Origin of the sequence: Flavobacterium stagni, assembly GCF_004122105.1 — a bacterium.
GTDB classification, from domain to species: domain Bacteria; phylum Bacteroidota; class Bacteroidia; order Flavobacteriales; family Flavobacteriaceae; genus Flavobacterium; species Flavobacterium stagni.
Genome location: NZ_SBKN01000007.1, coordinates 1 through 115,343, shown reverse-complemented (window position 1 = coordinate 115,343; position 115,343 = coordinate 1). Strand labels below are relative to the sequence as shown.

93 protein-coding genes (1 of these 93 running past the window's edge) are annotated in these 115,343 nt (G+C 40.0%); 57 read left to right on the top strand and 36 right to left on the bottom strand.

Annotated elements, in window-relative coordinates; translation table 11 throughout:
- Positions 1-593: the 3' portion of a LysR substrate-binding domain-containing protein gene (locus tag EQG61_RS11625; RefSeq protein ID WP_129462113.1), read on the top strand. It extends 349 nt beyond the left edge of the window; only the last 593 of its 942 coding nucleotides appear in the window; the start codon falls outside the window, past its left edge; its stop codon occupies positions 591-593.
- 439 nt (positions 594-1,032) lie between these two features.
- Here the strand turns inward: EQG61_RS11625 and EQG61_RS11615 are convergent, their stop codons facing one another.
- The 4 genes from EQG61_RS11615 to EQG61_RS11600 all read right to left on the bottom strand — a co-directional run bounded on the left by EQG61_RS11615 (position 1,033) and on the right by EQG61_RS11600 (position 2,996).
- Positions 1,033-1,230: a hypothetical protein gene (locus tag EQG61_RS11615; RefSeq protein WP_129462111.1), complete on the bottom strand. Its 198-nt coding sequence runs from the start codon at positions 1,228-1,230 to the stop codon at positions 1,033-1,035.
- 115 nt (positions 1,231-1,345) lie between these two features.
- A complete protein-coding gene (gene mnmD, locus EQG61_RS11610; protein ID WP_129462110.1) occupies positions 1,346-2,008 on the bottom strand; it encodes a tRNA (5-methylaminomethyl-2-thiouridine)(34)-methyltransferase MnmD in 663 nt (220 codons plus the stop codon).
- Positions 2,008-2,478, bottom strand: a complete 471-nt coding sequence (locus EQG61_RS11605; RefSeq protein WP_129462109.1) for a hypothetical protein — start codon at positions 2,476-2,478, stop codon at positions 2,008-2,010. Before EQG61_RS11605 ends, mnmD begins: the two co-directional genes overlap by 1 nt.
- A 2-nt stretch (positions 2,479-2,480) precedes the next feature.
- On the bottom strand, positions 2,481-2,996 hold the full coding sequence (locus tag EQG61_RS11600; protein ID WP_129462108.1) for a DUF4920 domain-containing protein: 516 nt from the start codon (positions 2,994-2,996) through the stop codon (positions 2,481-2,483).
- Between the two features lie 226 nt (positions 2,997-3,222).
- Here EQG61_RS11600 and EQG61_RS11595 point away from each other — a divergent pair, with 226 nt between their 5' ends.
- From EQG61_RS11595 to EQG61_RS11570, 6 genes are all read left to right on the top strand, one after another.
- Complete coding sequence (locus EQG61_RS11595; RefSeq protein ID WP_129462172.1) at positions 3,223-4,290, top strand: branched-chain amino acid aminotransferase; 1,068 nt, start codon at positions 3,223-3,225, stop codon at positions 4,288-4,290.
- A gap of 265 nt (positions 4,291-4,555) precedes the next feature.
- Complete coding sequence (locus EQG61_RS11590; RefSeq protein ID WP_129462107.1) at positions 4,556-5,017, top strand: hypothetical protein; 462 nt, start codon at positions 4,556-4,558, stop codon at positions 5,015-5,017.
- A 40-nt stretch (positions 5,018-5,057) separates the two neighbouring features.
- Positions 5,058-5,684: a hypothetical protein gene (locus EQG61_RS11585; RefSeq protein WP_129462106.1), complete on the top strand. Its 627-nt coding sequence runs from the start codon at positions 5,058-5,060 to the stop codon at positions 5,682-5,684.
- A 9-nt stretch (positions 5,685-5,693) separates the two neighbouring features.
- Positions 5,694-6,281: a hypothetical protein gene (locus tag EQG61_RS11580; RefSeq protein ID WP_129462105.1), complete on the top strand. Its 588-nt coding sequence runs from the start codon at positions 5,694-5,696 to the stop codon at positions 6,279-6,281.
- Positions 6,282-6,385: 104 nt separating this feature from the next.
- Positions 6,386-8,011 carry a DKNYY domain-containing protein gene (locus EQG61_RS11575; RefSeq protein WP_129462104.1) on the top strand — a complete coding sequence of 542 codons (1,626 nt, stop codon included), beginning with the start codon at positions 6,386-6,388 and terminating at the stop codon, positions 8,009-8,011.
- Between the two features lie 38 nt (positions 8,012-8,049).
- Positions 8,050-8,580: a hypothetical protein gene (locus tag EQG61_RS11570; protein ID WP_129462103.1), complete on the top strand. Its 531-nt coding sequence runs from the start codon at positions 8,050-8,052 to the stop codon at positions 8,578-8,580.
- Between the two features lie 56 nt (positions 8,581-8,636).
- Here EQG61_RS11570 and EQG61_RS11565 read toward each other — a convergent pair whose 3' ends face one another.
- On the bottom strand, positions 8,637-10,121 hold the full coding sequence (locus tag EQG61_RS11565; protein ID WP_129462102.1) for an aminotransferase class V-fold PLP-dependent enzyme: 1,485 nt from the start codon (positions 10,119-10,121) through the stop codon (positions 8,637-8,639).
- A 145-nt stretch (positions 10,122-10,266) separates the two neighbouring features.
- Between EQG61_RS11565 and EQG61_RS11560 the strand changes: the two genes are divergently transcribed.
- The 4 genes from EQG61_RS11560 to EQG61_RS11545 all read left to right on the top strand — a co-directional run bounded on the left by EQG61_RS11560 (position 10,267) and on the right by EQG61_RS11545 (position 13,949).
- Complete coding sequence (locus tag EQG61_RS11560; RefSeq protein WP_129462101.1) at positions 10,267-11,835, top strand: protein adenylyltransferase SelO; 1,569 nt, start codon at positions 10,267-10,269, stop codon at positions 11,833-11,835.
- Between the two features lie 280 nt (positions 11,836-12,115).
- Positions 12,116-12,409, top strand: a complete 294-nt coding sequence (locus EQG61_RS11555; RefSeq protein WP_129462100.1) for an RNA recognition motif domain-containing protein — start codon at positions 12,116-12,118, stop codon at positions 12,407-12,409.
- Between the two features lie 178 nt (positions 12,410-12,587).
- Positions 12,588-13,703 carry a DEAD/DEAH box helicase gene (locus tag EQG61_RS11550; RefSeq protein ID WP_129462099.1) on the top strand — a complete coding sequence of 372 codons (1,116 nt, stop codon included), beginning with the start codon at positions 12,588-12,590 and terminating at the stop codon, positions 13,701-13,703.
- 15 nt (positions 13,704-13,718) lie between these two features.
- Positions 13,719-13,949 carry a hypothetical protein gene (locus EQG61_RS11545; RefSeq protein ID WP_129462098.1) on the top strand — a complete coding sequence of 77 codons (231 nt, stop codon included), beginning with the start codon at positions 13,719-13,721 and terminating at the stop codon, positions 13,947-13,949.
- Between the two features lie 205 nt (positions 13,950-14,154).
- Here the strand turns inward: EQG61_RS11545 and EQG61_RS11540 are convergent, their stop codons facing one another.
- Entirely contained in the window at positions 14,155-17,154 is a 3,000-nt protein-coding gene (locus tag EQG61_RS11540) for an Ig-like domain-containing protein (protein ID WP_129462097.1), read from the bottom strand.
- 168 nt (positions 17,155-17,322) lie between these two features.
- Between EQG61_RS11540 and EQG61_RS11535 the strand changes: the two genes are divergently transcribed.
- Together EQG61_RS11535 and EQG61_RS11530 are read left to right on the top strand one after the other, a co-directional pair.
- Positions 17,323-20,166 (top strand): sensor histidine kinase, encoded by a 2,844-nt coding sequence (locus tag EQG61_RS11535; protein ID WP_129462096.1) that lies wholly within the window; start codon positions 17,323-17,325, stop codon positions 20,164-20,166.
- Positions 20,157-20,903 carry a LytR/AlgR family response regulator transcription factor gene (locus EQG61_RS11530; RefSeq protein WP_129462095.1) on the top strand — a complete coding sequence of 249 codons (747 nt, stop codon included), beginning with the start codon at positions 20,157-20,159 and terminating at the stop codon, positions 20,901-20,903. The genes EQG61_RS11535 and EQG61_RS11530 overlap by 10 nt, the downstream gene beginning before the upstream one ends.
- Positions 20,904-21,507: 604 nt before the next feature.
- On the opposite strand, the gene EQG61_RS11525 is transcribed toward EQG61_RS11530, so the two are convergent.
- The 16 genes from EQG61_RS11525 to EQG61_RS11450 form a co-directional block, all read right to left on the bottom strand.
- Positions 21,508-22,035 carry a transposase gene (locus EQG61_RS11525; protein ID WP_129462094.1) on the bottom strand — a complete coding sequence of 176 codons (528 nt, stop codon included), beginning with the start codon at positions 22,033-22,035 and terminating at the stop codon, positions 21,508-21,510.
- A gap of 250 nt (positions 22,036-22,285) precedes the next feature.
- The gene (locus EQG61_RS11520) at positions 22,286-23,314 is read right to left on the bottom strand and encodes a PorP/SprF family type IX secretion system membrane protein (protein ID WP_129462093.1); all 1,029 of its coding nucleotides are present in this window, start codon (positions 23,312-23,314) and stop codon (positions 22,286-22,288) included.
- A gap of 4 nt (positions 23,315-23,318) precedes the next feature.
- Positions 23,319-29,966: a PKD-like domain-containing protein gene (locus EQG61_RS11515; RefSeq protein ID WP_129462092.1), complete on the bottom strand. Its 6,648-nt coding sequence runs from the start codon at positions 29,964-29,966 to the stop codon at positions 23,319-23,321.
- Between the two features lie 63 nt (positions 29,967-30,029).
- A complete protein-coding gene (locus EQG61_RS11510) occupies positions 30,030-30,236 on the bottom strand; it encodes a hypothetical protein (protein WP_129462091.1) in 207 nt (68 codons plus the stop codon).
- 1 nt (position 30,237) lies between these two features.
- Entirely contained in the window at positions 30,238-30,636 is a 399-nt protein-coding gene (locus tag EQG61_RS11505; RefSeq protein ID WP_129462090.1) for a hypothetical protein, read from the bottom strand.
- 1 nt (position 30,637) lies between these two features.
- Positions 30,638-31,444 (bottom strand): endonuclease/exonuclease/phosphatase family protein, encoded by an 807-nt coding sequence (locus EQG61_RS11500; RefSeq protein WP_129462089.1) that lies wholly within the window; start codon positions 31,442-31,444, stop codon positions 30,638-30,640.
- Position 31,445: 1 nt separating this feature from the next.
- A complete protein-coding gene (locus EQG61_RS11495) occupies positions 31,446-32,141 on the bottom strand; it encodes a DUF4339 domain-containing protein (RefSeq protein ID WP_129462088.1) in 696 nt (231 codons plus the stop codon).
- A 136-nt stretch (positions 32,142-32,277) separates the two neighbouring features.
- A complete protein-coding gene (locus tag EQG61_RS11490) occupies positions 32,278-33,324 on the bottom strand; it encodes a type I restriction endonuclease (RefSeq protein WP_129462087.1) in 1,047 nt (348 codons plus the stop codon).
- A gap of 472 nt (positions 33,325-33,796) precedes the next feature.
- Positions 33,797-34,738, bottom strand: a complete 942-nt coding sequence (locus tag EQG61_RS11485; RefSeq protein WP_129462086.1) for a ligand-gated ion channel — start codon at positions 34,736-34,738, stop codon at positions 33,797-33,799.
- On the bottom strand, positions 34,739-35,248 hold the full coding sequence (locus tag EQG61_RS11480) for a hypothetical protein (protein ID WP_129462085.1): 510 nt from the start codon (positions 35,246-35,248) through the stop codon (positions 34,739-34,741).
- 1 nt (position 35,249) lies between these two features.
- Entirely contained in the window at positions 35,250-36,977 is a 1,728-nt protein-coding gene (locus EQG61_RS11475) for a hypothetical protein (RefSeq protein WP_129462084.1), read from the bottom strand.
- 7 nt (positions 36,978-36,984) lie between these two features.
- Entirely contained in the window at positions 36,985-38,502 is a 1,518-nt protein-coding gene (locus EQG61_RS11470; RefSeq protein WP_129462083.1) for a DUF4407 domain-containing protein, read from the bottom strand.
- Complete coding sequence (locus tag EQG61_RS11465; RefSeq protein ID WP_129462082.1) at positions 38,486-39,706, bottom strand: DUF4407 domain-containing protein; 1,221 nt, start codon at positions 39,704-39,706, stop codon at positions 38,486-38,488. Before EQG61_RS11465 ends, EQG61_RS11470 begins: the two co-directional genes overlap by 17 nt.
- A complete protein-coding gene (locus tag EQG61_RS11460) occupies positions 39,703-40,188 on the bottom strand; it encodes a hypothetical protein (protein ID WP_129462081.1) in 486 nt (161 codons plus the stop codon). Before EQG61_RS11460 ends, EQG61_RS11465 begins: the two co-directional genes overlap by 4 nt.
- Positions 40,189-40,535: 347 nt before the next feature.
- Positions 40,536-41,201 (bottom strand): response regulator, encoded by a 666-nt coding sequence (locus EQG61_RS11455; protein WP_129462080.1) that lies wholly within the window; start codon positions 41,199-41,201, stop codon positions 40,536-40,538.
- Positions 41,202-41,206: 5 nt separating this feature from the next.
- The gene (locus tag EQG61_RS11450; protein ID WP_129462079.1) at positions 41,207-42,850 is read right to left on the bottom strand and encodes a tetratricopeptide repeat-containing sensor histidine kinase; all 1,644 of its coding nucleotides are present in this window, start codon (positions 42,848-42,850) and stop codon (positions 41,207-41,209) included.
- A gap of 878 nt (positions 42,851-43,728) precedes the next feature.
- Between EQG61_RS11450 and EQG61_RS11445 the strand changes: the two genes are divergently transcribed.
- Together EQG61_RS11445 and EQG61_RS11440 are read left to right on the top strand one after the other, a co-directional pair.
- A complete protein-coding gene (locus EQG61_RS11445; RefSeq protein WP_129462078.1) occupies positions 43,729-44,565 on the top strand; it encodes an SRPBCC family protein in 837 nt (278 codons plus the stop codon).
- 143 nt (positions 44,566-44,708) lie between these two features.
- Entirely contained in the window at positions 44,709-45,134 is a 426-nt protein-coding gene (locus EQG61_RS11440) for a VOC family protein (RefSeq protein WP_129462077.1), read from the top strand.
- 623 nt (positions 45,135-45,757) lie between these two features.
- Here the strand turns inward: EQG61_RS11440 and EQG61_RS11435 are convergent.
- On the bottom strand, positions 45,758-47,350 hold the full coding sequence (locus EQG61_RS11435; RefSeq protein WP_129462076.1) for a S41 family peptidase: 1,593 nt from the start codon (positions 47,348-47,350) through the stop codon (positions 45,758-45,760).
- Positions 47,351-47,416: 66 nt separating this feature from the next.
- Between EQG61_RS11435 and EQG61_RS11430 the strand changes: the two genes are divergently transcribed.
- Positions 47,417-47,830: a ribosomal maturation YjgA family protein gene (locus EQG61_RS11430; RefSeq protein ID WP_129462075.1), complete on the top strand. Its 414-nt coding sequence runs from the start codon at positions 47,417-47,419 to the stop codon at positions 47,828-47,830.
- A gap of 30 nt (positions 47,831-47,860) precedes the next feature.
- Here the strand turns inward: EQG61_RS11430 and glmM are convergent, their stop codons facing one another.
- Positions 47,861-49,249, bottom strand: a complete 1,389-nt coding sequence (gene glmM, locus EQG61_RS11425) for a phosphoglucosamine mutase (RefSeq protein ID WP_129462074.1) — start codon at positions 49,247-49,249, stop codon at positions 47,861-47,863.
- 340 nt (positions 49,250-49,589) lie between these two features.
- On the opposite strand from glmM, the gene EQG61_RS11420 reads away from it, so the two are divergent.
- The 10 genes from EQG61_RS11420 to EQG61_RS11375 all read left to right on the top strand — a co-directional run bounded on the left by EQG61_RS11420 (position 49,590) and on the right by EQG61_RS11375 (position 58,846).
- Positions 49,590-50,774, top strand: coding sequence for a HEAT repeat domain-containing protein (locus EQG61_RS11420; protein WP_129462073.1), 1,185 nt, complete (start codon positions 49,590-49,592; stop codon positions 50,772-50,774).
- A gap of 82 nt (positions 50,775-50,856) precedes the next feature.
- Positions 50,857-52,287: a glycosyltransferase family 2 protein gene (locus tag EQG61_RS11415; protein WP_235829063.1), complete on the top strand. Its 1,431-nt coding sequence runs from the start codon at positions 50,857-50,859 to the stop codon at positions 52,285-52,287.
- Entirely contained in the window at positions 52,284-53,528 is a 1,245-nt protein-coding gene (locus tag EQG61_RS11410) for a YaiO family outer membrane beta-barrel protein (protein ID WP_129462072.1), read from the top strand. The genes EQG61_RS11415 and EQG61_RS11410 overlap by 4 nt, the downstream gene beginning before the upstream one ends.
- A gap of 37 nt (positions 53,529-53,565) precedes the next feature.
- The gene (locus EQG61_RS11405; RefSeq protein ID WP_129462071.1) at positions 53,566-53,931 is read left to right on the top strand and encodes a response regulator transcription factor; all 366 of its coding nucleotides are present in this window, start codon (positions 53,566-53,568) and stop codon (positions 53,929-53,931) included.
- Positions 53,932-53,933: 2 nt separating this feature from the next.
- Positions 53,934-55,058, top strand: a complete 1,125-nt coding sequence (locus tag EQG61_RS11400; RefSeq protein ID WP_129462070.1) for a protein-tyrosine phosphatase family protein — start codon at positions 53,934-53,936, stop codon at positions 55,056-55,058.
- A 555-nt stretch (positions 55,059-55,613) separates the two neighbouring features.
- A complete protein-coding gene (locus EQG61_RS11395; RefSeq protein ID WP_129462069.1) occupies positions 55,614-55,985 on the top strand; it encodes a response regulator transcription factor in 372 nt (123 codons plus the stop codon).
- Positions 55,986-55,998: 13 nt separating this feature from the next.
- The gene (locus tag EQG61_RS11390) at positions 55,999-56,376 is read left to right on the top strand and encodes a hypothetical protein (protein ID WP_129462068.1); all 378 of its coding nucleotides are present in this window, start codon (positions 55,999-56,001) and stop codon (positions 56,374-56,376) included.
- A gap of 182 nt (positions 56,377-56,558) precedes the next feature.
- Positions 56,559-57,494, top strand: coding sequence for a hypothetical protein (locus EQG61_RS11385; protein WP_129462067.1), 936 nt, complete (start codon positions 56,559-56,561; stop codon positions 57,492-57,494).
- An 86-nt stretch (positions 57,495-57,580) separates the two neighbouring features.
- Positions 57,581-58,177, top strand: a complete 597-nt coding sequence (locus tag EQG61_RS11380; RefSeq protein ID WP_129462066.1) for an acyl carrier protein phosphodiesterase — start codon at positions 57,581-57,583, stop codon at positions 58,175-58,177.
- On the top strand, positions 58,178-58,846 hold the full coding sequence (locus EQG61_RS11375; protein WP_129462065.1) for a DNA alkylation repair protein: 669 nt from the start codon (positions 58,178-58,180) through the stop codon (positions 58,844-58,846).
- Here EQG61_RS11375 and EQG61_RS11370 read toward each other — a convergent pair.
- Together EQG61_RS11370 and EQG61_RS11365 are read right to left on the bottom strand one after the other, a co-directional pair.
- A complete protein-coding gene (locus EQG61_RS11370; protein ID WP_129462064.1) occupies positions 58,838-59,395 on the bottom strand; it encodes a hypothetical protein in 558 nt (185 codons plus the stop codon). The genes EQG61_RS11375 and EQG61_RS11370 overlap by 9 nt on opposite strands.
- 2 nt (positions 59,396-59,397) lie before the next feature.
- Complete coding sequence (locus tag EQG61_RS11365) at positions 59,398-60,327, bottom strand: hypothetical protein (RefSeq protein WP_129462063.1); 930 nt, start codon at positions 60,325-60,327, stop codon at positions 59,398-59,400.
- A 169-nt stretch (positions 60,328-60,496) separates the two neighbouring features.
- Here EQG61_RS11365 and EQG61_RS11360 point away from each other — a divergent pair, with 169 nt between their 5' ends.
- The 7 genes from EQG61_RS11360 to EQG61_RS11330 all read left to right on the top strand — a co-directional run bounded on the left by EQG61_RS11360 (position 60,497) and on the right by EQG61_RS11330 (position 69,144).
- Positions 60,497-61,489, top strand: a complete 993-nt coding sequence (locus EQG61_RS11360) for an SIMPL domain-containing protein (protein ID WP_129462062.1) — start codon at positions 60,497-60,499, stop codon at positions 61,487-61,489.
- Positions 61,490-61,497: 8 nt separating this feature from the next.
- Complete coding sequence (locus EQG61_RS11355; RefSeq protein ID WP_129462061.1) at positions 61,498-62,007, top strand: hypothetical protein; 510 nt, start codon at positions 61,498-61,500, stop codon at positions 62,005-62,007.
- A 75-nt stretch (positions 62,008-62,082) separates the two neighbouring features.
- The gene (locus EQG61_RS11350) at positions 62,083-63,903 is read left to right on the top strand and encodes a chloride channel protein (RefSeq protein ID WP_129462060.1); all 1,821 of its coding nucleotides are present in this window, start codon (positions 62,083-62,085) and stop codon (positions 63,901-63,903) included.
- 169 nt (positions 63,904-64,072) lie between these two features.
- Positions 64,073-65,056 (top strand): tetratricopeptide repeat protein, encoded by a 984-nt coding sequence (locus tag EQG61_RS11345; RefSeq protein WP_129462059.1) that lies wholly within the window; start codon positions 64,073-64,075, stop codon positions 65,054-65,056.
- 118 nt (positions 65,057-65,174) lie between these two features.
- Complete coding sequence (locus tag EQG61_RS11340; protein WP_129462058.1) at positions 65,175-67,475, top strand: DUF7619 domain-containing protein; 2,301 nt, start codon at positions 65,175-65,177, stop codon at positions 67,473-67,475.
- 424 nt (positions 67,476-67,899) lie between these two features.
- A complete protein-coding gene (locus EQG61_RS11335) occupies positions 67,900-68,529 on the top strand; it encodes a hypothetical protein (protein WP_129462057.1) in 630 nt (209 codons plus the stop codon).
- A gap of 195 nt (positions 68,530-68,724) precedes the next feature.
- Positions 68,725-69,144: an RDD family protein gene (locus EQG61_RS11330; protein ID WP_129462056.1), complete on the top strand. Its 420-nt coding sequence runs from the start codon at positions 68,725-68,727 to the stop codon at positions 69,142-69,144.
- Between the two features lie 294 nt (positions 69,145-69,438).
- Here the strand turns inward: EQG61_RS11330 and EQG61_RS11325 are convergent, their stop codons facing one another.
- The gene (locus EQG61_RS11325) at positions 69,439-69,960 is read right to left on the bottom strand and encodes a hypothetical protein (protein WP_129462055.1); all 522 of its coding nucleotides are present in this window, start codon (positions 69,958-69,960) and stop codon (positions 69,439-69,441) included.
- A 400-nt stretch (positions 69,961-70,360) separates the two neighbouring features.
- Here EQG61_RS11325 and uvrA point away from each other — a divergent pair, with 400 nt between their 5' ends.
- The 11 genes from uvrA (at position 70,361) to EQG61_RS11270 (ending at position 79,061) form a co-directional block, all read left to right on the top strand.
- Positions 70,361-73,192, top strand: a complete 2,832-nt coding sequence (gene uvrA, locus EQG61_RS11320; RefSeq protein WP_129462054.1) for an excinuclease ABC subunit UvrA — start codon at positions 70,361-70,363, stop codon at positions 73,190-73,192.
- Positions 73,193-73,199: 7 nt separating this feature from the next.
- Complete coding sequence (locus tag EQG61_RS11315; protein ID WP_129462053.1) at positions 73,200-73,577, top strand: nuclear transport factor 2 family protein; 378 nt, start codon at positions 73,200-73,202, stop codon at positions 73,575-73,577.
- 34 nt (positions 73,578-73,611) lie between these two features.
- The gene (locus EQG61_RS11310; protein WP_262707618.1) at positions 73,612-74,349 is read left to right on the top strand and encodes an alpha/beta fold hydrolase; all 738 of its coding nucleotides are present in this window, start codon (positions 73,612-73,614) and stop codon (positions 74,347-74,349) included.
- Positions 74,350-74,545: 196 nt separating this feature from the next.
- The gene (locus EQG61_RS11305; protein ID WP_129462051.1) at positions 74,546-75,127 is read left to right on the top strand and encodes a hypothetical protein; all 582 of its coding nucleotides are present in this window, start codon (positions 74,546-74,548) and stop codon (positions 75,125-75,127) included.
- 3 nt (positions 75,128-75,130) lie between these two features.
- Positions 75,131-76,057, top strand: coding sequence for an alpha/beta hydrolase (locus tag EQG61_RS11300; protein ID WP_129462050.1), 927 nt, complete (start codon positions 75,131-75,133; stop codon positions 76,055-76,057).
- A gap of 152 nt (positions 76,058-76,209) precedes the next feature.
- The gene (locus tag EQG61_RS11295) at positions 76,210-76,581 is read left to right on the top strand and encodes a hypothetical protein (RefSeq protein ID WP_129462049.1); all 372 of its coding nucleotides are present in this window, start codon (positions 76,210-76,212) and stop codon (positions 76,579-76,581) included.
- 16 nt (positions 76,582-76,597) lie between these two features.
- Positions 76,598-77,098: a hypothetical protein gene (locus EQG61_RS11290; RefSeq protein WP_129462048.1), complete on the top strand. Its 501-nt coding sequence runs from the start codon at positions 76,598-76,600 to the stop codon at positions 77,096-77,098.
- A gap of 47 nt (positions 77,099-77,145) precedes the next feature.
- Positions 77,146-77,541: a hypothetical protein gene (locus EQG61_RS11285; RefSeq protein WP_129462047.1), complete on the top strand. Its 396-nt coding sequence runs from the start codon at positions 77,146-77,148 to the stop codon at positions 77,539-77,541.
- A 69-nt stretch (positions 77,542-77,610) separates the two neighbouring features.
- Positions 77,611-78,123, top strand: a complete 513-nt coding sequence (locus EQG61_RS11280) for a DUF2004 domain-containing protein (RefSeq protein ID WP_129462046.1) — start codon at positions 77,611-77,613, stop codon at positions 78,121-78,123.
- A 20-nt stretch (positions 78,124-78,143) separates the two neighbouring features.
- Positions 78,144-78,701, top strand: coding sequence for a hypothetical protein (locus EQG61_RS11275; protein ID WP_206733886.1), 558 nt, complete (start codon positions 78,144-78,146; stop codon positions 78,699-78,701).
- A 3-nt stretch (positions 78,702-78,704) separates the two neighbouring features.
- Entirely contained in the window at positions 78,705-79,061 is a 357-nt protein-coding gene (locus EQG61_RS11270; RefSeq protein ID WP_129462045.1) for a bleomycin resistance protein, read from the top strand.
- Between the two features lie 21 nt (positions 79,062-79,082).
- Here EQG61_RS11270 and EQG61_RS11265 read toward each other — a convergent pair whose 3' ends face one another.
- Complete coding sequence (locus tag EQG61_RS11265; RefSeq protein WP_129462044.1) at positions 79,083-79,463, bottom strand: YegP family protein; 381 nt, start codon at positions 79,461-79,463, stop codon at positions 79,083-79,085.
- 270 nt (positions 79,464-79,733) lie between these two features.
- On the opposite strand from EQG61_RS11265, the gene EQG61_RS11260 reads away from it, so the two are divergent.
- From EQG61_RS11260 to EQG61_RS11230, 7 genes are all read left to right on the top strand, one after another.
- On the top strand, positions 79,734-80,234 hold the full coding sequence (locus EQG61_RS11260) for a hypothetical protein (protein WP_129462043.1): 501 nt from the start codon (positions 79,734-79,736) through the stop codon (positions 80,232-80,234).
- A 195-nt stretch (positions 80,235-80,429) separates the two neighbouring features.
- Entirely contained in the window at positions 80,430-81,155 is a 726-nt protein-coding gene (locus tag EQG61_RS11255; RefSeq protein WP_129462042.1) for an LOG family protein, read from the top strand.
- Between the two features lie 283 nt (positions 81,156-81,438).
- Complete coding sequence (locus EQG61_RS11250) at positions 81,439-82,872, top strand: MBOAT family O-acyltransferase (protein ID WP_129462041.1); 1,434 nt, start codon at positions 81,439-81,441, stop codon at positions 82,870-82,872.
- Positions 82,872-83,771 (top strand): hypothetical protein, encoded by a 900-nt coding sequence (locus EQG61_RS11245; protein ID WP_129462040.1) that lies wholly within the window; start codon positions 82,872-82,874, stop codon positions 83,769-83,771. The genes EQG61_RS11250 and EQG61_RS11245 overlap by 1 nt, the downstream gene beginning before the upstream one ends.
- Positions 83,761-86,568 carry a gluzincin family metallopeptidase gene (locus EQG61_RS11240; protein ID WP_235829061.1) on the top strand — a complete coding sequence of 936 codons (2,808 nt, stop codon included), beginning with the start codon at positions 83,761-83,763 and terminating at the stop codon, positions 86,566-86,568. Before EQG61_RS11245 ends, EQG61_RS11240 begins: the two co-directional genes overlap by 11 nt.
- A 178-nt stretch (positions 86,569-86,746) precedes the next feature.
- Positions 86,747-89,149 carry an alpha-ketoacid dehydrogenase subunit alpha/beta gene (locus tag EQG61_RS11235; protein WP_129462039.1) on the top strand — a complete coding sequence of 801 codons (2,403 nt, stop codon included), beginning with the start codon at positions 86,747-86,749 and terminating at the stop codon, positions 89,147-89,149.
- A 78-nt stretch (positions 89,150-89,227) separates the two neighbouring features.
- The gene (locus EQG61_RS11230) at positions 89,228-90,085 is read left to right on the top strand and encodes a helix-turn-helix transcriptional regulator (RefSeq protein WP_129462038.1); all 858 of its coding nucleotides are present in this window, start codon (positions 89,228-89,230) and stop codon (positions 90,083-90,085) included.
- 173 nt (positions 90,086-90,258) lie between these two features.
- Here the strand turns inward: EQG61_RS11230 and EQG61_RS11225 are convergent, their stop codons facing one another.
- From EQG61_RS11225 to glyA, 5 genes are all read right to left on the bottom strand, one after another.
- Positions 90,259-92,133, bottom strand: a complete 1,875-nt coding sequence (locus EQG61_RS11225) for an OmpA family protein (protein WP_129462037.1) — start codon at positions 92,131-92,133, stop codon at positions 90,259-90,261.
- Positions 92,134-92,143: 10 nt separating this feature from the next.
- A complete protein-coding gene (locus EQG61_RS11220; protein WP_129462036.1) occupies positions 92,144-93,097 on the bottom strand; it encodes a PorP/SprF family type IX secretion system membrane protein in 954 nt (317 codons plus the stop codon).
- Between the two features lie 10 nt (positions 93,098-93,107).
- Positions 93,108-101,219, bottom strand: coding sequence for a gliding motility-associated C-terminal domain-containing protein (locus EQG61_RS11215; RefSeq protein ID WP_129462035.1), 8,112 nt, complete (start codon positions 101,217-101,219; stop codon positions 93,108-93,110).
- 98 nt (positions 101,220-101,317) lie between these two features.
- A complete protein-coding gene (locus EQG61_RS11210; protein WP_129462034.1) occupies positions 101,318-103,921 on the bottom strand; it encodes a muramidase family protein in 2,604 nt (867 codons plus the stop codon).
- Positions 103,922-104,071: 150 nt separating this feature from the next.
- A complete protein-coding gene (gene glyA / locus EQG61_RS11205; RefSeq protein WP_129462033.1) occupies positions 104,072-105,346 on the bottom strand; it encodes a serine hydroxymethyltransferase in 1,275 nt (424 codons plus the stop codon).
- A 112-nt stretch (positions 105,347-105,458) separates the two neighbouring features.
- Between glyA and fahA the strand changes: the two genes are divergently transcribed.
- The 5 genes from fahA to EQG61_RS11180 all read left to right on the top strand — a co-directional run bounded on the left by fahA (position 105,459) and on the right by EQG61_RS11180 (position 110,333).
- Positions 105,459-106,745, top strand: a complete 1,287-nt coding sequence (fahA, locus tag EQG61_RS11200; RefSeq protein WP_129462032.1) for a fumarylacetoacetase — start codon at positions 105,459-105,461, stop codon at positions 106,743-106,745.
- A 6-nt stretch (positions 106,746-106,751) separates the two neighbouring features.
- Positions 106,752-107,936: a hypothetical protein gene (locus tag EQG61_RS11195; protein WP_129462031.1), complete on the top strand. Its 1,185-nt coding sequence runs from the start codon at positions 106,752-106,754 to the stop codon at positions 107,934-107,936.
- A gap of 99 nt (positions 107,937-108,035) precedes the next feature.
- Positions 108,036-108,302 carry a hypothetical protein gene (locus tag EQG61_RS11190; protein ID WP_129462030.1) on the top strand — a complete coding sequence of 89 codons (267 nt, stop codon included), beginning with the start codon at positions 108,036-108,038 and terminating at the stop codon, positions 108,300-108,302.
- An 80-nt stretch (positions 108,303-108,382) separates the two neighbouring features.
- Entirely contained in the window at positions 108,383-109,258 is an 876-nt protein-coding gene (locus tag EQG61_RS11185; RefSeq protein ID WP_129462029.1) for a carbon-nitrogen hydrolase, read from the top strand.
- Complete coding sequence (locus EQG61_RS11180; protein WP_129462028.1) at positions 109,248-110,333, top strand: agmatine deiminase family protein; 1,086 nt, start codon at positions 109,248-109,250, stop codon at positions 110,331-110,333. The genes EQG61_RS11185 and EQG61_RS11180 overlap by 11 nt, the downstream gene beginning before the upstream one ends.
- 131 nt (positions 110,334-110,464) lie before the next feature.
- Here EQG61_RS11180 and ytxJ read toward each other — a convergent pair whose 3' ends face one another.
- Together ytxJ and EQG61_RS11170 are read right to left on the bottom strand one after the other, a co-directional pair.
- Positions 110,465-110,872, bottom strand: a complete 408-nt coding sequence (ytxJ, locus tag EQG61_RS11175; RefSeq protein ID WP_129462027.1) for a bacillithiol system redox-active protein YtxJ — start codon at positions 110,870-110,872, stop codon at positions 110,465-110,467.
- The gene (locus tag EQG61_RS11170; protein WP_129462026.1) at positions 110,869-111,729 is read right to left on the bottom strand and encodes an archaemetzincin; all 861 of its coding nucleotides are present in this window, start codon (positions 111,727-111,729) and stop codon (positions 110,869-110,871) included. Before EQG61_RS11170 ends, ytxJ begins: the two co-directional genes overlap by 4 nt.
- 201 nt (positions 111,730-111,930) lie before the next feature.
- Here EQG61_RS11170 and clpB point away from each other — a divergent pair, with 201 nt between their 5' ends.
- Positions 111,931-114,519: an ATP-dependent chaperone ClpB gene (clpB, locus tag EQG61_RS11165; RefSeq protein WP_129462025.1), complete on the top strand. Its 2,589-nt coding sequence runs from the start codon at positions 111,931-111,933 to the stop codon at positions 114,517-114,519.
- A 403-nt stretch (positions 114,520-114,922) separates the two neighbouring features.
- On the opposite strand, the gene EQG61_RS11160 is transcribed toward clpB, so the two are convergent.
- A partial coding sequence (locus EQG61_RS11160; protein WP_164974930.1) for a T9SS type A sorting domain-containing protein occupies positions 114,923-115,343 on the bottom strand: 421 nt, incomplete at its 5' end.

Below are 115,343 nucleotides of genomic sequence, written 5' to 3'. Positions count from 1 at the left end.
ATCCGAAAGTCAAATTGGTGATTGAAGAACTCAACACGGAAGATATCATCTTCAAATTGAATAACGGTCATTTGGATGCCGCCATTGCAGCCACTCCTTTGAACGAAGAAAAAATCAAAGAAATTGTTTTGTATTTCGAACCTTTTGTGGCCTACATTCCCGAAGGGCACAATCATTTCAACAAAAAAGAAATTGAAATCAGTGACCTTAATTTAGACGAAATACTTTTGCTACAGGACGGACATTGTTTCCGGGACAATGTGTTGAATTTATGCAAACGTTCGGATAATGCAGAAGCTGCACGCTTTCAATTGGAAAGTGGTAGTTTTGAAACTTTAATCAAACTTGCGGATGAAGGTTTAGGCACTACATTGCTTCCCTACTTGCACACTCTTGATTTAAAAGAAACAGATAAGGTCAAATTACGTCATTTCACCGAACCCAAACCGGCGCGCGAAGTGAGTTTAATTTATCCAAAAAACGAACTCAAAATCCATATCATTGATGCCTTACGCAGCACGATTGCAGGCGTGGTAAAAGGAGCCATCGTTTTTCAAAACGTACAAATTGTGAGTCCGAAACCGGTAAAATAAAAAAGGAGTCTTAACAGACTCCCTTATGATCACTTTGTAATTCTGATATGCATTGCCTCAATTCCGGTCGGTTGTCGGTATAGAATACCAACCACTTTTGTAATAATTCCATTTCATAAGGCAAGAGGTTACTCACCGCCTTTTTCAACTTTCTTCTGAAACGATCAGGGCTGAGGCTTACACGCTCCAATTCTGATTTCGTGTAATCGTAAATCAATCTGGGCATAGCATTTTAGATTTAAGGTTAAGTTTATGATAGATTGGGTGATGTAAATGTAAGTGGTTAGTTTTAAACTACCAAATGTTTTTTTAAAAAAATATCGTTTAAAAGTATATAATATCGATGTAATGCATTATTTCTTACAATTAAAGGCTTTTTTCCTACTAAAATAATATTCTTGTGTAAGAAAAAAGGGAGCCGTTTAAGCTCCCTTTAGTTTTATGTATTAATACTCCGTACACAATGTCTTAGTTCCGGTTTTTCTTCCGTAAATTGAAGGACCCATTGGGTGAGTTCTTCCACTTCGTAAGGTAAAAGTACCCGAACTGCTTTTTCCAATTCTTTACAAAAAAGAACGGCATCAAAACTTACGCGCTCCAATACCGATTTGGTAAATTCGTAAATAGCTCTTGGCATAGTCTTACAAGTTTTTTGTGGTTAGACTTCAAGTAGTTTTGGGATAAGAACGTCACGGTTAGAATTAATCGTATTTCAAAAATAGTATTTTTTTATTACCGTTTATCGATTTAACTTATTTTTTAAATGCTCTTAACATTTCGCGCTTTCCAGGAGCTCCCGGTAATTTTTCGACTTCAAAGCCTACTTCCAACATGGCCTTTTTAATGGAAGTCCGACACGCATAGGTCACCAGTACGCCGCCTTTTCGAAGTGCAGTATACATCTTTTGAAAAATAGCCACATCCCACAATTCAGGTTGGACTCGAAAACCAAAGGCATCAAAATAGACCAAATCAAAACGGTCGACATCAGCAATGTCTTGAAAAAATTGTTGGCGCTTCGTTAAAGTAAAATGTTCCGAGACTTTACCCGCTTTCTCCCACTCCATCGCATGCATTTGTTCAAAAATAAACTGCTGTTCCAATGCTTGCAACGCCGAAGGATAATTCATTAAAGCGGCTTCTTCAGGCAGTACGGGATAGGCTTCCACTCCTACATAATCAATCGTTTGTTGGCGTTTTTGGTGTTCGATCCATGTGATGAAAGCGTTGAGTCCGGTGCCAAAGCCAATCTCTAAAACAGCAACGGACTTCCCGTCAAATAACGAAAGTCCGCTGTGTATAAAAACGTGATAGGCTTCTTGTACAGCTCCGTGTTTGGAATGATAACTCTCCTCCCATTCGGGTAAATGAATGGTGGTCGAACCGTCACCGGTTTGTACAATTTCGCGTTTCACTATTTGATATATAATTTTTTAATCCGAACTAAAGGTCCGCCACACTTCTGTTCATGGCATTGTACACAAGCATCAATGCCCGCATTAAAATGTTCCTTCGCATTTTTGGAATCCTTGTACAAAAGCTGTTGGGCTTCAATATACGCTTTGGCTCTTGCTTTAAAAAACGCATCATTCTCTGAAGGATCGGTCATCTCAGCCGTATGGATTTTCAAATAATGGTCGGGAAAACTCCCCACCGCCTCGCCTTTGATAATTCGCTCGCGCAAACGCTTGTTATCCACATACATTTGCTCCATTAACGCCGCCATTTCGGTCATCTCATACATTTCAAAACCGTCAGCATCTTTGGTCACTTTAGGTTTTGCACAAGCTTCTTTTTTGGGAGCTTCCTTTTTAACGGTTTCTTCTTTCTTTTGACAAGAAAAAAGAGTACTTATAGTGATAAAAACTAATAAACGTAATTTCATCCTTATTTTTTCAAATAAACACCCGTAGCAGTGAAGGCATAGGTAATTTCAGGCTTGGTGATTTTAGCAATTTCTTCTTTGGATTTGCCACCGTCTTTTGCATAATGCTTTTGTTCTTCAACGGAAACCACATCCACAAAGGCTTTCCCTTTTACAATGGCTTCTGAATTATCGGCATTTAAGGGTACAAAAAATCCGTAGTCTTGAAAACGTACAAACGATTCTTCTTTTCCTCCCAAATCCAAACGCATCCAACAGCCTTTCTTTTTACAAACAGAATTGATTTTCGATTTAAAAACAACAGTTAACGTATCGCCTTTTTTCAATCCTTTGTATTTTTTCAACATTTGCTTTTCGGTCAACACATTTTTCATTTCAAATTTGTCGCCAAAAAGTTTATAATCATCTGCATTATAGGCCGATTGTGCCTTTTTAGCTTTCTTTTGTTTTTCTTGTGCTGAAATGGAAACGCCTACAATCAACAAGGCTGCTACCAACAGAATTCCTATTTTTTTCATGGTTAAAATGTTTAATTGGATACAAAGTTATCATCTTATCGAAAATAGACTCTATTTCTGCCCTTTTTTTTGATTAATTTAAACAGAATCAAAATTATAGTCGCAATCCGCAACATATTCCGCGTAGGCTATGCCAACTTATCCTTTTTTTTACTAGCTTAGCCGAAAACCAAAACAACACACCAACTGCTTATTATCCCCTTTAAAATGGGGCCAAATGATTACGATGAATACAGAAAACACACCCGAGATTGACATTATAAAAGCGTCCCAATCAAAAATTTCCCAAGTAGATTTTGACAATCTTACTTTTGGCAATACTTTCACCGATCACATGTTGGTTTGTGATTTCAAAGAAGGGCAATGGCAAAAACCCGTAATTAAACCCTACGAACCTTTTCTAATAGATCCTTCTGCCAAGGTTTTCCATTACGGACAAGCCATTTTTGAAGGCATGAAAGCCTATCGTGATGCCAACAATCAAGTATGGTTGTTCCGTCCCGATCAAAATATGGATCGCTTTAATAAATCGGCTACCCGATTGGCCATGCCTGAGGTACCTAAGGATATTTTTATTGGCGGACTTAAACAATTGGTGGCTTTGGAAGAACAGTGGGTTAAAGGCGGTAAAGGGAATTCCTTGTACATCCGTCCGTTTATGATTGCCGTTGGATCTGGAGTTATCGCCCAACCTTCCACACAATACCGTTTTATGATTATTCTATCGCCTGCAAAATCGTATTATTCTGGTGAAGTAAAGGTGATTATCGCCGAACATTACAGTCGGGCAGCCAACGGCGGTATTGGTGCGGCCAAAGCAGCCGGAAACTATTCTGCTCAATTCTATCCCACTAAATTGGCCAACGAACAAGGGTTCCAACAAATCATTTGGACCGATGACGCTACGCATACTAAATTGGAAGAAGCGGGAACCATGAATGTGTTTTTCCGTATCAACGATACCCTCATAACAGCTCCAACCAGTGAACGAATTCTGGACGGTGTAACCCGTAAATCCCTATTGGATATCGCACAAAAAGAAGGAATCCAAGTGGATGTACGTTCGCTAACCGTGGACGAACTCGTGAAAGCGGCGCAAGACGGTAGTTTAAAAGAAATGTTTGGTGCCGGTACAGCCGCAGTCGTGAGTCCGATCAAAGGCTTCCAATACCAAGAACATTATTATGAATTGACTCCACAGGACCAACCCATGGCGTTATTTTTAAAAGAAAAATTAACCAACATCCAATACAAACTCGAAGACGACCCGTTTGGATGGACCGTTCATGTATAATCACAAGCAGCTTCGGCTGCTTTTTTTATGGAGCATTGTGGCATTTCTATCAAATGAGGATCTACTTCCAATTAAAGATTGCTGCGCAGTTTATAAACACAAAACTGATCATTGATTACTGATTACTGATTACTGATCACTGATCACTGATTACTGATTACTGAAAAATGATCACTACTTTGCTCAGTGGCATAGCGGCTCAGCCTCTTAGCAGCTTCTCCATACTTTTCGTACAAAAAATGCGTTATACCAAAAACCAACCGTTATGCGCACTTTTGTATTTGTTTTTACTTTCTTATTGACCCAACTTCTTTTTAGTCAAGCCGATATCCGCGAACCCGGTGACCGCATTGATATGGTGATGGAATTAACGCACCCGAATACCCAACTCGAACTCCGGTTTGAAATGAATAAAGCTAAGGTTATTGAAAAGAAAATGGTGCTGGTGACTTTTTTAAAAAATACAAAAGTGACACAAATCCAATTGCTTTTTGAGGATAAATCGGTAGTGAAATTAACTGCATGGAATTTTATTCACCTGGAAGGAACCATCAAAGACACCCAACAATACGCCTTAGAAATTAAAATCACACCCGATTTACAAAACACGCTTTTAACCAAAGATTTAGAAGCCATTCAATTGGACAAACTTAGTATTCCCATCACGTACAATCCCAAAGAGGACAATTTAAGAGCCTTTATGAATGAATTAAAAAGTTTTGATTAGCGAGAATTCGTATTTTTACGCGTCCAATAATCATTTACTTTTGAAAAAAATAGTCCTCCTTGCAACACTAAGTGTGCTCTTGAGTTGCCAATCCAAAACCCAAGAATCCGTTGCAGAAACAACGACTTCGGTTACCGATTCATTAGCGAATCAACCTGTACTTTCTCCTGAGGCTTTCAACAAGCAACTCCTATCAGGCGGTTTCTTAAACTATGCGGAAATCAAAAAACCTGTAAAGGAGAGCGAACTCAATATTTACGACGAGAATACCAACAAATATGCGTTCGTCGATGCCGAAGCGTTGACCGAATTTGATTTTAAATTTTTCAATACCCAAATTAAACGCATGCTGGCCAAACGAAATATCCAAATTTCAGTGGCCCCTGCACCCGACGCTGAGAAAAGTTTTTCTGTTTTAATTCAAAATGAAAAAATCCCATTATATACAGCAGAAGAATTAAAAGGCGGCACGTATTGGACCACTGGCCCTAAGGTTTTTTTCAAGAAAATCAATTCCCTTTTGACAGCTAAAAATTGCAACGAGCAGTTTTACCTCCTGTATGAAGGCACCAATGATTTGTCGGTTTTCTTGTTGACGCCTACCGAACAAGCTAGTTTTCAGCAGATTTATAAAAATGATCCCCGAGAAATTCCGCAACTCCCTTAATTGAAGCACATGGAAAATACAACCGAATACCTGGAAATTTACCACGAACTCAGAACCGGTGCCAAAGCCTTTCTTCAACACGAACAAACCAAAGACGGTAGTATCATTGAAGGACTAGAAATTTATGATAAATATTCGGAACAACAAGAACATTTCAACACCATCAGCTTGATTTTTATGGCAGAAAATGCGGCTACCGAAGAGAAACCGCTACGCGACACCATGTTGCATGCCATCACTGCCATCATCGGTTCGAAATACCAAAAAGAGCAGCTCGAATTCCTTGAAAAAATCATCCGCACTGAAAAAACACCCCGAGGGAACCATGCCTTGGATTATTATTTGCGTTTGGGGGCTTATAACGAAGAATTACGTTCACATATCATCGATTTTGTGGTGGAATGGTACACGACTTTTTCTAGTGAACAACTCAATTTGACGGCCTTTTACCTCCATGAAACTTTCCCTAAAACTCAAGAATATTTTTCACTTTTCTTGACAATTCTCAACTACCACAAAGGATATGCTCCCGATAAAGTAGAAAATCCGATGGGCTACCTCGAACCCGAAATTAAACCTTGGTGGAAGTTTTGGTAACCGTTAAATTTAGATTTTAGAGATTAGAGTTTAGTCCCGAAACTTCGGGAAAAATTTTTAAGTAGTAATCCAACCTTTTCCTCACTTTTGTCCTCTTTCATTGTATGAGATCCTTATTTATACTATTCGTTTTCTTGATGGGAAGTTGGGCAAAGGCACAAACTGGGGATACCCTCCAAATCGCTACACAAGATACTGCACTCACTGCTTTTTCTGGTCGGGGCTTGGTGAGTCCGCGGTTTATCATCCAACCCAATCGTGTAGTCTATCAAAAAGATGCAACAACATCTCTAGTGCTAACCGCCAATCCGAAAACATTTCGCCTTTCGAACAGAGATTACACGCGTCGATTTGGTTTAGATGACCAAGGCGTTTACTTTGACGGCCAATTTGTTCCCGTAGATACCACAGGATTTCAAGTAATTGGAGAACGCCACGATCCCGAATACAAAGCACCCACAAAATACTATTGGAAGACCCGCGATCACTTGTTTATGGACACCCAAGAAATTACAGGTGTCGATGTGGCCAGTTTTAAAATGTTGTATTCCAGTGCCGATCGATATACTTTAGATAAAGATCAAGTGTTTTACCTTGGAAAAAAACTACCGAATGTAGCACCTGCATCGGTTATTTACCTTAATGAGGCACGGATTACTGACGGGAAAATAATTTATGAAATGGGAGAACCGTTGCGCTACAAAGGGGAAACAATAACCTATGTGAACAATTATCTCGGTAAAACAAAGTCGGTTGTCCTTAACCTTCAAACTCTCCAACCCATTCCTACGATGGATGCCGTTTCCATGCAATCCCTTTCAAAATCATATGCAATGGACCATAAAAACATGTACTACGGCATTACCAAAACCAACATACCCCGCACCGCACGTAAGTACATCAAAATATGGGAAACCGGTAATTATCATTGGATTAAAGTGGGGACAAAAATGTATTTAGGGGGCTTACTTTGTGAATTTTCTCTCGATGCGGCAAGCTTTGGCACAATTCCCCATTCTGATTATTATTACGATAAAAAAGGGATTTATTACCGTAAATGGGATGAACAACTTCAAAAAGTAATCCAATGCAAAATTCCTTTTCATTATACGATTTCGGTTAATGATAAAACAGTGGCTTTGGCTTATGCTTCACGCTTTTTGGCCTACAGTAATCAAGTCTATGATATTCTTGAAAATAAAGTGTATACAAATGTAGCTCCTGAACAACTTGCGCTTGTTAAAAACGGTACCCAACAAATCGCTCCAATTAACGGGAAATTATATCCCTGCAAAATCTATGATTACAAATTGGTGGAAGCCATGGGGGCTATCTATTGGGGCGACCAAATCACACAAGTCGATGCAGCAAGTTTTCGAATGGGCTATCCTTATTGCTCTGACAAATTTCATACCTATATGTACAACCGCAACCATGGATTAAAAGTTGTTGAAAATGTACCGCAACTCGTTTACGAAAAGTACCAACCCTACGCTACCGATACCGAATATGTGTACCTCAACAACACCCGAACTATCAAAAAAGAGGGCGTCGTTTTACATGCCATCTATGAAGGCTATCGACCCGGTTGTGGCTTGGATAAACATCCGTCGTCCGACTTTTATCTTTTTGAAAACAAAGAAGGGTTTTGGTGTATTCAAGTTTCGCAAACCGTTACTTATAATTTTATTGGAAAAACACTTCCGGTTCGTACTTCGGATAAACCGTAATTATTCGTAACTTCACCCGTATAAAAAAACTCCTTACAATGAAACGAATTGTCCTTGCCTTAATCACCCTTTTGATTGCCACTTCGTGTAAAAAATCAGCGACTACTGAACCTACGGGTGATTTGCCTTTTTTTAAATTTGACCAGGTCGAACATTACACTGTTCCCTACACCAAAGCGGCTTTAGACAGTATCATTGGTAAAGAAGACAAAACCCGAATGGAACAAGGTTTGTTGCAAATTGTCACCGGAAATATCCCCGTGTCGACTAAAGATACCTTATTCATTAAAAACATGGAAATCTTAGGATACCAAAAGGAAATTTTAGATCCTAAATTATATCCCGAAATCGAACATTTATTCTCCAAACGCGATCCCTCAAAACCCATCCAACCCACCTGCCAATCGGGGTATACCGATGTGTTGGTCTTTCGTGAAAAAGGAAAGTTTATCGGTTCTGCGAAAATTAGTTTCGATTGCCAACGCCACCAAATGATTGGCGAACGCTATAACGACGCCGATTTTGGACAGTCGGGTGAATATGAAGCGTTGAAAAAGTTGTTGAAGTAGCTGCTGAGAGACTGAGTTGCTGAGCTTCTGAGTTTTCCCTATTCAAATTTTCAATTTCAAATAAACCAATTGCGCACCATCGCCTTCTCTACCGCAACAGCATTTTTATGCGTAAAGTCGTTTTTCTTGGGATTGTACACATAATCCGCTGCCCATTCTTGGTGATGAGCTGCCAATTCGATGATGCTCGAACAAACATACTCGATTTCAGCCGTAGTCGTAGTGGGGTGAATCGACATGCGAATCCATCCTGGTTTTTGGGTTAAATCACCTTCGTCAATGGAGCACGTTAAATGATGGGAGGTTTCTTGATCCACATGCAGTAAATAATGCCCATAGGTTCCGGCACAACTGCAGCCGCCACGGGTTTGAATGCCGAAGCGATCATTCAAGATTTTTACCCCCAAATTATAATGCAAATCGTGAATATAAAACGAAATCACCCCCAAACGGTCTTGGTGTTGGCCCGCTAACAAGGTAATATTTTCAATGGGTGATAATTGTTCAAAAATATAGTCGACCAATTCATGTTCGCGCTTCAAAATATTCTCCACGCCCATTTCTTCCTTCAATTGAATCGCCAAAGCGGTTTTGATCACTTGTAAAAAGCCCGGCGTACCGCCATCTTCACGGTCTTCAATATTGTCAATGTACTTATGTTCGCCCCACGGGTTGGTCCAACTCACGGTTCCGCCACCCGGACAATCGGGTACATTATTTTTATATAAATTTTGATTGAAAATCAAGACGCCCGAAGTCCCAGGTCCGCCCAAGAATTTATGCGGCGAAAAGAAAATCGCATCCAAATACGCTTCCGGATCGGCAGGATGCATATCTATCGGCACATAGGGTCCCGAACAAGCAAAATCCACAAAGCAAACCCCGTTGTTTTGGTGCATGATTTTCGCCACTTCATGATAAGGCGTGCGAATGCCTGTAACATTGGAACACGAAGTTATCGAAGCAATTTTGAAACTGCGGTCAGCGTATTTAGCCACCACCTGTTTGAATTGCTCCAAACAAAACAAACCGTCTTCATTCGCTGGAATAATCACCACATCCGCAATGGTCTCAATCCACGATGTTTGGTTGGAATGGTGTTCCATGTGCGACACAAACACCACCGGTTTTAATTCGGTCGGTAAATTGAGATAGTCTTTTAAGTTTTCGGGGACTTTCAAACCCAAGATGCGTTGGAACTTGTTCACCACACCCGTCATCCCTGTTCCCGTATTGATCAACACATCATTTTCATTGGCATTCACATGACGTTTGATGATTTGCTTGGCTTCATGATAGGCCAAAGTCATCGCTGTTCCCGAAACCGTCGTTTCCGTATGCGTATTGGCCACAAAGGGTCCGAACACATTCATCAACTTTTCTTCGATGGGTCGGTACAATCGGCCGCTCGCCGTCCAGTCGGTATAGATTAAGGGTTTGGTTCCAAAAGGCGTTTCAAATTCTTGGTCAATGCCAATAATGCCGTTACGAAAGAACTCAAAATAGTGTTCCAATTCGGTTTTTAATGCCGTGGTAATCATGGGTTGGGTTTGTTTGTGGCACAAAGATAATTAAAATAACGACTGAACAATTCAAAGAATAAAGCTTGATTTTTGCAAACTCCCAAAAGCTCAGTAGCTCAGCAGCTCAGATTCTTAGCAGCTCAAAAAACCCTATCTTTGTATCATGAAAAAGCTCCACTTCATCCCACGCTTTCAACAGGCACTCACCCCCGACCCGGAAACCGCGAATTTTGTGCGCCAAGTACCCTTAGCGGATTATTCGTATGTGACGCCTCGCATACCCAGTAAACCGTATCTCATTCATGCGGTTGCCGAAGTAGCGGAAAGCATTGGTTTGGAACAAGAAGACATCAAAAGCACCGACTTTTTACACTATTTCTCCGGAAAAGAAGTCTATCCCGATACCCGTCCTTTTGCCATGAATTATGCCGGACATCAGTTTGGGAATTGGGCCGGACAATTGGGCGATGGTCGGGCGATTGTTTTGGGCGAAGTGGAACACCACAACCAACTGTGGACACTCCAACTCAAGGGCGCGGGTAAAACACCTTATTCCCGTCGCGGGGATGGATTGGCTGTATTGCGTTCTTCCATTCGGGAATACTTGTGTGCCGAAGCGATGCACCATTTGGGTGTACCCACTTCACGATCATTATCCCTTATCGGAACCGGTGACGAAGTGCTTCGCGACATGCTGTATGACGGCAATGCCGACTATGAAAAAGGTGCCGTCGTGTGCCGTGTTGCCCCAACTTTCCTCCGCTTTGGGAGCTTTGAAGTCCACGCCGCGCGCCAAGAACAGGAACAACTTCAACAATTGGCCGACTTTGTAATACGCGAATACCATCCCGAAATTACGAGTGACGGACCTGAAAAATATACCGCCTTTTTTAAAGCGGTCTGTGAGAAAACCCTACAATTGATGGTGGAATGGCAACGCGTCGGATTTGTACACGGTGTGATGAATACCGACAACATGTCCGTGCACGGAATTACCATTGATTACGGACCCTACGGTTGGTTGGAAGACTACAACCTCAACTGGACACCCAACACCACCGACAGTCAGCACCACCGCTATGCCTATGGCAACCAACCTGATGTAGCGTTGTGGAACCTTATCCAATTGGCCAATGCATTGTATCCGTTGATTGGTGCCGCCGAACCCTTGGAAGCAGTGTTAAATGCCTACGGACGCCAATTTGATGCCGCTTTTCTACAGATGAACCGCGATAAACTCGGACTCGCCACTGTGCACGAATCAGACGAAAAAGTGGTGCGTGCTTTTTTAACTTGTTTAGAAAAAATAGAAACCGATTATACCATCTTCTTCCGTTTATTGGCTACCGTCCAAAAAACAGACAGTCCGGAAGCCGCGTTGGCACGAGTAAACGATGCCTTTTATACGCCGAGTCAATGTGCGGGTGATGTGGCAACAGCATGGTTGGATACATTCCAAAGTTATCTTGACCGACTCGAATTGGAACCCCAATCGGATGCCGAACGGGCAGCAGCCATGAACCAAGTAAATCCCAAATATGTGTTGCGAAATTACATGGCGCAATTGGCCATTGATGCAGCCAATCAAGACGATTTTAGTTTGATTCACGAATTGCACGAACTCCTTAAAAAGCCTTACGATGAACAACCCGAACACGAGAAATGGTTTTCCAAACGACCCGACTGGGCGCGTACCAAAGTGGGATGTTCGATGTTGTCGTGTAGTTCGTAAACAGTACAGTATAGTATAGTATAGTATAGTATAGTACACTATCCTATTTCTTAAGGAATTACCTATGGTAAACAGCAAATTGGCGATAGACAAAAAGCTAACTTTCTGAAAATAAATCACTTTTACTCACAATTATCCAAATTAACGCCCTACCTTTGTCCGGATTGGTTCTCTGCCAATGCTCGTTCTGAATTTTAAAATTTGTTTTAAGTATCTTTTTTTTCTCTTCAGTTTTGGCGTTTCAGTACTGCCTATTTTAATTTAAAACAATTTTATTATCATGAACATTTATGTTTCCAATCTGAGTTATAACACCTCAGAATCTGAATTAAACCAAGCGTTTAGCGCCTATGGCGAAGTAACTTCTACCAAAATCATCAGTGATCGTGAAACCGGTCGTCCACGTGGTTTTGCCTTTGTAGAAATGGCTCAAAAAGAAGAAGGTATTCGTGCCATCTCCAATTTAAATGAAAGCGAATTGAATGGTTTTACCATTTCGGTAGCGGAAGCACGTCCACGTGAAGACCGTAACACGAATTCTCGTAATTCATTCAACAGCTACAAACGATACTAAATACACCTGTTTGTATTTGTTTTCACTCGTATAAGAGTGCCTTAGTATTGGAATTCAATAAGGTGTGACTCGTCCCATAATCGATACCGCCTTATTGTTTCTTTCCCTTCGTCTCCCTTTCTACATCTAAATCGAATACATCGAGGTTAGGTATCCCTAATCCTTAATTCGTATGCGTATGCATTTTCAACAATTTTCATTGCTTCCATCGTTACAACAAGCGATAACCGAAGCGGGGTATTCCACCCCATCCCCGATTCAAGAAAAAGCCATTCCGGTGATTCTTAAAGGACACGATGTCATCGGCTGTGCCCAAACTGGCACAGGTAAAACCGCTGCCTTTGTCCTCCCAATTTTGCAACATCTTGCCCAACATACCCCCCAACAACACGGAAACGTTCGCGTATTAGTGCTTACCCCCACACGGGAACTGGCATTACAGGTCGAACAAACGTTTCAAACCTTGGGCAAACATACCCAACACCGCTCGCAAGTCATTTTTGGTGGCGTGTCGGAAGTCAACCAAATTCGCGACCTCAAACAACGTCCCGAAATTATTGTCGCCACTCCCGGTCGTTTACTCGACTTGGTGCGCCAACAAAAAATCAATCTCCAAGCGATTGAAGTATTGGTGTTGGATGAAGCCGACCGTATGCTCGATATGGGCTTTATTCACGACATGAAAGCGGTCTTAAAATTTATCCCCAAAAAACGCCAAACGCTTTTCTTTACCGCCACCCTCCCCGATTCCATCCAAAAACTGTTGCCGTTGTTTTTACACCAACCCGTACAAGTGGATGCCAATCCAGTTTCTTCCATCAAAACCGCCATCGATCAGTCGGTGTATGTGGTCGAACCCTTAGAAAAAGTGACAGTACTGCTAAATGTATTGCGCAACCACAGCGGGAATCAGTGTTTGCTGTTTACCCGTACCAAACACGGCGCGAATAAATTGGTTCAAAAGCTGGAAAAACAAGGCGTTACCGCTGCCGCTATACACGGCAACAAATCCCAATCAGCGCGACAACGAGCCTTGGCCGATTTTAAATCCCATGCCATTCAGGTCATGGTGGCCACCGATATCGCGGCGCGCGGAATCGATATTAAAGAACTGCCGTTGGTGATCAATTTTGATTTACCCAACGAGGTAGAAACCTATGTCCACCGCATCGGACGAACAGGGCGTGCGGGTCAAACCGGTCAAGCCATTAGCTTTTGCACCCAGAGCGAACAACCGCTTTGGCGCCAAATTGTCAAGCAAAATGGCCGACCCATCACGGAATTAATTCACTAAATCGTATTTTTATTTATGGCAGACTCGTTCGCAAAAAAACAAAGTATTAAAAACAAAGCCCTCAAACAAAAAGAAAAAGACAAGAAAAAAGCCGACCGCAAACTCAATAACAACAAAGGAAAAGGGTTTGACAGCATGATTGTCTATGTGGACGAAAACGGCCACTTTACGGATACCAAGCCCGAACCCAAACTGGAAACCCCAGTCGTGCGTTCAGCACCCCGTTACTTCAAAAAGCAAAATTAAGTATATGCTCCCAACGGATTTCTGTTGGGAGTTTTTTATACCTATTGTAATTAAAAAGAGGTCAAGTCCGAAGACCTAACCTCTTTTAACAATAAAAATGAAACTACTACTTTCTAACTTAAAATGATGTAGGAAAGAATACTCAACACCAAATACAATAGGCTAATAAATACCTCCAATCGATATTTTTCGAGCCACTTCATCATTAATTTTGCTTTATAAATTTTTGGATACCTTTTTGTGCATTAGCATTTTCAACTTCCACAAAATAAACTCCTGCAGGTAATTCAATTACTGAAAGTATGTTCGATTTTGTCGTTTGAAGCAATTGTCCTTGCAAACTGTAAAGTGATACTTTTGTAATTTCATCAGCAGATTGAAGTACAATAGCGGTTGTTGCAGGGTTGGGCGCTAACGTAAATTGAAGCGGTTGTGTTACCGATGAAGTACTTAATGTTACCGTGACAAATACCGCCAATGCTGCAGTACTTCTACATCCATTCACCGTTTGTACGGCATAATAAGTCGTTTGATTAACTAACAATGTATTTGAAGCCAAAGGATTGCTATTCGCCAAAGCATCTGCCTCTGAACTAAACCATACGATAGCTGTTCCAGTAGCTACTAAGTTAGCCACAGTATTGCCTTGGACGAACGTCTGATTTGCATTTCCAGTAGGAGCTCCAACTTGATTGACGGATACAGCAACCGCAGTTCGCGTGCTCACACAACCATTAACCGTTTGGGACACATAATAAGTCCCCGTTGATAATGGAGCAGAAAATGACAAAGCAGTTCCTCCTGTTGCTGCCGTATACCAAAACATATTTGTTCCAGAAGTAACTTGAATATTGTTTATTGTTGCCCCACTACAAAATGTTTGGTTGTTTGGCACCGTTGGGGGAACAGTTGTATTTACCGTAACGTTGACAGATTGTCTCCCACTTTCACAAGCGTTAACGGTTTGAGACACATAATAAGTTCCCGTAGCTAAAGTAGTTACATTCGATAGTGGCGAACCTCCAGTAGCTGTTAAATACCATTTTATATTGGTGCCTGAAGCTACCAAGTTTGCTACCGTAGCTCCATTACAAAACGTTTGTGCTTGAGCTGTGGGTGCATTAGGCGAAGAGACCGTTACACTAACCGGAGTTCGCGAACTCTCACAACCTGAAATGGTTTGTGAAAGGTAATACGTCCCTGAAGAAATAACTGTTGAGTTGGGTAAAACAGCACCACCCGTCGCAGCTGCATACCATTGAAAATTAGAACCCGCTCCAGTTTGAATCGAACCTAAAGTCGCACCTGTACAAAACGTTTGATTGGACGGCACATTGGATGGAGGAGAAATAATCGTGATGTTCACTTGAACTGAAATACGCGTACTTTCTGTCAAGTTGGGTTGGGTCTGACTCACATAATATACACCTGTTGTCAATACTGTTGTTGCGGCTAATGGAGAACCACCCGTTGCGGAGGTATACCATTTAATTGTTGTGCCTGTAGCATTCAAATTAGCAACAGTTGCTCCATTACAAAACGATTGAGGAGAAGGTGCTGTAGGTGCAGCAGATACTCCTAAAGTAGTAAAAGCTGCATTTTCTTGATAACTTTCACTTGCTACATTCGGAATTGCGGCACCTAAACGGTACGAATAAGTTGTGTTGGGATTCAATCCAGAAAGGGTATAAGTATAATTCGTCGCCGCCGTATTGGTCAATGCGGAATTGACTGATACCGTTGTATACGGCAAATCCGTATCGAAAATTGTACCCGCCTGATAATCAATTTCAACGATGGTACTGTAACCATTGGTGTTTAAAGTATAATTGATTTGTGCCGAATTCGATGTAATTGTTGAATCTGAGACATTTGTCAACACCAATGGACTGGGTGTTGTTAAAGGGGTCCAATTAGAATACGTAACCTGTCCCGAACTGTTGGTCGCTTTTACACGATAAGAATATTGGTTTGAATTGGGGGTCAATCCAGTCAATTGCACTTGAAACGGAGTGGCAACATTCACAGAAGTCGTTCCTCCATTCACAGTCGTTATAGGCCCACCTAAAAAAGTTTCATATTCGACAACATAGGTGGTTGGGGTACCAAAAGCATTCAAATTAAAATTTATTGTTGCCGCATTAAAAGTGATTGGGGCAGCCGTTACATTGGTAATAGCAGGTGCTTGTGTAGCAGGTGCCAAAGTGGTAAAGGATAATGCAGTAGGCGTAATACTTGTCCCTTGACTATTACTCGCCCAAACAGCATAACTATAAGTAGTATTGGGTTGTAACCCCGATAAGGTTTGCGAGAGTGTAGTCACTGAATTCCCACTGGCACTCGGACCTGCTTGGATTTGTAATGCTCCACTCGGGGGAACATTATACCGAATCTCAGTGGTGGTCGCAGCATTATTTGCATTGATATCATAACTGATAGTCGCTGAATTAGGGCCCAAAGCAGTAACACTTACATTTGAAATAGTTGGTAAAGAAGGTAATTGTGTCGCAGTATATAATGCTGAAACTTGAGCAGGGGTTAATGCCGTATTGTAAATGCGTAAATCATCCAACTGAAAAGCGATCCCTGTTCCATTGGTTGCTGCATTTACTAATCGGTTAAGCACTAAATATGAAGGCCCAAAAGTATTCAAGGTACGTGCATAATTCCCGACATCCACGCCGTTGTAGTAAATGGTGAATGTACTTCCAGTATGGGTCATCGCGATATGTACCCAACCGTTGTTTTGTGCCTGAATTTGACTATTGGTTTGGGGTACATTGTAATCATTTCCTGCTCCCCAGGTATAGTATGAATTCTGTACACCGTTACGCCAAAAACCATACGCATTATTAGCAATATTGGCGCCCCAACCCACCACACAGTAAGAGGAAACGTCGTTATCATTAATAAATTTTACCCAAAACGAAAGCGTGCGCGCACTGTTTCCCGCAGGTAAATTAGGTGCATTTTCAGGTGCTTGATTCACAAAAGTTACGTTATTGGGAATGTTAATCGCTTTGTTGGCTTGACCAAAACGATTGTTGACATAGGTCAACGAACCCGCACCGGATAGATTCCATCCCGTAAAGGTTCCCGTTCCTGAATTGTTCGCATTTCCATCAAAATCAAATTGATAAACAGGAGTCTGCGCTTGCAGGAGGTTAAAAAAGACAAATAATAGTCCGAGTACTACTTTTTTCATAGGGTTGTATTTAAAAATTTGTTCAAACCTATCGCAGTTCAACCATTCATTATGAGTCTAATTCATGAAGTCTCTATTTGAGTTGATAAAAACGCAGGGCGAAATCATCACAAAAGTGGAGGCACATGCAATTAAAAAGTATATTTGTTTCTAACGTACCTCCCATTTATGAAGCGACTTTTTCTCTTGTGGTTCTTCTTTTTTGCCCCCCTTCATTTATGGAGTCAAAATCCTTATTCCTATACCCTAGACAAAACATCGGGACTCCCATCAAATACCATTTATGATCTTTTTCAAGATCGTGAGGGATTCATGTGGATGGCCTCAGGAGAGGGGCTTTGCAAATACGACGGCACCAAATTCAGTCTTTTCACTACCCCCAACCAAACGAGCAAAAGCGGCTCCAATATTACCCAAGATCGTTACAATCGTATCTGGTACATCAATTTTGATGGCTACCTTTACTACATCGAAAACAACCAACTCAAAGCTTTACCTCAAAAAAACAGTATTGGTTATTACGAATTTGGAATTATTCAAAACTATCTTTTCACCATCCAAAAAGAAGGTGTCGAGATTTATGATTTGAAATCCTTACGATGCATAAAGAAAATTCCGTTGGCCACAGCCCAATTAAAAGCGACCCACTTTTCCAATGATACGTTTTACCTTTTTACGGATGAATTAATTGAAATTGACTCGCGATTAAATTGTAAACACATTGCAATTCCTCAAGCAATTCAAGATTCGAAGTCAATAGTTGTGCAAAGTGATTCATCGCAATTGTATATTGTATCCAAAATTAATGGCCAATTGCATACCTACAAGGGCCAAAAGTTTGAGCAGAGCAATCAATTTAAGGGAAGTAGTATTCAAAACCTTAGCGTCATTGATGGCAACTTATGGCTGGCTACTACAAATGGCTTACTTGCCTATTGTAACAAAAAATGTACTGCCTTTTTTCCCAATCAAAATTGTGCCACCATTTTTAAAGACCGTGATCAGAAGTATTGGATTGCTACCCTCAACAATGGCATTCTATACATTCCCAATTTCAATACGATTTTACTCAAAAGCGACACCAAACCCCTCACCCTTCGCGCTAGAGAAAAATCGTTATTAATTGGCTATGAAAATGATTATATCGCCGAACTCAATCCTGAAAATCTCGAACTAAAAACCGTATTTAAAGGAGAATCCAATCATGAAGTATACCAACTCTTTCAAGACGGTTCAACCACATTCATGACGTCTAACAATTTTAAAATTCTTACGCCTGAAGTTACCGAAATCAACATTGCCTTAAAAGACATCACAAAAGTTGATAACCATTTCTATGCCTTTGCTGCCAGTGGCGTTTGTGGATTTATTAGCAGTCAGAATCCGCCACAACTATGGCAACCACTTTACAAAAACAAGCTGCATGAGAAAAACGGTCCGTTTACAACCACCAAAATATTGACTAATGTTCGCGGGAAAGCCGTAGGATACAACCCCAAAAACAAAACCATTTATTTTGCTACCCATTTGGGATTGTTCCGCCAAACTCCAACCCAACTCAAGGAATTGCGCTACCAAAACAAGCCCCTATTTACCCAAAAACTGTATTATGCCAATGAGGGAATGTATCTGTTGTCCAACGCCAATACAGTTCTAAAAATAGACCCTTTGAATCGAATAAGTCCGTTGCAAATTAAAGCCATACCTGCCTCAGAAACTATTAAATCCATTAAAGTGATTGGGCATTGGATGTATCTTTTTACTTCTAATGCGATTTTTCGCTACGATTTTTCGACCCAAAAAACCATTAAAATTTTAGTGATTACCCCAGATATTTCTATCAGCGATCTTACCGCCCTTGATGGAAAAACCTATTTAGCAACCTCCAAAGGTTTGATTATGCAACCCAATGCCAACTTTCAAGAAGAAAAACTTCCCCAATTCATCTTGAATAGCGTTCGGGTTAATGATAAAGTTACCCGTAAACAAATGCTAAACTATGACGAAAACAACCTTAGTTTTGATTTTTCTGTTTTGGCTTACCAACCCAATACCCGCTTCCCTATTGCCTACAAAATCAACAAAGGCAAGTGGATTTATTTGGACGATCAACAGCGTTCATTAAAACTATCGTCTTTGGCGGCAGGTGACTATACCATTCAATTCAAAATTGAAAATTTAGAAAAAACAAAAAGCAATCCCATCACCTATCAATGTACCATTCAAAAGCCCTTTTGGTTCAGTTGGATATTTGTCGTACTGTATTGCCTTCTCTTCTCCATTTTGGTGATTCTGTTAAGCAAATACCATGTAAAAAAATTAGAGCAGAAAAACGCGATCGAACTCAATCGTATCCAATTGGAAAACAATTTGAATGCCTCAAAATTGACCGCTATTCAATCGCAAATGAATCCGCATTTCTTTTACAATGCGCTCAACACTATACAATCCTATATTCTTACCAATGATAAAAAAGAAGCGATTTCCTATTTGAATAAATTTGCTTCTCTCACCCGGAAAATATTGGAACTTACGGAACGTAGTTATGTGACACTTCAAGAAGAAGTAAATACCTTAACTCTTTATTTGGATTTAGAACAAGCCCGTTTTAATGACGACTTTAGTTATACAATCACTATTGTCGATTCGATTGATAAAGAGTCCATCATGATTCCCACACTTTTGATCCAACCCTTTATTGAAAATGCAATCAAACACGGTCTACTCCACAGCAAGGGCACTAAAAAAGTAAGTATTCAATTTCTTAAAAAGGACGAACAACTTCAAATTGTCATCGATGATAACGGTATTGGACGAAAGCGCAGTGAAGCCATTAACCTAAACAACCGCAAAGACCACATTTCTTTTGCGACTCACGCCATCGAAAAACGACTTGAAATTTTGAATAAAAATAAAATGCAAAAAATAACCGTTTGTTATATCGACAAAATGGAATACGACGAACCTACAGGCACAACGGTTTACCTTAATCTCCCCATGAAATGGAAATAAAAGCAATAATTATTGATGATGAAACTCGGGCCCGTATGGCACTCCAACTGCTTTTGGAAGAATATTGTCCCCAAGTAACGTTGGTCGAACAATGTGAAGTACTCGCTGACGGAATCAAAGCCATCCACAAACTCAAACCCGATTTGGTTTTTTTAGATATTGAAATGCCCGGTCATAGTGGACTCGAATTGTTTGATTTTTTTAATGAAGAAGACATCCATTTTTCCATCATTTTTACTACAGCCTATAGCCAATATGCCGTGAAAGCCTTCAAGTTTTCTGCCATTGATTATTTACTAAAACCCATCAATCCCGATGAATTGGTAACGGCTGTCCAACGATTTTCGCGACTTAAGACGCAAAACCTTAAAGTCCTCCGCGATAACCTGGAGCAAAACAAGTTAAACAAGATTGCCGTTCCCACAGGAAATAGTATACTGTTTTTGGAAATGGACCAAATCCTCTACATCAAAGGCGAAGGCTCGTATGCTGAAATTGTTTTGATCCATGGCGAGAAAATCATCTGCAGTCGTTATTTAAAGAACTTTGAAGATATCCTCGGGCAACACAACCATTTTGTTCGGGTGCAGAAATCCTATATAGCCAACATTAATTATGTGGTACAATACAACAAATCTGATGGTGGTAATCTTGAATTCCAAAATAAAATATGCATCCCTGTGGCCCCCGACAAAGTCGAAATCATCATGGAACGGATTGCGTTAATCAAAAGGTAACGAAGGTTTACAAGTAAACTACATCCGTTTTCCCATACCTTAAACACAATTAACGTCCTAATACAAAGCAAAGAGAATTCTCGCAGCAGGGATTCAAGAGCTAACTTTTTTGGCAGTTTTACTACCCCCTGTTGTCATTTCGACGATAGGAGAAATCCCATCCCAATTTTCACATTACAGTAGGCAATGGACATTCTTACAATCCAAGCGACAGCCTTAAGGTATCGGGAGCAATGGAATATAATGACTACGAAGTCAGGAGACTTCGCTGAGCAGGGGTTCGCGACTTATCCCATATATAGACGATGATCTCACAGTAAGGACAGGTCGCGACCTGTCCCAACAGTACGAACCGCGACCTGACCCAACAGTACGGATCTTGACCTATCCCATATATAGACGATCCCAATGATATACCGTACGGTCAGGTCGCGACCTGACCCAACAGTACCAATGACCTCGCAGTGGCTGATTCTAGCGTTGCATCAATATCAGAACTTCTTCACAATAGCTTTCAACAAACGTTTGAATTCGGGAAAATGAGAGGGTTCGGTGTTACTGCCCAAAAGGCAGAGCTCCTCTTATCTGTCCATTTGAAATTGTTTTATTGTGATTTAAAAAAGGTATCTTGATACCACTTTTGTGGGTTTAAATCTATATATCTTGAAATGTTTCGATAGGCTTTTTCATTTCTAATGATGTGATCGTGAAATGAACGCTGCCATGAGAATCCCAAATAGCCTGATTCGTGTATCAATTTTGAGGAGGTTGTTTTAAATGCACCAATCAAACTGGACAAGGATTTAATTTTTACTTCTTTGTTGGCAATACGGTTACTATCAATTTCAAGTAGCATGTGAATATGATTGGGCATTATAACATAATTATGCAGGTCAATATAGGAATACTGTTGCGACAACCATTCTATTTGCTTTTGTACAATGATACCGTAGGAATTCAAGTTCATGACTGCTTTTTCATCGGGTAGATGTTGTTCCAAATGATTAGCTGAATTTATAGGAATCACTGAACCAAAACAACACACACGATCTTGGACACAAATGGTTACGAAATACAGATTATTTTTTGAATAATCATACCCTTTCAATCGATTGGCTTTTCTATTTTTCATGGCTTATATATCTAGTATGGGCAGGTCACGACCTGTCCGTACTGCAAATATCCAAAAAAAAACGTAAGGACAGGTCGCGACCTGTCCCAACGATACGGACTGCGACCTGTCCCAACGATACGGACCGCGACCTGTCCCAACGATACGGACCGCGACCTGTCCCAACGATACGGATATCTCGTGAAGATCCCAAAGAATCTGGAGCGTGGCTACAGTGTTTGAGAAATATATTGAAGTTTTACTCATTTTATTACATCCGCTGATATCCCCCTTCCCCATTGCGCTTCAATCGCATTTTGTAATTATCACATTTCGAGCAATTTCGTCCTGTAATCCACGTCAAAGTCAATTCATGAACACCTCCCGTACGGGGCAAACCTGATGTGTTAATATCAAAGGAATAACCCAATTTAAAGTCTCCTAAATTAAAGGTCACAATAGGATTTACGGATGTCAACAAATGACTCGATTGGGCGCTGCGTTCTAAATTCACAGCACTCATTACCCCCACAGAAAAAGAACCATAATCAATCACAGTTCCCAAATCCAAACGATTATATTGCCCTTGACGCATATAATTTCCTAAAAATTGAAATGTAGTTCCTTCAGGTAAAAAGAAACTAGGAGTTGTGCGGGGTTCGTAAAAATACCCTCCATGAAGAGAGAAAAATAAATCCAATGGAACATTCCCATTTTCAATAAAAGAGATATCAGGACGGTTCAAATGTTTAACAGACAAGCCAATCCAAATATCATCAGTATCAAAAAGCAGTCCCGCAGATAAATCAAAAAACTGTATACGATTGGCATTGCGAAGTACCCAAGGATCAACAGTGCTACCAGCTATTTGTTCAGTGGCACTATTTATTTGATCCTCCAACAATAAACCTGAAAACCCAAAACTCTTACTGCCAAATCCTCCCTCCAATCCAAATCGCATGCGCCAATCATAATCCAATTCTACAATATAAGAAGCTGCTAAATTCGCTTTGATATAATTATAATTGGTAAATACCTCATTGTGATTGAGAAGTGTAAGTCCCAATCCAATGTGGTCGGTTACCAAATTATTGACAAAGCCAAATTGGGTATCAATACGCCGCTGGTCATTAGGCCATTGACGACGGTGAACCAACCCCATATTCCATGTATTAGCCATACCCGTAAATGTTGGACTTAAAGATTCAGGAGCATTATAAAATTGCGTGAATATTGGATCTTGAGCCCAAACTGTTTGTGGCAACCATCCCAAACAAATTAAAAAGAATACGATTCGCATAGGATTATTTTATTAAAACAAAAGTTTGTGTTGCTTCTATTATTTCATTGGTAAAGGTGGTAGCAGTGACTTTACAATAGTAATTCCCATTTTCAGCCGGACTGTTTTTAATCAGAGCATCCCAACCTACTAACGAATCCCCTTTCTCAGCATAGATAAGCGAACCCCATGAATCATAAATAACCATCTCTACATTTTTTAATCGTTTCGTAACTGGACGATACGTATCATTAACACCATCCCGATTTGGAGTAAAAGCAGAAGGCAATACAATAAAATAACCTTGTTCCACCCAAAGAGTGATCACTTGGGTATAAACACATCCAAAAGGATAATAAACGGTTTGTGTCACTACATAAGATCCTGGACTCCCATACGTATGCACAGGGTCTAAATCATTTGAAAACGTACCATCACCAAAATCCCAAACTACATTTTGATAATCACCAGTGATCGAACTGGTAAAGGTGATAGGATCATTCACTGCAAAAATACCGTACGTGCTATAACCTGTCGAAGTAGTTGAAAAATCGGGATATCCCAAAACTGTTAAATCAACAGTAAAGCTGTGTTGGGCTGTACATCCTTGTCCATCAACTACTGAAAGGGTGACCAAACCCTCTTGTTGTGTAGTCATCACTTCCCCTTGTGAACCTGAAATTACACCGCTCGACCATTGATAGGTATAAGGTGGTACTCCTCCAGAAGCAAGAGCAACATATTGTTGATTCACCACATGTGTAGCACAATCAAACGTGGTTTGAATGCTTGCGGTTACTGCTAATGGAGCGGGGCGCAAAATAACATATTGTGCTTGTTGGACACATCCCCGACTATCCGTAACCTGAACCGCATAGGTCCCATTAGTAAGTAACGTTAGATCTTCGGTTGTTGCGCCATTGGTCCATTGGTACGTATACGGAGGAGTTCCTCCATTGACAATTAAATCAATAGCACCACTATTGGGTTGCGTACAGTTCAAAGCATCCGTTATTTGTGCCGATAACACCAACGGTTGAGGCTCTGTAATAATAAAAGTCCTCACAATTTGACACGGCTTACTATCCGTTATTGTAACCGTATACACACCCGGTGGTAAATTATTTCGGGTAGTACCTGCAGTACTTCCATCACTCCAAATTAAGCTCACAGGGGCAATACCCCCAACAAAATTCAATTGAATCGAACCGTTATTGGCTCCGTAACAACTAACGGGAGTTACCACGGGGGTCACTGCGAATAAAGGGGCTTCAGGTATTACAATGGAAGTGATTTGAATACATCCTACTGCATCCGTAACCGTTATGGTATAAGTCCCAGCCGCTAAATTGGTTTGATTTAATGCGGTCGAAAGATTATCCCACGTATATTGATAGGGTCCAACACCTCCACTAATCGTAACAGCAAAACTGGCATCATTAGCCCCATAACAAGTTATTGGTGTTGTTGTATAAGTAATCTGTAGTTGTGGATTTTCTGTAAGGGTAACAGCCAATGTAACGGTACATCCTTGTGCATCAGTTGCTTGCAAGGAATAAACACCTGCAACAATACCAGAAAGATCACGTGTAGTGGCGGTAAAACCATTAGGACCTGTCCAAGAATAGGAATAATCCAAAGGTAAGGCATTGGGTGTGCCCCCTGTAACCGCGACCGTAATCGCACCTGTTGCTGCTCCCGCACAAAGTACATTCGTTTGACTTACCAAATTCGCTACTAATGGTGGCGGTTGTGTGATGGTAAATGTTGCTGTTTTTGGACCGCAATTGTTAGCATCAGTAACGGTAACTACATATGTTCCCGGACTCAGATTTACTAGATCCTCATTGGTCGAATAAAAACTTCCATTACGTGTCCAATTGAAAATGTAACTTCCTGTCCCCCCATTTATACTAAGTAGAATGCTTCCATTAGCTGCATTAAAACAGGTGACATCCAATTCATTATCTAATGTAATCACCAAATCATTCGGTTCTGTGATTGTATACGAAGCCGTGAAAGGACAACCTCCTGCATCTGTTATCGTGACCTGATAATTCCCAGGTGCCAAATTGTTAATCGATGCACTCGTCGCACTAAAACCATTCGGACCCGTCCAATTGTATTGATAGGGAGAACCAGTTGTAAAAGGAATACCCCCCGTAACGTTGGTTGTAATAGATGCGGTATTTACACCAAAACAGACATTGTTAGTGACTATTTCATTCGGACTTATTGCTGGATTAACTGTAACCGTTACGGTAAAATTTGCTCCAACACAAGTACCCGAAATGGGCGTAACCGTATATACAACATCCACAGGACTCGTTGTCGTATTGATCAAATTTTGACTAATCATCGATTGAGGAGACGTCTCTGCAGCTGCACCTAAAATTGCTCCTGTTGGAATAAATGAAGGAGTTGACCATGTGTAAGTGGTACCCACTGGTACAATAGAACTACCAGAGGCTGCAGGTGTAACTGAAAAACTATTCCCACTACAAATCGTAACATTTTGAGAGGAAATCACTGGAACTGGATTGATGGTTACCGCTGCAAGGGATGTTGTAATCACCGAACAACCGCCAATTATAGAAGGAAAGGAAACCAAACAATAATAATACATCGTACCTACACTAGTTGCTGGAGGAACGTACGTTGCAGCGGTAGCCCCGCCAATAGGTGTAGCCCCAGTAGTAGAATTTACAGTGTTTGAATACCATTGATAATTGGGAGTACCTACCCCATTTATAACCGCGAACGATAATTGTTGAGGCGTTTGACCTAAACATAGAGAGCTACTTACAGGTTGAGCACTAAAATCTGGGGCTAAATTGACAATTACTGTAGCTACTGAACTCGTAACAGCACATCCATTTCCACTATTTTGGGATACTACACAATAATAATAAAAGGTTCCCGCTGTTGTTGTTGGTGGCGTAAACGTAGCATTTGTTTCACCCGTTAATGACAACCCCGAAGTGGTACTATTTGTTGTTGATTCATACCATTGATAGCTGAAAGTTGCCCCCAATCCTCCATTAGCTTGTACAGATAATACAGTTGCTGGTGAATTTTGACAAACGGTCTGTGAGGCTAAAGGTTGCGTTGTAACTACTGGATCAGGAACAACAATAACTTCGGCAGTAGTACTCGTTACCACTCCACACCCTGCGCCTGTTAAAGAAAGTGTTACATAATAATAGTAGGTTCCAGTTGCCAAGAAAGAGGGTGGCGTATAACTTGCGGAATTTGTACCTACAGGAGTCCCCCCTGTTGTCGTATTGGTTGTCGAACTGTACCATTGATAGGTTGGTGTACCCACTCCGCCAGTATAAGTAACGGTTAATGGGGGAATTGTACCTCCCACACAAATGCTTTGGGTTGCTAAAGGTTGAACAGCTAATGTGGGTAATGGATTAATCGTAATTACCGCTGTGGCAGAAGTAATACTGGTACAACCACCCGAAGAAAAAGTAAGCACACAGTAATAAGAACCCGAAAGTAGAGAACTTGGAGTATAAGTCGCAGAAGTTGCCCCAGAAATAGCACCATTAGCATCAAACCATTGGTACAAAGGAGTGCCTGTTCCATTGGTATACGCCACTGTTAAGGGAGCAATCGAAGAACCCTCACATACAGTAGTAGATTGAGGTTGTGTAGTTATAGTAGGTGCTGCAACAACGGTAACTGAAGCAGGATTACTAGCTACACTACAACCTACACTGCTTTGACTAACTACACAATAGTAATATTGAGTTCCTATTGTCGTTGTTGGTGGTGTAAACGTAGCTGCCGTCTGTCCCGAAAGTGGGACACCTCCCGTTGTACTGTTGGACGAATTACTGTACCATTGATAGCTATAGCCACCCGTTCCTCCACTCGCCGTTACACTTAAAACAGTGGCAGGGGTATTTTGACATTGGGTCTGAGTGGTTAAGGGTTGTGAGGAAATGATTGGATCGGTTACTACAATAACTTCTGCAACCGAACTTGTGATCATTCCACAACTGCTACCACTTAAACTGATCACAACGTAATAGTAATAGGTCCCCGCAGTAGTGAATAGTGAAGGGGTAAAAGAACTTGAATTGGTTCCAATAGGAGTTCCTCCCACTGTGCTTGGCGATGTGTTCACATACCATTGGTACGATGCGGCTCCCAAACCTCCCGTATAGGCAACTGTAAACGGACTCACAGTGGCACCTTCACAGACTGTTTGCGATGCTAAAGGTTGAGTTGTAATAGTGGGTTGTGGACTCACCGTTATAGATGCAACGGCAGAAGTTAATGAAGAGCATCCATTTGAAGTCAAACCGATCAAACAGTAGTAATAGACTGTTCCTACTGCACTTGTTGGAGGGGTATAACTTGAATTGGTTGCTCCTGCTAATAATGTTCCTCCCGATGTGCTATTTACGGTATTTGAATACCATTGATAAGTTGGTGTAACCGATGTATTATTCAAACTTACCGTTAAAGGAGCTACAATTCCTCCCAAACAAACCGAACTTGATACGGGTTGTGTTGAAATGACCGGGGCAGGATTAACCGTGACTGTATAGCTAAATGTTGGACCGACACAATTTGAAAATGTTGGTGTAACAACATAGGTAACCGTTCCTGGATTGCTGTTAGTGGTTACTAGGGTTTGTGATGGAATAGTTGTACCCGAACCTGATGTCGTAAATCCTGTAACACCAGCTGTACCCGTGGCAGTCCATGTAAATGTTGTTCCGGATGGATTTGCAGTTAGAGTTACCGGAGTTGTAGCAGATCCCGAACAAATCGTTTGATTGGTAACTGTATTGGTAATTACAGGTTCCACATTAACCGTAAAACTCTGAGTAGCCGCTGTTGAAGTACCACATTCATTGGTTGCTGTAAAAGAAACGGTATACGGTCCTCCAGTTGGATAGGATATGGAACCCGGATTAAGTGAAGTTGATGAAGACGGTGTACCGCCCGGAAAACTCCACGCATAAGTCATTGTTCCCCCCGCTGGAGCACAATTCGTAACTGTGCCAACGGGATTGATAGTAGCTGTACCACACGAATTACTTATAGGACTTATCGAAACCGTGGGTGGCTTTTTAACTGTAACTGTCTGTGTGGTAAAGGTTGTCCCACACGAATTTGTAACCGATAATTTGATGGCATACGTCCCCGATTCTGTAAAATTATAGGTAGCATTGGCCGTAGTTTGATTGGGTATATTGGGAACACTCGTACCACAAAAAGCTGGCGTATAGGTTACTTGCCACAAATACGTAGGCGGCGAACATTGATTGGCTAAATTGGTCGAATTAGTCGCTGTCACAGCAAGGGGCGCACAACCCGTAGTAGTGTTTAGGGTGAATTGTGGGGTAAGCGGACTCCCCACACAAATCGTTTTTACTTCGGTATCGATGCCACAACGTGATCCTATGGTCATCGTAATGGTGTAGGTTCCCGCTATCGAAAAATTTAAACACAAAGTTGAAGATCCACTAGTCCACGCATTGGTATTAGCATTTCCAAATGTATCGCCTAAACTACCCGAACTAATTGTATATCCTGTAGACGGAGATACTGACCAAATAATCTTTGGTGTTGTACAATTTGAATTAGAAGCAGTTTGCCCTCCTGTAGATGTATTTGTAAAACACAATGAAGAATTGGTGCATAAATTTGATGTAGGTAAACTAAAATCCGCGACTGGTGGAGTTGAAATTCGTATAGGTACTACAGTAGCTGATGATTGATCGCAAGGATTAATTGCAACAATATTAGCATAGAATGAATTCTGATAAATAGTGTTTCCTATATTACTCGATACACCACATGAAGTCATCAAAAAAGTATGCGTTACATTAGGCGGTGGAGGATGATTAAAAGTTACAGGTGCTGAACCATCATTGAAAGTAACAATGTAGGTTGTTCCAGGAGGATTATTTTCTGTACTTGTAATAGGAAAGGTTAGACTTGAAGTGATACAAATATCTGTATTCCCGGGATTACCTAATCCTACAGCGGGGTTATTACCAACAAATACCTTGTAGACTTTGGTTAAATTACATCCGTTTGATGATGTCAAATTATACGTTAAGTTCCATAGACCAACTGCATACGTATGTGAAAATGTAGTCCATGTTGTTCCACTTTGTACTGGACTTCCATCCCCCCAATTGATTGTATAACCCGTAATTAATCCTGGAGTTGTTGTTGCATTATAAAAGTTAATCAAGGTTGGTTGATTATCACAAATTTTAAACACTGGAAATCCATTAAAAACTCCTGAAACTGCATCTGAATTAATATCCCCATTGGGTTGAGGGGTAACATTAACCGTCACACTCCCCGTCACCGTGGCCGTTTGCACGGGAGTCGAACTGTCACTTACCGATACCAATTGGTAATTAAAACTCCCCGAAGTACTCGTTGGAGCGATAAGAGTCGCCGAACTTCCCGAAGTGGTCGTCAACGTTTGTTGCGCTCCCCCATTAACCGTGTAGGTAAACGTATACGGAGCCACTCCTCCACTACCCGTAAACGTTAGCGTCGGACCCGTACTGTTTTGGCAAACTGTACCGCCACCTGTTAACGTGGCACTTGGCGCAAATACAATTTTATTAAATGCAAATCCACTAATTGATACTACTAGTAAACAGCAAAGGGAAACAAATTTTGACATTATCTATTTTTTTTGAAAAATAACTGCTCTAAATAATTCCTGAAATACGCATTTCGTCGTATTCTAATCCTCAAATCCACACAACGTATACCCCAAGGCTTGCGCTTCTTTGAGACTCTTTTTAGCAATTTCATGCTTACACGCTCTCAATCCGCGACAAGATTCAGAAAAATGGTATTTGTGGGCTGTTTTACTCACACAAATAAATACATCCGCCTTATTAGACCCTGAAATAAAAAGCAGTAGCAATAGCAATACAATTCCTTTCATCTTATTTCACCTTAAGTTCATATTCATTTCCTTTGGCATCAATCGCCATTAAAAGTCCTTTTCCTTTCCATTCCGTCTCTACGGAAATCGTTCCTAATGTGGGGTGATTCAGCTCACCAACGCCGTACTTACCCGCCACTTTGACTTCACCAAAAACAGCATTCCCATAAGCATCTACACCTTCTACCTCATAATCATATTGATATTCTCCATCATTACGGGTCAAACGGTACTCGTACTTTTCCCCGGCTTCAGGATAGACCGTGTCTGTATCCGTGACCAGCGTATCCAAGTCAGCTAGGGAATCTTGTTGTACCCCAACCGCTGGCGATGCATCATGGGAATCCCCCTTACAACTCATGACAAAAACCAGCAAACACAATACGAGATACTGCTTCATCCTATAAAAAATTAAGCGTTACCGTGAGTGGAATATGATCCGACAATTGGCGAGCAACAGCAAAAGAAGGCATGCGCTCATAAAATAGTAGCGCTTGCTTTTCCACTACGTTCATATAATCCTTGGGATACCAAACATTATCAAACTCCTTGGATAAACAATCACCCGAATCACAGTCGCGCTTCAAAGACGTCTTTTGACCCGTAAAAGCAGGTTGATAACCCAACCCTCGTAAAGGCTGAAAGACACTATGGGATTGGGGACAATTGAAATCGCCTAAAAACACCAAATGCAACTTGGAATAGTGCGCCGGAAAGAATTTCAAGTACTTGATTTCGGTCTCGGGTTGCTTACTCTCCGTGATGGCATGAAAATTCACCAACGTAAATTCCTTATCCCCTTTCTTGAAAGTAGCCAAATACGGCTCGCGATCGATTTGTTGCGCATAAGTAGCTTCTAACCACGGTTTACCCACCAACTGCACCCGCGAAGGTTGCCACAAATAAGCATAACGCTCTGTTTTGTAGGCACTACTCAGCGTTGGATTGCTCACGGCATAATCCCACTGACTTCCCTTGCGGTTCAAAGCATCGGCCAGTGCTGCCACTTGCTGCGCTCCCCCCGGTCCCGCCACGACTTCTTGCAATGCAATCACATCATAGGAACGCAAATAGTCCGCTATGAAGGCAACTTGTGCTTCCGACTTGGACGCTCCAAAATTCTCGATATTCCAAGTGACAAGTCGGACCTGCCCAATTGCCGTTTGGAGGAGAAAAAGAAAAAGAAAAAGTGTTCGAATTATAGACATATCATTCCAAGCGACTGAGTTGCTCCATTAATAATTTCATTTCCGCTACAATAGCCGCCTTATTTTTTTCAAGTTCTTCCACGCGTTGCGTAGCGGCAGCAATTTGTGCTTTACGCTGACTACCCGAACGCAATAATTTAAAGCCACTCACATCATTCAACGTGGCTTGTGCATCCAGCAATTCAGACTCAATCAATTGGTATTGACTTTTTAAGACCATCACTTGATCCTTGATCTTTTTTCGATCTTGCTCCAATTTACGTTGCTGAGCGATGCGCTTTTCCTCATCCATTTTTTCTTTTTGCGCCTTCATTTCTTCCTCGACTAACCGATTTTGACTTTCGGTTTCGCGATTCATTCGATCGATACGACTGCTTTCCATCTGTTGGTATTGAAAAGATAAAAAGACCAAAAGGACAACCGTAATGACGGCCAAAGTAAAAAACCGAACTTTACGCATGCCCCATAAAAAAGGAGCCGCAACACCTTCATTTTGCACCGCCTTGTTTTCCTTTTTGATGGGTGGAGGAACCGAGTGTAGCAAAGGCCGTAATTCCTCTACCGTACCCGCAGGCGTCCAATCCTCCAATCCTTCATACCACACTAAGGTAGATTTCGTGAGGGTATGTTGAGCCAACTCGTGTACATTAAACGGTCCCAACTGTTGTTCCTCTAGGATGATATAATATAGTTTCATGGTTTTGGTTTTATCCCACAAAGTACTTAAGGATTATTGAAATAGCAACTAGGGTTTTGCCTATTCTTTTTAAGGAAAAAGCCTAGCTATGGTGAACAAATGTGGAATATACACTAAGGATTACCGCATTGTAAAACTACTCATACATAGAAAGTGTGGACAACAACACCTCCTCAAACCCATAAATATCCGCTACCGATTCAATCAAATGACGTTGCTCATTTTTATCGGCATCAAAGAGTCCGATGTATTTTTTACCGCCGTTAAAATGCAAACGACAGATCGGTTTCCGATTATTATCGTCCAGAAGAATCCCAAAATAGGATTGGGTATCCCTATGTACAATACGCGAAGGCGGTAATTTTCTGCGCAGTATGGCCACAACGATGCGGTACCCTTCCAGTTCTTCTTCGGTGGTAGTAACTTTTGTAACTTCGGGTTCGTCCAACTGATCTTTTTCTTGGAGGATGACTTCTTTATGTAAAGCTGATTGCAAACGTTCGTTGATGCGCTCCCCAATGAGTTGGCCAAACGCTTTTTGTACCAAATCCCGAAACTCTTCCATCACCTTCTCGGTCATTCTACCCGAATGAATTCGTGAGGCAAAGAGACGCACAAACTCAGGACTCGGACTTTCTATTTCGGCATCGATTTGTTTGCGGATTTCTTTAATGTATTTTAAGGCACTCGCATTGTCCAATATTTTGTTGACATCAAAATTTGATTTATGAAACTTGGCAATCTCATGAAATAACGAATCCCGAAGATTGGTAATGTCAAACTCCAAAAATGGACGTTCATCCATTTTATTCTTTTCATCCAGGTCGGTAAAAAACTGATAATGGATCCCGTTGGTCAACAACGCAAAACGCGTTTTGGACACATGAAAATAACGAAACAATTGCGAACCATGCACCGAAAGTTTTTCTTTCCAATGCTTGCATTCAATAATCAGGATAGGCTCACCCTCTTGCATAATCGCATAATCGACCTTCTCCCCTTTTTTAATTCCCAAATCAGCTACATACTCCGGCACCACTTCCAACGGATTAAAGGTATCGTACCCCAACGCATTGATAAACGGCAACACAAAAGCATGTTTTGTCGATTCCTCAGTTTCTATTTTATCTTTTAAAAGTTCGATTTTCTCCGCCAACTGGCGCAACGGTGCATGTAATTCCATAGTCTTGGTTTTTAAGATAAACCAAACTTAGGAAGCCCTGTGGGAATAATTTTACGGATTTCCGCAAAATGATATTTTTTTATATCCCAATTGAATATTAAACAAATTTTGACATCTAAATGATAGTTACAATATATGTTGCTATCAAAAAAAAGATAAAAATTATTGGAAGATAAATATATGGTTCGAATTTTGGTCGATTATCTCCAACCTTTAATTTTCTCAACCATTCAAACAATAAAGGTATCCATAATAAGATGATTAAAGAAAATTCTACTCTTTCACTTAAACCATATGAATTTATAATTTCTTTGAGAATCGTTGACAATGTAAAAACATATGATATTTCTAAAATAAATTTTAAAACTTTAATTGTTAGATTTTTCATTTTCAATTTTTTTATAATTTATGTAAAATGTGTTCTTCATTCAATGAATTAAATTTATTCTATTTTTAATTCTTAGTTAAAATTTTAATTCAAATATGAAATCGTAATTGATACAACAATTCCAAAATAAATAAGAGTAGAAATTAAAAACGCGATAAAATCATTTTTTAAAGAATCTTTTAGTTTAAATCGTTGTTCTGTTATTGCATACACTGAAAAAAGTGCTATGAAAACAAATGTCACCAAATGTATCTTATCCGATAAATTGAAAGAATCAGAAATTGGCAAATAAGATTCAGTAATATATTTGTTCCCAATTGCAGTAAATAAAGAACCTACAATCAATGCAAGCTTTTCTTCACTCAATTTATTTGGGAGAAAAACACTTACAACTGTAAGAAAAAATGAAATAAAAAGTACTGTAAACATTTTCCAATATATATTCCAACAGTCTCTTACCAAAGGAATTTGAATATTTATAGCATCTAAGACATTTCTTTTATCTGACTTAATATTTCCAAAATCAGAATTCCATTCTTTTGATTTTACAGAAATTCTAGGTATTCCAACTTTCCATTTATCAATAAAATTCGGTTTTATCAATGAATTCTTGGTGTCTAATTTAATAATTTTATCACCTCTGTAATGTGTATTTAATTCGATATAATAATCCAAACATTGTTTATCAAAAGGAAATTTTGAAACATCCATTTTAGTCAATATTTTGGCTTGAATTTTTAATAAATAATGATGTTTATTACCATTTCTATTATGCTCTTGGAGTAAAACTTTGAAATCAATCATTCTGTCAATATCTAAAAAATTTGACACATCATTTACTATATCCTCCTTTATTAATTCTTCTTCGGAATTAATCCAGACATAAAATATTGATTCAAATGATGATTTAAGATAATCAACATCATAAATGTTATCAACATAAACACCTACTCGTAAAGTATCTTTGGGTTGACACATCATAAATGATGATAAAAACAAAAATAAAACTGAAAGAATTTTTTTCATTTAATGAATATAATTTGTCATTACTTCTGGTAAGTACCAATTCAAAAAATCCTTTATCGGACTGAGGATTGAAAATGAAAAGAATACATTTATTATTATTATTATAATAAATAATCCTGTACTAGAATTTTCTAATTCAACAAAAAGTGATCTTCCTCCAAAAATAATTCCGACAATTTTAAAAATTAAATAAAAAGATGCAATAGATAAAATTATAGCAACACCAAAATATATAACTAATCGATATAAAATTTGAAAGAAAGTATCATTGATAGAGTCTGTATTAATTATCGTTTCAATAGTAGTTTCACTTAATTGAATTGAAACACTACTGTATATAAAAAATGGTAAAATAATTCCTAACAACCAAACAGAATAACTTGTATTTAATTGATTATCATCTAATATTCTAATTTTTTTGGCCTTAGAATAGTAGGAAAGTCCTATAAATAAAATAATAGTAGCTATGATTAAAGCCAAGATTGAAAATAAAATACTTTGTTTGTCCATACTAATTTGATTTTAATGATATTCTCCAATAATTTAGATTTAAAAAGTCTCGATTTATTCTGCCGGCTGGTATATCCGGTGCAGTGGTTTCCCACATAACATATTTTTTATTATTGTAGTTGTAACTTACTCCTGAAAATGGCAGATTTATAGCAATCATAGAATGCCCATAAAATTCACTACTCATTAGAGCAACATCAAACTTATAATGAGTTAATATAGTATATAACAATAATGCTCTTGTATCACAATCTCCCTCTAATGTATAAATAAATTCTAATGGGGAATTTATACCAAACTTTTGATATCCCGAACATCTATTACCTTGTCTTAGATAATCTCGAATAAACTTATCATTGTATAATTGCGCATTACAATCATTTTCAAGTATCAAAGTATAAGGTATATCTTGTATACAACTTACTACCATTTCTGAAAACTTGATATCATTTAATTGATTTGCTTTTTTTATACTATCAAACATTCGATACATTCCAACCAATTTAGCCTCATCATTCCCTTTTAACATAAAGACCATTTGATCATAACTTCTAGGAGTTGATGAAGTCAAGTTAATATTGTTTTTAAACCTTGATGTTTGCTTAACATTTAAAAAATTCAAGGTATAATATCCTTGATAAATATTACCGTCATAATCTTGCCATTTTCTAAACCTTTTTACCAATGAGTCTTTACCAATATTTATAGCTGTGGAATCTTTGTCGATAGGTTCATAAACTACATTTTCACGTCTATCTTCTATCTTTGGTTTTGGAATAATATTTGGAACATAAACCGAAGAACATGTTTTAAAAATTGAAACAATAAAAAACAACCAAAATATTATACCTAATACCCCAAATAGCCACCTAAAGACACTTGAATATCTGTCAATTAAAATAACAGTTAAATAAAACAAAAATAAAATTGCAATAATTGGAAAAGCATAGAAAATAAATAATCCTATGATAGCTATTGCTAAAAAATTACCTGCTGAAGGTAAACAACCTCCTGATACGGATGGATCTTTAATGTAGGGTCCCCAAACAGTATCATTATGGTGGGCACAGAAATACTCATATCGTGTATAGCCATTTTTAGATTGAAAATTTCCAGTTTTCACCTTTGTTGGTGAACATTTTGAAACCTTTGATTCTTCTAAAACATCTATAATATCAGCTTCTTCATTAGAATTTTCAATTATTGGACCAACAATTTCAGTAACTATTTTAGATTCACGGTCAAAGACATAGCCAGTAACATATGCTGTAAATGAACCATATATTTTATCTCCATCATTTTGATGGAACTTTCTAATTATTTCGAATTCAAAAATTTGTGGCTCTAATAAATTTATTCCAAATTCCCGCCCAGGCCCAATAATAGTAACTAATATATTTTTTGGTAGTTTCTCTTTAGGAAATATTCGACCTGATATACTGTGAGTATTTATAATATTACCAAAATCGTCAGGAAAAATAAAAGATTCGTTTTTATTAAAATCATCTTCTGAATCACAGACTACAGTAGCTTCATAAATTTCAAATTCATACAGTTCAAAACTATCTCCTTCTTCAGGTAATTTATCTCCACGATATTTTCCTGACATTGTACCTTTTAAATAAGTTTTTCTTGGCCACAATTCTTTAATCGTAAGCTTTTGATATGTCAAGCCATCATCCCCGGTAAAAAGTTCTGTATTTATTATATGTCTTATTATATCATCCATTCAAATATTATTCTGATTGATTTTTGTTGTACAAAAAATCTAATAATTCTTCCTCTGTATTTTGAACAACTATCTTTTTGTGTCGCTTTGAACGGAAAGGCATATCAATCCAATATTCATATTTCACAATTAATTCATTTTTGAATTCATTTTCAATCTTATTTTTTAAGGTTTTATAACGATCTTTATTGATTGGTTTTAATTTATTTAATAATGGATATAAATATCTAATTGCATTAATATTAAAAGAAGCTACTCGATCGCTTAGAATTCTTGAAAATTGCTGTTTTGTTTCATTATATTCTTCAAGTATTAACTTGTGTTCTATAAACATTCTTACAAAATAATAATCTGATGTTTTTATTTCCGTTAATGAGGTATTTTTAAGAGTACTCTCTAACCATTTAAAATCAGTTGTTTCTAACAATTCTTTTCTTAATCGTACAATTTTAGGATTATGATTTTCTAAGAAAAATTCTTTTGCAGTTGAGTTCCGCAAATAAAATTTTAAAAATATGGGAGTTAAAAAAATAAAGACAATAATAAAAGATAATAGTAAGGACCACAGACAATTATGTAATAACAATTGAATTGTTTTTACATAAAAATTGCTGCTATTTAGAAGTAAATCTAACTTGGTATAATTATTAATCTTTGATTGAATTAAAGAGGCTAAATCTCTTTTATATACTTCAAAATCAGTATTATTTTTTGAATCATTCATTAAAGCAATAAAGGCTTTATCTGAATTTAATTCATTATCAAGCAAAACATCTAAATCTTTTATTAATAGTCTATGATTTTGCTCTTCATTTATTGAAAGAAAATATTTTCTATCTATTTTTTTTAGTTGATTCAACTTCTTTATCGTGGTATTCAAAAAAATAGAGTCCATTTTTATTTTGTCAACAATGAGTCTAAAACATAATGTGTCATTACCTGCAAGCCTTAAAGACTTTAACTTTTCTTGTAAAACAATTGATTGACATCTTTTATTCTCTTCTTTAATTAAATGTGTATTTGAATTAGTATACAACTTAATCTTTTCTATTGTTTTATATTCGTTGATTTCATGATTTACAAATCTTTTAAATAATGAAACATTCAAAGGTTGCGCAATTATGATTGCAAGTAGCGCCATAAATGATAGTCGTAATAACATTGAAGCATTCATAAAAGCTGTCTTCTGCTTGAATGAATTGGGATCTTCATTTTGGCTTTTCTTTTTTTTTGATGCTAATGGAATTATTGATGGCGAAATTGTATTTAATAAAAGTAAATACATATTTGTAACCATACTACCCCATAGAATCCCTACCGGAATACTTATCCATTTGAGATTTTCAAATAATTCATCCATGAAGAATGCAGCACTGAAAAAACATCCAATAAAAATTAGAATTACAAATAATCCAATACTTGCAAATTTCAATTGAATGGAGACATTACATCTTTTTAAAATGTAATTATCTTCTCCAGTACAGGTAAATAGAAAAAGTCGAATTTGACTAAGCGTTTTCCCCATTATTATCAATGGTTTTGATGTATGAATCTAAATTATTATCAATCTTACTTTTTTCTCTTTCTTTGTATTTCTCGACAGCATATTTCGTCAATTCCTTTTGAATCTCAGTTACCATTATTTTTTCTAATAGGATACGCTCTGCTTCATGATTCACTGTCAAGTGTTTTTCAACTCCCTCTTTATCGGTGTAATAATCATATTTTACCTCAATACCTTGATTAGCTTTCAATAATTCATCTCTATTTTCTGCCAAATAATCATAGGTAGTTTTTGTAAGCATCAATTTGAAAAATATTGGAGTTAATTCAATTGCCATAAATAGAAGGGTAATAAAAAGAGAAATCCAAAAACCTGCTACTTCGTGTGCAATTTTGATTCGCTCAAGCAGACCATCTAGATTATCTGCAACTTTATTACTATCCATAAGTGCCAATTCAAGTCTCCTCAATATTTTATTTTTCTCATTTTTTAATCTTATGTAATCTGGATTTCTTTCAACATTCTGAATTTCTCTTTCAACTTTATCCATTTGCTCTTTTATTGCTTTCGCTCTTGGGCCAACTGTTATTATTCGTGCTTCCTCAATATATTGTTTCTCAAGCTCTTTATGTCTTTCAATTTTTGAAAATAAATCTCCTTCAATTTTTCTAATTTCTTTATCTTTTTTTTCAAGTTCGCCTTTAAAATTAGCTTCAATCTTCTTTATATATTGTGCTTGTTGCTCAATTTGTTTTTCACGAAGTTTAATATCAATCTCTGTTTTAAACATCCGTATTTCTACTGGTTTCGATATAGTCATTGCGATAATCATTCCCATGATAATACGAGGAAGAGCACTTTTTAATTCTCCAATAGTAATTGCCTCTGTTCCATCACCTTTCCCTGTACTTGTAACTATAAATCGATCGATATTATAAATCATTAATCCCCATATGAATCCAAAAAATAAAGATTCAACAACAGTAACAATATCTATAGGATTCTCGATGGCCGATCCACGAGGTTCAAAAATTGTGTAGAAAGCATAACCACCAGCAATTCCTGCCATAACACCCGTTGCTAATACAATACCTCCTAAGCACATATATTTTACTTGATCCGAATAAGTGGATCGTTCCAACAAATAACGATCTCCGCCTGCGCAAGACCATAAAAACTTCATACCTTTTCCTGCTTGAGGTAATTCATAATAATCACGTTTCATAAAAAATCAGTTTGGTTATATTCACTATGGAAAATTTCAAAATACTTTGACTCAGTTGAGACCTTGGGATGGGTAAAATAAATTGGTTTTAATTCAATACCATTTAAAGTATTGGTCGTTTTTAAAATTTTACTTCCATTCAATTGGATTTTAAAATTATCTAATTCTGTCTTAAATTTTTCAGAATTCAAACGATTAGTAACTTCTAATTGAAGAGTATATTCTTTAGACTGAAAGAATCCATATACCCTAAATTGTATTGGGTTTGTAACATTTGAAATATTAAATATTTTAATTCCAGAGTTTAATTCGATCTTCCCATTAAATGAATAATACAAGGCATTTTTAAAAGAATAGTGAATTATTACAAAACTTTGTTCAAAAAGGTACTTATTGAAGTAGTGTAATTCTGATTCCTTAAGCATTTTATTACGCTTAAAAAGAATTTTTATAAACCGAAATATAATCTTAATAACTTTCATTTTTTTAGGCGTATAATTTCTACTTACTAAAATAATAAATTATTTATTACACACATTTTTAATCTCAAATAATTGAAATCATCTGTAATATTAACACTTATAATTTTCCCAATTTTACGTCTTTCCACATTTCCATAAAAAAAGCCCGAATCACTTCGGGCTTCAGTTGTTAAGGCGTATACGAACGTGTGGATCACTTGATCACCACAAACGTACTACCGTATTTTTTCTCCATTTTACGGATTTCCACATTTTTGGGAAAAAGATTTGTGTAGATGAAGTCGTAAGTCAATAGAGTCGTAAGTCGTAAGTAAGGACTAGTCACTAGTCACTAATCACTCATAATTTCACACCACTCCTCTATCCTTCGCCAGCCCCACCAAATGGGTCAAGTTCTTGGCTTCAAAGGCATCGCGGATGCGGTACAAACGTTTTTCAATCGCACTCTTGCTGCAGGGCTTTACCCCTTGGTCTCTGCAGTACTGTTCCATCTCGTCCAGCGAACTGCCCGCTGCCAATTGTTGCAACAGCAATATCTCATAGGCGTCCAAACTCACAAAGCCTTGATCGCGCAGTTGGGCCTGCAGTTCGGGGTCATAATACAACTTGTCGGCCGCCAATGTTTGCAAGGCCACCTTTAATTTTTCCAGACTCCGCCGCCCTTTCAATACATAGCCCGAAATGCCTTGTACTTCGTACAATTTCTTGATGCGAAAGGATTTGTCTTCGATGGAATAGACCAAGGTTTTCAGGTCGGGATACTGCACATGCACCACCTCCAACAGGGCTTCTCCCCCCGCCAATTCCACTGCACGGTAGTCTTTTTCAAATGATAAATCGGTAAGTAACAACTGGAACGGCTCTCCTAGGGCCGCTGCCGCTTTAATCTTGGTCCACGCATCATCACAATACTTCACAATTTCGATAGTCGGCACACCCACGTTTTCTAAAACATGGCGCACGGAAAGGCTGATACTGTCGATATCTTCGACGACAATTACTTTTTGAAACATAGCATTTATTTGGGTATTCGGAAGTGAATCACACAGCCCGAATGGTTTGTTGATTCAAAAGTAAGACTTCCTTTTAAGCTAAAAATGCGGTTTTCCACATTGGCCAAACCATTTTTGGAAAAGGGAGGCGCTGGGAGTCCGATCCCGTTGTCTTCGTAGGTCACGGCCAACTGTCCCCGCTCCATCGTGAAATGGATTTGCACCCGACTCGCCCCACTGTGTTTTTTCATGTTGACCAACAGTTCTTGCAGCACCCGATACACCGTAATTTTGATGGGAGCCGAAAAGGAATGCCACGGTATCCACTCCACATTCAAGGCCACTACCGTTACTTTTGCCGTGGAGAAACTGGCGAGGAGTTCGAGCAACTCTTCCTTAAACAATTCCCCCGTTTCTATAGCGCCCATTGCCCGGGAGAGCGAACGGGTTTGCTGGTAAATTCCGTCCAATTGATCCAAGACGATTTCTTTGGTGTCCGACTCCGGCGTCTGGTTTTCGACAAAGGATAGGGTGGTGAAAACCTCATTGGCCAACTCGTCATGCAATTGCTTGGAGAGGCGCAACTCGGTAGAATACACCGCTTGTAATTCCTTTTGCCGTGCCCTAACCCGTAAAACATAGGTCGTCCCCAAACTCAGCAGTAAAATGACACCCACCAAGATAAGCAACCCATTAATCTGTTTGCGAAACTGGAAGTTCTCTTGTTTGGCTTTTTTGGAATCGTACAAAATACTGGTGAATTGGGCTTTGGCACGTGCCTTTGAGGACTGCAAACTATCCGACAAATGCAGGTATTGCGCCATATAAGATTGGGCAACCGTAGGGGAAGCCGCGGTGATTGCATAGCGCAACGCTTCCAAACGGTCATCGGGATTATGGCATTGCACGGCAAAACTATAGGCTTTTTGCGCCCAATACAACATACTGTCCTTTTGCTTTTGCTGTTGATAATAAAGCGCATAATGCATGGCACTTGAGGTGAGTCCGGACATATTTTGCAACGAGTCCCGCAATACATAGGCTTGGTCAAAAGCGGCTTTACAGCCTGATTTCTGAAGCGCTAAGACAGCTACGCCCCAATTGTCCAGTATCATCGCTTTGGTTGCGAATAAGGTGTCCAAAGCAGGATGACCTTTCAATCGATTTAAAAGGGAAAAGGCCTTGGTAAATTGTTTGGATTTAAGGAAAACATAGGAAAGATTATTTTCCACTACCAACCGATCCGCCACCTTATGGAGTTGCGGAATACACTGCGAATACACGCGTACGGCTTCTTGATAATTGTGCCGTTCAATATAACTATTCGCCAAAGCAACATGGGCATTCAGCTGGTAGACCGTATCGACGGCGAGCTTTACGGTTTGGGTCAAAATTGAATCCGCTCCATGATAATCCCCCAACTGATTTTGAATCTTGGCCATTTCAATCTGACTATACGCCGTCCAATTGGGTGTGGTATCCGAACAGTACTGTAGGGATTGGTTATAACACTTGAACGCTTTAGTATAGTCAAAATGATTCTTGGCGGTATCCGCGGAATCCAAACATTGATAATAGGCCGTTTGATCGGCTTTATGATGGTTGGTACACCCAATAAGAACACTTAGAATTAGGGCAAATACAAACGGGAAATGAAGGCGCAGTTTCATTTCCCGAATGTAGTAAAAAATATCATGGAAGTTATCCGTCCGAAAAATCAGTCGTAAGTCGATGAAGTCGTAAGTCAATTAGTCGTAAGTCAAAAGTGGGCAGTCATCAGTAATCAGTATACAGTCATCAGTGGGCAGTGAACACTGCAATCTAAACACTGTACACTGTATACTGCATACTTTCTCCCTGTCTTCTCCCAGTCATCTTGCGGTTTACTTCGGTATTCTGCCACAGTTGTGCCACAGTTGTGCCACTAAACCTTATGTAAATGGTAACATGAATTGTTTCAAATTGGGAGGAAGTTCGAAGGAAAACAAAAGGAAGCTGCTGAGAAGCTGAGCTACTGAGCTACTGAGTAATTCCTAACAGGAGTGTACTGGAACACAACCTTAAACCAGAAACTTGAAACCTCTTTGCTTGAAAATTGGGTTGGGATTTCTCCTACCGTCGAAATGACAAGATTGTGTAAAAAATTTTTTTAGCTAGCTAAAAAAACACCCCGTCCTGTTGTCATTTCGACGTAAGGAGAAATCCCATACAGTAGGCAACATACATGAATCAAAAAACAATAGGTCAATTCAACCAACATCCACTGAAAACTGCGACTGCGACTAAAACAAAGTGGTATAAAAAAAACAACCACTTAGTGACATAGTTTTCATAGTTTATACTTTTCAGAATCCATCCTTGTGAAACTTTGTGCCCAACCTTGTGAAACCTTGTGCTCCAATTCCACTTTTAAACCCCATACACTTCTAAACCCAACAATTTCAAACGAAACACCACTTTTCAACGATACAAACTTGAAACCTGAAACTTGAAACTTGAAACTCATCCAAAGACCTAAATCCTTATCTTTACCCAAACAACCAAAATCATGATTACTTTATCTTTTGAACACCACTTCAAAGCCACGCCCGAGCGCGTATGGAATGCCTTATGGGATGATGCTAATTACCAACAATGGATGGAAGCGTTTTCCGTGCAATCACGGGCATTAACCGACTGGCAGTTGGGCAGTAAAGTCTATTTCATCACCACCGAAGGCGACGGGATGGAATCGGAAATTGGGGAAATCATTCCCAACCAACGCATCGCTTTTCACCATTTGCACCAACTCAAAAAAGGTGAAATCGTGACTACGGGTCCGACCTGGAACGGCTACAAAGAAATTTATACGCTTACCGAAACTGAAACGGGAACACAACTTCACATGACCTTGGAAACCCTCGATCATTACGCCGATTACTTTAGAGAAGTCTTCCCCAAAGCCTTCGCTATCGTGCAACATATTGCCGAACAACCGGAAAAGACCTTGACGGTGACCACAGCTATTCCAGCGCCTTTGGAAAAAGTCTGGAACGCCTTTACCCAACCCGAGCATGTCGTCCATTGGAATCAAGCCTCCCCCGACTGGCATTGCCCCAAAGCGGAAGGTGTGTTGGAAGTGGGACAAAAATTCACCTACACCATGGCTGCCAAAGACGGTAGTGTAGCGTTTGACTTGGTAGGCATTTATGACGAAATCGAACCGATGCAGTTCTTGCGCTACCACTTCGAAGACCACCGTCAAATCACGGTCAGTTTTGATGTCATGGGCGATACCGTCTACGTGACCCAAACCTTCCAACCCGAAAACATCCACCCGCACAACCTGCAAAAAATGGGCTGGCAAAGTATATTGGAGGCGTTGAAAGGGTATTTGAGCTCCTGAGCCACTAAGCTGCTGAGCTTGAAACCTATTAATGAGCAAATGTGTCGATATGATACACTATCCCGCTACACTTTTAAACCTTTAAACTTTTAAACCCACAATTAATTTAAAATTTATAATTCATAATTCATAATTTACTAAAGATGCCTACCGTAAACCCCTACCTCATTTTCAACGGCACGTGTGAAGCGGCCTTTTTACATTACCAAAAAGTATTTGGTGGTGAATTCCCTTATATGGGTAAATTTAAAGACATGCCCCCAGCCGAAGGATGCGATCCTCTATCGGAAGAAGAAGGCAACCGTGTCATGCATGTTACCCTCCCTATCAGTGCTGAAACGGTATTAATGGGCAGCGATAGTACGAGTCAGAGCGGACCCGCAAAAATGGGGGATAATGTTCAAATCTCCATCAACACTGAAAGTCAAGAAGAAGCCGATCGCCTATTCACCGGACTCGCAGAAGGCGGTACCGTAATCATGGCCATGACCAAAACCTTCTGGGGCGCTTACTTCGGGATGTGCATCGATGCGTTTGGGGTACATTGGATGGTGAATTTTGATGAGTAATTATTGAGCTGCTAAGAAGCTGAGCATCTGAGATTTTGAGATTCTGAGCCGCTGAGCTTCTGAGATTCTGAGCCGCTGAGCTTCTGAGATTCTGAGCTTCTGAGTATTACCTGACGTGTATGTACTAGAATCCAACCTGATTCCGAAATTTCGAGATAAACCTGAAACCTCTTTGCGTGAAAATTGGGATGGGATTTCTCCTTACGTCGAAATGACAAGATTGTGCATAAAAGTTTTTAGCTAGCTAAAAAAAAATACCCCGCCCTGTTGTCATTTCGACGTAAGGAGAAATCCCATGCAGTAGGTAACATACTTGATTTAAATACAATATTTCAACCCAAACCCACTGAAAACTGCGACTGTGACTAAAACAATGAGGTTAAAATTAAATCAACCACATAGTGACATAGTGTTCATAGTTACAGCTTTATGAAATCCAACCTTGTGAAACGCTGTGCTCAACCTTGTGAAACTTTGTGTTCCTAAATAAGTTATCCGTTGATATCCCTTAAAAACTTAGCGAACTTTGCGAATACTTTGACTCTTTGCGGTTAATCTTACTGAGCTTCTTTGTAATAATAAACATCAGCGCTCACGGCTCCAACTTGAAACCAATCCAACCTCTACCTACGCAACTTGACTACATACTCCATCTCCGGGTCTCTCGCTTTTACGCGGTCTTCGGTGGAAGGGATGATTTCGGTATCGGGGAAAATACCACGTCCCTCTTTGTCCGTTTGCGCGACGGGCTGCACGTGCATGAGTCCGAGGCGCACACTGATTTTAGAATGGGGCAAGCGCACGATGGGCATGATACCGGCCACAGTTCCGTTATAAGCGCCTCCCGTTTCTTCGCCCACAAAATAGGTATTGGGACGTTGTTTTAAGGCCACCGATTCGATACAAGCCGCTGAAAAACTACCACCGTTAATTAATACATACAATTTTTCGGTATAGGCATTGGGTGCAGGATCCACAGGGCGACTTCCTACCAATTTGTATTGGTAGCCACCTTCGGGGCGCTTGGTGGTTCGGAAATAACTAAACGTCATGTAAACGGGATACCCAATAAAGAAAAAAGGATACCCTATTGGGGAAATATTATCCAAAACACCAATCTTCCATAAACTGGTTTTGGACGTCACTTCCGAGGGTTGCAACATCGTAAAGGGTTGGTCGGTAAAATGACGGTATAAATTCACGGCATCGGCGACACGACCTCCCGGATTGTCTCGTAAGTCAAGCACAAGTGTTTTTAATCCCATGTGTTGAATCGAGTCAAAGAGTAGCGTATACGCTTTGCGGTATTTGCTGGAAGAAAAGTTTTTGACGCGAAGCACATACAAAGTAGAATCCAACTCGGAGCGTTTCAAACTCACCGCACACTCCTTGGTCGTGGGGTCATAGCCAAAAATACGCTTCTCTTTACGGGTAAGTTCGCGTTCTTTCTTCACCTTGGCAACGGCTTCCGTCTTGGGTTTCACGGTATCCTTCACCTCACCTTTTACTATTTTTGGTGGCGTTACTTTCTTCTCTTTGATTTTGCGTTTAATCCATTCGGTATAGGTAGAATCTTTTTGTTTAAACACATATAGCAAACTGTCTTGCACGCCCAATTCACCTGTAAAATAAGCAGGCAATCTTCTGCCAAACCCTTTACGGATATAGGTTTCATTAAACCCATCAGAGGTTAACACCGGTCGGTATTGCGCATACAATTGCTGGGGTGTAATCCCATTGATCGAAACAATCTCCGCACCGGGTTTGAGGTATTTTCGATCCGACTTGTTTTTCAATACAATCATTTTTTGGTCCAACCATTCCGATGTGAATTGCGAGAGCGGTCCCTCGCCCATTTGCTTTAAATGTTTACGTTGGGCTTTGGTCAACAAAGGTTGGGGCAAACCCGTACTCATGTGCCCTTGACGCACCGAGGCAATCACAGGTGCGATGACAAAATAAAACTCCTTGGTTGTCATGGGTCGGTTGACTACTTGCCGAATACTATCAAATTTAGCCTTGAGCTGTGCTTTCGAAAGATAGCCATCCAAATGCGGATACAACCGATTCAATTTGTGCTGTATGTAATCGATATCCTTGTGTAATTTAACTACTGGAATAGGCGCAGCCAGTTGGGTATTGTATTTTTCAACCGAAGTACAAGCGGTAATGAAAACAAGACTGATGAGGAATAGGAATCGGAGTGTACGGGTCATTGTGTTTTTAAGTTTTGGCAATGATACGCATTTCACTGCAATGGTTCAAAACGATTTAACAAACTCTTGCGCGTTTGGAAAAATGACTACTTTTATCCCATGCAATTCAACCGCTCCGCATTTCTCATTTTTATTTTGTTGTTTCTCACGGAAACCGCTATTGCACTGTGGGTGCGAGATGCTTTCATTCGTCCCTATTTAGGCGATGTCTTGGTAATCCTATTGATTTATTATTTTGTCAAAAGTTTTTTGCCCTTGCCTACAGCTGTAGTGGCTACCGCTACCCTACTTTTTGCTTTTCTCATTGAATATTTGCAGTACATCAATTGCATTTCTCTTTTAGGCTTAGAAAAAAATAAAATCGCACACACGGTTTTGGGAGCTTCGTTTGCTTGGGAAGACATCGGTTGTTATGTCGCCGGATTCCTTTTGATTTTCCCCATTGAAAACTACAGAAATAAAAAAAGCCACTCCGTATGAAGTGGCTTTTTTAGTACTATAGTCTGCTGCTTATATTCCAGCAACAGTTTTTAATTCGTTGACAAAACGCACAGCCAAGGCATCGGCTTCCGCTTGTGAAGGTGCTTCGGTATAAATACGAATGATCGGCTCGGTATTGGATTTACGCAAATGCACCCATTCGGTGGGGAAATCAATCTTCACCCCATCAATCGTCGATATGTTCTCAGCGGCGTATTGTTTAGCAATCGTGGCCATCACACCATCCACATCGATTTGAGGTGTCAATTCGATTTTATTCTTACTCATAAAATACTGCGGATAACTCGCTCGCAATTCGGCAACCGTACAATCCATCCCTGCCAAATGCGTCAGAAATAAGGCCACGCCTACAAGTGAATCGCGTCCGTAGTGCAATTCGGGATAAATGATACCGCCGTTTCCTTCACCACCGATGATAGCGTTGGTTGCTTTCATCTTCTCTACCACATTCACTTCTCCTACCGCACTGGCTTCATACGATCCGTTGTGTTTTACGGTAATGTCGCGCAAAGCACGTGACGAACTCATATTGGACACCGTATTGCCAGGGGTTTTACTCAATACATAATCAGCTACGGCTACTAAAGTATATTCTTCACCAAACATTTCACCGTCATTGGAAATAAAGGCCAAACGGTCAACATCCGGGTCAACTACGATTCCAAAATCGGCTTGTTCTTCTACAACCAACTTACAAATGTCGCCCAAATGTTCTTTCAACGGTTCGGGATTGTGCGGGAAATGGCCATCGGGGGTACAGTATAATTTGACGACCTCAACACCCATTTGTTCCAACAACTTCGGAATGATAATACCGCCCGAAGAATTCACACCATCCACCACTACTTTGAATTTGCGCTGGGCCACGGCATCCGCATCCACCAAAGGCAATTCCAATACTTCATCAATATGAATATCCATATAGGCATCATTCACGGTGATTTCGCCCAAATCATCCACTTCTGAAAAATCAAAGGCTTCGGCTTCAGCAATTTCTAAGATTTTGGCACCATCAGCACCGCTTAAAAATTCGCCTTTGGCATTCAATAACTTCAACGCATTCCATTGTTTAGGATTGTGTGAAGCCGTCAAAATGATACCGCCATCGGCTTGCTCAAGGGGAACAGCCACTTCCACAGTAGGTGTTGTCGAGAGTCCGAGATCGATCACATCAATCCCCAAACCAATTAGGGTATTCACGACTAAGTTGTGAATCATCGGACCCGAGATTCGAGCATCGCGACCGATCACTACTTTGAGTTTATCTTTTTGAATTTGTTGTTTGAGAAAAGTTCCGTAGGCAGAAGCAAACTTTACGGCATCGACTGGCGTGAGATTGTCACCCACTTTTCCGCCAATGGTTCCACGGATTCCGGAGATGGATTTAATTAGGGTCATGTGTTATTGCATTTACATTCGTAAGTGACAAAGATAGCGGTTCTCAAAAAAAAGGAGGATGCTGTTAAAAAAAAATTAAAAAAGTTAAAACCATACCTTTTTTTGTCTCGTATATGTTAAAAATCACCGTAAGAAAAATTACAGACTTTTTGTTAAAAAATAGAAAATACCTTACAAGGTTTTGAAAAATTAGCAGTTAATCGATAAAATATGCAAGAATTTAAAAATTGCTATCTTAATTTTAACACATCAACCAAAACTAAAAAACAAGAATTATGACCTAAAATTACGCTACCTCCGCCCCCCCTTAAAATCAAACTCCAAATCTTTAACCTACGACATGAATACAATTACACAAGGAATCCTTGCGGATTTTTCTGCGGTGTTTTCGGCACCACTATCTTTATCAACTCGCGGATCGGGATCGCTAACCAACTTAGTTGGAGCGCATGATATTTATTTATTCTTAAAATTTTTCTTTCTCCCAGTGATTTTACTTTTTACCTCAACTCTATTATTAGTTATCGTCTACCGAAGATTTTCGTTGGATCGTATCGACCGTAGAAAGGGTGAATTGGAAGATGCGATAGATGCTTTCCTAACTACAATGGTTTTTTCTGATTATTCTGAAGCAGAAATGCGCATTGAAATTGAAAAGTTCCAATCCACAGTAGTCAAAGGCAACGACAGTATTCTATTATTTGTATTAAAAAAACTAGTGCACATCAAGCAAAACATCCAGTATTTGGACACGGATAAAATCATTTTCATGTTCAAGACGTTCCGATTTGATGTCTATACGGATCAATTAATTAAAGGGTCGAATGTTGAAAATAAATCAGAAGGATTTAGCTTCTATCAAATTTTAGATTATAAAGAAAAATGTGAACTAATTCGTCCCTATCTGCACTCACCCAATCCGAAATTACGCGCTAATGCATTATTGGCCATGATTTCGTTATCGGATGAAAACTTTGACATGTTGGATGAATACTGCTACTCGATTTCAAGAGCGGACGAATTAAAGATTTTGGATATTATATACCAAAAAGGATACGAATTACCCACCAACATTCACCGCTGGTTGCGCAGTTCCAACGACTCGATTGTGTTGATAGCGATCAAAATGTTGGTGCGCTACAATACCCATCCATCGTATGACCAACTCCGAAAATTATTTACCCACCGCAATCCTACCGTTCAAAAAGAAATCATCAACGCCGTGCGCAAATTACGTATTGTAGAAGCAAACGACTTGTTGATGGAATGTTACCAAACAGAGACCAACCTTCGCATTAAAATTGCCTTAGTGAAAGCCTTGCAAAATACGGCCAACACAACCAACTTGAGTTTTGCGCTTAAAATTCTACAGTTGGAAACTGAGGTAGATTTGAAATTTGAATGGGTGAATTGCTTGTGTAAAATGGACCGCAATTTTATGAATTATATCCGTGTAGAGGATGACCAGGAAAAACGCTTAATCCAACAAATGGTCTTGCATCACACGAACCCCTATATCAATTAAGAATTTAGATTTTAAATTTTAGAATTTAGATTTTAGAATTTAGATTTTAGAATTAAGTAACAAACTCACAAAAACCAAACCATTGAAAACGCTTGAAAATATTGTACAAGGCATGGAAGGCTTCTTCGGGGTTTACTCGATCTTCTATATCCTTATTTATCTCGCCCTGGGCATTATTTCCTTTGTTGAAATTCGGAAATACTATGCGGCCAGTAAGTTTTTAAATAAAGATATCGTAATCAAATCGAACAATACAGCCGGAGTCTCCATCATTGCCCCCGCTTTTAACGAAGGAAAGACGATTGTCTCCAACGTGAAATCGCTCTTATCGCAAGAGTATCCCAAATTTGAAGTTGTTATTGTTAACGACGGCAGTTCGGACGATACCCTTGAAAAATTAATTGCTGAATTTGAATTGGTAAAAGTAGATTTCTTTTACCAAGAACGCATCAAAGCGGCCGTTGTTCGCGGTCATTACAAGTCGACCAATCCGATTTACAATAAGCTATTGGTGGTCGATAAAGTAAATGTCAAAAGCAAAGCCGATGCGGTCAATGTAGGCGTCAATTCAGCCAAACATTCCCTTTTTGTTTGTACCGACGTAGACTGTATTTTACGAAAAGATGCCTTAGCGATGTTGGTAAAACCATTCATTGAAAGTGAAACCAAAGTATTGGCGAGTGGAGCTGCCATTCGTATCTCCAATTCCTGTGAGTTTAAAGAAGGAATGCTGTACAAATCGCATTATCCCAAAAACTTCTTTGCCCGTTTTCAAGAATTGGAATACATCCGATCATTCCTATACGGACGCATGGCATGGAGTCGTTTGAATGGCTTACTCTTGGTTTCGGGAGCATTGGGCATGTTTGACAAAAACACCGTGATTGAAGTGGGCGGTTACCGCGAAGATTCTTTGGGAGAAGACATGGAATTGGTAACGCGTATGCGGGAACACATGCATGAGAAAAAAGAAAAATTCAAAATCATCTATATCCCTGAATCCTTGTGTTGGACAGAAGGTCCGTCCGACAAAACAATCTTTCTGCGTCAACGTGTTCGCTGGGCACGGGGATTAGCGCAAAATTTATGGATGCACCGCAAAATGTTGTTCCGACCCAAATACGGTACCACAGGGATGATGGCCCTTCCCTATTTCGTTTTGTGTGAATTCTTAGTACCGATTCTCGAATTAGTTGGGATTGTCTTTGTATTGTTGGATTTATTCTTTTTTGGTTTGAATACCCAATTCCTGTTAATCGTAACCTCATCGGTGTACCTGTTTTACACCTTTGTCACCTTGATTTCCATTTATTTAGACCAACTCACCTATAAACAATATTCCAGTATCAAGGATATTTTCACTTTGTTGTTGATGGTATTTTTCGAACCCTTCTTATACCATCCGATCACAACGTATGCCTCATTAAAAGGTTATTATTTCTTTTTAATGAAAAAAGAGAAAAAATGGGGTGAAATGACCCGAACTGGATTTAACGAAAGTATTGCCCGATGAAAAAATATATCACACTCGTATTCATAAGCTGCGCTATTGGCGTTGCTGCCCAAAAGAAAATCAATGTTGATAGTCTGTTGACCGCAACCAACCAAACCATCAACGTAGAAAAAAACTATACGAAAGCCCTTGAAATGGCCCGTTTAGGAAAAAAATTGTCGCCCAACTATTTGGACTACCACATTGCCTTGGGTCGTATTCACCGTTTTTTAAACCAAAAAGACAGTGCCGCCTATTATTTCAACTATGTGGCTGAGAAAAATCCGCGCTACAAAGAAGCGTTTTTATACAAAACCCAATTGTGTTTGGAGCAAAAAGATACGGCTTGTGCGGGTGCGACAATTCGTAAAGGTTTGCAACTGCATCCAAAGGATAAAGAATTGGAAAAATTGAATGTGCGCTACCTCGAATTACAAGGTGATGATGCCAAAACCTTAGCGTATCTAGAACAATTGAGTAAGCAATACCCTGATGACGAACGACTAAAATCACAAGTTTTAGCTTTTAAATTAGTATCCAAGTCGGATCGCCTCAGTGTGGCTTACAATTACACTGGGTTCAATCGTGCGGGTGTCGGACCCTGGAATTACAGCAGTGTAAGTTATATCCGTCAACGCCCAGGCTTCAGTTTGATTGGCCGCTACAGTTATGCCAACCGTGTTTCGTATGGTCAGACCAAAAGTTCGGGATCGCTATATGAACTCGATGCCTATGTGCGAATGTTACCCTTTAGTTATTCCTATTTCAATGTGGGGACTGGAAATGAAAACTTTTTTCCGAAACTCCGTTTGAGTTATTCCGGATACATCAACTGGAAAGGTGGCTGGGAAAGCGAACTTGGGATGCGCTACAATAAGTCGACCAACAACGAAAGTTACTCGGGCATACTCGGAATGAGCAAATACATTGGCAACGGATTCTTGAACCTTCGCACCTTTTTTCGATGGAATCAAAAACCGTATCCCTCATTTAACCTGAGTTACCGCTATTATGGCGACAACCGTTTTAATTTTTGGGGTGCCAACCTCGGCTACGGAACATCCCCTGATGAACGAGAAGTATTGCCTCAATTTGCACAACGGGCAACGCTAAAATCGTACAAAGCGGGCTTATCGTACAGCAAAGTATTCTTCAAACAATGGATTGTAAGTGCCAATACGTCATTCAACCGACAAGAATATTTTAAAAACAAATTTCAAAACGAATACAACCTATCGGTACAAGTTCAGTACCAACTCTAATACAATCATTCACACTCACTCACAAAAAACTAACATTATGAAAAAAGTATTGATCATTGAAGACGACAAAATTATCAAAGGAATCATTGAATTCATTTTGAAAAAAGAAGGATTTGTCACCGAATTTGCATTTGATGGCTTAACTGGAATTGAAAAGTTATCCACTTTTGCCCCCGATATTGTGATCACAGATGTAATGTTACCCTACAAATCGGGTATCGAAATCATACAAGCTTCAAAGCAATTAAACCCGGATGTTCCGGTAATTGTAATTTCCGCATTAGGGAAAGAGGACTCAACCGTACAAGATGCCTTTAAACACGGCGCAAACGACATTTTGGCCAAACCGTTTAATCCGGGCGAACTGACACAGAAGTTAAAAACCATTTTACAATTGGCATAATCATGGACAATTTCCTCACCAAAATCACGGTCAGCAACACACTCACCTTTCTATACACGGGTTTGTGTTTGGTTTTCCCAATGGGATTGTTGAGCTTAACGGTTGGGCCAAACCGCTGGGTAGCCCAATTGGCAGCACTATACAAATGGTCGGATGAGACCCAAAGTACGTTACAAAAGGTAGCCATAGTCTTCTTCTTGGTTGTTGTTTTGTGGGCTACTATAAAAGTTACCCAATATTTGGATAATAAATTCAATTACAACCGAAAACAAAAACGCATTGTTTGGGGATTGCTTAGTATTGGATTACTTTGTTCGGTTTACATATTTAGTTTTCAGCCCGAAGTATTGACGGCAATCAATGTGAACAACTCCGTAGATCGCAGTGAAACGGCAGAATACCATTTTGGTCCCTATCCTGATGAAGCGAAATTGGCCCAACTCAAAGCAGAAAAGTACGATGGCGTAATATCTTTATTACATCCTATGGTTGTGCCCGCCGAACCTATTTTAATGGATAAAGAAAAAATCAACGCAGAAAAATCTGGAATAAAATTGATTTCTGTGCCGATGTTGCCTTGGATATCCAAAAACGATTCGTCGGTGGTTGCCATTCGCAAAATGGCACGCGAACTGAAAGGCAAATACTATGTACATTGTTATCTGGGTAAAGACCGCGCCAATGTATTCAAAAACCTTATTCGCAAAGAAACTGGGCATACGGTAAAAGGTGTAGCCAATTCAGAACGCCGCATTGACTTGAAAAAACAATTTGAACGCGGCCCCATTTTTACCTTGGAAAATGAGGTCTATCTAACGCCTTGCCCAACCGATGAAGAAATGCTTGCGTATATACTTAATGGAAAAATCAACAGTGTGGTTTCGCTGCTCAATCCCGAAGAAGAAGGTGATGCCAAAATATTAGAAACCGAACAAACATTAATGACAAGATACAATCAGTTTTATGCTAATCATCCAGTAACTAAAAAAATGACGGATGCGGAGATATTAGAAAAAATAAAAGTGATTAAAACTTACCGTAAACCCATAGTGATTCACGCCTTTTTCTCAGACAATTCAACAGCCAAGCGCTTTAAAGAATTGTACAGTAAAGATAGGACTCCCTAAATACAATATTAAAGATAGGTTTTTGTGAGGACCGAACACTGCCAACTACTTTTAAGCGTAGTAGTGGGTAGCTGTTCGGTTTTTTTATGGGTTAAAATCACCATTTTAACCGATGAAAAACACGAAAAATTGCTCTTTTTTCATTCATCGAGTTTTTTATCCGTATACCGATTTTATGCGGTTAACCCATTTTAGCCTTGTATTTTTGATTTCGAATTAAGGACATCAATCCTTTTACTTAACTAGTGAAAAAGGAGTCCGCTAGATGTGAAATCTCAAAAACAAACTATAATTACTTTCGAAAGCCAATTTCTTTACAGAAATTGGCTTTTTTCTTATAAAAACCACTGATTATAAGCCATCTAACTTATTTTAATTTATCGGTCAACAACCTATTTTACCGCCCATTTACATTGAATTTCACAAAATGAAACGTTAATCGAGTTTTTAGTGCACAGAGCGATTTTATTTGAATAACAAGCTGATGCCTAATAATTTTGTACTTGTTAATCCCCAATTTATAACCACAACTTCGGTTGGCTTACACTAAATTCTATGAAGAAAGTATTAATTATCGAGGACGATAAAATGATCAAAACGATTTTACAGTTTTTGTTAAATCGCGAAGGCTATCAAACTGATTTCGCTATTGAAGGTAAAGAAGGTATGGAAAAATTACGTTCCTTCAATCCTGATGCTGTGATTACCGATGTGATGTTACCGTATCGTTCCGGAATTGAGATTGTTTCTTTGAGCAAAAAATTGAATCCTAACCGACCTGTTTTTGTGGTATCAGCCTTAGGAAATGAGTCAGTTACTGTGGAGCAAGCGATTGAACAAGGAGCCGATGAAGTACTTTCAAAACCATTTAATCCAGAAGATGTTTTAGACAAACTTCGTTCAGCATTTTTATTAGAAGCCGTTTAATATGCAAACACCAATGATTAGCATTAATCGAAGTAACTACCAGACCTATTTATTTGTAGGCTTGTGTTGGTTGTTTCCCATTACCATTATCTCGTTAACCAATGGCCCTGTTCAGTGGCTCAATCAATGGGCTACACAACATCATTGGAGTGCCAATTACCGTTTTATCGGACTTATAATTCTGACTTTAACTATTGCCCTTTCCATTGTTTTTTTAACCAAGTATACGACCCGTCTGTTATTCCAAACCCAAGAAAATAGTTTGCCCATACACAAAGGAATATGGATTTTCCTGACCTTAAGTTGTATTGCATCACTAAGCTGGTTAATTTTTAAGCCTGAATTGTTTAACGCCATTAGTCAGTCACTCGCCTACATTCCACTTCACTAAAATGGTGTTGTTGAAAACCTGTTCGTAAGATTTTACGTAAATTCACAAGAATACCCCTTTTAAATTCGTTTTACAAAGTAGTTATATCGAGTTTTTTACCCGTATACCGATTTATTTTTTCAAATTGAAATGAACCCGTTTACTTTGCATTTCGCAAATTATAAAAGGTAAATACAGTACTAATGATCGCATTTAATTTCTTTGCGCTATTGCAACAAATAACCGCCACTTCCTTAGGAAGCGTGGTGTTGCCTGTGGTGGCCGGAATTACGGTGGTCTATATCGTTTACACGCTTTTCCAAAAGTCACAACAACCCAAAATTGTACTTGATACGCCTGATGAAGAAGAAGTGATCAATTCGTTTCTTTCCTCTTTTTTCTCCGGGGAATGGGATGCCATTGAAACCCGAATTGAATTGGAGTATTTTAAAAATAAAGTGCTTCAAAACAATATGCCGCGTTTGCGTGAATTCACCGCAAAAATTCTTTCTTCTGCTTCGCCGTATGCCTTGTCAAACAATCGAGAAAAGTTAGAAATTCTATTGCAAGAATTAGAAATCAATGCCTTTGTAAATCGTGAAATCGCTACGGGGAATTCCGAGCAACAACGACAAGCCATTCAATGGGCAATTCGTGCTAACAACCGTTCAGCGCTTCCTTTCATTGAAAAAGCGGCACAACTTCAAATGGGTGATGCTCGCTTAGAATCGCTAAGTGCTTTAATTCAATTAAATGAGTTCCAACCCTCAGCGATTAAAAATTTACCTTTTCAACTGAACGATACCGAATTACACCATTTAGTTGGTTTGTATGCGGATAAAGTTAATTTACTTCACGAACAATTAAATACGTGGTTAATTGCTTCCCAACCGCAATTGGTGAAATTTTGCTTGTTATTAGCCAAAGAATACCAATTAACCGTGGACTCGCGTACATTGCAATTTTTAAGCTTTCACCAAGACAAAAAATTAGGGGCACTTGCCATGGAAATTTTAGACGGGTACTTGCACCAAAACAAAGCCACTGAGTCCTTACAAAATTTCCGTAAAACCACTATTTTACAACATAAAAAAGAAGAAACGACTCCCAATTCCAATTCGAATTTGGCGATAGGATAATCGTTTTTTCTCCCTTTCCTTAACATAGGATTGGGATAACCTTTTCAAAAAGTTGCTATCTTTACCCAAGAACCGCAACCTTTTTTATGAATTTCCTAGCACATATTTACCTTTCGGGCGACCAAGAATTGCTAAAAATTGGCAATTTTATGGCCGATAGTGTGCGAGGATCGCAATACAAAAGTTATCCCGAAGCGATTCAAAAAGGCATATTACTCCACCGCTTCATTGATAGTTTCACCGATGCCCATCCCATTTACCGCCAAAGCAAACACCGCTTGCACGAAAAATACGGCCACTATTCGGGCGTCATCATGGATATTTTTTACGATCATTTTCTGGCTAAAAATTGGAGCAAATACCACGCAACTCCCTTAGAAAGCTATGCGGAAGAATTCTATATCCTTCTCAAAGAAAAACACAGTTGGCTCACTGAACGGGCCCAACACATGGTTCCCTTCATGATTGCCCGCAATTGGCTGGTGAGTTATGCCAGTCTTGACGGTTTAGAAAAGATTCTATTTCAAATGGACCGCCGAACCCAACAACGGGTGAGCATGCACGAAGCGATGGTCGAACTCCAAACCTATTACTCCGAATTTGAAAATGAGTTTTTCGAGTTTTTTAAGGAATTAGAGGAGGGCTGTCAGCAAAAATTAATCGAACTCAATACCCATTCCTAAATGACCGCAATCGAAGAATTACAGGAACTTTTTAGACAACACCGCAAACCCGAACAAGTGGAAGCCATGGAAAATTATATGAAAAATAATTTCCAGTTTTTAGGGTTAAAAACCGACAGTCGGCGCGGACTTTTTACCGAATGGTATAAAAAACATGAACCGGAAATAAAATTGGATTTTAGATCAATAGCCCAACTGCTTTTCGAAATGCCTTACCGGGAATTCCACTATTGCGGCATGGAAGTATTGATCAAAGCCATCAAAAAAAAATACCGAAAAGAAGATATCCATCTTATCGAATTTTTCTTAATCAATCAATCCTGGTGGGATACTGTTGACGTTGTAGCCAAATACCTTTTAGGTGGCTATTTACAAGCCTTTCCCGAGGAAATTCCGACAGTAATCGAACGCTTTTCTGCGTCGGATAATTTATGGCTTAACCGCAGCGCCATTATTTTTCAATTGAGTTACAAAGTCAACACCGATTTTGATTTACTCAAAGCCGAATGTTACAAACACAAAGATTCCAAAGAATTTTTTATCCAAAAAGCCATCGGGTGGGCACTCCGCGATTACAGTCGGTTTAATCCCGAAGGGGTGCGAACCTTTGTAGAAAATACCGATTTAAAACCCTTGAGCAAACGGGAAGCCTTACGTAACTTACCGTAATTCCATATTGCCCAAACGGTATTGATAGGTTTGTTGTTCATGCGACCCAAACTGTTGGGGTTGCAATTGGAAAAAAACAATTTGAGCAACCGTATAATCCCGTGTCGCTTCATTTTGAATACAACGAACAGTGTAACCATTTTTCCAACTTTGGTAGGTCACCGTATTGTAGTTCACCCGTTCGGAAACCGTGAGTTGCAAAGGTGCCGTTTGTGCCAATTTTTGAAGTAAGGTTTTTATGGGAATCAAAGTAGGCGTAGTTGAAGTAACATCAACCACAAGTGTGGAATCACTCACAAACAAAGCCAAACAAGCGATTTCCATTTCGTTGCGAAGGGACGCTTCTAGCGAGGTTTGAGACAATTGCTGCAAGTAAAAAAACAACTCCTGAATTTTAAGATCCGAATTTTCTTGATAGGCGGCAAAAACAGGCGCTGTAAAAACCTGCTGTAAACTTTTTTGTCCACTGGTTTTCACAGACTCCGTAGCCGCTTGACTCCACAAGGAGCCCCCGCTCAAAATCATCCCTAAAAGAAGTAGCCTATACATGCTTATTCTTGTTTAATTCGTAGTTTTCGGATCGTACCATCCGGTTCATTTTCCAAGGCAACAATTTCCCAGCGTTTGAGTACGGGTGTCGGAATGGTGAGTTTGCGCACAAATTCTGTTTTGTTATAATACTCCGTTCCCAATCCGCCTTTCAACATCACCAACACCTCCAAATCGGGAGATAAAATCTTTTGCAATTGCTGCTTTCGCTTTTGCCAATCTTGAATATCCGCCTTCAAAAAAGCTTTCACCATCATCGCATAATCATCGGGTTGCAATTGTACCACGGGCGTATTTTGTTTAGCATCCGATGGCGGTAATTGCACGACAGTATCTTTATAAAACGGACTCTTCACCAACACTTTCACGGGTTGGGTTGCGATTTTCTTTTGCAATTCCTCCTTCGTCATCGGTTGTTGTTGGGCCGAATCGGTTACTTCATACACCTGAACTTCGGCACTATCAATGGGTTCATTCGTATATTGATTTTGCAAACGAACAGGGACTTCTTTCGGTGCAGCTTCTCCAAATCGATTAAACAGTACCACGCCCATCACCACGAGTACTAAGACCCCAAGTGGTAACTTCCAACTGCGCTGGTAGGCTTTTTTTGTGGAATCTATTTCCGTTGAATTTTCTGTTTCCGTTGGAGGAACAAAACAAAAGGCATCCCAACTCGCTACTCCCACAAAACGGCACAATACATTAAGCATCGACTTGCGCGGCAACTTGTCATTGGATTCGGGTTTCAAATGGGTGTAAATCCATTTTTCACTCACCGTTTCTTTACATTCCGATTCCAATAACGCAATCAAATTCAGTATATCTTGAGAGGAAAACGTTTTCCATGTCCCCTGAAAATACGGATAATGCTCACGGTAGCGCTCGAGCACTCGTGTTTTCAATTCCTGAAAAGCTTGCATTTCGTTCATTCCGACGTTCAAAATTAAGGAGCGATGGGTCAAATTTCGCAGAAAATCCACTGCAAATTCACTGTAAAAATAACCAAATTACTTTACAGTAAAGAGAAAGTTGATTTGCCAAAGGTTAGAAACACCCATGTCTAATTTTGGTTCATCAAATTTTAAAATTTAATATCCTATGAACACAAAAGTAATTTTAGCCGCTGCATTAGGCACAACATTTATGCTTTCGGCACAACATTCAGGAAATGCCAACTATAACGAAACTTCGGGCAATGCCAACTACCACAACAACAATTACACCGTGAATCGGGTGAACACACTTCAAACCACTTCGAGTAGTGAAAACGAAATGGTAATTGTCATCAAAGGCATTTACAATGAAAAAGCCACAACACAAGTTGCCACCTTCAGCGTATTACAACTGGGAAAATCAGCCGAAGAAGCCACCAACCTCATGGACGAACGCATCAACAATGTGATCAAAGAATTAGACGCCTACAGCAAAGACATAGTGGTGATGACCGACATGATTTCATTTGTCCCTACTTATGAATATGCCGTAGAAAAGAAAATCTTTAATCCAAAAACCTACAATGAAAAACCGGCCGGATTTGAATTAAAAAAGAACCTCATCATCCGTTTTCGAACCAGTCGCGACATGGATAAAATTATGTCCATTTGTGGAAAAAATGAAATCTATGACTTGGCCAAAGTGGATTATGTGACGGTTAATTTTGACCAAATTCGAACCCAAATGCAGCGCAAAGCCTTGGAACAATTCAAAGAAATGACCGCGAATTATTCCTCCCTCATGAATATGGACCTCACCAAAAAAGAGAAAACCATTCAAGAAGGATTCAACGTGACCTACCCCATGGAAAGTTACCGCAATTACTCGGCCTATTCACAAGCTTCCTCCAACTTTGACCCGAAGAGTCAGGTGAACGACATCAAGAAAAACACCACCGAATATTACAATCCGGCCTTGATGAAAGACCACAATTTTGTGATCAATGGCGACGTGGCAGAACCTTCGATTCAAGCGTTTTACGACTTAACCATTCGCATTAAATTAAAAGAAGACCAATTGCCGAAAAATACCATTATTCGCAACAACCGCTATTATATCGTGACCCCTGCGGGTGACATTAAATTGTTGAATTTATAATGAAAAGCATGAAAAAACAGGCATTATTAATGTTGCTTTTCCTATGCTCACTAGGTTATGGACAAGCCTCGGGTTCGAATGAATTGAAACTCACTCTCCAATTCGATTGGAAATTTCCGGTCGAAAAAATAAAAATCTATTCCTTTGAAAAAAAAGGAAATTATCTTGAAAAAATTAATTGTACAACCGATCATTCCACCAACTCAATCACCATACGTGGAAGTATTCATTACATCACAGGGGTAAATTTTCCCACACTCGTTTGCTGTTACGAGGACTTTGTGTACATCGACAACAGCCCAATTGAAAAAAACAAGTTGTTTTACTTTATCACTAACGGACTTCAATCGGTTGCAACAGACAAACCCTTTGTATTTACGGAGGATGTGGGGGTTATCGAAATTAAAAGAATACAAAAAGAAGGAAGCTATGATATAGTCATTAACACTTATCCTGAGTTAATTTTTACGCCAATGAACCGAATTCCTTTTACCAATACCACACTTCGATTGAAATAAAAAGAAACAAAGGGAGCTACGGTTCCCTTTTTGTTCCCAAAGAAAAAGAGTACCTTTGCCATTCAATTGTAAGGTATGGGCAACCGGAAAACGGCAACAGTTTTAGTGGGCTTACGCAAAGGTATGCGACGCTTGGAGACCGTGTTCTTCATGGCGAAAGCCGTCCTTTCGGAACGTAATTTCATCTACCTTTCCAGTGTAGCCGTAGCGGTTTCCTGTGCTTTGGCAGTAATCATCCTGAAAAACTTCGCCCACAACGTTTTTCTCTTTGCCAATTACGTTAACCAATACCTCAAATTGCCGTATGCCAACAGTATTTTCCCAATCATCGGAATCCTACTCACGGTCATCGTCATTCGTAAATTCTTAGACGGATCCATCGAAAAAGGAAGTTCGCGCATCCTTTATGCAGTTGCTAAAAAAGGTGGGATTATGCCCCGCAAACAAATGTATGCGCAAATCGTTACGAGTTCGCTCACCGTCGGACTCGGGGGCTCTGCGGGGTTGGAGAGTCCGATTACCATCACCGGAGCTGCTTTTGGTTCAAATTACGCCCAAAAATACCGCTTGTCCCAAAAAGACCGTATTTTATTGTTGGCTTGTGGTGTTGCGGCCGGAATTGGCGCTGCCTTCAACGCACCCATTGCCGGCGTTTTGTTTGCCATAGAAGTGGTGTTGACCGATGTGAGTATTTCGGCCTTTATCCCAATTATGATCTCTGCAGCCACGGGCGCTTTGGTGTCGAATATTTTGTTGAGTCAGGACATCTTACTGAGTTTTAAAGACATCAAACCGTTTGACTACCATAATATACCGTATTACATTCTTTTGGGGTTGGCCTCAGGATTGGTATCGGTGTATCACGCGCGGAACTTTAGACGGGTCGAACATTTTTTCAACCGTTACAGACTCAATTCATACCGCCGTGCTTTTATCGGCGCACTACTCTTAGCCCTACTCATCTTTTTCTTTCCCACTTTATTTGGAGAAGGATACGAAAGCATCAAAACCCTATCAACCGCACATCCTGAAAGTTTGTTGGATAACACCTTACTCGAACCTTTCAAATCCAAAGAATGGGTATTGATCGGGTTTGTGGGTATCATCGTTTTTCTAAAGTCGTTGGCAACCGGTCTCACCTTAGGCTCTGGAGGAAATGGCGGTAACTTCGCCCCTTCCCTGTTTGTGGGATCCTATTTGGGATTTGTGGTTGTTAAAATCATGGACCTCACGGGTATCAATTCCCATTTGCCTGTGGCCAACTTCACCATGGTGGGTATGGCGGGTATTTTAAGTGGCTTGTTTCATGCGCCGCTTACCTCGATTTTCTTGATTGGAGAAATCACAGGCGGTTACGACTTGATGGTCCCGTTGATGATGGTTTCCTCCATCAGTTTTGCCGTTTCCCGAAAATTTGAAAAACATTCCATGGACGTGAAAGCCTTAGCCGACAAAGGCGAAGTGTTTACTGGTGATAAAGATAAAAATGTCTTGTTGAGCATCGACTTTTTATCCCATGTACAACTAGAATCCAAAACCTTCCAACTGACCGATACGGTGGAGGATGTTATTCAAGCTCTACAATCTACCCAACAACCCCTGTTCCCGGTGTTGGACGACAAAAACAAAGTCATCGGCGTTTTGGATATCAACTACTTAAAATCCTTTATTTTCAATGCCTACCGCGTGAAATTTGGCTCCATCGAAGAATGGATGCAACCCTTAGAAACGGTATTGAATCACGACGACGGCATGGAATTGATTATGGATAAATTTGATGCCGCGCAACAAAACACCCTTATCGTTCTTAAATCCGGAAAATACTACGGTATCGTAAACAAATGCGATTTGCTGGAAACCTACCGACTGACGTTGAAGGGAATGGTGATAGAGTAATTAGGAGTTATGAATTATGAATTAGGGATTAGGGGTGCGTAAAACAAAATCGTTTTCGACTTTTACACTCGCTACACACATACACCCTTTACACTCTTTACACTTTTACATTCTTCACACTCACCCCCTTTTTCCAAAAAATTCGTATATTCACCAAAATTATTCGCCTATGTTACGCCTTATTTACACACTTACCTTGGTGTTATTGACAACTATTGCGGCCTTTGCGCAAGATGAAAAAAGTAAAGAAGTTAAGCTTTCCGACTTAAATATCGACTTCAAAAAAAGTACGGGGGATGGAATTTGCAAATGTATTGACAGTATTCAAACAGGGAGTAAATCCAGGGACAGTATTAACGCTGAAATCAAAGCCTGTATTGACGATAAGGTAATGGCTTATCAAATGATCGTCAAACTATCGGATGCCCAAAAACAAGCGGAAAAGTCGGGTGAGAAATCAACGAATGTTGAGATTAACACCAATACCAATTCGGAGACTTACAAGAAATATTATTATGAATTACAAGAGTATTTAATGGACAATTGTCCCGCATTAAAAACCAAATTGGCTATCAATGACCGCTTGAGTGAATATTCGTTATCAAGTAATGAGGAAGCCATGAAATTCTACCGAAAAGGTTTAGATGAAACCCAAAAAGGCGACTTTCAAGCTGCAATTGTAAATTATGAAAAAGCAGTAGTTTTTGACCCCAAATTTGCCTTTGCTTATGACAATATGGGAATTTGTTACCGCCGATTAAACAAATACAACGAAGCCATTGAGGCCTATGAAAAATCTTTAAAAATAGACCCCAACGGTACAATGCCTCTTCAAAACATTGCTATCGCTTATGGTTATAAAGGAGAATTCAAAAAAGCCATTAAAGCCTATGAACGATTGTCCAAAATTACCCCCAACAACCCCGAAGTATTTTATGGTATTGGATTAATTTACCACAGTAATTTAAACGATCAAGAAAAAGCGTTAGACAATATGTGTCAGGCCCTTGTTCTTTATTCAGAACAAAACTCAGCTTACCGTACCGATGCCGAACGCGTCATCAGTATGATTTATAAAGCCATGAAAGAAGCCAATCAATTGGAGCTGTTTAATTCGATACTGAAAAAACACAAAATTGGGGTGAATGAGTAAAGCAGAATATCATTCTATCGTTGCATATCTACATAAAAATCAAGTTTAAGTGCTCTTCACTTACACTTCAATTATCTAACATCACCACTTAAACTTTCAAAAAATAATTCCAAGCAAAATGAAATCAAAAATCTTTTTTATACTTCTTGCTTTTTCAGGGTTAAGTTATGCTCAAATTATCAATTTTCCAGATGCTAATTTCAAAGCAAAATTATTAGCAGCAAATAGCAACACAAACATAGCCTCAAATAATACTCAAGTCAATTCAAACCTATCAACTTTAAATCCAAATGGTTATTGCAAAATTGATGTAAATGACGATGGTGAAATTCAAATCACAGAAGCATTAAATATTCAATTTTTAAATATTTATTATTCTAATATTACTAATCTCTCAGGTATAGAATATTTCAGTAATTTAAAAGTTTTAACTTGTAATAATAATCCTATCACAAATCATAATCTTACTAGTTTACAAAATCTAATAAAGCTAGAAATTTCATCAAATCAAGCCTCATCATTAAATCTAAGCGGTCTATCAAATTTAAAATACTTAAGTTGTGTTAATAGTTCATTAACCAATATAAACTTAACAGGCTGTATAAGTTTAGAAAAGCTATACTGTTACAACAACCAGTTAACAAGTTTGAATGTTTCAAATTGCATTAATTTAAAAGAAATTGATTGTGATAATAATCAAATTTCAAGTTTAGATTTGAGTAATTTAAGTAACTTAAACCTTTTGAGAAGCAATTCTAATTTATTAACAAGTATCAATTTAGATAACTGTATCAATTTGACAATTATTGGATTGTTGAACAACCTATTAAGTGAACTTGATGTATCCGATTGCCATAACTTACAACAATTATTTTGTACAGGAAATAATTTGATAAATTTGAACGTAAAAAATGGTAGTGTAATTAACAATAGTGTATTTTTCAATTACTCAAATAACCCTAATTTAACATATATATGTGCGGATGAAAATGAAATAAGCTTGATAAACAGTCTAAATAATGATTATAATATTAATAATTGTCAAGTAAACTCCTATTGTTCATTTACACCGGGTGGAGTATTTTACACAATACAAGGTGATAGCAAATTTGACAGTAACAATAATGGCTGTGACAATAATGATATCATTTATCCAAATTTCAAATGTACAATTACGAATGGCACTATCACTGGTAGTTTTATAACAAATAGTTTAGGATTATTTAATTTACCTGTTCAAGCTGGGACTCACACAATTACCCCAGTTTTAGAAAACCCAACTTATTTTACAGTCCAACCCAACTCTTTTAATGTAAGTTTTCCAACTGCTGTAAGTCCTTATAATCAAGATTTTTGTATTGTAGCAAATGGAAATCACAACGATTTAGAAATTGTATTTCTTCCAATTAATCAAGCGAGACCTGGTTTTGACGCCATTTTTAAATTAATCTATAAAAACAAAGGAAATACAATTCAATCAGGTACAATCAATCTAACATTTAATGATGATGTATTGGATTTTGTTTCAAGTCAATATTCTATTTCTAGTCAATCAACAGGTAATTTAAATTGGACCTTTACAAACCTTTCACCATTTGAAAGTAGAGAGATTAATATTACATTTAACTTAAATTCACCTACCGAAACACCTCCATTATTGAGTGGTAACGTTTTAAATTATGCTGCTTCCATTAATGGGCAAACAGATGAATTTCCGAATGATAACAATATAGTTTTGAACCAAACGGTTGTGAATTCATACGACCCGAATGATAAAACTTGTTTAGAGGGAACAACGATTACTACAAATAAAATTGGTGAATATGTTCATTATTTAATCCGATTTGAAAACAATGGAACAGCAAATGCTCAAAATATTGTTGTAAAAGATATAATAAACTTGAATAAATTTGACATCAATTCTCTTATTCCAATAAGTGGCAGTCATAATTTTGAAACTAAAATATCAAATACAAATAATGTAGAATTTATTTTCCAGAATATAAATCTACCATTTGATGACGCAAATAATGATGGATATGTTTCTTTCAAAATTAAAACAAATTCAAATTTAATAGTTGGTGACACTTTTAGTAATTCAGCGAATATCTATTTTGACTACAATTTCCCTATAATTACCAACAATTACATAACTACAATTCAAAACACATTAGGGGTTCATGAAATCGATAATAATAATGAAATAATAACTTATCCAAACCCCGTTAAAGATATACTAAGCTTTAAAACATCAAATCGTATATTAAAAGTTGAGATTTATGATACTACAGGTAGAATATTAAGTTCTAATTCAGTTCATGAAAACAAAGTTGATTTAAGCCAATTAAGGTCTGGTAATTATATTCTCAAAGTTTACACCAACAAAGAAATAGTCAGAACAAAGATTGTAAAAGATTAGTGGCTTAATAAGAGAAATTATACACAACACCTTTTTTAGTATAAAATGAATGATTATTGCTCTAAATCTAACCATTCGCTAGACTGCGAAATTAAGCACAAATAAAAAAATGAGTTGCAATTATAACTACTGTAATATTTTTTTAAATTTTGTCTTATAAAGCAATAACCTTTTCAGCCAATCCTATCTGAAAAGTATTAATTAAACATAGAGACACAATAACAAAACTCAGCCTACCGTACCGTTGCCGAACGCGTCATCAGTATGATTTATAAAGCCATGAAAGAAGCCAATCAATTGGAACTGTTTAATTCAATTCTAAAAAAACACAAAATTGGGGTGAATGAGTAAGGATGGTTATTATTCAATTACACGATTACCCGCCAATATAGAGGAAGAGAGGGGAACAAAATAATTCTTACTTATGGGAAAGTTAACAGCTATTTTGGATAACAGTAGTTACATGATAATGATGATTATTTCAGTCCTATTCTATGTAATTCTATTTACAGGACAAATAATGGAATTTAACTTTCCTATGTCATTAAATATTTTTTTTGTTGTTATAATTTTTACAATTATAATTTCTATTGAATTTTCTATTTTGAATAAAGATTTTATTTCTGACTTTAAAATTAGAAGTTATAGTAGAAAATTTAAATTTGGGAGTCTCTTTAATGCGATTTTTTGGACTGGATTAATTGTATTTGATAATCAACCTAAAAGATTATTTATTTTAATTCTTATTCTTTGGATATATCCATTTATTGACATAGTAATGGTTTATGTTTTCAGAAAAAAGCAACCTTATACAATTTTTATAAACAATAGAAATTTGATTTTGAATAGGCCATGGAAAATAGAAAGAGATTTATCAGAATTGACAGAAATAACATTTGACAGATTTTCTAAAAATCTAAATCTTAGCTTTCAAACAAAAAGTGATATTACGATACAAATAAAAGAATTTAATAAGCAAGACATTGATAAATTTGTCGAAATCATTATTACCAAATCTGAAAATAATGTTTGCTTACCTGAAAATTACATTTAAAAAAAAACAGCAGAACAGCCTCTAGCCGCTAAGGCTCGAATGTGCTAGTTTAGTATTATGTTTACAACACCCGAATGAAAAAAACAGTGCGTAGCAAAAATGTTTATCTTAGTAAGAAATAATCATTTAGCTTTTCCGCCACAGTCGGTTAGCGGGGAAACGTTAGCTGATATTTTAAAATAAAACGTGCATAAAATGACGAAACCTTATGTTGGAAGAAAAATTTTTGCAGCTATTATTGATTATTCAATTATAGTCACAATTAATTTCTATATAATTCTCACTTTTGGGGAACCAGTCCCAGGTGAAACCGCAAGTTATCAAATGAATGGATTTCCTGCACTATTAAATATAATACCTTGGTTTATTTTTACTGTTTGCTTTGAATATTTTCTCGGTTCAACACTTGGAAATGGAATTGTTAGCTTAAAACCTGTAACACAAGAAAATCAAGACAGAAAGATAACTTTTATTCAATCTTTAAAAAGACATTTATTAGACCCAGTTGACATGTTCTTTTTTGGCGTTGTCGCTTATTTGGTTATGAAAAGTAATCAGAATGGGCAAAGATTAGGTGACATTTGGGCTAAAACTGTTGTTGTGAAATATAGATGATATAAAACATCTACTAACAGCAGCTTGACGCTATGGTTCGAATTTACAAAGTTGATGTTGATTTACACCACCCGAATGAAACAAACCGTGCGAAGCAAAAACGTTAATCTAAGTAAGAAATAATCGTTTCGCTTTTTCACCAACTACAAAAGCTGCAAAACGTTACCACTCAATGAATTCTGATTACTGATCACTAATCACTAATCACTAATCACTAATTACTGATCACTCAACACTGCCCACTGAACACTGATCACTGCCCACTGAACACTGATCACTGCCCACTACCCACTGCTACTTCGTCTTCTCCCCTACAAAATAATCGCTCTGACTCTTAAACAGCACATTAAACGTGGTCAAACTACCGTAAATACGCGTGATGTATTGCTGCAATTCCACTTTCTCGGCATCGTCAAGGTTGCTCGCGTTGATTTTTTGCTCCATTACCCGTAGACGGTCACGCACCATCACAATCTTGTGAAAAAACGTATCAATCGGCACTTCCTTACTTTGGGTTGGCGTGCCCGGTTCCATCACCAATTTCCCGCCTTTCCATTTATCGGCAATCGCCACAGTCGGCGTCAAGTCGCTCCAACGTTGCAACAAATTCTTCATTACTTTTTCTACCTCATAAAAACTCACCGTATCCACTTCACCATCAACCGCTTCAATCACCTCAACAGATTCATCCAAGTCAATGGTTTCTAGACCACTGTCCATAAACGTTACCCAATAATGCTTTGACGTTACATTCGTCACTACGCCCAAACCGTGCGCCGCGTGCTTAATTCGTGAACCGATACCTAATAATTTCATGGTGTTTCTAGTTAAAAAGTAAAAGCCAAATATAGTAAAAACCGCATTTTAAATCTTGCTCCTTTTTCTTTTTTTGGGAGCAAACGTTTACAATTGCTATCAACCCTCTTCCCGCTTTCGGCAGTCGCTTTTCCGCTGCGCTCCAAGAGCTCCAACAATGCCTCAACCTGCCTGCCGGTAGGCAGGTCGGGGCTAAAAATCAAGTAGGGTCAATAATCAAAATTTCAAATAACAAATTCCAAATTCCTCCCGAAGTATCGGGACCAAATCTCAAATTCCAAATCTCAAATCTCAATTTTCAAATTCCTCACCCAGTATCAGGACCAACAACCGACAACCATCAACCAGCAACTTTCAACCCTCAACCAAATTCCTTACCTTTGCTTTTTCCCAAAAAATCATGAGCGAACAACTCGAATTTATCGAAGTCATAGGCGCCCGCGCGCACAACCTCAAAAACATCGACATCACCATTCCCCGCGAACAACTCGTGGTCATTACCGGACTCTCAGGCTCGGGGAAATCGTCCCTCGCCTTTGACACCATTTACGCCGAAGGCCAACGCCGCTATATCGAAACGTTCTCGGCCTATGCAAGGCAGTTCTTGGGCGGACTCGAGCGTCCCGATGTGGATAAAATCGACGGACTCTCCCCCGTCATCGCGATTGAACAAAAAACGACGAGCAAATCGCCCCGCTCCACTGTGGGGACCATCACCGAAATCTACGACTTCCTCCGCCTGCTCTTTGCCCGTGCGGGAGAAGCCTACAGTTATAACACCGGTGAAAAAATGGTGTCCTACTCAGACGAGCAAATCAAAAACCTTATTATCGAACAGTTTCTAGGGAAACGCATCAACATCCTAGCACCGGTCATTCGGGCGCGTAAAGGACATTATGCCGAACTGTTCCAACAAATCGCCAAACAAGGCTTTGTCAAGGTCCGCGTCAACGGGGAAATCAAAGACATCACCCCCGGGATGAAACTCGACCGCTACAAAACCCACGATATCGAAATCGTCATCGACCGCATGGTACCCGCCAACGACGACGACACTCACAAACGCCTCGCTGAAAGCATCAAAACCGCCATGTACCACGGCGAAGACGTAATGATGGTTATCGAACAAGACGAAAACGAAGTGCGCTTTTTTAGCCGCACCCTCATGTGTCCCACCACAGGCATTTCCTACCAAAACCCCGAACCCAATCTCTTTTCGTTCAACTCGCCCAAAGGCGCTTGTCCGCATTGCAACGGACTCGGGACGGTCAACGAAATCAACCTTAAAAAAATCATCCCCGATGCGCGACTTTCAATTGCCAAAGGCGGTTTAGCACCATTAGGCGAATATAAATCGTCGTGGATGTTCAAACAACTGGAAGCCATCGGTGAAAAATTTGGTTTCAAACTCACCGACCCCATCGAAAAGATTTCCGAAGAAGCCATGGACATGATCCTTAATGGCGGCAACGAACGGTTTACCGTAAATGCCAAAGCAGCAGGTGTCACCAAAGAATACAAAATCGAGTTTGAAGGCATCGCGGCATTCATCAAAAACCAACACGACGACGCACAATCGACTTCGCTCAAGCGTTGGGCCAAAGACTTCATGGACGAGATTTCTTGTCCAGAATGTCAAGGTGCGCGTTTGAAAAAAGAAGCGCTCTATTTCAAAATCAACGAGAAAAATATCGCCGACCTATCCACCATGGATGTCGCCGACCTCACGACTTGGTTTCTCGATTTACCGGAAACCCTTTCGAACAAACAAAAAACCATCGCCACCGAAATCCTGAAAGAAATCAACGACCGCTTGAAGTTCTTAATGGATGTCGGACTCAATTATCTATCCTTACACCGCAGTTCGAAATCGCTCTCCGGCGGTGAAGCACAACGCATTCGCTTGGCGACCCAAATCGGTTCACAATTGGTGGGCGTGTTGTATATCTTGGACGAACCCAGTATTGGACTCCACCAACGCGATAACGAACGTTTGATCAATTCCTTGAAAAGCTTGCGCGATATTGGGAATTCGGTTTTGGTGGTCGAACACGACAAAGACATGATTGTGGAAGCCGATTATGTGATTGACATCGGACCCAAGGCTGGACGTTTTGGGGGACAAATCATCAGCAAAGGTTCGCCCAACGAATTGTTGAACGAAACCACCATTACCGCACAGTACTTAAACGGAAAAATGGCCATCGAAGTGCCCAAAAAACGTCGGGAAGGCAGTGGTAAAACAATTAAATTGGTGGGCGCCTCGGGTAACAATTTAAAAAACGTGACGGCAGAATTTCCGTTGGGGAAACTGATTTGTGTGACCGGAGTTTCAGGCAGTGGAAAATCAACTTTGATCAACGAAACGCTCTACCCTATTCTCAATGCCCACATTTACGATGGCGTAAAGCGTCCGATGCCCTACAAAAAAATTGAAGGGCTCGAACAGGTAGACAAAGTCATCGACATTGACCAAAGTCCGATAGGCCGCACCCCACGCTCCAATCCTGCCACCTATACCGACGTTTTTTCTGAAATACGTTCCCTGTTCACCCAAACCCCCGAAGCCATGATTCGTGGCTACAAAGCTGGCCGATTCAGTTTCAACGTATCGGGCGGTCGTTGTGAAACCTGCGAAGGTTCGGGAGTGCGTACAATTGAAATGAGTTTCCTACCCGATGTCTATGTCGAATGCGAAACCTGCCAAGGCAAACGCTTTAATCGGGAAACACTTGAAATTCGTTACAAAGGAAAATCCATTTCCGATGTATTGAACATGACCGTAGATGAAGCGGTGGATTTCTTTGAAAACATCCCGAAAATCTACCGAAAAATCAAAACGATACAAGACGTGGGATTGGGGTACATCACCTTAGGACAACAAAGTACAACCCTTTCGGGTGGCGAAGCCCAACGTATCAAATTGGCAACCGAATTATCCAAAAAAGATACGGGCAATACGTTCTATATCATGGACGAACCCACCACAGGCTTGCACTTTGAAGACATTCGCGTATTGATGGAAGTCATTCAAAAGTTGGTCGACAAAGGCAATACGGTGTTGATCATCGAACACAATTTAGATGTCATCAAATTAGCCGATCACATCATCGACGTCGGACCCGAAGGCGGGAAAGGCGGCGGTCAAATTTTGTGTGTCGGTACTCCTGAAGAAGTCAGTAAAAACAAAAAAAGTCATACCGCACGCTTTTTAGCAAAAGAACTAAAATAACAAACCGATGAAAAAACTATTCCTGTTATGCATGTTCGTAAGTGCCTTGGGGAGTGCACAAACGGCAGAGCAAATCGTTCAAAAACAAGTCGAAGCCTACAACCAAAAGGACCTCAACGCTTTCATGGATTGTTACAGTGAGGACGTGAAGTTGTACACCTACCCCAATACATTGGATGTAGAAGGCAAAGCCAAAATGAGGGAGCAGTATGCCCAGTTTTTCAACAGTGCTAAAACCTTGCATTGTACTGTGGTTAAACGAATTGTAAGCGGCAACCGCATTATCGATGAAGAATCCGTGCAATACAACTCAACGACTTTTGGTGGTGTTGCCATTTATGAAGTCAAAGATGGGAAAATTATTTCCGTTACTTTTTTAAATTAGAGGTTCACATAATTCATAACTCATAATTCATAACTTGCTCAACTTTCGCATCCACTCCCCCTTCCCCAACCGTCCTACCCTCGTTTTTTTGCACGATTCGTTGGGATGTGTCGAATTGTGGCGGGATTTTCCAGAGCAATTAGCGGCGGCGACCCAATGCAATTATTTGGTGTACGACCGTTTGGGTTATGGGAAATCGGGACCGTTTGCCAATCCAGTGCGTGACAAACAGTATTTAGAACCCGAAGCGGCTGTGTTAAACGACCTATTAATCCAACATAACATCGAGAAAGCCATACTCTTTGGACACAGTGATGGGGGTTCCATTGCTTTGCTAACAGCAGCCTTATTTCCAGAGCGCATACAAGCCATCATCACCCAAGGGGCGCATGTTTTTGTAGAAGAAGTTACCTTAGCCGGCATTCGTGCTGCAAAAGAAGCCTATAGCACTACCGACTTGCCCCAGCGCTTGGCTAAATACCACGGAGTAAATACCGATGCCATGGTAAAAGCCTGGACTGAAACCTGGTTAGCACCTACCTTTCGGGATTGGGACATCACGGACTTTTTACCCCAAATTACTTGTCCGGCTCTCATTATTCAGGGCAAAGACGATGAATTTGGCACCCCAAAACAAGTCGAAACGATTGTCACTCGCTGTTCGGGACCTGCGCAAGCGTGGCTGATTCCGAGGGTGCAACACAATCCGCACAAAGAAGTGCCGAAGGAAGTGATTGAACGTGTTTTTTCTTTTATAACTACTTTACCCTAATCCTTTTTGTGTATTTTTGAATGAACGGGAATCCAAAATGCTTACACGAAAAGAAAAAAACAAGAAACAGTCACGTAATCTGCCGAAAACAAAACTCACCTTTCACAAGTTAGATAAGTTAGAGTGGTTTTCTGTTGGTATAGGATTATGGTTTTTACTAATTGCCAATCCGTACAAAATTCTTTTTGTGGTACTTATGGCGCTTCCCATAATCGGTTTAATTGCTAATGGGTTATACGGTAGACCCAGTATTACCAGTCTCATTGAAATAACAAAAGATAAAGGAGAAGACAAGTACGATGTGGCTGATTTTATTGACTTTCCTGCATTAGCCATCTGTATTCGTATTTTACGTGACTTTGAATTTGAGAGCGTATACAGTCTAATCATTCCGGGAACAATTACTTTTATAGCGATGTGTGTACTTTTATGGATTACCCATGAAGTCATTATTAAATCAACCAAAAATAAAAGCTGGATCTATTTTTCATTATTGGGCAACCTATTTCTTTACAGCTATGCAGGAACCTATGGCGTTAATTGTTTGTTTGATGATTCCGAAACCCAATATTATCCAGCAAAAGTCTTGGATAAAACGATTAGTCGTTCAAGAAGAAGTAGCACCTATTATGTAAAAGTGGCCGCTTGGGGCCATCATCATGACCCTGAAAAAATCTCCGTAGCGAGTTCACAATATGAAACTATACAAATTGGTGAAACAGTAATCATCGATTATCATGAAGGTTTATTGGGAATTCCGTGGTATGAAATAGAATAAATTATGAAAAAAACGAGATATACATTGGTGCTCCTGTTACTCACGGTGAGCCTTTACGCACAAACACTTTATACCAAAGCCTTTGGCAATCCACAAGATAAACCGTTGTTGTTTTTGCACGGCGGTCCCGGATACAACAGTGCGAGTTTTGAATTTACTACCGCCCAGCGTTTAGCCGACCAAGGGTTTTATGTGATTGTCTATGATCGTCGAGGTGAAGGGCGCAGTACCGATCCCAATGCCGAGTATTCGCTGGCAGAAGCGGGTGCCGACATTCAAACGATCATGGAGCAATATAAAGTGTCAAAAGTCCATTTACTCGGGCATAGTTTTGGGGGAATTCTTGCCGTCAAATTTGCGCGTATTCATCCCGAATTGGTGCATTCGGTGGTATTAATTGGAGCGCCTGTTTCCTTGCAAGAATCGTTTACCCAAATCATTGCGCGTTGCAAAACCATTTATGAAACCAAGAATGATATATCTAATTTGAAGTACTTGGGACTTTTACAAGAAATGGACAAAACCTCCATGATGTATGCTTCCTACTGTTTTATGCATGCCATGAGGAACGGATTTTACAGTCCGAAACAACCCACCGACGAAGCAAAAGCACTGTATGCCAACATGAAAACGCAACCCGAATTGACGAAATGGGGCGGACAAATGACCCAAGAGGCGCCTTTAGGATTTGCTAAAAATGATCAGTATACAACCTTAGATTTAACAGAAAACATCAAGCAATTGGTGGAGAAAAAAATGCCTGTTTACGGATTTTATGGACAAGAAGACGGGTTGTATTCTGAGGCACAAATTAAAAAACTGGAACAACTCTTACCTGAGAAACAGCTGTATTATTGGACACAATGTTCGCATAGTGTTTTTATTGATCAGCAATCTAATTTTATAGCGACTTTAAAAGCAATCCTTTAACAAAAATTAAAAATCGATTCAAAATTTTTAGTAAAAAGTTCAAAAATGCGAAATGACAACTAGGAAATACGCAATTCCATTCCGATTACATTAAAAAAAGTTTAATTTTGCAGTTACAAAAATGAACAATTCCGATTGTACGGTTAAAAGCCATGAAGCATTTTTATCATCAGACTTTTTTGTTTTGGATCATCACAAAATTCCTTCTAGCAATTGCCGGACTCGGAAGCATGTATAGCTTATTTACTTTAGAAACTGGAATACAAAGCTTTGAATTTATCGCCAATTTAGTAATTCTCATGTATTGTATGCTATTGGGATACAGCGGATATTCAGACATTCGTAGTCTAAAACCCAATCCTAGCATTCGCACCTTGACAGGTGCCATTTCTGTCATTATTGGCATGGCCATTATTGCGTTGATTGTACTGAACATCACACGCAATGGATTTGTTGCTTTCCTATTGGCACTATGGCTTTTTCTTTTAGGAATTTACGAATGGATGCAAGTGGAGCGAAATTAACTTAACCCATACGGCTATGCGTAAATGGTGCCTTCTTTTATTCTTTCATGCCGCTTTGTTGGTCACTGGACAAAATACTTTGGATTTATCAAAACCTTTAGTCCTCGGTCATTTCGATGAAAACCAACATTTCATTTGGGAAGTCAACAAAACGGATTTGAGGGAACAAATCAATACTCTTGTTGGACCCAGTTCGTCTCCCTTCACTCAAATTGCCTTAGCCGAAGAAAAAAATACTCGGTCTCAAGAATCGCTTTTGTTTTTGGAATTGAAATCCGAAAAGGGACAACGCATCTTTTACAAATGGTTGGTACAAAAAGGAAATCAAATCATGTTGGGAAGTTCCGATGACTTTACCTACCAAGCATTAACGAATTTTATTATTTGCGAGGGGGTGTCTAATTGTGCGCCCGAACTGTTATACGACGGCACTTCGTACGAACTATCCTGTCAAAAATCCAACTACTTTTCTAACGAAACAAATTGTAAACGTACCGTAGGTCGGTTTGTTCCTTAAGCAATTTACGTTGGGATTTTGCGTTGTGCTTTTATAATATAAAACGTATGACTTTCCGAATTACCCTCCTATTTATGCTCTTCACCCAGGGAATCCTATTTGCCCAAACAGCTTGGCTTGAAAATGGCACCTATCAAATCGTCGATGACGGACCTGCCGATGAAATTAATCCCGAATTGAAAATAGTGATTTCAGGCGAAAAATGTACCTTTTACAACGGCGGTAGTCCGCTGGAAACTACCGTAGAGTGGCTCCCTGACCATTGTTTCAGAATCCCTGGTTATACGTTTCCTATCTCGTCCGAAAATATACCTGAAAGTGTACTAAAAGAACCCAAACCCTTTATCCGACTGGTAAAAAAACAAGATACATTTTGGTATTTTCAAATGGAATTGCCCGGTGACTCGATACCCATATTAAAAGGGAAGTTGATAAAAATTTAAACCAAGGAATCGATATTGATTCCTTTTTTTTATATTTATTGAAAATAATTTAAACGCCATTCAGCGGCTATGCATAAAACGACTTTTCTCTTTTTTTGGCTACTACTTCAAGTACAAGCGCAATCGGGACTGCCTTTGGTAAAAGGATTTGAAAAAGCAGACTTCACCCATCCGGATCAACAGGAATACCAAAGAAGTTGGGTTGTCAATCAACGCTCCATTGTCTTGGATATTTATTTTGACAATCCCCAAACCAATGCCGAAGAATTACAGCAAATCAATGCCTTTATTGCACAAATAGACACTTGGGACAACCAATTTTGTCAACAATTCAAAACGGACATTCAATCGGGAACCAAAAATATGGTCAGGGACTATTTTGAATTTCATAGTGAACTTATCAACGGAAAATCGGATCAATTTCTAAAAATGACCCGTTTAAAACGCATCGGTATTTTTCCCAATTCACCAGAATATTATGCGGTTTTTGATTATTCCTTAGACCCAGAACAAACCGATTATCTATTGGTCATTACCGTAGACAAGAATGGAAAAATACTAAGTATCACTATAGAAAGCTAACCAATAATCAAACTACAAACATGGAAGAAAACCAAAACGAACAAACTGTTGACAATGGAAATGAATTACAAGGTCATGCAACAGAAATACAACCCGTTGAAGAAATTCAAGAAACTTCTGCGGTAGCTACAATTGATCTAGAAGCCTTACAACAAGAGCAAAATTATTTGATGGGAACCTTAGGGGCTCTGGGTGCCGCATTAGTTGGCGCTATTTTATGGGCTGTAGTTACTGTAGCTACCGAACATCAAATTGGGTATATGGCATTAGCGATCGGACTCATGGTCGGATTTGCGAATCGCTTTTTAGGAAAAGGGTTGGAATTAAAATTCGGTATTACGGGAGCATTACTCGCCTTAATAGGATGTGTTTTGGGTAATGTTTTCAGTTTAATCGGATTTGTAGCTCAAGAATTAGGCGTTGGCTATTTTGATGCCTTAAGTTTTATTGACTTTGGATTAATCCCCGAAGCGATGATGGAAGCTTTTAGTCCGATTGATCTTCTTTTCTATGGAATTGCCATGTACGAAGGATTCAAATTTTCGTTCCGAGTAGTGGAAACGGAAGAAAATGCATAAATTATGATTACTGCTGTTATTTCCAAACTCCCGATGCGAAACCGCCAAGTCACCTTGGATTTTTATACCCAATTGTTGGGGTTTCGGGAGTTGGGAAATGCTTTTTACCCTTATTATTTAATGTTGGAACGTGACAGCCATGAACTCCATTTTTTTCTTCATGAGACATTAAATCCCAAAGAAAACGACGGTCAATTGTACCTTCGTACAACAGCAATAGATGCGTTATACAACGAATACTTATCCAAAAACACACCGATTCATCCCAATGGTGTTTTGGAAACGAAAGCGTGGGGACAGCGGGAATTTTCGCTATTGGATCCTGATCACAACCTTTTGACGTTTGGGCAAGCGATCTGACCTAAATATTGGAGTAACTTATCAAGACGCTTCAGGCATTCCAAACACTTCTTCTTCAGTAGGAAAAACCGTTTCTAATTCAGAAAAATCCAACACTTCGGCGGAAGCTACACTTCGCACAATTTCATCAATTCCTTTTTGCAATAAGCGTTCGGTTGTAAACTTGCGGCTCGTTGCCAATACCAATCCGTCCTTGGACAAACGAAAAAACAACTTTCCCCCACTCGCTTTTATTTTAGTAAACGTAAACCAATCGGTATTTTCTTTGATACCGGCAATCATCCGTTCGCAATCCGCTTTTTGTTTACAAGCGATACTCGTGAACACGGTTTTCCCTCTGCGTGAGGCAAATATGAATTTATAATCTCCATTAAGTCGTTTACTGATGACAAAAGCACCCATATTTGGCTGGTTAGTTATTGGTTGGTTACAAAAATAGAAGTCCCCTATTTTGTTTAACCCAAGCCGTGTAAAAGTTATTAAGAAATTTTATCAACAATAAAAATTGAGTAACCAAGTCAACAAATCCAATGATTTACAATCAAATAGGTTTTTTCCTATTGAAATAGGGTGAAAAAACAAATGTTAAATAGGACAAATACGTAGAATTTCGTATTACAAAATTGTAGAACTTTTCTTATGTTTGTTCTACTAAGCCCCAATTTAGAAACTATGACGTACAAGGATTTTGAAATTAACCACAATTTCATTGTTAAGGCCCAGGATTTCCTGGAGAAAATGGACCCCGTGCACTACACGCCTTTTCCTGAAATGAATGTTCATCTGTACAATATGTTCAGTCAACATCGGGAAAAGATTAAAACAACGTATTTCAAAGCAATTTTACAAGACTTGAAACAAGGGCAGTACAAAAACCTTTGTGGTTATGTTTTGTTCATTGTTTTGGATCCTTTTGAGGAATGCGATGCCGTGCATTTTTTAGACATCTTTCATGCCATTTCAGAAGCGATGGAACACCATGGAAGCAATCAGTTGCTCCTTGAATATTTAGGATGGCAATTGGATTTCACGCTAAACGAAGGGTTGTATCTTGACAACCTCGAGCAGTACAAAGAAATTTTCCAAACCCTACAGCGTCAAGTCGCACAAGTCGACGAGATGGACGAGTACCAAATTCGAAAGAAAATTTATGCGATTTTAGTAAATCCATAGTTAAAGAGGGGAACCGGTCGCAAGGCCGGTTTTTTTAGGTCTAAAATTTTCACTTCCTTAAACAAAATAAAGTCGTATCTTAGCACGCTTTTTTTTAGCCCGGGTTGAGCCATTGTTGGAGCTCGCCCGAAGGGAAGCGACTGGCGAAGACCGGAAATAGCTCCAAAAAAATAAAATAAAAAACCATTCAGCAATATGGCATTTGACGATTACAAAAATGAAGATGAACGCATCCAGGATAAGCTAAAACAAAAAACCTGGAACGAAATTCGCACCAACGATTCTTGGGCGATTTTCAAAATCATGTCCGAATTCGTAAACGGTTACGAAACCATGGCCCGCATTGGTCCTTGTGTATCGATTTTTGGATCGGCGCGAACCAAACCGGATCATAAGTACTATTTATTGGCCGAGCGCATTGCTTACAAAATCAGTAAAGCCGGTTACGGTGTTATTACTGGTGGCGGACCCGGTATTATGGAAGCGGGAAATAAAGGAGCGCATTCTGGCGGTGGAACTTCAGTAGGTTTAAACATCGAATTGCCGTTTGAGCAACATTTCAATCCGTATATCGACAAAGATAAAAACTTGAATTTTGATTATTTCTTTGTTCGAAAAGTAATGTTTGTCAAATATTCGCAAGGATTTGTGGTGATGCCCGGCGGATTTGGAACGTTGGACGAATTGTTTGAAGCGATTACCTTGATTCAAACGAAGAAAATTGGAAAGTTCCCAATTATTTTGGTGGGAACCGAATTCTGGTCCGGACTACTCGACTGGATTAAATCGGTGATTATTGAGAAATACCACAACGCCAATCCCGAAGACATGAACTTAATCAAAGTGGTCGACACCGAAGACGAAGTGGTGGAAGCCCTCGACAACTTCTACAAGAAGTACAATTTGAGTCCGAACTTCTAAAAAAACAGTTTGATACAAAAATCCAATAGTCCCGCTGTTGGATTTTTTTTATTGTCGTTGGTCGAAGTGAACAAATAGCGTACTTTTGCACGCGGTTTCAGGGGGCAGAGTTCAGTGTACAGTATACAGAGCTCAGTATACAGAGCTCAGTAATCAGTGGGAAATCTCCAATTTTGTAGACGAATAACTGAGAACTGTTGACTGATGACTGACAACTGTTGACTGTTGACTGACAACTGTTGACTGTTGACTGATGACTGATGACTGAAAACTAATTACTAAAATGTATTTCAACTCTTTCCATTTTGCGGCGTTTTTACCGATAGTCTTTATCCTGTATTGGGTAATTGGCGGTCGCCGTCGTGAGGGACAGAATCTGCTCTTGATTTTGGCGAGTTATTACTTTTATGCCTGTTGGGATTGGAAGTTTTTGTTCTTATTAATATTCTCAACATTACTCGATTACAGTTGTGCTTTATTGATTGAAAAACAAGATTCCCGTGCGGGCAAACTGCGTTGGTTATGGTTGTGCGTGGGCATCAACGTGGGATTCTTGGGGATTTTCAAATACTATAATTTCTTTGCCACTTCCTTTGCAGCGTTACTATCCGGATTTGGGTTTCAAGTCCACCCCTATGTATTGGATGTTATATTGCCGGTAGGGATTTCATTTTATACTTTTCACGGATTGTCCTACATCATTGACATTTTCTACGGACGAATTAAAGCCGAGCGGAATTTTGTGGATTATTCCTTGTTTGTGAGTTATTTTCCGCTACTTGTTGCAGGTCCGATCGAGCGCGCCACCCACCTACTCCCGCAATTAAAAGTGAGACGCGATTTTAACTTTGAAAAAGCCAAAGAAGGCGTTTTTCAAATCATTTGGGGATTGGTAAAAAAGATTGTCATTGCCGATTCGTGTGCCAATTATGCCAATGAAATCTTCAATCATGCGGGGTCGATGAACTCCCTTTCACTGATTTTAGGTGCTGTGTATTTTGCGTTTCAAATATATGGTGACTTTTCCGGCTATTCCGATATCGCGTTGGGGACATCGAAATTGTTTGGCATCGATTTGTTGAAAAACTTCAATTACCCTTATTTTTCGAGAGACATTGCCGAGTTTTGGCGCCGTTGGCATATATCCTTATCCTCATGGTTTCGGGATTATTTATACATTCCGTTGGGCGGGAATTCGGGCGGCAAAGCTATGCGCATTCGCAATACGTTCATCATCTTTTTGGTCAGCGGATTTTGGCATGGAGCCAATTGGACTTTTGTTATTTGGGGGTTGATTAATGCGTTGTATTTTTTACCCTTACTCTTACTCAACCGCAACCGCAAAAATGTGGATGAAATCGTACTCCGACCCGATTGGGAATCGGTGCAAACTGTATTCAACATCTTGATAACATTTGCGTTGAGTTGTTTGGCTTGGGTTTTCTTTCGCGCCGAATCCCTTTCCAAAGCCTTGGAATACCTCAAACGTTTATTTACCAATGGTCAATTCCAAGTTCAATATTTTGCTATCGAACGATACAATTATGAACTATTGGCGTTATTGGTCGTTTTTGTGGGATTTGAATGGGTACACCGGTACCGTATCGAACCGATTTCTGGCCGCTGGAGTTGGGTCAAATTGAGTCTATGCTTGGCAGCATTATTGGCATTAGGTGTTTATTCCGATTATAAGAACTTTATTTATTTCCAATTCTAATGAAAAAGTTTGTCCTCTTTTTATTGAAAATCATCGGATTGGGAATCATCACCTTAATTGCCCTGGATGCCTTATATACTTCGGTGTACACAAACAGTTCGGTAAAACGCAACAAAATCAGTTACCTCTATGATTCCAAAGACTTGCACTACGATGTCGTCTTTTTGGGTTCGTCGCGGGTCAACAATCATTTTGTACCTGAAGTCTTTAACAAAGCGGGATTAAAATCCTACAATTTCGGACTCACCCGCTCGCGTTTGGAGGAATCGGCCTTGATGTTGGAACTCATGATTGAGCGCCATTACAAAATCAAGACCTTGATACTTCAAGTGGATTTGAACATCAATACCAACGACCATTCGGAAGCGATTCGTTCTTTATTCATGCCCTATTTACATCAGTCGGAGACCATTCGAAATTACTACCAAACTATTGAGGAATATCCCTATTTACTGTACATTCCGTTTTACCGCTACATGCATTATGATGCGCGTACGGGTTTTCGAGAAATGTGGAAAACTTTGAAGCAAGAACCCACCAATCAATTGGATAACGACGGATTTTATCCATTGTTTCAAAACCAACATCCTTTGGTTCCCGCCGATTTAAAAAAATACAGTCCGAAGCGCAACATTGCCTACGAAAAAATTAAACGCCTTTGTGCTCAACATGGGATTCGACTCATTGCTATGACTACTCCCATTTGTACTGAAACAATTAACCGAGAATATTTCGATCAGATTAAAAAGGTTTACCCCGAAATTCTTAACTTTGAAAATGCCGTAACCGAAGACAAGTATTTTTCGACCTGCGGTCACATGAATAAAGACGGGGCATACAAATTCACGCAAGTGGTTTTGGATAGCCTTTTTAAACCCCAATCGAAACTTGAAAAGTAAGTTAAATTTCACCGCTCTACTCTTGTGGTTGCCGCTATGGCTCAATGCGCAGCATTACTCCAAACTCACGGTAGACTATGTCCCTGAAAAACAAACTTTGAATGTGTACCAGGAACTTACTTTTGTCAACACTACAAAACAACCGCTTACCACCATTTACTTAAACGATTGGAACAATGCCTATTCGGACCGATCGACGCCGCTTGCCGACCGATTTGCCGATGAATTTGTGCGCAGTTTTCACGTGGCGACCGAAAAAGAACGGGGCCAAACCCATACGTTAACTGTTATTGATGACAAAAAATCCTTATTGGATTGGAACCGACCTGCCAATCATCCCGATATTGTGGCCATAAAGTTGTCCGAACCATTGGCGGCTGGCGCTAGTGTTCACTTAGACTTGTCCTATTTTTTAAAATTACCCGATAAAAAATTTACAGGCTACGGCTTCAATGACGCGGGTGAACTGTTTTTGAAACAATGGCTATTGCATCCTGTTATGCAGCAAAACGGTACTTTTCTGCTCTATAGCAATTTAAATATTGACGATGCCGCCAATGCTCCAATGACCGTTGATTTGCGCATTCGTCCGCAGGGTTATACAGCTATCAGCGACTTGGAGCAGCTTTCCTATTCGGATACGGAATATGAATTTAGGGGCAAAAACCGACTGCAAATTCACTTGTATTTGACCAAAGAGCGGGAATACCTGAGTTTCAATAATGAGAAATTAGAAATTACAACGAACCTAAATGACCGTCGCATCAACGACATTCAAAAGGCATTATTGGTTGAGAAAATTCAAAATTTTGTCACCGCACATTTGGGCGAATCACCCATTGGAAAAATCACGGTAACCCAAAGTGATTATGAAGTTAATCCGTTTTATGGCCTGAATCAGTTGCCCAATTTCATCCGCCCTTTTCCAGATGATTTTGTGTACGAATTGAAATTTCTAAAAACGTATTTGTACAATCGTTTGAAAACCACTTTGCAACTGGATCCTCGAAAAGACAATTGGTTGTTTGATGCCATTCAGGTGTATTTGATGATGGAATACATCGATGAACATTATCCCGATGCCAAAATGATGGGGGCGCTGGGAAAAATTAAATTACTAAAAGGGTACAAAATTCTTTCTTTGGATTTTAACGAGCAATACAGTTATTTCTACATGCTGATGGCTCGGAAGAATTTGGACCAACCCTTGGGCGATTCCAAAGATAAATTGTTGAAGTTCAATGAAAAAATTGCTTCGAAATACCGTGCCGGACTCAGTTTTAAATATTTGGCAGAATTTTTAGGAAAAAGTAGTTTGGACCAGAGTATTGCCGCTTTTGTGACAGAAGCACAACAACGACCGGTAACGGCATCGGACTTTCAACAAATCTTAGAACGTAATGTTGGGCAACCTTTGGATTGGTTTTTCAAAACGATTATCCAGTCACGTGAAATCATCGATTACAAGTTTGAAGATGTTCAAAAAACCAAAGACAGTGTGTCGTTCCGACTCATGAATCGCACCCAGGTATCGGTACCGATTCCGGTTTATGGAATCAAGAAAAAAGAAGTGGTTTTCAAGCAATGGATTACCCCCATTGGAAAAGATAGTTTGTATACGTTGCCCCGCAAAGACGCCGATAAAATTGTTTTGAACTATGAAAATTTAGTTCCTGAATACAACCAACGTAACAACTGGAAATCCTTAAAACCCTTTATCATTTCGAATCGTCCCATAAAGTTACGCTTGTTCCGTGATTTGGAAGATCCGTATTTTAATCAAATTATGTACATGCCTGTTTTTGGGTATAATTATTACGATGGAGTAATTTTAGGAATGAGTTTGAACAACAAAACCGTTTTGGACAAACCGTTTATCATTGAGGCTATTCCCTCCTATTCGACAACTTCGTCCTCTTTGTCGGGCAGTTTTAATGTGATGTTTAACAATTACATTCGTGAAGGCCGCTTGTATTCCTTGCGCTACGGAATTGGGGGCAGTCATTTTCGATATGCTCCGGATGCTACATATGAAAAATTAACGCCGTTTGTGAACATTCGAATTCGGGAAAAAAATTTCCGAGAGAATCACATGATGTACTTGAATGCCCGTCAAGTGTATGTGAACCGCCAACCTAGTAATTATGTGGTGACTACGGGTGCCAATAATTATTCGGTATTCAATTTACGATTTACCGATGCCAATTCGACCATTACCAAAACATTCACCTACAGTTCCGATTGGCAATTTTCGTCCCAGTTTATCAAAACTTCTGGGGAATTGGTCTACCGTCAATTGTTTCAAAACAACCGCCAATTGAACATTCGATTTTACGGTGGCGTCTTTTTGAACAACAAAGACACCCGCGACTATTACAGCTTTGCGTTAGAACGCCCGACAGATTATATGTTTGATTATTCTTTTTTGGGACGTTCAGAAAATACCGGATTTTTTAGACAACAATACATCACTGCCGAAGGTGGATTTAAATCGCGTTTTACCGAACAATTGGCCAATCATTGGTTGGTTTCTACCAATATTAGCGGGAGTATTTGGAATTGGATTGAAGCCTATGCCGATTTTGGTATGCTAAAAGACAAAGGCGAAAATCCGGAGTTTAAAATGGATAGCGGAATTCGATTGAATTTAGTAACCGATTATTTCGAACTCTATTTCCCGGTTTACTCAAGCAATGGTTGGGATATTGGACAAAAAAATTATGGGGAACGTATCCGATTTGTGATTACTATTAATCCTAAATCATTATTGGGGCTATTTACTCGAAAATGGTTCTAAATCGACAAAATAAATTTACATATCGCATCGTTTCATTGTTTTTTTTAGATAAAACAAAATAAAAACTTAAAATACAACGGTTATTTTGAGGATAGTTTAAAAAATAATTATCAACAGACTAACCAAGCTATGTAGAAATTATATAAATTTGTTACTTGCACAGTATTGATCAAATTCTATGACAGAAACTCAACCTAAAGTGGAAATTACTTTTGAAGATTTTAAATCGGAAGTGATTCAAGATTATACCCTAGCCCGAGTAAGCCGTGAATGCAGTTTACTGGGACGAAAAGAGGTGTTAACCGGAAAAGCAAAATTCGGAATTTTTGGTGACGGTAAAGAAGTACCGCAGTTGGCTCTTGCCAAAGCCTTTCAAAACGGGGATTTCCGTTCGGGTTATTACCGGGACCAAACTTTTATGATGGCTATTGGGGCTTTGAACATTGAACAGTTTTTTGCCGGATTGTACGGTCATACCGATTTGGATTTTGATCCTATGAGTGCAGGTCGCCAAATGGGCGGTCACTTTGCCACACATTCTTTAGATGAAAACGGGCAATGGAAAAATTTGACCCAACAAAAAAACTCAAGTTCCGATATATCGCCAACGGCGGGTCAGATGCCCCGTTTGTTAGGTTTGGCGCAAGCGTCTAAAATCTACCGTCATGTAGAAGGCATTCAACAAGATAAATTTTCGGTGAATGGAAATGAAGTCGCTTGGGGAACCATTGGAAACGCTTCGACTTCTGAAGGTTTATTCTTTGAAACCATCAATGCGGCAGGTGTATTACAAGTGCCGATGGTCATGAGTGTTTGGGATGATGAATACGGGATTTCTGTGCATGCTCGTTACCAAACCACCAAAGAAAGTATTTCTGAAATATTAAAAGGATTTCAACGTGAAGAAAACGGTTCGGGCTATGAATTGTTTACTGTTAAAGGTTGGGATTACCCCGCTTTAGTAGATACCTATCAAAAAGCGGCTGCTATTGCGCGCACCGAACATGTTCCGGTGTTAATCCATGTGCAAGAATTGACTCAACCGCAAGGTCACTCGACATCGGGTAGTCACGAACGTTACAAAAACGCCGATCGTTTGGCGTGGGAAAGTGAATTTGATTGTTTGAATCAGATGCGCCAATGGATGATTGAAAGCAATTTAGCGACAGCGGAAGAATTGGATGCCATTGATGAACAAGCCAAAAAAGAGGTTTTAGAAGGTAAAAAAGCTGCCTGGTCTGCGTTTATCAACCCGATTAAAGCCGAGCAAAAAGAACTTTGCGAATTGCTAGCAACAGTAGCTTCAGGTAGCGCCAACCAAGTTTTTATTGAAAAAATGGCCAACGACTTGGCTTCGATCAAAGAACCCATTCGTAAAGACATCATTACCACCGCGCGAAAAGTTGTGCGAATGGTAATTGGCGAAAACGGACAAACGATTATAAATAATTGGATTGCTTCTTACACTGAAAAAATCCAACCCAAATACAGTTCGCATTTATTTTCAGCATCTTCAAATAATGCATTGTCAGGCACTGCTGTTGCGGCGACCTATGATGCATCGGCTGAAGAAGTCGATGCCCGTTTGGTTTTGCGTGATAATTTTGATGCCTTGTTTGCCAAATATCCAGAAGCCTTGATTTTTGGGGAAGATTCGGGGAATATTGGCGATGTGAACCAAGGTTTGGAAGGAATGCAACAAAAATATGGTGAATTACGGGTAGCCGATGTGGGGATTCGTGAGGCAACCATTCTAGGGCAAGGAATTGGAATGGCCATGCGCGGTCTTCGTCCGATTGCTGAAATTCAGTACTTGGATTACTTGCTGTACGCCATTCAAATCATGAGTGACGATTTAGCCACGCTACAATACCGCACAAAAGGTCGTCAAAAAGCACCGTTAATTATTCGTACACGCGGTCACCGTTTAGAAGGCATCTGGCATTCGGGATCGCCCATGGGAATGATCATCAATGCTATTCGCGGTATCCATGTCTTGGTTCCCAGAAACATGACCAAAGCCGCCGGTTTTTATAATTTATTAATGGAAAAAGACGAACCCGCATTGATTGTGGAATGTTTGAATGGGTATCGTTTGAAAGAAAAAATGCCAACGAACTTAGGTGAATTCAAAACGCCTATTGGGGTTGTTGAAACCCTAAAAACGGGAACCGACATCACCTTGGTTTCTTACGGGTCCACTTTGCGTTTGGTAGAGCAGGCGGCTAATGAATTGGAAGCGGTTGGAATTAGCTGTGAAATTATTGACATTCAATCGTTATTGCCTTTTGACTTGAATCACGACATCGTGAAGAGTTTGGCCAAAACCAATCGTCTTTTGGTAATTGATGAAGATGTTCCAGGCGGAGCGAGTGCCTATATTTTACAAGAGATACTTGAAGTTCAAAAAGGCTATCAATATTTGGATAGTGCGCCACAAACGTTGGCTGCTAAAGCCCACCGACCTGCTTATGGTACAGATGGGGATTATTTTTCAAAACCTTCAGTTGAAGATATCTTTGAAAAGGTGTACGAAATTATGCACGAAGCCAAACCCAATACCTTTGCAAAATTGAAATAATACAAAATCCCGAGCTTTTCGGGATTTTTTTTGGTCTTTAAAATGCATTATTTTCTATATTGCTAAAAAATAAAATCCATGAACCGACTCGAACTGCCGCACGTATTCATCAATCCAGACCTTTCGGTACCCGATGTAGTAAGTTTAAATTACAACGTACAAGAAGCGCATACCAAAACTAAAATCACTTTACATCACAATGTGGTGAGTTTGATTTTGGAAGGCAAAAAGGAATTAGCCCACAACAATACCACGCAAATTGTGGATGCCAAACATTTTATTTTGGTCAAAAATGGGAACTGTTTGATGTCGGAGCATTTATCCAAAGAGCATCAGTTTCGGAGTGTATTGTTATTTTTTAACGACCAGTTTCTTCTCCGATTTGAGATGAAATACCCCCAGTATTTTGACGGACAAGTTCCGGACAAATCCGTAATGGTACTCAAAACTGACGAATTTATTGAGAGTTACAGTACGTCGATGAGTTTACTTAATGAAACGGGGAATGCGATTGGTCCTGATTTTATCGAACATAAATTAGAGGAATTGCTGTTGTATATTGCTCAAAAATACGGACCAAAAGCTTTATCGATTTATAAAAGCAGTACATCAAGAAAATTAGATGCCGAACGCCGTTTACGAAACATTGTTGAGAAACATGTGTATGCCCGATTATCCTTAGAAGAATTGGCTTTTCTATGTCACATGAGTTTATCGACTTTTAAACGGGAGTTTCAACGTATTTTCAATACATCGCCCAGCCGTTGGATCCAAGAAAAACGCTTGGAGCGCTCGCGTGAATTATTGGTTCGAGAAAAAGAACGCCCGAGTGATATTTACCATAAAGTGGGATATGAAAGTTTATCCAGTTTTACCCAATCGTTCAAACAGAAATACGGTATTACACCCAAACAATTTCAATTGGACAAAAATTGAACTTTTAGCTATATTTTTTGAACTTTTACAATAATTAAAATCGTAAGAATAAGCCTAAATTTGAGTGGTTTTATTACACAACCATAGATTACATCTATATAGAGTTGTCTATGGGTTTCACACTCTAATTTTACAAAAAAGCCGGAAGTATACTTCCGGCTTTTTTATTTTAATTATTTCAAGATTCTAAATTCGCATCGTCTATTGATGGAGTGTTCGGCTTCAGTACAATTATCACCACATTTCACGAGCGGCATACTTTCACCAAATCCTTTATGACGTAAACGATTTCTATCTACACCTTGGCTTACAATATACTCTAATGTTGAAGCAGCACGATTATTCGACAGCATTAAATTATAGGTTTCTGTAGCACGGGAATCGGTATGCGCACCAATTTGAATTTCCATACGGGGGTATTTTTTCATTAATCCAACGAGTACATCTAATATTTTAGCGGCATCGGGTTTGATATCCCATTTGTTTAAATCGAAATAGATATTCTCCAATTCAATATATACGTAACCGTCGGTTTTGGTTACTACAATATCTTCAGCATCATCATAGGATTCTACAATCAATTCAATTTCAAATCGTACATTACCTTCCTGATCGGTCATGAAAAATTCGCTGTGGGGAATATATAAATCACGAATGGCTTCGATTCGGTATTTTTTGTTAGGTTTGGTATTGAAGAAATATTCTGCATTGGAACCCACAACCATTTGTCCGACCAAAACGTCGTTTTCATCATACAGACTGATTTGCGTTCCAGGCAACAACTGTTTGGTCACTTTATCTTTCACATCACCTTCAACAATATAGCGACGCTCGTTATCTTTACGTTTGAAACTGTATAAGTTATCATAACCTTTGCGATTAGAAGACAAATAGCCATCTTGTGTTTTTTCATTTAACACATAACCAAAATCATCATAACCACTATTGATGGTTTCCCCTAAATCCAACGGTTTCATCCATTTTCCATCCGCCATTTTGGTCATGTAAATGTCTAAACCACCCATACCTTCGTGTCCGTTGGAGGCAAAATATAACGTACCGTCACTAGTCACAAAGGGAAACTGTTCCAAATGGGGTGTATTGATAACCTCACCTAAATTTACAGGTTCACTATACGTACCGTCCTCTTTCACATCTACATAATACAAGTCGAACGACCCTAACCCACCGGGACGGTCACTGGAAAAGTATAACTTTTTGCCATCGGGAGTCAAATACGGATGTTGTGTTGAAAATTCGGCACTACAAAAAGGCAATTCGGTGACATTTTTCCAATCATTATCGATCCATTCTGCTCTGAAAATTTTTACAGAAGCAAATTTATCATCACCCACTTTCACTCGTTTATCATTGGTCCGACTGAAATACATAATTTTTCCATCGGCCGAAAACACGGCATTACTTTCGTGGGTTTTGGTATTGATTGATTTGGGAAAAGGCATGATGTTTTCCAATTGATTGTCTTTGTTCACCGTAGCTTCAAACAAGTCCAAATAGGGTTTGTTGTTCCAACCGTACATAGACGATTCCGCTGAACGCAACGAAGCAAAAACAACTTTACCTTCTTTGTAAAAGGAAAGTCCGAAATCCCCAGTATCATTGGTTTTAGTCATGAGTTGCAATTCATAATCAAAGGGAACGATATTGCGAAGGTTTTCAATAAACAACTGGGTATTCACTTCGTATTTTAAGTATTCCCCCATGATTTTATCTGCTTTTTCGTAATCTTTAATTGCTTTTAAAGCATGCGCATAACGAAAATAATATTCAGGGGTAACCGAATCTTTGTATTGAAAAAAGAGTTGACCGTAATTTTTAACTGCGGCATCCATTTGAGCATTATAAAAATAGCAATCCCCCATATTTTGCAAAATCACACGATTGGGCTTTAAGGTACTGTACATTTCAGCCGCCTGAACATAGGATTTATTGGCAAACAGTTTATTCGCAAACTTAACGGATGGTTTTTTCTGAGCAGAAGCAATCAGAACGGAGCACAAGGCTACAAATACATATAATTTTTTCATAGTGATCCGATTAGAAGAAACGTGGTGATTTATCATATCCATTACCGGCACTGTTGCTACCGGATTTACTCAGGTTAAACAAAACCATAATTTCATGGGAACCCGAATTGAATCGGCCCAAATTACTGAGGGTATAATCATAAGCATACCCGATGCGAAGATTTTGGGTAATTCTAAAATTAACCAATCCACTTAAGGCATCGCCTACACGGTATCCTACACCCATTTCCAACATATTATTGTACAAAACATTGGCTGTTACATCAAACGATAATGGGGTTCCTGAAACTCCTTTAGCCATAAAAGCTGGTTTGAATTTGAATCGATCATTAATCTCAAATACATAACCACCGGTTAAGAAATAGTGCACTTCCTCTACCCCTGTTCGTGTCAATCCATCTTTGGATTCCAAATGTTTGGTTCGAAGTAAATTAGGAGCTGATAAACCCACATAGTATTTATCCCCAAAATAAAAGGTTCCTACCCCTACATTGGGATAGGTGCGACTCAAATTATTGGCAAAAGCTTGATCGGGCAAAGGATCGGAATATACAAATCCATTAAAATTGGTGCTAAAGAAGGTTGCACCCGCCTTTAAACCAAAGGACAATTTATGCGTCTCACTTACGGGCAATACATACGCAAAGTCAGCAAATACATTGCTTTCTTTTACTACATCCCCAATTTGATCGTGGATAACGGACATCCCCGCTTCCATCCGTTTTTTCAACGGAACATGCGCGAAAAATGTCCCTGTGGTAGGTCCGCCTACAGAGCCCACCCATTGCGCGCGGTACAATCCTCCTAAATTAATTAGATCTTCATCATCCGTAGCATAAGCGGGATTGAGCACACTCATGTTATACATATACTGCGTATACTGTGGATCTTGTTGTGCCTGAGATTTACGAGCACAAAGCAGTATACCTGCGAGAATAATATATTTTAAAACATTTCTTTTCATACGTATCCAATTATCTACTTAAATAAAGACGGCCTTGAATAGGAGCTCGTGAACCATCGTTAAAATTCAATATGTAAAAATATACACCGGCTGGAGCGTAACCATTACCCATGTTGGCTCCCTCAGAAGACTTACCATTCCAATTTGGATTGTTTCGGTTTCCATTAAACAATACATTACCGTATCGGTTAAATATCTCGATAGAGAAATTCGGGTAATTCTCAATGATATTTTTAATCACAAACTCGTCATTGACACCATCGTTATTGGGTGAAAATCCATCGGGAATAATAATAGCATCTGGTAAACATTGTTCCAAAATAACAGTAACCGCTAATCGTGTACTTTCACAACCTAAAGCCGATACTGCTGCAGCATAATACGTAATTCCGTCTTGTAGTAAGTCTGCTGCATTTAAAGCCGTTCCACCACTTGAGGTGTTGTACCAAACAATCGTTCCATTACCTGAAACTTGAGCAGTTAATTCAGCTATTGTTGCATTGGCATCGTTACAGAAGGTAGCACTTCCAGTTAAAGTAGGCTCAGCAGAATTTTCAACGGTAAAACTAACTGCTGTAAAATTCAACGTACTGTTTCCACACGTTGTAACTTGTGAAATAATATCCGTAATGGTCAATTGATTCGTTCCTGAAGCGATTAATGCTGCGGCAGGAATTGTAAAACTTCCCCCTCCATTATTAATTAATACATTCACATTTGTCGTAGATGCATTCGCACCTGAAAGTTGGTAGGTTAATGTATAGTTTCCATTCGCCAATGTTGTTGCACCAGCAATGATTACCATGGCATCACTGCCCAAACAAATTGAACTTACCGTTACCGAAGCACTAGATAGTGTCGGTAAAGGTAAAATTGTAATTGTAGTTGTTGTGCCAATATTGGAGGTTGTACAATTTCCATTGATAGCTGTCACTGCATCTAAGGTTATAGTCACTGCTCCTGGAGTTTGGAAATACGATCCAGGAATTGTGAATTGTCCGTTTCCTGATGTTATAACTACTGTAGTTGATGTTCCTGTAGATGGTGTTGCATTGGTAACACTATAATTAAAAGTGTACGATCCGTCAACCAATGTACTTCCTGTTATTGATACCACAACAGCCGAATTTTGACAACTATTTACAGCTGTAATTGTACCTGGGCCAAAACTTGGTGGTGGAGTTAAATTCACCGTAATTATTGCAGTATCCGCGTTACAAGTACCTGTACCTGCAACGGTATAAGTATACTGACCAGCTGGATCCAATCCTGGATTAAATACACCAGTTCCACTTGCTAACGGTGGCGACCATGTCCCCCCTGTTTGTGCTGTTGTACCAAGTGCAGTAAATAAATCCGATGGAGTTGCATTCGCACACAAAGTTACTGTGGCGTCTGAACCAGCATTTGGTCCCGGTGTTAGCGTCACATTAACTGTAGCTGTATCATTTCCACACGGAGCAATTCCTGTAATAGTATAGGTATACGTTCCAGCGGCATCCACAGCTGGATTAAAGATTCCAGTTCCACTAGCCAAAGCAGGAGTCCATGTACCACCTGTTTGAGGTGTTCCGCCTAAACTCGTAAATAAATCAACTGGGGTAGCATTCGCACATAGTGTTAATGTGCCATCTTGTCCGGCATTAGCAATTGGGTTCACCGTTACTGTGGCACTTGCCGAACCTGTAAAACATGGAGCAATTCCGTTTACCGTATAGGTATAAGCCCCTGCAGTGTCCAACGCGGGGTCAAAAACACCGGTTCCACTGGCCAAGGCTGGTGACCAAACACCACCGGTTTGAGGCGTACCCCCTAAGAAAGTAAATAAATCGGCAGGCGCACTGTCGGCACAGAAATTAGCCGTACCGTCTGTACCTGCATTAGGTGCCGAGATGATGGTTACAGTAACAGTAGCTGTATCATTGCCACAAGGGGCGATTCCTGTAACCGTATAAGTATAGGTTCCTGCCGTATCCACAGCGGGGTTAAAGATTCCCGTACCACTTGCCAACGCTGGAGTCCATGTCCCACCTGTCATCGGAGTACCAGATAAACTATTGAATAAATCAACCGCTGCAGCATCTGAACAAAGGGAAAGGGTTCCATCATTTCCGGCATTAGGTATTGGATTGATAACCACTGTAACTGTTGCCGAATTAACAGTACAAGGTGCAGTTCCAGTTACCGTATAGGTATAAGTTCCAGCAGTATCAATTGCTGGATCAAAAACACCTGTTCCACTGGCTAAGGCTGGAGACCAAGTTCCTCCTGTTTGTGGTGTACCTCCTAAGAAGGTAAATAAATCGGCTGAAGTACTATCGGCACAGAAATTAGCCGTTCCATCTGTACCCGCATTAGGTGCGGTTACAATAGTTACCGTTACTGTTGCAGTATCATTACCACAAGGAGCGATTCCCGTAACGGTATAGGTGTAAGTTCCTGCTGTATCCACAGCGGGATCAAAGGTTCCTGTTCCACTAGCTAAAGCTGGAGACCAGGTTCCACCTGTCATCGGACTACCACCAAGACTTGCAAATAAATCTACTGGTGTAGCATTGGAACATAATGTTATCGTTCCATCTGTTCCGGCATTCGGAATTGGATTAACAATTACAGTAGCGGAAGCTGTAGCATCAGAACAAGGTGCAGTACCCGTAACTGTATAAGTATACGAACCTGCAGTATCTATAGCGGGATCAAATATTCCTGTTCCACTGGCTAATGCCGGTGACCAAGTTCCACCCGCTTGTGGTGTTCCACCTAAGAAAGTGATCAAATCAGCTGGAGCGCTATCAGCACAGAAATTAGCCGTACCATCTATACCCGCATTAGGTGCAGTGATAATAGTAACGGTAACTGTAGCGGTATCATTACCACAAGGAGTAATTCCTGTAACAGTATAAGTATATGTTCCTGCTGTATCGACCGATGGATCAAAAATTCCTGTTCCACTCGCTAAAGCCGGTGACCAGGTTCCTCCAGTCATCGGACTACCTCCAAGACTAGCATATAAATCAACTGGAGCTGCATTAGAACATAATGTAATCGTTCCGTCAGTTCCGGCATTCGGAATTGGATTAACAATTACTGTAGCGGAAGCAGTCGCATCTGCACAAGGTGCCGTGCCTGTTACGGTATAGGTATACGATCCTGCAGTGTCTATTGCGGGGTCAAATACGCCCGTTCCACTAGCTAATGCTGGTGACCATGTTCCTCCGGTTTGTGGAGTACCTCCTAAGAAAGTAAATAAATCCGCGGGAGCACTATCGGCACAGAAATTAGCAGTACCATCTGTTCCGGCATTGGGAGCTTGAATAACTGTAATGACTAAAGTCGAACTGTCGGATCCACAAGGGGCATCGCCGATTACAGTATAAGTATAAGTCCCAGCAGCATCAACTGCAGGATCAAATTCGCTAGTTCCACTCGCTAAAGCTGGTGACCATGTTCCATTTGCATCGGGTGTGCCTCCAAGAACAAAATATAAATCGACAATTCCTGAGTTGGAACAAACTTCTAAAGTTGCATCATTTCCTGCAAAAGGAATTGGATTTACAGTTACGGAAGCAGTTGCAAAGGCAGCTGCACAAGGTGCACTTCCAGTTACAGTATAGGTATAAACACCTGCTGTATCTACTAAAGGATCATAAACACCAGTTCCACTTACTAGAGCCGGTGACCAAGTCCCTCCCGTTTGAGGTGTTCCACCTAAGAAGGTAAATAAATCCGCAGGAGCACTATCCGCACAGAATGTGGCTGTCCCATCAACTCCTGCATTAGGGGCTGGAACTACAGTGACAGTTACTGTAGCAGTAGCTGAACCACAGGGTGCAATTCCATTGACCGTGTAAGTATAAGTTCCCGAAGTATCTACACTTGGATTGAATACTCCTGTTCCACTTGCTAGAGCTGGCGACCAAGTCCCTCCTGTTTGGGGAGTTCCACCTAAAAGTGTAAATAAATCCACAGAAGCATTATTGGAACATAATGTAATCGTTCCATCATTTCCAGCATTAGGTAACGGATTAACCACAATGGTCATCGTAGTCGTCACTTCACAATTTGCTGTTGAGTTGGGTGTAAAGGTATACGTCGTTGTGGCATTGTTATTTAATGCGGGCGACCAAGTTCCCGTAATTCCGTTATTCGAAGTCGTTGGTAAAGCCGCTAACATACCCCCTTGACAAATCGGAGCTACTTGAGTAAACGTAGGTGTCACATTCGGGTTCACCGTGATGGTCATGGTAGCGGTTGTGGCACATTGACCAGCTGACGGTGTAAACGTATAGGTTGTTGTGGAATTGTTATTCAATGCAGGCGACCAAGTTCCCGTAATTCCGTTGTTCGAAGTCGTTGGCAATGCCCCTAAGGTTCCGCCTTGACAGATTGGTTGTACTTGGGTAAATGTTGGTGTTACATTCGGGTTCACAGTGATGGTCATAGTCGCTGTTGTCGCACACTGACCTGCAGTTGGTGTAAACGTATAAGTTGTTGTGGCATTGTTATTCAATGCAGGCGACCACGTTCCTGTTATTCCGTTGTTCGAAGTCGTTGGCAAAGCTGCCAAAGTTCCTCCTTGACAAATCGGCGCTACTTGGGTAAATGTTGGCGTCACGTTCGGGTTCACGGTGATGGTCATCGTGGCCGTAGTCGCACACTGACCTGCAGTTGGTGTAAACGTATAGGTAGTTGTAGCATTATTATTCAATGCGGGCGACCACGTTCCTGTTATTCCGTTGTTCGAAGTCGTTGGCAAAGCCGCTAATGTTCCGCCTTGACAAATCGGAGCTACTTGGGTAAACGTAGGTGTCACATTTGGATTCACCGTGATGGTCATCGTGGCAGTAGTCGCACACTGACCTGCTGTTGGTGTAAACGTATACGTTGTTGTCGCATTATTGTTTAATGCAGGAGACCACGTTCCCGTTATTCCGTTATTCGAAGTCGTTGGCAATGCCGCTAACGTTCCGCCTTGACAGATTGGAGCTACTTGGGTAAATGTAGGTGTCACGTTCGGATTCACCGTGATAGTCATCGTAGCCGTAGTCGCACACTGACCTGCAGTTGGTGTAAACGTATAGGTAGTTGTAGCATTATTATTCAATGCAGGCGACCACGTTCCCGTAATTCCATTATTCGAAGTCGTTGGCAATGCCGCTAAGGTTCCGCCTTGACAGATTGGTTGTACTTGGGTAAATGTTGGTGTTACATTCGGGTTCACCGTGATGGTCATCGTAGCCGTTGTCGCACACTGACCTGCAGTTGGTGTAAACGTATAGGTTGTTGTGGCATTGTTATTCAATGCGGGAGACCAAGTCCCTGTAATTCCGTTATTCGAAGTCGTTGGCAAAGCCGCTAACGTACCGCCTTGACAAATTGGAGCTACTTGGGTAAACGTAGGTGTCACATTTGGATTCACCGTGATGGTCATCGTAGCCGTTGTTGCACACTGACCTGCACTTGGGGTAAACGTGTAGGTTGTCGTTGCATTGTTATTCAATGCAGGCGACCACGTTCCTGTGATTCCGTTATTCGAAGTTGTTGGTAAAGCTGCTAACGTACCGCCTTGACAAATAGGAGCCACTTGCGTAAACGTAGGTGTTACATTCGGATTCACCGTGATGGTCATGGTAGCCGTAGTGGCACACTGACCTGCTGTTGGTGTAAACGTATACGTTGTTGTCGCATTATTGTTTAATGCTGGAGACCAAGTTCCTGTTATTCCATTGTTGGATGTTGTTGGTAATGCCGCTAACGTACCTCCTTGACAAATTGGCGCTACTTGGGTAAACGTAGGTGTTACATTTGGATTCACCGTGATGGTCATGGTAGCGGTAGTCGCACATTGACCTGCAGTTGGAGTAAATGTGTAGGTTGTTGTGGCATTGTTGTTTAATGCTGGAGACCACGTTCCTGTTATTCCGTTGTTCGAAGTCGTTGGCAAAGCTGCTAACGTTCCGCCTTGACAAATCGGAGCCACTTGCGTAAACGTGGGTGTCACATTCGGGTTCACCGTAATTGTCATCGTGGTTGTGGTGGAACACTGACCCGCTGAAGGTGTAAATGTATAGGTTGTTGTATTGTTATTATTTAAGGCTGGCGACCATGTTCCTGTTACCCCATTATTTGAAGTAGTAGGCAATGGTGATAAAGTAGTTCCTCTACAAATAGGCGGAACTTGCGTAAACGTTGGCGTTACATTCGGATTCACTGTGATGGTCATCGTAGCCGTTGTGGCACATTGACCTGCTGTTGGTGTAAACGTATACGTTGTAGTGGCATTGTTGTTTAATGCGGGAGACCACGTACCTGTAATTCCGTTATTCGATGTCGTTGGTAAAGCCGCTAACGTTCCGCCTTGACAAATAGGCGCTACTTGTGTAAACGTTGGCGTTACATTCGGGTTTACTGTAATGGTCATGGTAGCATTGTTCGCACATTGACCTGCACTTGGTGTAAATGTATAGGTAGTCGTTGCATTGTTATTCAATGCGGGAGACCAAGTTCCTGGAATACCATTATTCGATGTAGTAGGCAAAGCCGCTAATGTTCCGCCTTGACAGATGGGCGCCACTTGTGTAAATGTAGGTGTAGTTGCAGGAGTAATGGTCACTGTTACAGTCGAACTAGAATTGGCACAAGGAGCTATCCCTGTCACAGTATACGTGTATGTTCCCGGGGCATCTACTAAAGGATTAAAAACCCCTGTTCCACTCGCTAAGGCGGGTGACCAGGTTCCCCCTGCTTGTGGTGTTCCCCCTAAACTATTGAATAAATTCACTGAAGGTCCGACAGCACAAACCGCAACATTGCCATTTGTTCCTGAATTAGAAGCTTGATTAACCGTTACCGTAACTGTTGCCGTATCATTAGGACATCCGGGCGTACCTGTAACCGTATAGGTATAGGTTCCTGAAGTATCTACAGCAGGATTGAAAGTATTGGTTCCACTAGCTAATGCAGGAGACCATGTACCACCTGACTGTGCCCCTGCACCCAATAATGTAAATAAATTAAACGGTGCATTGTTTGAACAAACCGTAGTTGATGCATCATTACCTGCATTTACAGGATTAGAAATCGTTATGGTTACTGTTGCAGTATCCGTTGGACAGGCTGCATTGGAAATTGAATAGGTGAAAACATACGGACTTCCCGCAGCCGTTAATGTGGAAATATTAACCGTACCTTGATCTCCATTAGTTGTTGGTAACGGACCCGTCCATGTTCCTCCATTTTGCGGAGTACCCCCTAAGAAACTAAATAAATTTCGAATTGGATTTGTTGCCAAATCATTGGAACAAACGGCAAAAGCACCATCCGTACCCGCATTATTGGGTTGCAACAATTGAACTGTTACCTCCAAGCGATTGACACTCTCACAAGGCGGATCCAATGTCGTAGCATAATAATTTTCACCATCAACTAAGGGTGTATTAGGATCTAAAATTACTGCTGACGAAATCGTTGAATACCAATTATTGGTCCCACTAGCTTGTAAATCAGCAATAGTTGGAGTATTCCCATTTAAACAAAACGATTGTAAAGCAGGACCTGTAGGCACAGGAACAACACCAACTGTTACAAAGACTGCTAAACGAGAGGTTTCACAACCCGTATTGGGATTGGTCTGACTTGCATAATAAATGGTATTATCCACCAAAACAGTGGTTGTAGGTAATGGAGTTCCACCTGAGGAAGTAGTATACCATTGTATATTATTCCCAATGGCAATCAAATTTGCAATTGTTGCTTGATTGGGATCATCCACACAAACACCTTGGAAATTCTGTCCAGTAGGAGCAGCAAAAATAGTTACCGTAACAGGTTGACGAGTACCACAATTACCAGCTGAATTATCAGCATAGTAGGTAGCGCCATTCGTTAGACCCGTTGATAAACTCAAGGGAGTAGTTGAAGTGGTCGAACTAAACCATGCGACTCCTCCCCCATTATCCGTTGCCGATAAATTGGCAATTGTGGGCGACTCCGTATTACAAAAAGTTTGGCTGGAGTTGGTTACTGTTGGACATTGTGCCGAAATAACTTGATTGTACATCAAAAAGAGTACAATTAAAATTCCTTTTCCGGTCGTGTACAGTTTGCGTAATGACTTATTCATAGGCAAAATCAAATTTTAGAATGTATTCACACTTCTTTTTGATTTTCCATACCCAAGTCGAAATCAAATGTAGAAAAAAAACGCTTAAGTAGTAGCTATTACTGCTTCAAGACTTTAATTTCTCCATTTATTTCTCTTTGAAGTATGAAATACTTTACATTCTCATAGTTATCTAATCCATGAGGACGGTATTCAAATTGAAGTAGGGCTTGTTTGGTTTTATCGTTTTGAATGGAATGACTCAATCCACTTTCTTGCACCATGCGCAATGCGGTATCAAAAACCACATCGAATCCTTGCATGTATACGGTATCCGGATCCTCTTTGTAGGTATGACGATAATTCGCCACAAAAGACTCATACAATTGGTCTTTCACAAGTCCGGAATAGGTTGGATACACGGTTCGCAAGATATTCATGCGCAAGGGTGAAATATTTTTATAATAATCAATCAATTTAGGTTCCAACAAGGCAACCTGAATATTATAATCGGTAACTGCATTTAACAACGTGTTTGTCGAACTGATAATCATACTGTTTTTACTGGTTTCTAGTATGATTACATTTAACTTCGCTTTATTTAAAAGACTTTTTAAATTTTCAGTATCTAATCCGTTTCTATCGGAAACTAGGGCAAATTGGGCTTGTGGGAATTTTTTAAGAATTTGTTGTTTCTTGGCTTCATCTGAAAAACTACTCACCACAATTACATTAGCATTCAAGGGCAATAACACATCCAACACTTCGTCCCGAATTTGCATCTCTGGCTTCAAGGCCACGAGTTTTTTTGATTTTAACCCTTCCACCTCTACTTCAGTTACCAATGGAATCGGTAAAAAAGCCGTTTTCTCAATCGAACAATGTCCACTTAAAAAGGCAGCGTCCATTCCTTTCCATTCGCGATCAGCAGTGAGACGTTTTAAATCAAAAGACTTTTTATCCCCTTTCGCATAAATCATTTTGGTGGAAATATTCAATCCCAAACTATTTAAAGAGTCGATAGCGCGTTTTGCTCCCATATGATAAATCAATTCGAGGCGCGAACTTTCTTCAGAGATTTGAATATCGGGAAATGTTTGCTGCACCCGATTCCAATCCTCTTCTTTAAAAGACACCATAAAAGCAAATCGCTTCACTTCTGTTAAGTCGGCCGTCTTTACTAAATCTTTGAAAACTACAACAGGAGCATTCTCAAGAGTGGGTGTAGCCAACGTATTGGGCACAATGACATCACTTTTTACTGGCGTTGGTGTTTTAACCACTTCAGTGTTATCTTTTTTCACAACAGAAGCGTCCGTCTTTTCAGTTGATGCTACAGGCACATCTGATTTTGGAGCTGCTGGCTCCCCTTTTGTTGTTGCTAAGGGTTCTTTATTTTCGACAACAGCAGGCGCAACAATTTCTGGAGCAGGCTGTGCATCTTTTGGCATTTTTATGACCATGCCAATCTGAACGCCTTTGGATAATTTCGGATTCAATTCCAAAAACTCCATAATTTTCATATTGGCTCTTTTGGACAATCCAAACAAAGTTTCTTTGGGCTGTATGGTATAATTCACCAAGTCATCCGAATTAATTCGGGCTTTGGTTTCCACAACCTCTTCTTTATTTTCTTTGACTGGAGAGACTGCTGTAACTGAAGCTGATTCTTTACTTTCTGTTTTAACTTCTTCCGAAACTGCTGGCTGTGTCACTTTTACTTCAGCAACAGGTTTTGTCTCTGATGGTAATAATTTACTATCATTGGCAACAGCAGCTTTTGCATCAGGCGTTTTTTCAACAATTGGATTATCAAGGGCATTTTTGGGCAACTTTAGACGTTGACCCACCTGCAGCATTTTCACAATTTGCGGATTCTCCGACTCTAATTCAGCGATAGTTACACCATACCGTTTGGACAAACCAAATTTTGTTTCACCAGCGACTACATCATGAAAACGTAAATCATTAGAATTTTCTGAGGCAAACTTATTTTCTTGGGAAGCGAGAGCTGTTGAAGACACATTCCCGTTGGCAGGCACACGAAGCACTTGCCCTGTTTTCAACACTCCATTAATGCGTCCCGTATTCATCGCCATTAATTCAGACAAAGAAATCCCATAACGTCTGGACAAACCGAAAAGTGTTTCTCCTTTCACAACTGTATATTCTTGTGAAGGAACGGTTGAAACTTTTTGCTGAACTGCTGACAAATCCTGAATGTAACCTGTTGTGCTACCCGTAATTTTTAAACGATGTCCCGCCTGAAGTCCATTTTTTATTTGCGGATTTTGAACTTCTAATTCTGCAACAGTAACACCATACGATTTCGACAATCCCCATTTTGTCTCACCCGGTTGCACCAAATGAACTCGAGGACCCGACTCTTGAATTTTAACAGTCGGTTTTGACACTTCAACAGAGGTAGATTTATTTTCTGAAAGTATATTCTTACTGGAATTTGACTCAGGAGCAGCACTGTTTGGTACTATTACCAACGATTTTGGCAACACCAAAACATCATTTGGCTTCACCCCATTCACAGCATTGGGATTGAGTTTAATGATGTCATAAGGCGTCACTTTATACTTCAGCGCGACCTTTGAAAGTGTCTCACCCTCAGTAACTACGTGCGTATTCGCTTGCTGCTGCGACCAAGTCAATTGACTTGCTAACAACAGAGTTATTAACAACTTTTGTTGTGATGAAAAATTAGGGTTCATGCTTTGTATAATAAGACAAAATCACCCTAAAAGTAAACAAAAAACCTCTGCTGATATGAGTCAACAGAGGTAGTTATTAACACGTTATTAACACCGAACAATATGTTATGAACAAGTTATCAAAAACATATTTCAAGTTATTAACTCTATTTAGAATACAAACATGGCTCGCTCACCCATCATTTCGCTCACTTCATCACCCACTTGTTCAATAACCGCTTCATCGTTTGGATTCATCAATACACGATCTATAAAATCAACAATAGTTTCCATGTCGGCTTCAACCAACCCACGAGTAGTAATAGCAGGTGTCCCCACACGAATTCCCGAAGTCACAAAAGGTGATTTATCATCAAAAGGAACCATATTTTTGTTCACTGTAATTTCAGCTTTCACTAAAGCATTTTCTGCGTCTTTACCACTAATGCCCTTGTTACGCAAATCAATCAACATCATGTGATTATCCGTCCCTCCGGAAATGATATTGTAACCGCGCTTGATAAAAGCAGCTGCCATCGCTTGCGCATTCTTTTGTACTTGAACGGTATATCTAAAAAACTCATCCGACAAGGCTTCACCAAACGCAACCGCCTTTGCCGCGATAATGTGCATTAACGGTCCGCCTTGATTACCTGGAAAAACGGACATATCCAACACGTGCGACATCATTCGGATTTCTCCTTTTGGCGTTGTTAAGCCCCAAGGATTTTCAAAATCTTTCCCCATCATAATCATACCACCACGAGGGCCACGCAAGGTTTTGTGGGTAGTTGTGGTTACAATATGACAATGCGGAATCGGGTCATTCATCAATCCTTTTGCAATTAAACCTGCCGGGTGAGAAATATCCGCCAACAATAAAGCGCCTACACTATCGGCAATTTCGCGAAAGCGTTTAAAATCCATATCTCTTGAATAAGCAGAAGCACCTGCAATAATCATTTTTGGCTGCTCTTTGGTCGCAATATCCTGTATTTTGTCGTAATTCAACACACCCGTTTCTTGTTCGACACCATAAAATACAGGGCGATATAATTTACCTGAAAAGTTAACTGGTGAACCGTGTGTCAAGTGACCACCATGCGACAAATCAAACCCTAAAATTGTATCGCCTGGTTTTAAACAAGCGGCAAATACTGCTGTATTCGCTTGTGAACCCGAGTGGGGTTGTACATTCACATATTCGGCACCAAACAATGCTTTGGCACGATCAATTGCAATTTGCTCAACGATATCGACTACTTCACAACCACCATAGTAGCGTTTTCCCGGATATCCTTCCGCATATTTATTCGTCAGACAAGAGCCTGCAGCCTCCATTACTTGATCACTTACGAAGTTTTCGGAAGCAATCAATTCAATACCATGTTGTTGTCTGTCCTGTTCGTCCAGAATTAAATCGAAGATTTGTTCGTCTCGTTGCATTTTTTAAGGATTTTTCATTAAAGCACCCCAAAATTACAAATTCTGTTTGTCAAATAGATTGTAAGGTCTATATTTGGTTGTAAATTTTTCAACAACAAATCAACAACGTGTTATGCCACAATATGCAAATGATCCTTCCCGTAAATCCTGGCTTTCGGTGTCAGAAAACAGTGATTTCCCTATACAAAATCTCCCCTTCGGTGTCTTCTTAACCAAAGAAGATGTCATCACCATCGGTACGCGTATCGGTGATTTTGCCATCGATATGGGCGCGCTCCAACAATTGGGGTATTTTGAAGGTATCGACCTACCCGACGATATGTTTCTTCAAGATACGCTCAATGATTTTATTTCTTACGGAAAGAAAACCTGGCGCCAAATTCGCAACCGCCTTTCCGACATTTTTGAAATTAACAATAGTCAGTTGCGCGACAATGAAGAACACAAAAAGGTAGTCATCTTTCATATCGATGATATTGAAATGCTACTGCCCGTTCAAATTGGCGATTACACTGATTTTTACAGCAGTAAAGAACATGCTACCAATGTTGGTATGATGTTCCGCGATCCCGCAAATGCACTTTTACCCAATTGGCTGCACATCCCTGTAGGTTACCACGGTCGCAGTTCGACCATCGTTCCCTCTGGCGTACCTGTACACAGACCTTTAGGACAAATATTGCCCGCTGATGCAACCACTCCTGTTTTCGGTCCTTCGAAATTGGTGGACTTCGAACTCGAGATGGCGTTTATTACCACCGATGCGAATATCATGGGAGAAAATGTTCCCGTTAACGAAGCGGAAGAATACATTTTTGGAATGGTGTTATTTAATGACTGGAGTGCACGTGATATCCAAAAATGGGAATATGTCCCACTCGGACCTTTTCTTGCTAAAAACTTTGCATCGTCTATTTCACCCTGGATTGTAACAATGGACGCTCTCGAACCCTTCCGTGTGGCGAGTCCGGAACAAAATCCAGAACCTCTACCCTACCTACAACAAAAGGGTGACCGTGCCTTTGATATCCAACTCGAAGTAGCTATTCAACCTGAAAATTCAGAAGAAACCGTAGTGTCGCGTTCCAACTTTAAATACATGTACTGGACGATGGCACAACAATTAGCCCACCACACTATAAACGGATGCCGTGTCAATGCCGGTGACATGATGGGAAGTGGTACAATATCGGGACCGACACCCGACAGTTTCGGTTCGATGCTCGAACTCACCTGGGGTGGGAAAAACCCACTAACTATGAAAGATGGTTCAGAACGAAAATTCATCAATGACAATGATACAGTAATCATTCGTGGTTTTTGTCAAAATGAAACTATCCGCATTGGTTTTGGCGAATGTGCGAGCAAACTGTTACCCGCTTTACCACTTAAATCGTAATTGACCATGAAAAAACTAACCCTTTTACTTAGTCTACTTTTTATCACTTTCGGTTGTGGTGTACAGCAAACGAGGGATGCGCTAACTTCTGGAAACTATGACGAGGCCATTCAAATTGCTGTTGAAAATTTACGGAATCGGAAAGATGCCAAAGGAAAGCAAGACTATGTACTATTTTTAGAGGAAGCCTTTGCCAAAGCCAAAGAACGCGATCTGCAAAACATTACTCTTTGGTTTAAAGATGCCAATCCATCCAATGCTGAAAAAATCTACAATACCTATTTAGCACTACACAACCGTCAGGAGTTGATCAAACCCATTCTACCACTAAAAGTATTGAATGGTAATCGTCAAGCCAATTTTATCTTTGAAGATTACTCCGATCAAATCGTAAGCAGTAAAAATGCTTTAGCTAAGCGTTTGTATGACAATTCCAAAGCACTTTTGGCAACACGTGATAAAATGAATTTCCGCAGAGCTTATGAGGATTTGAAATACTTGCAACAATTATCACCAGGTTTCAAAGATGCCGATAAGTTGATGGAGGAAGCGCGTCAAAAAGGAACAGATTATGTGAGCGTCTACACCAAAAATGAAACGAATATGGTCATTCCAATTCGTTTGGAAAATGACTTATTGGACTTTAGTACGTTTGGTCTAAATGACCCATGGACGGTTTACCACAGCAACCGAATTAAAGGCGTTACCTACGATTATGGTATCATTGTAAACTTCCGCAACATTGCCATTTCTCCCGAACAAATGAAGGAAAAAGAATTTGTCAAAGAGAAACAAGTTAAAGTCGGACAAAAAAAGGCATTAGATGCTAATGGCAATCCTATCAAAGACCAACAAGGTAATTTTGTTATGGTAGATGATATGCGAACCGTAACTGCAACTATCTATGAGTTTCGCCAACTGAAATCCGTACAAGTCACCGCTAAAATTGATTACATCGACTTTAAAAACAACCAATTGTTAGATACTTTCCCTTTGAGTAGCGAATTTGTGTTCGAACATATTTACGCCAAATACAAAGGCAATAAACAAGCCTGCGAAAGCAATTACCTTCCCTATTTTGAAAATGTGGCTGTTCCTTTTCCAAGTAACGAACAAATGGTAGCCGATTCCGGGCAGAGTGTCAAAAACAAACTTAAAGAAATCATTTCCCAACACCGAATTCGAAAATAAAACAAACCCCGTTCAGTCGGGGTTTTCTTTTTTACTATTCGAAGTTTCTTGAACTTCCAATTTTCTTGTATATTTGAAGTACACTCTCAAACAAAAACTATGATTTCGATTCGTAAACTGATCATTTTCGTTGCCGTTTTGGTGCTTTTAAATCTCGTGAATTTTGTAGTTTGTACCATCATTTACTGCCCCACGTGTGAATATGATGATAGCGGATTTTTCTTCCAACTCTTTTACTCTGATGAAGCGGCTGACGGATATCAAGTATATCCTACTTTTTTCAACTATATCGTAACCGCGATTTTGAGTTTTGTCTATACCATAATTTTTCCCGAACGTCAACGAAACAATCCCAAATACAAGTAGTCTTGCCCGATTGCTAAACCAAAGAAAATACTTTCCGTTGGTTTATTTTTCCCTATTTTTGCAAAAATTTTTCAAACACTATGTCAAAAGTAAATGTAGGCTTGGTGCAAATGACGTGTTCAAACGACAAAGCAGCCAACCTTGAAAAAGCGATTCGCGAAGTGCGTGTGGCAGCCGAAAAAGGCGCCCAAATAGTTTGTCTTCAGGAATTATTTACTTCCTTATATTTTTGTGATGTGGAAGATTACGACAACTTCCAACTCGCAGAAGCCATTCCAGGACCCAGTACCGATGCACTTTCTGAAGTTGCTAAGGAATTGGGTGTTGTAATCATCGCTTCTCTTTTTGAAAAACGCACACACGGTATTTACCACAACACTACCGCGGTTCTCGATGCCGACGGAACGTACCTTGGAAAATACCGCAAAATGCATATTCCGGATGACCCGGCCTTTTACGAAAAATTCTATTTTACCCCCGGTGATTTAGGCTATAAAGTTTTCCAAACCAAATTTGCCAAAATCGGTATCCTTATTTGTTGGGACCAATGGTACCCTGAAGCGAGTCGTATCACGGCTTTGATGGGTGCCGAAATCTTGTTCTACCCTACCGCTATCGGCTGGGCTACCGATCAAGACGAAGAAACCAACCAAGACCAATACAATGCATGGCAAACCATCCAACGCTCGCATGCTGTGGCTAACGGCGTTCCCGTTGTTAGCGTGAACCGTGTAGGTTTTGAACAAAATGGTGCCATGAAATTCTGGGGCGGTAGTTTTGTCGCCAACGGTCAAGGTAAATTGTTATACTTGGGCACCCACGATCAAGAAGAAACTACAGTCGTGCCACTCGATTTAAACCAATCGGATTATTTCCGTATGCATTGGCCTTTCTTACGCGATCGCCGAATTGATAGCTACGCTCCAATCACCAAACGTTTTATTGATGAAGACTAATTTGGCGACTCCCCAAGCTTTAGGCTATTATTTCCCTGCCGAATTTGCACCACAGGATGCACTTTGGCTCTCGTGGCCGCATAAAGAGGAATCGTGGCCGGGTAAAATTCATACCATATTTGATCCGTATGCCGAGTTCATTTTACAAGTAGCTTCGCACCAACGCGTATGCATCAACGTAGCCGATGCTGCGATGCAATCGTTCGCAGAAACTAAAATTAAAACTTCCGCATACGCCCAAACCCTCAGCGATTTCGCTACCCGTTGGGCACGTATCACCTTTTATCATCATCCCACCAATGACGCTTGGTGCCGCGATCACGGTCCGGCCTTCCTTCTGCACAAAACAGAAGCCAAAAAAGCCATCGTGGATTGGGGCTATAATGCGTGGGGCGGTAAGTACCCTCCGTTTGATTTGGACGATGTGATTCCGACGAAAATCGGTGAAAAACTTGGCTTACCTGTATTCAACCCAGGCATTGTCATGGAAGGCGGCAGCGTAGAATTCAACGGTCGTGGCACGTTAATGACTACCACTGCTTGTTTACTCAATGAAAACCGCAATCCGCACTTGAACCAAGCCCAAATTGAAGAATACCTCCACAATTATTATGGAGTCGATCATATTCTTTGGCTTGGTGACGGCATCATCGGTGACGATACCGACGGCCATATTGACGATATCACCCGCTTTGTGAATGAAGATACCGTATTGACTGTGGTGGAAGAAAATAAAAACGATGAGAACTACGAAATCCTTCAAGAGAACTTGAAATTGTTGCACCAAATGCGTTTGGAAAACGGCAAGCAATTGAATGTGGTCGAACTCCCCATGCCGAAACCGGTGATTTATGAGGACCAAATCCTACCCGCTTCGTATGCCAATTTCTACATTTCGAATGAAACGGTGATCGTACCAACGTTCCAAGACTTGAAAAACGACGATCGCGCATTGGACATCATCCAGCAATGCTTCCCTACCCGCCGTGTGGTAGGTATCAACTCCGTCGACCTCATTTGGGGTCTCGGCAGTTTCCATTGCTTGAGCCAACAAGAACCGTCGATTACCTTATAAAAAATGAAAGCCCCTCAATTGGGGCTTTTTTTATGTTTTGTAGCACAAATTCCGACATTCTTTCGCGTCTCACCCGCTTTCCGTTATATCCCCGATAAATCGGGGGATGCCACTTCAATCGGGGCTAAATGTCACGAACTGTGCTTCGAATCCAATGACACAAAATCCTGCAACGCTTCCACTCCTATTCCTTCATGAGAAGCATCATACACCGCTTGCCCCGCTTTGATCACAATCACTTGCGGCGATTGATGCACCACGCCCAAACGCTCAGCAATCGCATTGGAAATCGGTCGGTATTCCAACAAGTCTAAAAAGTAAGGCGTGATTTTGCCGTCCAAATTCCAATCGGTTTCAAATTGGCGCAACGCCATCCGACTGATACTGCAACGGGTGCTGTGCTTGAAAACGACTACAGGATGTTCGAAAGATTCTTGGATCATCGACTCTAAATCCTTTAAATCCGTTAAGGCAATCCAATTGATATTTGAGGAGGGTTCAGCTGCATTTCCACCAAATATAGATCCAAATAAACTCATAATTCCATTGCTTTTTTTTGCTTTTTCAAATGTACACAATCGGATTCTAAATGAAACGATTCACTCAAAGCAATCAAATCTTCCATCCGTTTTTTCAAATCCCACGAGCGGTGTACATCCAATTTGGCCAAACACTCCGAACATGCATACATAGGCTGCCGATCACTTTCTTCTAAGGAATTAGTGCCGTTCATCACACATTTTGCATGTAAACAATGCGCCAACGAAAACATATGTCCAATTTCATGCACCGAAGTTTTCAATAGTCGTTGAAAGGTTAACGTGTAATTATTCGCTACAGCCAACCGATGGAAAGAGGAAACACCTACCCGTTCGGTATAACTCGCCTGACCAAATACAAAATTCCAACGGTCTTGAGGATACAAATCCGTGGGTGTAATGGCCATCACTACGACTGCATTGGGGTACTGAGTGGGTTGCAAAACTTGGTGAAGAATCGGACCTGTTTTCCATTGCACCTTTCCCGCTACAAACCGTTTTCCCTTTTCCGGAATAACGGTTGAATCCATCGGTTGGGCTAGGATTACTTGAGTCTGATAAAATGCCGTTAGGTACTTTTGAACATCCCGAATTAAACGATTTTCTTTCTTTGAAAAAACACCAATAGGCTGTAGATAAATATTAAAATGGTCCGCATCAATTTTGACCACCTTTCGCTTCAAAAAATCGACAAAAGTTTGTTTCTTTTCCTTATGCTGTGACCGCCAATCCATCCATTCAGGCGGTGGTAACGGTTCGTCAACTTCTTGCAACGCCTTGAAATGGGGCACTTTCAATTGGGGTTGCTGGGAACAACTCCAACACAACAGCACGATAAAAACGTAAATAGTCCGCATCCCTTTTTTTTATCTTAACTCCACATTCCCTGAATTTATTGCAGTAATTAGGCGCTATCCACGACAAAACGGCGTTTACCATCTCTATTTCAACTTGATTTTCAGCCAATTTGACAGCCAAAACTCAATGGAACGTTTATTGACGGGTACGAATTGACGTTTTCAAAACGTTTATTCCACAACACAAAGGAGAACCATAAAATGAATTTAAAAAACTTAACCATCAAGTCCCAAGAAGCCTTGCAACAAGCCCAACAAATTGCACAAGCTTTTGGACACCAACAACTCGAAAACGAACACCTTTTCAAAGGTATTTTGGAGGTCGATGAAAATGTTACGCCTTTTCTTTTGAAAAAGCTCAACGTTAATGTCGAGTTGTTCCAACGTATCCTTGACAGCACACTACAAAGCTTCCCAAAAGTATCAGGAGGTGAAATCATGCTGTCGCGTGACGCCAATACGGCTCTGACCGAAGCCGGTATTATCGCCAAAAAAATGAACGATGAATACATTTCCATCGAACACCTCGTTTTGGCCATTTTCAAAACCAAAAGTAAAGTCGCACAAATCCTAAAAGACCAAGGCGTTACAGAAAAAGGACTCGAAGCCGCTATCGCTGAATTGCGTAAAGGCGAACGCGTGACTTCTGCCTCGGCCGAAGAAACCTACAATGCCTTAAACAAATACGCCAAAAACCTCAACGAACTAGCCCGAACCGGTAAACTCGACCCTGTCATCGGTCGTGACGAAGAGATTCGACGTGTATTGCAAATCCTTACCCGCCGCACTAAAAACAACCCAATGTTGATTGGCGAACCCGGAGTAGGAAAAACAGCCATCGCCGAAGGGCTCGCCCACCGTATTGTCGATGGTGATGTTCCTGAAAACTTGAAAGATAAAATCGTTTATTCCCTCGATATGGGTGCCCTAATTGCGGGAGCAAAATACAAAGGGGAATTCGAAGAACGCTTGAAATCTGTAGTGAAAGAAGTGACTTCAGCCGAGGGCGATATCGTTCTTTTCATTGACGAAATTCACACCCTTGTAGGTGCCGGCGGTGGCGAAGGCGCAATGGATGCGGCCAATATTTTAAAACCGGCTTTGGCCCGTGGTGAATTGAGAGCCATTGGTGCCACCACTTTGGACGAATACCAAAAGTATTTTGAAAAAGATAAAGCACTCGAACGTCGTTTTCAAAAAGTCAATGTGGACGAACCCGATACAGAGAGTGCCATCTCGATTTTGCGCGGTATCAAAGAAAAATACGAAACACATCACAAAGTGCGCATCAAAGACGACGCGATTATTGCAGCGGTGGAATTATCACAGCGCTATATTACCAATCGTTTTTTACCCGATAAAGCCATCGACTTAATGGACGAAGCGGCTTCCAAACTTCGTATGGAAATCAATTCCAAACCCGAAGAATTGGATGTGTTGGATCGTAAAATCATGCAGTTGGAAATCGAAATTGAAGCCATTAAACGCGAGCAAGACGAAACCAAATTAAAGTCGTTGGGCTTGGATTTGGCCAACTTAAAAGAAGAGCGCAATGAGATTTTCGCCAAATGGAAGTCGGAAAAAGAAGTCGTAGAAAACATCCAAAATGTAAAACAAAGCATCGAGGACTATAAACTGGAAGCCGAGCGGGCCGAACGAGAAGGCGATTACGGAAAGGTGGCCGAATTGCGCTATGGTAAAATCAAAGAAGCGCAAGAACAACTCAATGCTTTACAAATCCAATTGCAAGAAAATCAAAAGGGCGATTCGTTAATCAAAGAAGAAGTTACCCATGATGATATCGCCGAAGTAGTAGCCAAATGGACCGGGATTCCCGTCACCAAAATGCTGCAAAGCGAACGCGAGAAATTGTTGAAATTAGAGGACGAACTCCATAAACGTGTGGTCGGTCAAGAAGAAGCGATTGCCGCCATCAGTGATGCGGTACGTCGCAGTCGGGCCGGATTACAAGACGCCAAAAAACCGATTGGTTCCTTCCTATTCTTAGGAACCACCGGTGTCGGTAAAACCGAATTGGCCAAAGCACTCGCCGAGTACTTGTTTGACGATGAAAATGCCATCACCCGTATTGACATGAGTGAATACCAGGAACGCCACAGTGTGAGCCGCTTGGTCGGTGCGCCTCCCGGTTATGTAGGCTATGACGAAGGCGGCCAATTGACCGAAGCCGTGCGCAGAAAACCGTACAGTGTAGTGTTGTTGGACGAAATTGAAAAAGCCCATCCCGACACCTTCAACATCTTGTTGCAAGTCTTGGACGAAGGACGTTTAACAGACAACAAGGGCCGTTTGGCGGATTTCAAAAACACGATCATCATCATGACTTCGAATATGGGTAGTACGATCATCCAAGAGAAGTTTGAGAACCTCAAAGTAAGCGTAGAAACGGCTGCTGAATTGGCCAAAGTCGAAGTACTCGGCTTACTCAAACAAACGGTGCGTCCCGAGTTTTTGAACCGCATTGATGAAATCGTGATGTTCACGCCGTTGACTCAGGATAACATTCGTCAAATTGTCAATTTACAATTGAAACAAGTGACCAAAATGTTAGCGCAACAACACATCACCATGGATGCCACACCCGAAGCGGTGGATTATTTGGCAACCAAAGGTTACGATGCTGAGTTTGGCGCACGCCCTGTAAAACGAGTGGTCCAACGCGAAGTCTTGAACCAATTGTCCAAAGAAATTCTTGCCGGAACTATCACCACCGACAGCATCATATTATTGGATAGCTTCGATGGTAAATTGATCTTCCGCAATCAATAAGTAAAAATAAAAAGGTTGGTTGATTTGAAAACCTAATCTGCACTTTCGTGTGTAGGTTAGGTTTTTTTATAGCGCGCCCCGTGATGAGCGAAGTAAAAAGCAACCCCTTGCTACGGGTCGGGTCGTCCGTTACAATCTTGGCTCCGCTGCGCTCCACCAAGGATTTCCACTTCCACCCCTCGCGCGACTTATTATTCTTAATTGAACTATTTTAAATTAAAAATGAACCTAATAAGAAAATGGATAGTAATGCTTTGATTACTCTTTTGAAAGAAGAAAGACTTTACTCCATAAACTCATAATTCAAAATTTATTATTCAAAATTTATTATTCAAAATTTATAATTTATAATATAAAAAAAGGGAGCCCTTTCGAACTCCCTTTTTATCGTTTTAAAGATATTTTATCGTTTAATCACACGAAGTGATTTGATATTTTCACCTTGTGTTAAGATTACATTATAAACCCCTGCTGGGAAGTTTGCCCCTACTTCTGTGCTTTCCACTGAATCCGCAGCTACCGTTTTGGTCTCTACTAATTTACCTAACATATCATACACTTGGATCGTGTACTCTTCGTTACTCGCTGAATTCACTTTGAAATAGAAGTTCTCTGCAAATGGGTTCGGATAAACAGTCACTTCAAAAGCCATTGGTTCCGTACTTGTTTCTACCGCTCGTGCATTCATAGGAACTACAATCGAGCACGTTTTACTAAACGATCCAAAATCAGGTTGGTTGGGCATTTTCACCGCTACTTGCACGGAATACGTTTCACCAGGAACCAAGCCCGGGAAATCAGTCAATCTAAAGTAGTTCGCATTT

Coding starts and splice junctions, on each gene's coding strand:
- EQG61_RS11615 (WP_129462111.1), bottom strand. CDS start 1,230: ATGCCAAGAGCTATTTACGAATTTACCAAATCGGTATTGGAGCGCGTA.
- EQG61_RS11605 (WP_129462109.1), bottom strand. CDS start 2,478: ATGAAATTACGTTTATTAGTTTTTATCACTATAAGTACTCTTTTTTCT.
- EQG61_RS11600 (WP_129462108.1), bottom strand. CDS start 2,996: ATGAAAAAAATAGGAATTCTGTTGGTAGCAGCCTTGTTGATTGTAGGC.
- EQG61_RS11595 (WP_129462172.1), top strand. CDS start 3,223: ATGAATACAGAAAACACACCCGAGATTGACATTATAAAAGCGTCCCAA.
- EQG61_RS11590 (WP_129462107.1), top strand. CDS start 4,556: ATGCGCACTTTTGTATTTGTTTTTACTTTCTTATTGACCCAACTTCTT.
- EQG61_RS11580 (WP_129462105.1), top strand. CDS start 5,694: ATGGAAAATACAACCGAATACCTGGAAATTTACCACGAACTCAGAACC.
- EQG61_RS11575 (WP_129462104.1), top strand. CDS start 6,386: ATGAGATCCTTATTTATACTATTCGTTTTCTTGATGGGAAGTTGGGCA.
- EQG61_RS11570 (WP_129462103.1), top strand. CDS start 8,050: ATGAAACGAATTGTCCTTGCCTTAATCACCCTTTTGATTGCCACTTCG.
- EQG61_RS11565 (WP_129462102.1), bottom strand. CDS start 10,121: ATGATTACCACGGCATTAAAAACCGAATTGGAACACTATTTTGAGTTC.
- EQG61_RS11560 (WP_129462101.1), top strand. CDS start 10,267: ATGAAAAAGCTCCACTTCATCCCACGCTTTCAACAGGCACTCACCCCC.
- EQG61_RS11555 (WP_129462100.1), top strand. CDS start 12,116: ATGAACATTTATGTTTCCAATCTGAGTTATAACACCTCAGAATCTGAA.
- EQG61_RS11550 (WP_129462099.1), top strand. CDS start 12,588: ATGCATTTTCAACAATTTTCATTGCTTCCATCGTTACAACAAGCGATA.
- EQG61_RS11545 (WP_129462098.1), top strand. CDS start 13,719: ATGGCAGACTCGTTCGCAAAAAAACAAAGTATTAAAAACAAAGCCCTC.
- EQG61_RS11540 (WP_129462097.1), bottom strand. CDS start 17,154: ATGAAAAAAGTAGTACTCGGACTATTATTTGTCTTTTTTAACCTCCTG.
- EQG61_RS11535 (WP_129462096.1), top strand. CDS start 17,323: ATGAAGCGACTTTTTCTCTTGTGGTTCTTCTTTTTTGCCCCCCTTCAT.
- EQG61_RS11530 (WP_129462095.1), top strand. CDS start 20,157: ATGGAAATAAAAGCAATAATTATTGATGATGAAACTCGGGCCCGTATG.
- EQG61_RS11525 (WP_129462094.1), bottom strand. CDS start 22,035: ATGAAAAATAGAAAAGCCAATCGATTGAAAGGGTATGATTATTCAAAA.
- EQG61_RS11520 (WP_129462093.1), bottom strand. CDS start 23,314: ATGCGAATCGTATTCTTTTTAATTTGTTTGGGATGGTTGCCACAAACA.
- EQG61_RS11515 (WP_129462092.1), bottom strand. CDS start 29,966: ATGTCAAAATTTGTTTCCCTTTGCTGTTTACTAGTAGTATCAATTAGT.
- EQG61_RS11510 (WP_129462091.1), bottom strand. CDS start 30,236: ATGAAAGGAATTGTATTGCTATTGCTACTGCTTTTTATTTCAGGGTCT.
- EQG61_RS11505 (WP_129462090.1), bottom strand. CDS start 30,636: ATGAAGCAGTATCTCGTATTGTGTTTGCTGGTTTTTGTCATGAGTTGT.
- EQG61_RS11500 (WP_129462089.1), bottom strand. CDS start 31,444: ATGTCTATAATTCGAACACTTTTTCTTTTTCTTTTTCTCCTCCAAACG.
- EQG61_RS11495 (WP_129462088.1), bottom strand. CDS start 32,141: ATGAAACTATATTATATCATCCTAGAGGAACAACAGTTGGGACCGTTT.
- EQG61_RS11490 (WP_129462087.1), bottom strand. CDS start 33,324: ATGGAATTACATGCACCGTTGCGCCAGTTGGCGGAGAAAATCGAACTT.
- EQG61_RS11485 (WP_129462086.1), bottom strand. CDS start 34,738: ATGAAAAAAATTCTTTCAGTTTTATTTTTGTTTTTATCATCATTTATG.
- EQG61_RS11480 (WP_129462085.1), bottom strand. CDS start 35,248: ATGGACAAACAAAGTATTTTATTTTCAATCTTGGCTTTAATCATAGCT.
- EQG61_RS11475 (WP_129462084.1), bottom strand. CDS start 36,977: ATGGATGATATAATAAGACATATAATAAATACAGAACTTTTTACCGGG.
- EQG61_RS11470 (WP_129462083.1), bottom strand. CDS start 38,502: ATGGGGAAAACGCTTAGTCAAATTCGACTTTTTCTATTTACCTGTACT.
- EQG61_RS11465 (WP_129462082.1), bottom strand. CDS start 39,706: ATGAAACGTGATTATTATGAATTACCTCAAGCAGGAAAAGGTATGAAG.
- EQG61_RS11460 (WP_129462081.1), bottom strand. CDS start 40,188: ATGAAAGTTATTAAGATTATATTTCGGTTTATAAAAATTCTTTTTAAG.
- EQG61_RS11455 (WP_129462080.1), bottom strand. CDS start 41,201: ATGTTTCAAAAAGTAATTGTCGTCGAAGATATCGACAGTATCAGCCTT.
- EQG61_RS11450 (WP_129462079.1), bottom strand. CDS start 42,850: ATGAAACTGCGCCTTCATTTCCCGTTTGTATTTGCCCTAATTCTAAGT.
- EQG61_RS11445 (WP_129462078.1), top strand. CDS start 43,729: ATGATTACTTTATCTTTTGAACACCACTTCAAAGCCACGCCCGAGCGC.
- EQG61_RS11440 (WP_129462077.1), top strand. CDS start 44,709: ATGCCTACCGTAAACCCCTACCTCATTTTCAACGGCACGTGTGAAGCG.
- EQG61_RS11435 (WP_129462076.1), bottom strand. CDS start 47,350: ATGACCCGTACACTCCGATTCCTATTCCTCATCAGTCTTGTTTTCATT.
- glmM (WP_129462074.1), bottom strand. CDS start 49,249: ATGACCCTAATTAAATCCATCTCCGGAATCCGTGGAACCATTGGCGGA.
- EQG61_RS11420 (WP_129462073.1), top strand. CDS start 49,590: ATGAATACAATTACACAAGGAATCCTTGCGGATTTTTCTGCGGTGTTT.
- EQG61_RS11410 (WP_129462072.1), top strand. CDS start 52,284: ATGAAAAAATATATCACACTCGTATTCATAAGCTGCGCTATTGGCGTT.
- EQG61_RS11405 (WP_129462071.1), top strand. CDS start 53,566: ATGAAAAAAGTATTGATCATTGAAGACGACAAAATTATCAAAGGAATC.
- EQG61_RS11400 (WP_129462070.1), top strand. CDS start 53,934: ATGGACAATTTCCTCACCAAAATCACGGTCAGCAACACACTCACCTTT.
- EQG61_RS11395 (WP_129462069.1), top strand. CDS start 55,614: ATGAAGAAAGTATTAATTATCGAGGACGATAAAATGATCAAAACGATT.
- EQG61_RS11390 (WP_129462068.1), top strand. CDS start 55,999: ATGATTAGCATTAATCGAAGTAACTACCAGACCTATTTATTTGTAGGC.
- EQG61_RS11385 (WP_129462067.1), top strand. CDS start 56,559: ATGATCGCATTTAATTTCTTTGCGCTATTGCAACAAATAACCGCCACT.
- EQG61_RS11380 (WP_129462066.1), top strand. CDS start 57,581: ATGAATTTCCTAGCACATATTTACCTTTCGGGCGACCAAGAATTGCTA.
- EQG61_RS11375 (WP_129462065.1), top strand. CDS start 58,178: ATGACCGCAATCGAAGAATTACAGGAACTTTTTAGACAACACCGCAAA.
- EQG61_RS11370 (WP_129462064.1), bottom strand. CDS start 59,395: ATGTATAGGCTACTTCTTTTAGGGATGATTTTGAGCGGGGGCTCCTTG.
- EQG61_RS11365 (WP_129462063.1), bottom strand. CDS start 60,327: ATGAACGAAATGCAAGCTTTTCAGGAATTGAAAACACGAGTGCTCGAG.
- EQG61_RS11360 (WP_129462062.1), top strand. CDS start 60,497: ATGAACACAAAAGTAATTTTAGCCGCTGCATTAGGCACAACATTTATG.
- EQG61_RS11355 (WP_129462061.1), top strand. CDS start 61,498: ATGAAAAAACAGGCATTATTAATGTTGCTTTTCCTATGCTCACTAGGT.
- EQG61_RS11350 (WP_129462060.1), top strand. CDS start 62,083: ATGGGCAACCGGAAAACGGCAACAGTTTTAGTGGGCTTACGCAAAGGT.
- EQG61_RS11345 (WP_129462059.1), top strand. CDS start 64,073: ATGTTACGCCTTATTTACACACTTACCTTGGTGTTATTGACAACTATT.
- EQG61_RS11340 (WP_129462058.1), top strand. CDS start 65,175: ATGAAATCAAAAATCTTTTTTATACTTCTTGCTTTTTCAGGGTTAAGT.
- EQG61_RS11335 (WP_129462057.1), top strand. CDS start 67,900: ATGGGAAAGTTAACAGCTATTTTGGATAACAGTAGTTACATGATAATG.
- EQG61_RS11330 (WP_129462056.1), top strand. CDS start 68,725: ATGACGAAACCTTATGTTGGAAGAAAAATTTTTGCAGCTATTATTGAT.
- EQG61_RS11325 (WP_129462055.1), bottom strand. CDS start 69,960: ATGAAATTATTAGGTATCGGTTCACGAATTAAGCACGCGGCGCACGGT.
- uvrA (WP_129462054.1), top strand. CDS start 70,361: ATGAGCGAACAACTCGAATTTATCGAAGTCATAGGCGCCCGCGCGCAC.
- EQG61_RS11315 (WP_129462053.1), top strand. CDS start 73,200: ATGAAAAAACTATTCCTGTTATGCATGTTCGTAAGTGCCTTGGGGAGT.
- EQG61_RS11305 (WP_129462051.1), top strand. CDS start 74,546: ATGGCGCTTCCCATAATCGGTTTAATTGCTAATGGGTTATACGGTAGA.
- EQG61_RS11300 (WP_129462050.1), top strand. CDS start 75,131: ATGAAAAAAACGAGATATACATTGGTGCTCCTGTTACTCACGGTGAGC.
- EQG61_RS11295 (WP_129462049.1), top strand. CDS start 76,210: ATGAAGCATTTTTATCATCAGACTTTTTTGTTTTGGATCATCACAAAA.
- EQG61_RS11290 (WP_129462048.1), top strand. CDS start 76,598: ATGCGTAAATGGTGCCTTCTTTTATTCTTTCATGCCGCTTTGTTGGTC.
- EQG61_RS11285 (WP_129462047.1), top strand. CDS start 77,146: ATGACTTTCCGAATTACCCTCCTATTTATGCTCTTCACCCAGGGAATC.
- EQG61_RS11280 (WP_129462046.1), top strand. CDS start 77,611: ATGCATAAAACGACTTTTCTCTTTTTTTGGCTACTACTTCAAGTACAA.
- EQG61_RS11275 (WP_206733886.1), top strand. CDS start 78,144: ATGGAAGAAAACCAAAACGAACAAACTGTTGACAATGGAAATGAATTA.
- EQG61_RS11270 (WP_129462045.1), top strand. CDS start 78,705: ATGATTACTGCTGTTATTTCCAAACTCCCGATGCGAAACCGCCAAGTC.
- EQG61_RS11265 (WP_129462044.1), bottom strand. CDS start 79,463: ATGGGTGCTTTTGTCATCAGTAAACGACTTAATGGAGATTATAAATTC.
- EQG61_RS11260 (WP_129462043.1), top strand. CDS start 79,734: ATGACGTACAAGGATTTTGAAATTAACCACAATTTCATTGTTAAGGCC.
- EQG61_RS11255 (WP_129462042.1), top strand. CDS start 80,430: ATGGCATTTGACGATTACAAAAATGAAGATGAACGCATCCAGGATAAG.
- EQG61_RS11250 (WP_129462041.1), top strand. CDS start 81,439: ATGTATTTCAACTCTTTCCATTTTGCGGCGTTTTTACCGATAGTCTTT.
- EQG61_RS11245 (WP_129462040.1), top strand. CDS start 82,872: ATGAAAAAGTTTGTCCTCTTTTTATTGAAAATCATCGGATTGGGAATC.
- EQG61_RS11235 (WP_129462039.1), top strand. CDS start 86,747: ATGACAGAAACTCAACCTAAAGTGGAAATTACTTTTGAAGATTTTAAA.
- EQG61_RS11230 (WP_129462038.1), top strand. CDS start 89,228: ATGAACCGACTCGAACTGCCGCACGTATTCATCAATCCAGACCTTTCG.
- EQG61_RS11225 (WP_129462037.1), bottom strand. CDS start 92,133: ATGAAAAAATTATATGTATTTGTAGCCTTGTGCTCCGTTCTGATTGCT.
- EQG61_RS11220 (WP_129462036.1), bottom strand. CDS start 93,097: ATGAAAAGAAATGTTTTAAAATATATTATTCTCGCAGGTATACTGCTT.
- EQG61_RS11215 (WP_129462035.1), bottom strand. CDS start 101,219: ATGAATAAGTCATTACGCAAACTGTACACGACCGGAAAAGGAATTTTA.
- EQG61_RS11210 (WP_129462034.1), bottom strand. CDS start 103,921: ATGAACCCTAATTTTTCATCACAACAAAAGTTGTTAATAACTCTGTTG.
- glyA (WP_129462033.1), bottom strand. CDS start 105,346: ATGCAACGAGACGAACAAATCTTCGATTTAATTCTGGACGAACAGGAC.
- fahA (WP_129462032.1), top strand. CDS start 105,459: ATGCCACAATATGCAAATGATCCTTCCCGTAAATCCTGGCTTTCGGTG.
- EQG61_RS11195 (WP_129462031.1), top strand. CDS start 106,752: ATGAAAAAACTAACCCTTTTACTTAGTCTACTTTTTATCACTTTCGGT.
- EQG61_RS11190 (WP_129462030.1), top strand. CDS start 108,036: ATGATTTCGATTCGTAAACTGATCATTTTCGTTGCCGTTTTGGTGCTT.
- EQG61_RS11185 (WP_129462029.1), top strand. CDS start 108,383: ATGTCAAAAGTAAATGTAGGCTTGGTGCAAATGACGTGTTCAAACGAC.
- EQG61_RS11180 (WP_129462028.1), top strand. CDS start 109,248: ATGAAGACTAATTTGGCGACTCCCCAAGCTTTAGGCTATTATTTCCCT.
- ytxJ (WP_129462027.1), bottom strand. CDS start 110,872: ATGAGTTTATTTGGATCTATATTTGGTGGAAATGCAGCTGAACCCTCC.
- EQG61_RS11170 (WP_129462026.1), bottom strand. CDS start 111,729: ATGCGGACTATTTACGTTTTTATCGTGCTGTTGTGTTGGAGTTGTTCC.
- clpB (WP_129462025.1), top strand. CDS start 111,931: ATGAATTTAAAAAACTTAACCATCAAGTCCCAAGAAGCCTTGCAACAA.